Annotated in this window: 91 protein-coding genes and 2 pseudogenes; 29 read left to right on the forward strand and 64 right to left on the reverse strand. The window is 32.5% G+C overall.

What is annotated here, in order from left to right:
- From RH82_RS00710 to RH82_RS00730, 5 genes and pseudogenes are all read right to left on the reverse strand, one after another.
- Positions 1-3,598 (reverse strand): annotated as a pseudogene (locus RH82_RS00710) (hypothetical protein); the annotation flags it as partial.
- A gap of 157 nt (positions 3,599-3,755) precedes the next feature.
- Positions 3,756-6,467, reverse strand: a complete 2,712-nt coding sequence (locus tag RH82_RS00715) for a T9SS type B sorting domain-containing protein (protein ID WP_034057260.1) — start codon at positions 6,465-6,467, stop codon at positions 3,756-3,758.
- A gap of 3 nt (positions 6,468-6,470) precedes the next feature.
- Positions 6,471-9,788, reverse strand: coding sequence for a T9SS type B sorting domain-containing protein (locus RH82_RS00720; RefSeq protein ID WP_034057261.1), 3,318 nt, complete (start codon positions 9,786-9,788; stop codon positions 6,471-6,473).
- Positions 9,789-9,880: 92 nt separating this feature from the next.
- Positions 9,881-10,714, reverse strand: a complete 834-nt coding sequence (locus RH82_RS00725) for an ABC transporter permease (protein ID WP_034057262.1) — start codon at positions 10,712-10,714, stop codon at positions 9,881-9,883.
- A 45-nt stretch (positions 10,715-10,759) separates the two neighbouring features.
- Positions 10,760-11,656, reverse strand: coding sequence for an ABC transporter ATP-binding protein (locus RH82_RS00730; RefSeq protein ID WP_034057263.1), 897 nt, complete (start codon positions 11,654-11,656; stop codon positions 10,760-10,762).
- Between the two features lie 131 nt (positions 11,657-11,787).
- On the opposite strand from RH82_RS00730, the gene RH82_RS00735 reads away from it, so the two are divergent.
- A complete protein-coding gene (locus tag RH82_RS00735) occupies positions 11,788-12,846 on the forward strand; it encodes a hypothetical protein (RefSeq protein WP_034057265.1) in 1,059 nt (352 codons plus the stop codon).
- A gap of 215 nt (positions 12,847-13,061) precedes the next feature.
- On the opposite strand, the gene RH82_RS00740 is transcribed toward RH82_RS00735, so the two are convergent.
- From RH82_RS00740 to RH82_RS00765, 6 genes are read right to left on the reverse strand one after another with little or no spacing between them, the layout of a single operon-like run.
- Positions 13,062-13,583, reverse strand: a complete 522-nt coding sequence (locus tag RH82_RS00740; RefSeq protein ID WP_034057268.1) for an IS1096 element passenger TnpR family protein — start codon at positions 13,581-13,583, stop codon at positions 13,062-13,064.
- Between the two features lie 36 nt (positions 13,584-13,619).
- The gene (locus RH82_RS00745; RefSeq protein WP_034057679.1) at positions 13,620-14,654 is read right to left on the reverse strand and encodes a COX15/CtaA family protein; all 1,035 of its coding nucleotides are present in this window, start codon (positions 14,652-14,654) and stop codon (positions 13,620-13,622) included.
- A gap of 26 nt (positions 14,655-14,680) precedes the next feature.
- Positions 14,681-16,099: a CCA tRNA nucleotidyltransferase gene (locus RH82_RS00750; RefSeq protein WP_034057270.1), complete on the reverse strand. Its 1,419-nt coding sequence runs from the start codon at positions 16,097-16,099 to the stop codon at positions 14,681-14,683.
- Between the two features lie 16 nt (positions 16,100-16,115).
- Positions 16,116-16,676 carry an L-threonylcarbamoyladenylate synthase gene (locus RH82_RS00755; RefSeq protein ID WP_034057271.1) on the reverse strand — a complete coding sequence of 187 codons (561 nt, stop codon included), beginning with the start codon at positions 16,674-16,676 and terminating at the stop codon, positions 16,116-16,118.
- Positions 16,677-16,682: 6 nt separating this feature from the next.
- Positions 16,683-17,444 (reverse strand): FkbM family methyltransferase, encoded by a 762-nt coding sequence (locus RH82_RS00760; protein ID WP_034057272.1) that lies wholly within the window; start codon positions 17,442-17,444, stop codon positions 16,683-16,685.
- Positions 17,445-17,454: 10 nt separating this feature from the next.
- Positions 17,455-18,357, reverse strand: coding sequence for a glycosyltransferase family 2 protein (locus tag RH82_RS00765; RefSeq protein ID WP_034057273.1), 903 nt, complete (start codon positions 18,355-18,357; stop codon positions 17,455-17,457).
- A gap of 107 nt (positions 18,358-18,464) precedes the next feature.
- Here RH82_RS00765 and RH82_RS17535 point away from each other — a divergent pair, with 107 nt between their 5' ends.
- Positions 18,465-19,415, forward strand: coding sequence for a hypothetical protein (locus tag RH82_RS17535; RefSeq protein ID WP_052158135.1), 951 nt, complete (start codon positions 18,465-18,467; stop codon positions 19,413-19,415).
- Positions 19,416-19,430: 15 nt separating this feature from the next.
- Positions 19,431-20,381, forward strand: coding sequence for a hypothetical protein (locus RH82_RS00775; protein ID WP_034057275.1), 951 nt, complete (start codon positions 19,431-19,433; stop codon positions 20,379-20,381).
- On the opposite strand, the gene RH82_RS00780 is transcribed toward RH82_RS00775, so the two are convergent.
- The gene (locus RH82_RS00780) at positions 20,373-21,440 is read right to left on the reverse strand and encodes a glycosyltransferase family 4 protein (protein ID WP_034057276.1); all 1,068 of its coding nucleotides are present in this window, start codon (positions 21,438-21,440) and stop codon (positions 20,373-20,375) included. The genes RH82_RS00775 and RH82_RS00780 overlap by 9 nt on opposite strands.
- 1 nt (position 21,441) lies before the next feature.
- Positions 21,442-22,242 carry a glycosyltransferase family 2 protein gene (locus RH82_RS00785; RefSeq protein ID WP_241147978.1) on the reverse strand — a complete coding sequence of 267 codons (801 nt, stop codon included), beginning with the start codon at positions 22,240-22,242 and terminating at the stop codon, positions 21,442-21,444.
- A gap of 126 nt (positions 22,243-22,368) precedes the next feature.
- Between RH82_RS00785 and RH82_RS00790 the strand changes: the two genes are divergently transcribed.
- Positions 22,369-23,088, forward strand: a complete 720-nt coding sequence (locus tag RH82_RS00790) for a polysaccharide deacetylase family protein (RefSeq protein WP_034057277.1) — start codon at positions 22,369-22,371, stop codon at positions 23,086-23,088.
- 154 nt (positions 23,089-23,242) lie between these two features.
- On the opposite strand, the gene RH82_RS00795 is transcribed toward RH82_RS00790, so the two are convergent.
- Positions 23,243-23,980: a glycosyltransferase family 2 protein gene (locus RH82_RS00795; RefSeq protein WP_034057279.1), complete on the reverse strand. Its 738-nt coding sequence runs from the start codon at positions 23,978-23,980 to the stop codon at positions 23,243-23,245.
- Positions 23,981-24,024: 44 nt separating this feature from the next.
- Between RH82_RS00795 and RH82_RS00800 the strand changes: the two genes are divergently transcribed.
- Complete coding sequence (locus RH82_RS00800) at positions 24,025-24,864, forward strand: glycosyltransferase family 2 protein (protein ID WP_034057281.1); 840 nt, start codon at positions 24,025-24,027, stop codon at positions 24,862-24,864.
- On the opposite strand, the gene RH82_RS18710 is transcribed toward RH82_RS00800, so the two are convergent.
- Positions 24,861-25,232 carry a class I SAM-dependent methyltransferase gene (locus RH82_RS18710; protein WP_241147979.1) on the reverse strand — a complete coding sequence of 124 codons (372 nt, stop codon included), beginning with the start codon at positions 25,230-25,232 and terminating at the stop codon, positions 24,861-24,863. The genes RH82_RS00800 and RH82_RS18710 overlap by 4 nt on opposite strands.
- Positions 25,233-25,437: 205 nt before the next feature.
- Positions 25,438-26,439 (reverse strand): glycosyltransferase family 9 protein, encoded by a 1,002-nt coding sequence (locus RH82_RS00810; protein ID WP_241147980.1) that lies wholly within the window; start codon positions 26,437-26,439, stop codon positions 25,438-25,440.
- Positions 26,440-26,654: 215 nt separating this feature from the next.
- Here RH82_RS00810 and RH82_RS00815 point away from each other — a divergent pair, with 215 nt between their 5' ends.
- On the forward strand, positions 26,655-27,416 hold the full coding sequence (locus tag RH82_RS00815; protein WP_034057283.1) for a lipopolysaccharide kinase InaA family protein: 762 nt from the start codon (positions 26,655-26,657) through the stop codon (positions 27,414-27,416).
- Between the two features lie 73 nt (positions 27,417-27,489).
- Here RH82_RS00815 and RH82_RS00820 read toward each other — a convergent pair whose 3' ends face one another.
- The gene (locus RH82_RS00820; protein ID WP_034057285.1) at positions 27,490-28,305 is read right to left on the reverse strand and encodes a 2,3,4,5-tetrahydropyridine-2,6-dicarboxylate N-succinyltransferase; all 816 of its coding nucleotides are present in this window, start codon (positions 28,303-28,305) and stop codon (positions 27,490-27,492) included.
- Between the two features lie 231 nt (positions 28,306-28,536).
- Between RH82_RS00820 and ruvX the strand changes: the two genes are divergently transcribed.
- From ruvX to mazG, 4 genes are all read left to right on the forward strand, one after another.
- Positions 28,537-28,947: a Holliday junction resolvase RuvX gene (ruvX, locus tag RH82_RS00825; RefSeq protein WP_034057286.1), complete on the forward strand. Its 411-nt coding sequence runs from the start codon at positions 28,537-28,539 to the stop codon at positions 28,945-28,947.
- 4 nt (positions 28,948-28,951) lie between these two features.
- Complete coding sequence (gene def, locus RH82_RS00830) at positions 28,952-29,563, forward strand: peptide deformylase (protein WP_034057289.1); 612 nt, start codon at positions 28,952-28,954, stop codon at positions 29,561-29,563.
- Positions 29,564-29,598: 35 nt separating this feature from the next.
- Positions 29,599-30,015 carry a DUF5606 family protein gene (locus RH82_RS00835; RefSeq protein WP_034057291.1) on the forward strand — a complete coding sequence of 139 codons (417 nt, stop codon included), beginning with the start codon at positions 29,599-29,601 and terminating at the stop codon, positions 30,013-30,015.
- A gap of 87 nt (positions 30,016-30,102) precedes the next feature.
- Positions 30,103-30,876 (forward strand): nucleoside triphosphate pyrophosphohydrolase, encoded by a 774-nt coding sequence (mazG, locus tag RH82_RS00840; RefSeq protein WP_034057294.1) that lies wholly within the window; start codon positions 30,103-30,105, stop codon positions 30,874-30,876.
- Positions 30,877-31,369: 493 nt separating this feature from the next.
- Here the strand turns inward: mazG and RH82_RS00845 are convergent, their stop codons facing one another.
- The 13 genes from RH82_RS00845 to RH82_RS00905 form a co-directional block, all read right to left on the reverse strand.
- A complete protein-coding gene (locus RH82_RS00845; protein WP_052158137.1) occupies positions 31,370-31,933 on the reverse strand; it encodes a hypothetical protein in 564 nt (187 codons plus the stop codon).
- Positions 31,926-33,944, reverse strand: a complete 2,019-nt coding sequence (locus tag RH82_RS00850) for a DUF349 domain-containing protein (RefSeq protein ID WP_034057295.1) — start codon at positions 33,942-33,944, stop codon at positions 31,926-31,928. Before RH82_RS00850 ends, RH82_RS00845 begins: the two co-directional genes overlap by 8 nt.
- Before the next feature lie 155 nt (positions 33,945-34,099).
- The gene (locus RH82_RS00855; protein ID WP_034057297.1) at positions 34,100-34,837 is read right to left on the reverse strand and encodes a shikimate dehydrogenase family protein; all 738 of its coding nucleotides are present in this window, start codon (positions 34,835-34,837) and stop codon (positions 34,100-34,102) included.
- Positions 34,830-35,849: a DUF368 domain-containing protein gene (locus RH82_RS00860; protein ID WP_034057298.1), complete on the reverse strand. Its 1,020-nt coding sequence runs from the start codon at positions 35,847-35,849 to the stop codon at positions 34,830-34,832. The genes RH82_RS00855 and RH82_RS00860 overlap by 8 nt, the downstream gene beginning before the upstream one ends.
- A complete protein-coding gene (locus tag RH82_RS00865) occupies positions 35,849-36,811 on the reverse strand; it encodes a DUF368 domain-containing protein (protein ID WP_034057301.1) in 963 nt (320 codons plus the stop codon). The genes RH82_RS00860 and RH82_RS00865 overlap by 1 nt, the downstream gene beginning before the upstream one ends.
- 258 nt (positions 36,812-37,069) lie before the next feature.
- Positions 37,070-37,669: a nitroreductase family protein gene (locus RH82_RS00870; RefSeq protein ID WP_034057303.1), complete on the reverse strand. Its 600-nt coding sequence runs from the start codon at positions 37,667-37,669 to the stop codon at positions 37,070-37,072.
- A 20-nt stretch (positions 37,670-37,689) separates the two neighbouring features.
- Positions 37,690-37,926, reverse strand: coding sequence for a sigma factor-like helix-turn-helix DNA-binding protein (locus RH82_RS00875; RefSeq protein ID WP_052158138.1), 237 nt, complete (start codon positions 37,924-37,926; stop codon positions 37,690-37,692).
- A 291-nt stretch (positions 37,927-38,217) separates the two neighbouring features.
- A complete protein-coding gene (locus RH82_RS18715) occupies positions 38,218-38,511 on the reverse strand; it encodes a VF530 family protein (RefSeq protein WP_081979151.1) in 294 nt (97 codons plus the stop codon).
- A gap of 375 nt (positions 38,512-38,886) precedes the next feature.
- Positions 38,887-39,447: a hypothetical protein gene (locus RH82_RS00880; RefSeq protein WP_034057304.1), complete on the reverse strand. Its 561-nt coding sequence runs from the start codon at positions 39,445-39,447 to the stop codon at positions 38,887-38,889.
- A 148-nt stretch (positions 39,448-39,595) separates the two neighbouring features.
- Entirely contained in the window at positions 39,596-40,027 is a 432-nt protein-coding gene (locus RH82_RS00885) for a hypothetical protein (protein ID WP_034057306.1), read from the reverse strand.
- A gap of 257 nt (positions 40,028-40,284) precedes the next feature.
- Entirely contained in the window at positions 40,285-41,670 is a 1,386-nt protein-coding gene (locus RH82_RS00895) for a tetratricopeptide repeat protein (protein WP_034057686.1), read from the reverse strand.
- A gap of 166 nt (positions 41,671-41,836) precedes the next feature.
- Positions 41,837-43,012 (reverse strand): aspartate aminotransferase family protein, encoded by a 1,176-nt coding sequence (locus RH82_RS00900; RefSeq protein ID WP_034057308.1) that lies wholly within the window; start codon positions 43,010-43,012, stop codon positions 41,837-41,839.
- Positions 43,012-44,871 carry an OstA-like protein gene (locus RH82_RS00905; RefSeq protein WP_034057310.1) on the reverse strand — a complete coding sequence of 620 codons (1,860 nt, stop codon included), beginning with the start codon at positions 44,869-44,871 and terminating at the stop codon, positions 43,012-43,014. Before RH82_RS00905 ends, RH82_RS00900 begins: the two co-directional genes overlap by 1 nt.
- 484 nt (positions 44,872-45,355) lie before the next feature.
- Between RH82_RS00905 and RH82_RS17545 the strand changes: the two genes are divergently transcribed.
- The 5 genes from RH82_RS17545 to RH82_RS17550 all read left to right on the forward strand — a co-directional run bounded on the left by RH82_RS17545 (position 45,356) and on the right by RH82_RS17550 (position 49,524).
- Entirely contained in the window at positions 45,356-46,234 is an 879-nt protein-coding gene (locus RH82_RS17545) for a hypothetical protein (protein WP_052158139.1), read from the forward strand.
- A gap of 98 nt (positions 46,235-46,332) precedes the next feature.
- A complete protein-coding gene (locus RH82_RS00915; RefSeq protein ID WP_034057311.1) occupies positions 46,333-47,214 on the forward strand; it encodes a hypothetical protein in 882 nt (293 codons plus the stop codon).
- 303 nt (positions 47,215-47,517) lie between these two features.
- The gene (locus RH82_RS18975; protein ID WP_262494834.1) at positions 47,518-47,640 is read left to right on the forward strand and encodes a hypothetical protein; all 123 of its coding nucleotides are present in this window, start codon (positions 47,518-47,520) and stop codon (positions 47,638-47,640) included.
- A 57-nt stretch (positions 47,641-47,697) separates the two neighbouring features.
- Entirely contained in the window at positions 47,698-48,693 is a 996-nt protein-coding gene (locus RH82_RS00920; RefSeq protein WP_034057312.1) for a hypothetical protein, read from the forward strand.
- A gap of 12 nt (positions 48,694-48,705) precedes the next feature.
- Positions 48,706-49,524, forward strand: a complete 819-nt coding sequence (locus RH82_RS17550; protein ID WP_052158140.1) for a T9SS type A sorting domain-containing protein — start codon at positions 48,706-48,708, stop codon at positions 49,522-49,524.
- 155 nt (positions 49,525-49,679) lie between these two features.
- Here RH82_RS17550 and RH82_RS00930 read toward each other — a convergent pair whose 3' ends face one another.
- The 5 genes from RH82_RS00930 to RH82_RS00950 form a co-directional block, all read right to left on the reverse strand.
- On the reverse strand, positions 49,680-50,954 hold the full coding sequence (locus tag RH82_RS00930; RefSeq protein WP_034057314.1) for an adenylosuccinate synthase: 1,275 nt from the start codon (positions 50,952-50,954) through the stop codon (positions 49,680-49,682).
- Positions 50,955-50,959: 5 nt separating this feature from the next.
- The gene (locus tag RH82_RS00935; protein WP_034057315.1) at positions 50,960-51,418 is read right to left on the reverse strand and encodes a Fur family transcriptional regulator; all 459 of its coding nucleotides are present in this window, start codon (positions 51,416-51,418) and stop codon (positions 50,960-50,962) included.
- A 215-nt stretch (positions 51,419-51,633) separates the two neighbouring features.
- Positions 51,634-53,853 carry a RelA/SpoT family protein gene (locus RH82_RS00940; RefSeq protein WP_034057317.1) on the reverse strand — a complete coding sequence of 740 codons (2,220 nt, stop codon included), beginning with the start codon at positions 53,851-53,853 and terminating at the stop codon, positions 51,634-51,636.
- Between the two features lie 97 nt (positions 53,854-53,950).
- Positions 53,951-54,931 (reverse strand): peptidase associated/transthyretin-like domain-containing protein, encoded by a 981-nt coding sequence (locus RH82_RS00945; protein WP_034057319.1) that lies wholly within the window; start codon positions 54,929-54,931, stop codon positions 53,951-53,953.
- A 92-nt stretch (positions 54,932-55,023) separates the two neighbouring features.
- Positions 55,024-56,814: a DUF885 domain-containing protein gene (locus tag RH82_RS00950; RefSeq protein ID WP_034057320.1), complete on the reverse strand. Its 1,791-nt coding sequence runs from the start codon at positions 56,812-56,814 to the stop codon at positions 55,024-55,026.
- Between the two features lie 159 nt (positions 56,815-56,973).
- Between RH82_RS00950 and RH82_RS00955 the strand changes: the two genes are divergently transcribed.
- The 3 genes from RH82_RS00955 to RH82_RS00965 are packed head-to-tail and all read left to right on the forward strand — an operon-like array spanning position 56,974 to position 59,174.
- Positions 56,974-57,519, forward strand: coding sequence for an RNA polymerase sigma factor (locus RH82_RS00955; RefSeq protein WP_034057322.1), 546 nt, complete (start codon positions 56,974-56,976; stop codon positions 57,517-57,519).
- Positions 57,503-58,018, forward strand: coding sequence for a hypothetical protein (locus RH82_RS00960; protein WP_034057324.1), 516 nt, complete (start codon positions 57,503-57,505; stop codon positions 58,016-58,018). Before RH82_RS00955 ends, RH82_RS00960 begins: the two co-directional genes overlap by 17 nt.
- Positions 58,002-59,174, forward strand: a complete 1,173-nt coding sequence (locus RH82_RS00965; RefSeq protein WP_034057325.1) for a hypothetical protein — start codon at positions 58,002-58,004, stop codon at positions 59,172-59,174. Before RH82_RS00960 ends, RH82_RS00965 begins: the two co-directional genes overlap by 17 nt.
- 253 nt (positions 59,175-59,427) lie before the next feature.
- On the opposite strand, the gene RH82_RS00970 is transcribed toward RH82_RS00965, so the two are convergent.
- Entirely contained in the window at positions 59,428-59,775 is a 348-nt protein-coding gene (locus RH82_RS00970) for a DUF6249 domain-containing protein (RefSeq protein ID WP_034057326.1), read from the reverse strand.
- Between the two features lie 139 nt (positions 59,776-59,914).
- Here RH82_RS00970 and RH82_RS00975 point away from each other — a divergent pair, with 139 nt between their 5' ends.
- Positions 59,915-60,493 (forward strand): RNA polymerase sigma factor, encoded by a 579-nt coding sequence (locus tag RH82_RS00975; protein ID WP_034057689.1) that lies wholly within the window; start codon positions 59,915-59,917, stop codon positions 60,491-60,493.
- Positions 60,486-60,899, forward strand: coding sequence for a hypothetical protein (locus RH82_RS00980; RefSeq protein ID WP_034057328.1), 414 nt, complete (start codon positions 60,486-60,488; stop codon positions 60,897-60,899). Before RH82_RS00975 ends, RH82_RS00980 begins: the two co-directional genes overlap by 8 nt.
- On the opposite strand, the gene RH82_RS00985 is transcribed toward RH82_RS00980, so the two are convergent.
- The 9 genes from RH82_RS00985 to RH82_RS01025 all read right to left on the reverse strand — a co-directional run bounded on the left by RH82_RS00985 (position 60,896) and on the right by RH82_RS01025 (position 74,211).
- The gene (locus RH82_RS00985; RefSeq protein ID WP_034057330.1) at positions 60,896-62,131 is read right to left on the reverse strand and encodes a DEAD/DEAH box helicase; all 1,236 of its coding nucleotides are present in this window, start codon (positions 62,129-62,131) and stop codon (positions 60,896-60,898) included. The genes RH82_RS00980 and RH82_RS00985 overlap by 4 nt on opposite strands.
- Positions 62,132-62,165: 34 nt before the next feature.
- On the reverse strand, positions 62,166-63,173 hold the full coding sequence (locus tag RH82_RS00990; protein WP_034057332.1) for a transglutaminase domain-containing protein: 1,008 nt from the start codon (positions 63,171-63,173) through the stop codon (positions 62,166-62,168).
- Between the two features lie 11 nt (positions 63,174-63,184).
- On the reverse strand, positions 63,185-63,841 hold the full coding sequence (locus tag RH82_RS00995; protein ID WP_034057333.1) for a carboxypeptidase-like regulatory domain-containing protein: 657 nt from the start codon (positions 63,839-63,841) through the stop codon (positions 63,185-63,187).
- Between the two features lie 154 nt (positions 63,842-63,995).
- The gene (locus RH82_RS01000) at positions 63,996-66,254 is read right to left on the reverse strand and encodes an FUSC family protein (RefSeq protein WP_034057335.1); all 2,259 of its coding nucleotides are present in this window, start codon (positions 66,252-66,254) and stop codon (positions 63,996-63,998) included.
- Positions 66,255-66,326: 72 nt separating this feature from the next.
- Positions 66,327-68,531, reverse strand: a complete 2,205-nt coding sequence (locus tag RH82_RS01005) for a B12-binding domain-containing radical SAM protein (RefSeq protein ID WP_034057338.1) — start codon at positions 68,529-68,531, stop codon at positions 66,327-66,329.
- 39 nt (positions 68,532-68,570) lie between these two features.
- Positions 68,571-69,902 (reverse strand): hypothetical protein, encoded by a 1,332-nt coding sequence (locus tag RH82_RS01010; protein ID WP_034057339.1) that lies wholly within the window; start codon positions 69,900-69,902, stop codon positions 68,571-68,573.
- A gap of 47 nt (positions 69,903-69,949) precedes the next feature.
- On the reverse strand, positions 69,950-70,897 hold the full coding sequence (locus tag RH82_RS01015; protein WP_034057342.1) for a tRNA dihydrouridine synthase: 948 nt from the start codon (positions 70,895-70,897) through the stop codon (positions 69,950-69,952).
- A gap of 116 nt (positions 70,898-71,013) precedes the next feature.
- A complete protein-coding gene (locus RH82_RS01020; protein ID WP_034057343.1) occupies positions 71,014-72,843 on the reverse strand; it encodes a Xaa-Pro dipeptidyl-peptidase in 1,830 nt (609 codons plus the stop codon).
- 303 nt (positions 72,844-73,146) lie between these two features.
- The gene (locus tag RH82_RS01025; RefSeq protein ID WP_034057346.1) at positions 73,147-74,211 is read right to left on the reverse strand and encodes a serine hydrolase domain-containing protein; all 1,065 of its coding nucleotides are present in this window, start codon (positions 74,209-74,211) and stop codon (positions 73,147-73,149) included.
- An 898-nt stretch (positions 74,212-75,109) separates the two neighbouring features.
- On the opposite strand from RH82_RS01025, the pseudogene RH82_RS01030 reads away from it, so the two are divergent.
- Positions 75,110-75,370, forward strand: a pseudogene (locus RH82_RS01030) (Lcl domain-containing protein); the annotation flags it as partial.
- 14 nt (positions 75,371-75,384) lie between these two features.
- On the opposite strand, the gene RH82_RS01035 reads toward RH82_RS01030, so the two are convergent.
- The 10 genes from RH82_RS01035 to RH82_RS01085 all read right to left on the reverse strand — a co-directional run bounded on the left by RH82_RS01035 (position 75,385) and on the right by RH82_RS01085 (position 90,634).
- Entirely contained in the window at positions 75,385-76,104 is a 720-nt protein-coding gene (locus RH82_RS01035) for an aspartyl/asparaginyl beta-hydroxylase domain-containing protein (RefSeq protein ID WP_034057348.1), read from the reverse strand.
- A gap of 246 nt (positions 76,105-76,350) precedes the next feature.
- A complete protein-coding gene (locus tag RH82_RS01040) occupies positions 76,351-77,724 on the reverse strand; it encodes a beta-1,3-glucanase family protein (protein WP_034057350.1) in 1,374 nt (457 codons plus the stop codon).
- 739 nt (positions 77,725-78,463) lie between these two features.
- Positions 78,464-78,775: a hypothetical protein gene (locus tag RH82_RS01045; protein ID WP_034057351.1), complete on the reverse strand. Its 312-nt coding sequence runs from the start codon at positions 78,773-78,775 to the stop codon at positions 78,464-78,466.
- Positions 78,776-79,312: 537 nt separating this feature from the next.
- On the reverse strand, positions 79,313-81,661 hold the full coding sequence (locus RH82_RS01050) for a DGQHR domain-containing protein (RefSeq protein ID WP_034057353.1): 2,349 nt from the start codon (positions 81,659-81,661) through the stop codon (positions 79,313-79,315).
- Between the two features lie 3 nt (positions 81,662-81,664).
- Positions 81,665-82,492: a DNA adenine methylase gene (locus RH82_RS01055; RefSeq protein ID WP_052158142.1), complete on the reverse strand. Its 828-nt coding sequence runs from the start codon at positions 82,490-82,492 to the stop codon at positions 81,665-81,667.
- Positions 82,493-82,832: 340 nt separating this feature from the next.
- Positions 82,833-86,285 carry a pyruvate carboxylase gene (locus tag RH82_RS01065; protein ID WP_034057356.1) on the reverse strand — a complete coding sequence of 1,151 codons (3,453 nt, stop codon included), beginning with the start codon at positions 86,283-86,285 and terminating at the stop codon, positions 82,833-82,835.
- A 211-nt stretch (positions 86,286-86,496) separates the two neighbouring features.
- Positions 86,497-86,796, reverse strand: a complete 300-nt coding sequence (locus tag RH82_RS01070) for an immunity 53 family protein (protein ID WP_034057358.1) — start codon at positions 86,794-86,796, stop codon at positions 86,497-86,499.
- A gap of 200 nt (positions 86,797-86,996) precedes the next feature.
- Positions 86,997-88,034 carry a serine hydrolase domain-containing protein gene (locus RH82_RS01075; RefSeq protein WP_034057360.1) on the reverse strand — a complete coding sequence of 346 codons (1,038 nt, stop codon included), beginning with the start codon at positions 88,032-88,034 and terminating at the stop codon, positions 86,997-86,999.
- A 175-nt stretch (positions 88,035-88,209) separates the two neighbouring features.
- Positions 88,210-88,932: a DNA alkylation repair protein gene (locus tag RH82_RS01080; protein WP_034057362.1), complete on the reverse strand. Its 723-nt coding sequence runs from the start codon at positions 88,930-88,932 to the stop codon at positions 88,210-88,212.
- 157 nt (positions 88,933-89,089) lie between these two features.
- Positions 89,090-90,634 carry a sodium/proline symporter gene (locus tag RH82_RS01085; RefSeq protein WP_034057363.1) on the reverse strand — a complete coding sequence of 515 codons (1,545 nt, stop codon included), beginning with the start codon at positions 90,632-90,634 and terminating at the stop codon, positions 89,090-89,092.
- 250 nt (positions 90,635-90,884) lie between these two features.
- On the opposite strand from RH82_RS01085, the gene RH82_RS01090 reads away from it, so the two are divergent.
- Positions 90,885-91,448, forward strand: coding sequence for a cysteine dioxygenase (locus tag RH82_RS01090; RefSeq protein ID WP_241147982.1), 564 nt, complete (start codon positions 90,885-90,887; stop codon positions 91,446-91,448).
- A gap of 26 nt (positions 91,449-91,474) precedes the next feature.
- The gene (locus RH82_RS01095) at positions 91,475-92,875 is read left to right on the forward strand and encodes a pyridoxal phosphate-dependent decarboxylase family protein (RefSeq protein WP_034057364.1); all 1,401 of its coding nucleotides are present in this window, start codon (positions 91,475-91,477) and stop codon (positions 92,873-92,875) included.
- Positions 92,876-93,171: 296 nt separating this feature from the next.
- Here RH82_RS01095 and RH82_RS01100 read toward each other — a convergent pair whose 3' ends face one another.
- Positions 93,172-94,065 carry an NHL repeat-containing protein gene (locus RH82_RS01100; RefSeq protein WP_052158143.1) on the reverse strand — a complete coding sequence of 298 codons (894 nt, stop codon included), beginning with the start codon at positions 94,063-94,065 and terminating at the stop codon, positions 93,172-93,174.
- A gap of 161 nt (positions 94,066-94,226) precedes the next feature.
- Positions 94,227-96,143 carry a molecular chaperone HtpG gene (gene htpG, locus RH82_RS01105; protein WP_034057698.1) on the reverse strand — a complete coding sequence of 639 codons (1,917 nt, stop codon included), beginning with the start codon at positions 96,141-96,143 and terminating at the stop codon, positions 94,227-94,229.
- A gap of 380 nt (positions 96,144-96,523) precedes the next feature.
- On the opposite strand from htpG, the gene RH82_RS01110 reads away from it, so the two are divergent.
- Positions 96,524-97,534, forward strand: coding sequence for a 3-oxoacyl-ACP synthase III family protein (locus RH82_RS01110; RefSeq protein ID WP_034057365.1), 1,011 nt, complete (start codon positions 96,524-96,526; stop codon positions 97,532-97,534).
- 73 nt (positions 97,535-97,607) lie between these two features.
- On the forward strand, positions 97,608-97,781 hold the full coding sequence (locus RH82_RS18295) for a hypothetical protein (RefSeq protein ID WP_156112378.1): 174 nt from the start codon (positions 97,608-97,610) through the stop codon (positions 97,779-97,781).
- A 209-nt stretch (positions 97,782-97,990) separates the two neighbouring features.
- Here the strand turns inward: RH82_RS18295 and RH82_RS01115 are convergent, their stop codons facing one another.
- Together RH82_RS01115 and RH82_RS01120 are read right to left on the reverse strand one after the other, a co-directional pair.
- Positions 97,991-101,773 carry a T9SS type B sorting domain-containing protein gene (locus tag RH82_RS01115; protein ID WP_034057367.1) on the reverse strand — a complete coding sequence of 1,261 codons (3,783 nt, stop codon included), beginning with the start codon at positions 101,771-101,773 and terminating at the stop codon, positions 97,991-97,993.
- Positions 101,774-102,529: 756 nt separating this feature from the next.
- On the reverse strand, positions 102,530-105,007 hold the full coding sequence (locus tag RH82_RS01120) for an outer membrane beta-barrel family protein (protein ID WP_034057369.1): 2,478 nt from the start codon (positions 105,005-105,007) through the stop codon (positions 102,530-102,532).
- A gap of 158 nt (positions 105,008-105,165) precedes the next feature.
- Here RH82_RS01120 and RH82_RS01125 point away from each other — a divergent pair, with 158 nt between their 5' ends.
- Positions 105,166-105,528, forward strand: a complete 363-nt coding sequence (locus RH82_RS01125) for a CoA-binding protein (protein ID WP_034057371.1) — start codon at positions 105,166-105,168, stop codon at positions 105,526-105,528.
- On the opposite strand, the gene RH82_RS01130 is transcribed toward RH82_RS01125, so the two are convergent.
- Positions 105,525-106,973 carry a sodium:solute symporter gene (locus RH82_RS01130; RefSeq protein WP_034057373.1) on the reverse strand — a complete coding sequence of 483 codons (1,449 nt, stop codon included), beginning with the start codon at positions 106,971-106,973 and terminating at the stop codon, positions 105,525-105,527. The two genes, RH82_RS01125 and RH82_RS01130, sit on opposite strands and share 4 nt — an antisense overlap.
- 235 nt (positions 106,974-107,208) lie before the next feature.
- Here RH82_RS01130 and recR point away from each other — a divergent pair, with 235 nt between their 5' ends.
- The 3 genes from recR (at position 107,209) to RH82_RS01145 (ending at position 110,369) form a co-directional block, all read left to right on the forward strand.
- Positions 107,209-107,826 carry a recombination mediator RecR gene (gene recR, locus RH82_RS01135; protein WP_034057374.1) on the forward strand — a complete coding sequence of 206 codons (618 nt, stop codon included), beginning with the start codon at positions 107,209-107,211 and terminating at the stop codon, positions 107,824-107,826.
- Positions 107,827-107,832: 6 nt separating this feature from the next.
- A complete protein-coding gene (locus tag RH82_RS01140) occupies positions 107,833-108,930 on the forward strand; it encodes a glycosyltransferase family 2 protein (protein WP_034057375.1) in 1,098 nt (365 codons plus the stop codon).
- A 113-nt stretch (positions 108,931-109,043) separates the two neighbouring features.
- Positions 109,044-110,369 carry a dihydrolipoamide acetyltransferase family protein gene (locus RH82_RS01145; RefSeq protein ID WP_034057376.1) on the forward strand — a complete coding sequence of 442 codons (1,326 nt, stop codon included), beginning with the start codon at positions 109,044-109,046 and terminating at the stop codon, positions 110,367-110,369.
- A 279-nt stretch (positions 110,370-110,648) separates the two neighbouring features.
- Here the strand turns inward: RH82_RS01145 and RH82_RS01150 are convergent, their stop codons facing one another.
- The 4 genes from RH82_RS01150 to RH82_RS01165 form a co-directional block, all read right to left on the reverse strand.
- Positions 110,649-111,512: a CPBP family intramembrane glutamic endopeptidase gene (locus RH82_RS01150; protein ID WP_034057377.1), complete on the reverse strand. Its 864-nt coding sequence runs from the start codon at positions 111,510-111,512 to the stop codon at positions 110,649-110,651.
- Between the two features lie 221 nt (positions 111,513-111,733).
- Entirely contained in the window at positions 111,734-112,333 is a 600-nt protein-coding gene (locus tag RH82_RS01155; protein ID WP_034057379.1) for a GNAT family N-acetyltransferase, read from the reverse strand.
- 1,041 nt (positions 112,334-113,374) lie between these two features.
- Positions 113,375-114,412 carry an alpha/beta hydrolase-fold protein gene (locus RH82_RS01160; protein ID WP_394330719.1) on the reverse strand — a complete coding sequence of 346 codons (1,038 nt, stop codon included), beginning with the start codon at positions 114,410-114,412 and terminating at the stop codon, positions 113,375-113,377.
- 228 nt (positions 114,413-114,640) lie between these two features.
- Entirely contained in the window at positions 114,641-115,267 is a 627-nt protein-coding gene (locus tag RH82_RS01165) for a glutaredoxin family protein (RefSeq protein ID WP_034057382.1), read from the reverse strand.
- Between the last annotated feature and the right edge of the window lie 76 nt (positions 115,268-115,343).

Genomic DNA, 115,343 nt, shown 5'->3' on the forward strand with positions numbered 1-115,343 from the left:
CTTCTAAAGTAAAGGCTTCTACCTCATCGCCAGGATTAGTAACATCACAAAGCACTAATGGTGTTGGTTGTACTAGTACTGGTAATGGGTTTACTATTAATTCTAAGGCTACTGTTTTATAACAACCTGTACTATTATCTTCTACACGCACCCAAATGGTTTGTAGGTCCATAGTTGTGTTTACATATGCATTTGGAGTAGTGATAGGGTTGTTTGGTGCTTCAGCATTAGCCATATTCTCATAATACGTAATGGTGTATAATAATGGGTCTAAATCGTTAGACGTATCTGTGTCTAATAAGTTTAGAATCTCTGGTTCTTTAGTTGATAAATTAAAAACAGCAAAGCCATCGGCATCATTATCACAAACTTCTAAGGGTGTTAAATTAGCAGCCGTTGTAATTTGTGGTGTTGGATTTACAGTAAGAACTAATGCTACAAAAGTAGCACAGTCGGTTGCAATGGTTGAACTCTCTACTCTTACATATATGATTTGGGTATCGACTACAATATTATTGTAGGGACTGGTTAATGCATTAACATTATTTCCGGCATCTGCCATAGTTTCATGGTAGGTTACGGTAAGTCCTGCTGCGCCTCCTGTGATTTCTAATGTTGTATCTGAGAGTGTAAAAACCCCAAAACCATCACTGTCTGGATCGCAATCTACTAAGGGCGTTGGTGTAAACGCTATTGGTGCTTGCTCCACTAACAAGTCTAATGTTGTAGTGTCAAAACAGCCGGTAGTAACGTCTTCGACGCGCACAAATATGGTTTGCAAATCTGCTGTTGTGTTGGTATATAGATTTGGAAGCGCATTGGTTTCTGCGTCAGCATTTGCTTGGTCAATATAATAGGTTACCGAATATGCTGGATTACCACCTGAAATCTCGTTGTTTTTCAGGGTTAAATCAATGAGTGTCATGCCGTCGATAATATTGTCATCACAAACGACTAAAGGTGTTGGAGCTACAGCTATTGGATTTGTGTTAACTAAAATATTAAAGTTTATACTGGTAATTGTACAGCCTGTGGTATTATTTTCAATTCTAACAAAAAGTGGTTGTGGATTGCTTGAGTTTGTGTAAGGGCTTGTTAATGCATTCATATTATTGTCTGCATTAAATTGAGTTTCGAAATAGTCTAAAGTGTAATCTAAAGGGTTTTGTGTGCCAAATACTTCAGCATCAAATTGATTTAAATTTAAATTTGTTACGTCTGGATTATCAGTACAGGTAACAAAGTCATTTACTATATTATTTTGAGGTAAAGGATCTACCGTAATATCCATATTAGCAATACCAAAACAATCGTTTGCATTTTCTACACGAATAAAAAGGGTTTGTACAAAAGCTGATGTATTTGTATATAAATTAGGTAGCTGATTGATTTCTAATTGCGCATCGTTAATAGTTTCATAATAATCGACAGTTAAACCAGGAGGTAAAGTTGCTAGAATTGTTGCATCAGCATCAGAAAGTGTAAATTCTGTGAAACCATCATAATCATCATCACATGTATTCAGTCCTGCATTACCAATATCGGTAGCAGTAACATCTAAAGTATAAATGGCTGTACGAAAACAACCAGTTATAGCATCTTCTACACGAACATATATGTTTTGAAGACTTGTCGTGTTTGTAAAAGGTACTGGTGTAACATCATTTATTCCGTTTTCGGCATCAGCTAAGTTTAAATGATGAGTGTAATTATAACCAGTAGTGTCACCACTAATCATTACGTTTTCATTTGCTTCATTTAAATTAAATTGAGTAAAACCATCAGGATTGCCATCTTCATCACATTGAACTAAATTTGTATTTTGCACTTCTGGTAATGGATTGACAACTAACGTTATTACAGCGGTTGAATAGCATAATAAATTATCTACATTTTCTATACGTACAATAATAGCTTCCGTATTTACTGCTGTATTAATGTAATTTGTTGGGTTTATTATACCATTGGTGTTGGCATCAGCATCAGTTTGATTTAGAAAATAATTAATATCAAATTGAGTTGTATTTTGTGTACCATAGACTTGTGCATTTAATGTGCTTAAATCGAAAGCGGTTAATCCATTAGTGTCATCGCTATCATCAGTTGTATTATCACATTCACTATAAGTAATTGCGGGTGTTGAAGGTTGATCGAATACATCTATAGTGAAACTGCTAACATCGAAACATGATATATTATCATTGTTTTCTATACGAACGTATAATGTTTCAGCTTGATAGGCTACTAGATTAATATATGGAGAAGTGATTGCATTCGTGTTATTATCTGCATCCGTGGAGTTAATATGATAAGTAATGCTAAATTGAGAGGCTTGTTGAGAGACTAAAATAGCTGTGTTTAATGTTACTAAGTCGAAAGACCAAAGGCCATCGTTATTATCATCACAAATTAATTGGTTTGGGACTGTATTTGCTAAAGGACCATCAACAACATCTATTGTAAATGAACTCACTGCAAAACATAATGCGTTATCATTATTTTCTATACGTACAAAAATAGTTTCTAGTTGATAAGCAATTTGATTGGTATAAGGGTTTGATAATGCATTAACACCATTATCGGCATCTGGTTGTGTGTTATGATAAGAAACTGTATAATCAGCATCAGATTGAGCACCTAATACAATTGGATTTAAGTCGTTTAAAATGAAATCAGAAAAACCATCATTATCAGTATCACAAACCACCATATTTGGAGGTGTTATTATGGTCGTGTTATTAGTAACAAAAAGATCGAATTCTTGAATTGTAAAACAATTAGTCGTTGTATTTGTAATGGTAGCAAAAATAGTTTGACCATTATTTGTACTTGTATATAGTCCTGTTAATGGGTTTACACTAATATTAGCATCACTCTCAGTTTCGAAATACGCAACAGCAATATCTGTTTGTGTACCAACAATTACAGGTGTGTTTGTTTCTAAATCAAAAGGTGTTTGACCATCGTTAAAAGGTGCAACTGAATCGCAGACTGTTAAATTTAATGCACCACCATTTGGATTGGTTTCACTAGTTGGAGCATCGCTAAATTGCGCAGTTCCTGTCCAAGTTAAACTAAATGGACTGTCTCCAATAGGTCTATCGATAACAATAAAATATGAATCACCAACAGTTGCATTAATAGCGCTAACAAAACTATTTCCAGCCGCTCCAGGACCCTCAAAATTATCGGTTTCAGTAGTGTTTAAGCCAGTAAGGTTATTGGCCTGTCCAGAACCTTGTGGGTTTGTGGTTGAACATCTTATTGTTGGTCCTAGATTTCCACAAGTGGTGTTTGGTCCAAATATAAAAAAGTCGTAATCTTCTGTTATATTAGTACTGTTAGGTGTTAAAGTAAAAGCTAATGTTCCAGTAGTTGTAACTGTAACTTCTAACCAAAGACTATTATTCTCATTACTACTACAAGAATCAGGAAATTCATTACTATTATTTCCTTGACCACTGACATCTAATACTACATCTGAATCGCCACAAACTGTAACAGCATTGCCACAGTCGTTTGGTTCTTGTGCAATAAGTAAGACAGATTGAAATAAGAAAATAAGCGTAAATATTGTTTTTAAAGAAGTTTTAAACATTAAGTTTTTTTTAATTTTGAATGTTGGATGAGTAGAAATAAAAAAAAATATTTCTAGTTGCAAAATTACTACTATTATAACAACTGAAACTACATAAGCCCTAACATAAAAATCAAGAAATCCTTAATTGAAAACAACTATAGAGCGTTTTATAGAATTAGCGCTTTAAGGTAAAATGACTTTTAAATTCGCGACCATCGTCTAAAGTGACATAAAACCAATAATCACTTTGTGGTAAGGGCTTACCATTTAAGGTGCCGTCCCAACCAGGGCCATTAGGTTTAAGTTGCGTAATTAATTTGCCATAACGGTTGTAAATAAATACTGTTACGTTAGATTGAAACCTGCTATTTGCGCCATAAAAATGCCAGGTATCATGTTCTCCATCTCCATTAGGTGTAAAGTATAATGGAAAGCCTATTATAGAAACGACAGCCTCTATTGTGCCACAGTCGTTTTTTATATCTCTAATAATAATGTTATATACACCAGGTCTAAGGTTTGTAAATGTGTTTAATGTTTGAAATGGTGTTGTTATGCCTTCGTAATCTTCTAAAGCATATTCATATTCGCCTTCTCCTGAGGTTAAAACCGTGATGCTATTATTCTGTAGTTGCCCATCATTAATAATAATCTCATCTATTGTTGCAATATTTGAAGCTTCAATATTAAAAGTTCTCGTGTTCGCGCAATTAGTACTATTATTGGTAACAGTAACAGTGAAAACCCCAATAGTATTTATGGAAATAGTTTGGGTGCTTTCACCCGTGCTCCAATTAAACGTGTAATTAGAAGTGTTAGAATCTTGTAATCCCGATTCTAAAACTAATGATAGCGAACTATTATTAATACAATATAAAATGGTTTCATCTTCTCCAAGCAGTGGCAGAGGATTTATGGTTAGGAGTATTTCATTTATACCATAGCAAATGTTACCATTTTCAATTCTTGAATAAATGGTTTCAGAGTATGGTATTACGTTGTTGTAATTTGAAAGTAGCACGTTTTGTTCTAATAAAGCATCATTATATGTACTATAATAACTAATGCCAAAGCCAGGAGGTAAACCAGTTAAAATTAATGGAGAATAATCGTCTAAATTAAAAGTGTTAATTCCATCTGGAGACTCTGTTTCGTCACAAACTTCTGGTGCTATATAATTTGTAACTTGAGATGTGCTAATACCTATAGATAAAACAGAAATATTAAAACAAGTTGTATTATCGTCTATGACACGAACATATATATCTTGAGGGTTTGAAATATTGATATATGAAGTTCCATTTAATGGGCCAGTACCATTAATGGCATCCATTTGTGAGAAGAAAAACTGAGTAGATAATCCAGCTACATCTCCTGTTAATTCTTCGTCTGCTTGATTTAAATTAAAAGTAGAGAAATCTGAAGTTCCACATTGAAACAAGCTAGCATCAAAAGCTTGTGGTCCTGCTGTGTAAGTAACATTTGCTTGCCCGTTTTGGTCACCACAATTGGTGTTTGTCTCAATTAATACTTGATAATTTCCAGGTGTGTTTATTGTTAACTCATTACTAACTTCTGTTAGAGGGTTACCATCTTTAGACCAAGTATAGATTGCGCCTGGAATAATTTCAGCAGTTAAAGTATAAATATCATTAGTACAAAGTATGAGGTCTAATGTATCGCTTCCATTTTGAATAATATCTATTTGCTGTGTAAAAAACGATTGAATAAATGGAGGCAAACCTTGTCTTGAAACATTACCACTAAGGTTTACACTTTTATGTTGATAGTTACAAGCCATTCCTATAGTATTAGGATTGTTTATGGTGCTTAAAAATGGAATGCCTTCATTGTAGGTTTCGCTAAGCGAACAGTATATTTTTCCATTAGGTCCTAATTGAAGACTGCTTCTATAAAGTTGTTGATTTGTAATAAGCGTTCTACTCGCAGTAATATCTGTAGCAAAAGCATTGTATTGATATAAATTTGAGAAATTTAAAGGCGGTCCATTTGGGTCTGTTGGGTTTTCTTGAGATAAATATGTGGTGACATAAAGCAATTGACTATTAGGGGAAAATTCGACTCCATAAGATAACTCTACTGGAGATTGTGTTTCTAAAAATTCTGGATTAGAGACTGTTCCCGTACTAGCATCAAAATCTGCAATAAATAGACCACCTGTGCCATTAGCACTTGCTAGTTTTGAACTGTTTGGAGAGAATTTTAAATTGCCACTAAAATCTGAAATAGATAGTGCTAAAGTCGATTTAACTGCTGCTGTATTTACTCCAGCTGTACTTACTTCAAAAGCATGAAACGTATCCATATTTGTAGCATTTGTTCCAGCGTCATTAGAAAAAGCAATAACCCAAATATTTCCAGTTAAGCAATCTTTTAATACAGCAGAAATTTTTTCTGCACATTTGCCAAGTAGATTCGTATTGCTGCCAATAACTTTTCCTAAACCACCATTAAATGCTAAGTCTACTGTATAGTAATTTAGTCCTGTAGAATTAGAGTTAGATCCAACTGTAAACACATAATAGATGTTTGGATCGTTAGGTTTTGGAATGGTAATAGCAGATTGTGTACTAGACTCATCTCCTAATAGATTGTTACCATTTTCCATAACAGCATGCGCAGCGTTATAAATTGTAGTACCATCTGTGTATAAAACTAAATTACCATTTTCGTCTGATATACTTGTACAACCTTCAGCAGTAATTAGCTCTCCGTTGTCTAAAGAAGAAACGGTATTGTTTGCTACGTCAAAATTAATGCCTGCATTATTGCCAAAATACCAATTTGCGGCCTGTTGTTGGGCTATTGCCAAAGAAGAAAAAACTATAGCAATAAAAAGCATTAATATTTTTGAATATTTTGCCATTTATTAACGCTTTAAGGTAAAGTGGTTTTTGTATACACGTCCATCTTGTAAAGTTACAGTAAACCAATAGTCGCTTTGTGGCAAAGGTAAACCGTTAAAAGTGCCGTCCCAACCAGAATCTGAAGGGTTTATTTGAGTAATAAGTTTTCCAAAACGATCGAAAATAAAAATTTTAGATTCGGGTTGAAATAGCCTTGAAACACCATACACTTGCCAAGTGTCGTTTATAGAATCACCATTGGGCGTAAAGTAAAGTGGGAAACCAATGATTGAAATAATATCTTCCGTAACGCCGCAATCATTTTTAATATCTCTAACGATTACACTATAAATGCCTGGTGATAATTGCGTAAAAATATTACTAGTTTGAAAAGGAGATGTTTCTCCTTCTTCATCTGTTATTGCATATTGGTAGTCACCTTCACCACTGGTTAATATTATGACTTGGTTGTTATTTAGGCTACCATCAATAATTTCAATATCTTCTAATGTTGCAATATTAGAAGGTTCAACACTAATGGTTCTTGTGTTACTACAAGAAGTGATATTGTTAGTAACTGTTACGGTGTATATTCCAATTGTGTTTACAGTTATTGTTTCTGTACTTTCTGAATTAGACCAATTAAAACTATAGTTCGCAGAACTATCACTTAATCCAGCGTCTAAAGTTACCGTTGTAGGGAATTCGTTTAAGCAATATAATACTGTTTCATCATCACTTAAAGAAGGTATTGGGTTTATAGTTAAAGTTACTTGATTTATACCATAGCAAGCATTATCATTTTCTACACGAACATATAATATTTGAGAATATGGTACTGTATTTTGGTAAGGTGAACTCAACGCGTTATTTTCTAAAAGTGCATCGTTTTCAGTTTGATAATAAGTTATGTCCAATCCTGGTGGTAAACCTAATAGTATATCATCCGAAAAATCATCTAGATTAAAAGTATTAATTCCATCTTCACTCTCTAACTCATCGCAAACTGGTTGCGCATTATAGTCATTAATTTGTGTGTCACTGGTTTCTAAAATTAAGGTGCTAAAATTAAAACAACCTGTTAGGTTACTTGTAACTCTAACATATACAGTTTGAGGATTGCTAATATTATTATAAGTATTGCTATTAATTTCGTTAGAATCACTTTCAGCTTCTATAAGCGATAAGTAAAATTGCGTAGATGGGTCTGGATTGTTTCCTGTTAAATCGTCATTAGCTTCAGTAAGATTGAAAGTTGTAAATCCATCAACCATACCTTGTTCGTCGCATTGGTATATGTTAGTATCAAAAGCTTCAGGAATTGGATTAATTATTAGGTTAATACTTCCTGTAGAATAACAATCTGTATTATTGTTGTTTTCAATTCTTATAAAAAGGGTTTCGGTAATTGGTGTTTGGTTTGTATAATTGTTTGGAAGGCTATTGTTGGTAGCTTCTGCATCTATTAGAGATTCATAATAGGTAATAGTATATTGTGTTGGATTTTGAGAGCCAAGGATATCTGCATTAAAATCTGAAAGTGTTAATGCCGTAAACCCATCCATAGGATTAGCATCATTATCACAACCATCGACATCATTAGAAGTAGTAATTACAGGAGTATTGAAAACTTCTATTTCAAAACTTGTAAAATCAGAACAACGTCTATTTCCAAGATTGTCTATTCTTGCATAAATAAGTTGTGAAGCACTCGTGTTTTGAAACGTGCCATTTATCTCATTAATGTTACCAATCGCATCAGTCATAGATGCATAATATCTTACCCCAAAAAGGGTTGAGTCTTGACCATTTAATATCGTACTTGTTTGTGTTGAAAAATCAAAATCAGCAACACCATCATTATCATTGTCACAGGCTTGTAAGTTTCCTGGTTGAGTGGCTACGGGAATCCCATAATATGTGACATTAGCTTCGCCTTCAAGTATCCCACAACTTTCTCCATTAAATCCTATTTCAACTTTGTAAAAGCCAGATTCCGTGATTATTAAATCGAAATCGCTTTCTGCTAAAGGTAAACCATCTTGAGTCCATGTATAGACACCTCCAGTCAGGTCTTCTGCCATTAATGTAAAGGAATCACCAGTGCAAAGCGATAAATTAGTAGTGCTAGTACCATTTTGGATAATATCAATATCTTCGCTAAAAAATGAAGTAATAAATGGCGGTAAGCCTTGTCTAGAGTCATCAGTTAAGGCTATAGCATTATGCTGATAGTTACATCCTGTCCCAATTATATTAGGATTGTTTACAACAGATAAAAACGGATTGCCATTGTTATAGGTATCACTCATTGCTCGATATAATCTACCATCTGGACCTAATTGAAGGCCTCCTCTGTACGTTTGTCTTTCGTCTAAAATTACTTGAGAATCACTAATGTCTGCAGCGTTTAAATTGAATTGTAAAAGGCCGCCATATTGGCTATTTGCGTCGTTAATGTTTCCGCCATTAGAGAAGAAAGTAGAAACATATAATAAGTTGTTATTAGGTGAGAATTCTACACCATAAGATTGTTGTAGTTGTCCACCGGGAGAATTAAAGTCTATAGTTATCGCCTGATTAAAACTTACAATCCCTGTATCTGTATTGAAATCACAGAGTAATAAGCCTTGCCCAACGTTTGCAACGGCTAACTTTTCTCCACTAGGTGAAAATTTCATATAACCTCTCGCTTCACCAATACTAAATCCTAATAAAGATGTTACTGGTGTTGTATTTACTCCAGTATCTGTTACTTCGTATGCATAAAAAGTATTGTTGTTATTTCCATTACCAGTTGAATTAGCAAAAGTAATCACCCAAACGGCTTGTGTTTGGCAGTCTTTTAAAACAGCACTTAGTTTTTCAGAGGTATTGGCAAGTAATTCGGTATTTGGATTAGATACAACATCTCCTAAACCTCCATCTAAAGTTAAATCAACTTCGTAGTAATTAAATCCAAAGTCTTGACCATCTGTAGACGGAGAATCGACAGTAAAAATATAATAAATATTAGGGTCTTGAGGTTTTGGAATTATTATGGCAGATTGTGTGCTCGATGGATCACCTTTTAATCCAGTACCATTTGGCATAATACCATGGTTGGCATTATAAACAATTCTTCCATCTGTATATAGTAATAAATTACCATCAGAATCTGAAATGCTAGTACAGCCTTCTTCGGTTGATAATTGTCCATCACTAACCGCAGAAACAGTATCTGTATCCAAATTAAAATTTAGACCAGCATTATCTCCAAAGTACCAATTAGAGGCTTCTTTTTGCGCATTAGAAAACACACAGCATAAAAGCGTGGTTAATATTATTATAATCTTTTTCATTTATTATAAGCAATCGCTACCAAAGGTATTGTAAATAGATTGACTTATCAATAGAATAAATGTTAAAATAGTACTACTTTAAAAGTGCTCGATTATAAATCTCGCTTTAAAAGTAATCTGTAAGAAAAGAAAATAAATAGTGCAGACCAACCTAATACAATTGCTATTTCATACCAATGTACTGCGTAGTCGTAGCTTAAGTCTTGCCCAGCTACACTTGCGAGTTCTTTAACAGCGCCAAGTCTAGAGCCGGGTTCGTCTATTAAATTCCAAAGTGCTTTAAATGGTAAAAATTGATACACTTGATCTACTATATCTGTATCTCGATAAAACCCTTTAAAAACCCAATAAGAAATAAATTCAAAAGCGAAGTACACTATTATTGCTCCAATAGCAAATGCAGATCTTTTAATTAGCATACCTGAAAATAGACCTAGGCAAAAGAAACCAAAGAGCTTAATAAAGAAAGCAATTAAATATTCTAAATCAGAAAAAATGATGTTTGCTTCTGTATAACTTGAAAAAATAAGGCCTAAAACTAAAGAGATAATAAAGACAAATATTGTTGAAATAAAGGCAAAAACAATTACAGTGTATACTTTAGATAAGATCCACTCTTTTTTACTCAAGCCATCAATTAAATTCTGTTTAATCGTTTTATTACTGTATTCATTGGCAACCATTGATACAATTACAATCAATAAGAAAAATTTCATTAATCCAGCAACAAACGTGTTAAAGTGCCATATGTATGGGAAATTAAAAATCCCTTGATCTGCTAAATGGAATTTAAAAACCCCAAAATCAAATTTTATGGCAGAGATTAATGCAATAGATGACAAGAGAATAAAATAAGCGAGTATTAATACTTTACTAGCTTTGTTATTCCACAATTTTATAAATTCTATATTTAAAAGTCTTAACATGATCTTTTGTTTTTATTCTGAAGTGATTTCAGTGATGATTAGTTTCTAGTTGTTATCTGTAAGCTGAAGAAATTGTTCTTCTAAACTTTCCTTTCGCATCACTAAATGAGAAATATAAATACCATTTTCTACCAATTGTTTGTTGAATTCTGAAGCCGATAAAGGCGTCTTTAAAAAAGCAGTAATTAGACCTTCTTTTTTTATGGTTTTTTCTATTGAAGCGTGTTGCTCTAAAAACTCAAGCAATTTTGGCTCGTCATCATATTTTAACTCAAAAAAACCATTACTCGAAATCATTTCGTCTACACGACCAGAATATAATTTTTTACCTTTTCTAAGGACCACAACATGAGAACATACTTTTTCCACTTCATCTAATAAATGAGATGCTAAAAGTATGGTGGTGCCTTGGCTTGCTATTTCTCTTATTATTTCTCTAATTTGATGAATACCTTGAGGGTCTAAACCGTTTGTAGGTTCATCTAAAATTAATATTTGTGGATCATTGAGCAGAGCAGAGGCGATAGCCAAACGCTGTTTCATACCTAAAGAATACGTGCTAAAATTACTATCCTTTCTTTCTGTAAGACCAACAAGTTCCAATTTTTCGTCTATTTTGGAATAATCAACACCTTTAATTTTACAAACCAATTTCAGGTTTTTGTAAGCAGACATGTATGGATAGAAATTTGGACGTTCTATAATAGCGCCAACTTTCTTTAAAGCTTCATGTGTGGAAATAGTGCCATTAAACCATTTAAAATCTCCACTAGTTTTATTTACTACATTTAAAGTAATACCTAATGTAGTTGATTTCCCGCTTCCGTTTGGGCCTAAAATACCGTAAACATTTCCTTTTTTAATAGTAAAAGATAAGTCGTTTACAGCAGTTAAATAGCCAAATTTTTTCGTTAAATTGTTAATTTGAAGGATGGTTTCCAATATGATTGATTTTAATACTAAAAATTATAAAATATAATATTTAGGTGTTTGATATAAATGTAAGACGAATCTATTGAACTTTTGTTACACCATATCGTTATTTATCATAATTTTGAATATTATCTTTGACTATGAATGATTTGAAAATTTCGAAAAAGAAGCCTACATATCCAATTTGCACCAAATTGAATAGTTATTTGGATGAATACAATAGGAATACTAATGCGTCTATAAATTATGACGATTTGTTACGTTTTCAAGGCTCTGTAACTGTTTATGATAAAAATGATAAAGACACCCTTTGGATTCGTGTATATTATAGTGAATTCGATAGAGCGGAAATAGATTTAAGTCTCAAGCGTGTGTACACTAAGCTACATAGTGATGGGAACGAAAAGACCATTCCATTTTTAAATATAGATGCGGTTGACTATTGCACTTTTGGAAATTCTAAACCCTTTCGAGTAAAAGTCAGGAATATATTAAATGATAATTACACTTATTTTTACGTAAAAAAGGCTGACGCTTCTCGTGTTTATGGACTGGAATTAGAGCACATGCTATCGCCCTATAACTTGAATTTTATGGTGTATAAGGAGACCCTTGTAGAAGAGCATATTTCAGGAATTCCAGGAGATGAGTTTATAGAGAATATATTGCCAGAGTGTACTTCGTCTGAGAAATCGCAAATAGCAAAGGAGTTTGTAAAGTTTAACGAACGTTGTATGATTAGGCTTCTTGGAGATATGCGGTCTTACAATTATGTAATTGTGCCCACTCATGATTTCGATCATGTGGTATATAAAATTAGAGCTATAGATTTCGATCAGCAATGCTACGAAGGAAAATTTAATGTATACAGACCGCAGTTTTTTAAAGAGAATTTAACAATGGTGCAATTGGTTTCTGAGAAATTTCAGAAAGAATCAATAGATCAATATAAAATTGAAGAGCGTTCTATTGTTGCAAAACGTATGATTAGTTTTAATGATAGGATAGAAGCCCTTTTAAATTGTATGATTAATGATGAAATTTCAAATGATAAAAATGTAAAAATGCTTAAATCTAAAATCTATGACTATACATTAGATCTAAAATTTAAAAGAAGTAGAAATATGGGAAGCATCTTAAAAAATGCTTTATACTATGTAAAGCGTAATTATGAAAATGTAAATACTAAACATTTTTAATCGAAAACAAATCCTTTAGAACTTTACTCTATGTTTTCCTTGAGATTATCATTCTTGTATAAAACGTAGATTTATGATTTCAAATTAAAAATAATGGCATTGCTTAATGTGGGAATTTTGAGTATGTATTTTTTTGGTTTTTCTTACAAATGTCAAAATAAAGCATGCGAAATAGCCGTTTTACAATGTATAGAAAGCTGTTGCTTTAAAAAACATTAATTCCAATGTTCATCGAAATCTAAATTGTCGTAATCGTCAATATTATAATCGTCATCATCATCATCATCATCAAATTCTCCATTTTTTTCTGCTTCAAATATTTTTTCTGGAGCATCGTCGGGTACTTGGCCTTGAACAAACATTAAATTAGGATAATCTACACCTTCGGTTTCTTCAGCAATTTCAGCTAATTCCACGTAAAAAGTCCACATATTTAAAAAGTCGTAAACGTAAATAAGTTTAGTTTGCGCCTCATGAACAGTATCAGATAGTTTAGCTTCGTTCATTAAACGCACTTGGTTCATGCCTTCACTCATGTCAAAAAGTGAAAACTCTTCACCTTGATTCCATTCGTCGTCACTTAAATAAAAGGAAGCCACTTCTGTGCCATCAAAACCAAAAGACTGCGTTATAATATTATGCAAATCTTCCATTGTGTCTGTTTCTTTAATCTCTAAATCGCGAAACACATCGTCTTCGGTATCGTTGTCTAAAATGACTCTAAATCTGTAAATCATAAACTAATAATTGGTTTGCAAAGGTACGATTGTCTTCTATCTTTCCTTTGAAATAAAAATACTTTTACGCCTGTTTTCTAAATATACATAAAATTGAATTCCGAATAAAACTGTAGCAATCACCAAATGTAAAGGTTGTGATAAAAATGGAAAGTCGAAATAATACATCGCAATGCCTGAAATCACTTCAAAAATAATACAAATAAGAGCCAATGTTATTTTGTTGTAACCTAACGCTAAACTTCTATTTCTAATGTATAACCAAGCGTTTGTAAAAAAAACTACAAACGAAAAGGAACGGTGTACATAAAACTGTAATGTTGGGTTTTGCATCCATAATTCCTTTATATAGCCAATACTCTTTACTTGTTCGTCTACGTGATGTCTAACTTGTGTTCCCAAAATAATTTGAATAAGTGATAACAGAATAGCAAATAGTAAAATATTTTTAAATTTTGAATCTATAATTTGATTTTTAAAGCGCGTTTTAGCTGCGAAAATAATGTACAATATAAAGGCAACTATAACCAAAGCCATAACCATATGGATGGTGATTTTATGTGGTGCTAAATTACTGTCTACAACTGTTTTTCCCAACCAAGCTTGAAAAGCCATACCAAAAACAGTGAGAATAGAAAGTATAGTAATCCATTTGTTTTTTCGCCAAAACCAAAAGGAAATAATTGTAAAAATTAATATTGGGATACCAGACAATGCTCCTGCTAAACGATTAATATATTCCACCCAAGTATGTACTGCATTAAAAGTAGCATAGTCGTGTTTTGTATAGGGTTTCCAGTTGTTGAGATCTATTTTTTGAGAAGATTTAAATGCGGTTTCGGCAACTAAAAGACCTTCGTTTTTTATAATAACAATACCTTTTTTGTAATCGTGATTTGCTTTAAAATCTAAATCTGAAGCTTGTGTTGGTGGAATATAATAACCAAAACATTTTGGCCAATCTGGACAGCCCATTCCAGAACCTGTCATGCGCACTACAGCTCCGGCTATAATTACTAAATAGATTAAAACTAATGCGGTTTTCGCTATGGTTCTAAAGTGTTTTTTTATACTCATTTTGTACAATAGTACCTTAATTAATCTGAAATTTTCAATCCTAAAGCTTTTCCTTTTTCTATCATTAAGTTAAAAGCTGCTTCGTGTTCGTTTGGGATTTCTCCTTCTAAAATGGCTTCTTTTATAGCTTCTTTAATAATTCCTATTTCTCTAGAAGGTTTTAGATTAAAAGCCTTTATAATTTCTTCTCCAGAAATAGGTGGTTGGAAATTGCGAACGTGATCTTTCTCTTCAACCTCAATTATTTTTTCTCTAACAATTTTAAAATTGTTATGGTATTTGTTAAATTTCTTTGGATTCTTGGTTGTAATATCTGCTTCGCAAAGCGTCATTAAATCATCTACATATTCACCAGCATCGAATACCAAACGGCGCACGGCAGAATCGGTTACAACGTCTTGAGCCAATACAATTGGTCGTGAACTCATAAATACTAGTTTCTGAACGCATTTCATTTTTTCATTTAATGGCATTTTCAAGCGTTTGAACAAATGATATACCATTTTGGAGCCTTCGAACTCATGAGCATGAAAGGTCCAGCCTACTTTTTTGCTAAATTTTTTCGTTGGTGCTTTTCCAATATCGTGGAGCAGTGCAGCCCAACGCAACCAAACGTCGTTTGTGTGTTTAGCAATATTATCAACAACTTCTAGCGTGTGATAAAAATTGTCTTTATGTTTTTGTCCTTCAACTTCATCAATACCTTTCAAGGCTGTTAATTCTGGAAGGATGTATTTTAATAATCCTGTTTCTTCTAATAATAGAAACCCAACAGAAGGTATTTTACTTTCTAATATTTTATTAAGCTCTACAACAATACGTTCGTTAGTAATTATCTTAATACGTTCGTTATTTCTAGTAATAGCATCAAGCGATTTTTTTTCAATTATAAATCCTAATTGTGTCGCAAACCTAATCGCTCGCATCATGCGCAAAGGATCGTCGCTATACGTAATATCTGGATCTAAAGGCGTACAAATATTTTTGTGTTCTAAATCTTCAACACCATTAAAAGGATCTAATAAATCACCAAAATTTGCTTCAGATAAATCTAAAGCTAAAGCATTAATGCTAAAATCGCGTCGGTTTTGGTCGTCTTGCAACGTACCATTTTCTACTACTGGATTTCGGCTATCTTCATTATAAGATTCTTTTCGTGCGCCTACAAATTCGACTTCAATGGCATCAAGCTTAAGCATTGCAGTACCGTAGGTTTTAAATACTTGAACTTTTGGTTTGTTCGGTAAGTTTTTAGCAACTTGTCTGGCTAATGCTATTCCGCTACCAATGGCAACCACATCAATATCTTTTGCATCACCACGTTGTAATAAATAATCGCGTACAAAGCCTCCAATAACATAGCTATCGAGGTTTAATTCTGCAGCAGATTTTGAGATTACTTTAAAGATGTTGTGTTGCAGTGCTTCTTTGTGATTCATTGTCTTTGCTAACTAGCTATTCGCGAATAATCTTAATACCGCTACTATTACTTAGTTTAATAATTGTTGAAGGATTTCCTCCATTTTTTTGTTGCTGCAAATTTACGACATAATCCACACCTTTTAAAACCACTTCATCTATTTCTTTAAAGGATTTAGGTGTTGGTTTTCCTGAGAGATTTGCAGATGTAGAAACTATTGGTCTCCCAAAATACCTAATCATTTTTTTACAAAAATCATGATCTACAATTCTTATGGCTAAAGTATTATCATGAGCTATTAAATTTTCTGCAACTCCGGCTGGATTATCATAAATAACTGTGGTAGGTTTATCGGCAATATCTAAAATAGTATAAGCCATTCTTGGCACATTATCTACATGCCTTTCAAGCATACCATAATTATTTACTAAACAAATAAGTGCTTGACTATCATCTCGCTGTTTAAGTTTATATATTTTCTCTACAGCTTCTGCATTTGTTGCGTCGCAGCCAATGCCCCAAACAGTATCTGTTGGGTATACTATTAATCCTCCACGTTTTAATACTTCTATAGCTTTATTGATTTCTTCTTTCATTATTTTTTATGGTAATTTCATTAGTGCTTTGTTGAAAAAAACCAAGGTGCCTTCGGTACATGTATATAGAATAAAATCATTAAATTCGTTAATGGCTTTAATAACGGTATAAGCACACTTGGGTTTCATTCTATCGTGTGTTTCAACGTAAATAACTTTAACTTTTGGAAGCCAATCTTGATAATTAGATTCAAAAAGTTCCATTTCAGCGCCTTCAATATCAATTTTTAAGATATCTACTGTGTCCCAATTTTTATCTTTAATGATTTGCGATACAGTAACCGCTTCTACGTCATAATTGTCATCTTGATTAACTTCTTTTATTACAAAGCTATTTGTTGCTTCGTAAGGGTTTTCAACTTTAAAAAACGCATGTTTATTAAATAACCCTTTTTTTATAATTTCAAAGTTTGAGAAACCTTTTAAGTTTTTTTCTATCATTTCTGCATTCCCACCGTCAATTTCTACAGCTACAATATCTGCATCTGGATATCTAAATTTAAAAAATAAGGAAGCGAAACCTGTATTAGCACCAGCATCTATTATTGTTTTTGGTGTAAATGTTAAATCAATATTATATATTTGGGTGATAAAAACTTCTTCAAAAGTTTCAAAATCTTTTGTGTTTTTTCTAAAATGCAGTGTTCTTTTTCGTTTGTTTGAGTACACTGTTTCCTTTTCTTTTTTTAAACCATTGAAAAGCTTTAAAGCATCAAAAAAATTAAAATTTCCTTTTAGTTTCTTTATCGTTTTTAATTGTGCTAACATAAATGATGAATTAAAATTTTATTTTTTGTTTTTGTTTAAGACTTTTAGTGATCGAAGCACCTTTTAATATTACTGGTAATAAGAACCATTTCTTTGGTTTTATTAAAAAGGTTAAACAATAATAGAGTTTAATAAATAGATATTTTGAAAAAGAATAATTTTTATTAATGATATAGATATACGATAAAAATCCTTCTTTACTTATAGCTTTAGACGTTCCTGTGCTTGCACCTTGATAGTGAGTAATTTTCGAGCTAGGCACTAAAACACTTTTAAAATTAAGTTGTTTTAATCTATGACAGATATCCATTTCTTCAAAATAGAGAAATATATTAGTGTCAAAACCACCAACTGAAGCAAAAGCACTACTTCTAAAAAACATAAAAGCACCATTAACAAAATCTACATCAACAGGAGCAGTATATGTTTTTTTTCTTTTTGGATGCGTCTTTGGGAAGTATTTCTCTAAAAAACTTCTGCCTAAAATTAGTTTTCTAATACCTTTATTATGATCAAATGATATAACATGTTCATCATACTCATTATAATTTTGAGCAGTAGATACTCCAACAGAATTATTATCTTCCATATAATCGAAAAGAAGCCCTAGACAGTCATTTTTAAGCATTGCATCGTTGTTTAAAAACAATGTGTATTTGGAGCTCGAAAATTGAGCACCTAACATGTTTCCGCCACCAAAACCAGTGTTAATGATACTGCGATGTAACTGGATATTTTCTTTTTTCGGAAAATTGCTTTTGAGATAATTATAATCCTCAACTTCAGAATTGTTATCGATTACAATAATGTTGTAAGACAAATTTACACGTGTATTAACTATTACAGATTGAATACAGTCAATGGTGTACTTTGCAGTATTATAGTTTATAATGATTACCGAAATGTCTTTCATAATTACAAATGTAAATAATCATTAAAGATTTTTAACTTGTTTATTAAACTTTTAGAATAGTCCATAAAAATAGATACTTTTGTAATGGTATAAAAACTATCATTAATATGAGTAAAAGAAAAGTGCTTATTATAAGCCCAAGAGCTTTCGGATATGTTAAATACTTGTATAATGAACTTAAAAAACATGAGGATTTAGAAGTGAATATTGTGTATTTAGAGTCTTTAGGATACAAGAATAACTATCAGAAAACCCTAAATTTCTTTTCGAAACTTTTTACTGGTGTTAATTTGAAAAAGAACTATTATTTTCTTGAATCTGAAGTTAAAGCTTTTGGTTATCAAGATGAAATATTCATGATTCGTCCAGATTTTGTAACGAATGGCTTTTTAAAAACTGTAAAAAAGCAAACAGCTAAGTTAGTTGCTTATTATTGGGATAGTGCTCAAAGAGTAGAACGTAAGAAAGATGTTATTCGTTTTTTTGATAAAATATTCAGTTTTGATAAGATTGATGTTAAGCAATATAATTTTCAATTTATAACGAATTATATTTTTGAATCTAGTACAGTAAACGATACTCCTGAGTATCTGTTTTTTAATATTTCTGGTAATGATGATGATTACAGGTTTGGACAATTAGAAGCATTCGGTAAATATTTAAAAGCTTCAGATTGGAGTTTTAAATTTATATCTTTTCATCCTAAATTGGAAATGGCTAATAGAGGTATTATTGATGTAGTTGATGAAATTATTTATGTCGATGAGGTGATTGAACTCATTAAAAAGACTAAAATTTTAGTCGAATTTCAAAGGAAGCAACAAATAGGATTATCGTTTAGAATTTTTGAGTCTTTAGGGCTTCAGAAAAAATTGATAACAAATAACACAGATATTGTAAATTACGATTTTTATAATCCACAAAACATTTTGGTAGTAGATGCCGATAATCCAATAGTGCCAGAACATTTCGTGAATTCTCCATATATTCCTATTGAAGAAAGTGTTTTACAAAAGTATAGATTAGAACATTGGGTAAATCATGTGTTTGATTTATAAAACAAAGAAACTATTATGCGAAAGAAGAAAATTTTAATTATTGGCCCGCCAAGTTTGGGCTATTTAAGAAAAATAAATGAAGAGCTTAATAAATATGAAAATGTAGAATCTTCGATTGTACTTATCGATAAATTCATGTTTAAATATCGGAATTTTGGACACAAAACAACTAACTTTTTGTCTAAAGCCTTTTTAGGTAAAAACCTAAAGAAAGAGTATGTTAATACTCATATCATTGAAAGTATCAATGCCTTAGGTAATCAGGATATTGTTTTTGTTATCCGTCCAGATTTACTTAAAGTTGAAACTTTAAAACACTTAAAAAACAAAACGAAAAGTTTAGAAGCATTTTACTACGATAGCACAAGGCGTTTTCCTAGAAAAGTAGAAATTATTTCGGTTTTTGATACAGTATATAGTTACGATAAAATTGATGTTGATACTTATAAATTAGAGTTTCTAACCAATTATATTTTCAGTAGAAGTAACGTGGTAAAACACGATATTCTATTTTTTAATGTCTCTACCTATGACTATCGTTATGAAGCAATGGAAAGATTGGCGAAATATATTCATGAAAAAAAATGGAAAAAAGAGATTTTAGTTTTAGGACCAGATGAATTAACTTCTCCCTATTTAACAATTATGCATAATCAGATTCCAGTAGATGATGTAGCGGAAAAGATAAAAAAATCTAAAATAATAATTGAAATTCAAAGAAAAGAGCAAGTAGGTTTATCGTTTAGGGTGTTTGAAGCTTTAGGACATAATAAAAAACTAATTACTACAAACGCAGACGTTGTGCATTACGATTTTTATAATCCACAAAATATTTTGGTTATAGATGAAGATCATATAGAAATTCCGGAAGCATTTGTAAATTCTCCTTATGTACCAGTAGACGAGGCTATTCTTTCTAAATATATTTTAGAAAATTGGGTGAAGAACGTTTTTAATTTAGAATAAACTCCTGTAAACTTCAGCATATTCCAAGGCTGCTTTATCCCAATTAAAACCAGTTGCGCGCGCAATATACGCCTTCTCATAAGCGGCTTTGTTAGTTTCAAAAGTGTGCATGCCTTTTTTGAAAATGTCTGCCATATATTTAGCTTCAAAATTATCCCAATAAAAAGCATGTTCTCCACCAATTTCTGGCAGAGAGGTGAGGTTTGATAAAAACACAGGCTTCCCAAAACGCATGGCTTCAATAGGTGGAATGCCAAAGCCTTCTAACAAAGATGGGAATACAAAAGCAGTACAATTTTGTAAATAGTATTGCTTTTCTTCAGCATTAATTTTGCCAATACAATGTATTCTATTCTTAGTATTTGTTTTTGTTATGGCTTCTGCTAATGTCGTTTTTACATAGTTGTCTGTGTTATCTCCAGCAAATACTAAATCGTAATCTGGTAAATGCTCTAGCATTTGTACTAAAGTATGTACATTTTTACGGGTGGTTAATCCACCAATAAAAAACAGATAAGGCTTATTAGTTATCGCTTTTATATGGATATCGTTTAAGCTTAAAAGCTCTTGAATTGGATTACCATTATAAATTACATATTCAGGAACGTTTGGTACATTAAAATACTTGTGCGTAGATGCTTTTGCAAATTCAGAAATATAAGTAATTGCACTACTGCGATTTAGTTTTTCTATAAAACGTTTATTGGTTTCATGGTTTAAATCACTAGATACTTCGTCTATGAAATTTACATCGTGAACCGTTAATACATAAGGAATGTTATGATAAGGTTCTACTTTTATATTCTGATTTAAACAATGCCAAACATGGTATTTTTTACGAATACGAAACAATGGTTTTCTAGATAATCCATTGTATTTTTTATAATTATAATATGCGCCAAATTCTTTTTCTAAAGGAGAAGTGTCCTTCGCATGTAAAGTCATTTTAAAATCTGAAATTTTAGCATTATAAAGCCCTTTAATTAGATGATAATTAAACTGTCCGAAACCATTAAATTGGTTTTTAATGTTATGAGATTCTAAAAAAACGTTCTTCATTTTAATCAATATTTCTATACATTGCCCAAAGCTGAATATAACGTTTATACACAGAAAAGGCATGCACATAACTTATAATAAAACCTTCCTTGCCATCCAGAAAACCAAATCTTAAAAAGTATTGATGCATAAAACGATACCAAGGTCTAAAGAGAAAATGGTACAAGTTTGGGCGTACATTTTTCTGGAATAACGCCTTGGCTTGAAGCTGACTGTAATGGCTTAGTTTTTCGTTATAATTATCGAAAGACTTATAAGTTTGGTGGTCTAAAGCATGTTTTAATTGTCCGATGTCTTCACTAGTTTCAATAGACTCATGAACTGCTTGGCCATTATATTTGCAATAGTTTTTATTAAATAAACGCACAGCAACATCGGTTTGAAAGCCACTATATTTTATACGTTTTCCCATAAAATTAAAGCTTCGCTTTATATTATATGCTTTTAGAGGAGGATCAGACTTCACCTTGTCTACAATTTCCTTTATTAATTCTGGAGATATTTTTTCATCTAAATCAAAGAAAGTAACCCAGTCGTGTTTGGCTTGAGAAATGGCGAAATTTTTCTGATCGGAAAAATTGATAAATTCACGTTGTATAATTGTTACATCATATTTCTCGGCTAATGCAATTGTATTGTCTGTGCTAAAAGAATCGACAATAATAATTTCGTCGGCAAAAGATAAGCTTTCAATGTAGCTTTCTATGTGTAATTCTTCGTTGTAAGTTATTGCTAACGCGCTTATCATGTAATTAAAATCGGATTTATCGATTATATTTGCTTCAAAAGTAATGAAACTCATTTTTTCTGAAGCTGAAAAGCTAAGAAAAAAATGTCTAGTTGAATTATTCCAAATTTATTTTGGAATCTTTAAAATGAATTACTGAATAAATAACTCGTTTTCTAAATTATAATATTTTTAAATTAAATGCCAAAACTTCCAATTTTAATGTACCATAGTGTTACAGCTAATGCTAACGAAAGCAAAGGCTTGACTATTTCTATTAAAAACCTAGAAACGCAATTCAAGTTTTTAAAAGAGAACGGCTACACTAGTTTACATTTCGACGATTTACAAAGCTTGAAAAAACCAACAGATTTTCCAGAAAAAACTGTTATTATTACGTTTGACGATGTGTATGTTAATCAGTTAGAATACGCTTATCCTTTGTTACAGAAATACGAATTGAAAGCGTGTTTCTATATTCCATTTCAATATATTGGAGCCGTTAACGCATGGGATAAAGACAATGAGCCAATAATGACTGTTGAACAACTTAAAGCTATGGATTCTAAAACGATAGAACTTGGTTTGCATTCTTTTGAACACAGACGTTACAGCGACTTATCCATTGAAACAATACAAGAGGACTTCGATAAATGTAAAGCGTTTATCATCGAGAATACCCTTAATGTGAATAATACTCTAGCATATCCTTATGGTAACTTTCCTAAAAAAACTCAAGAGCAATTGGCCTTTTTTAATATTTTAAATGAAAATAAAATAGCTTACGGTTTACGAATAGGCAATCGTGTAAATACGTTTCCGTTTAAAGATAATTATCAGGTACAGCGTCTGGATATTAAAGGCGAAGATAGTTTGAAGGCTTTTGAGAAGAAGCTGAAGAAAGGAAAGCGCTGGTTTTAGAATGCAATATCTTTCAGAGTACAGCGAAGAATCTTTAGATTAGCATAGTTTAATGGTAATAGGTTTTTCAGTCTTGCGTAATTCAGAATGACAAAACTGTTTTTTGTTTCCAACAATGTTCTTTTCCTTCGTAAATAAGTCAGGATAGGATTTTCTACCTCATTCCACGCTTCAACAGCATCAACTTCACATACCTAGAAAACACACCATAAGCATTAACACTTGCCACAGTTAATCCTGGAATACCATCCCTAAAACCACCACGTAAAATATAGCTGCTAAAAAAGCGGTAAAACGGTTTAAAAGCTAAATGAAAATAAGTGGCTTTCTTTCCTTTGTTTAACATTTGCTCTGCCTGAAACCAAGCATAACTGTCTTTCTTGCTTATATAATGCTGTAATCCTTTGTAAGTAAAATGTAGTACAGGATTTTTAAGCTTACCAATAGTGCCGTCTACAATTAGTTTCTCGTGCACAGAACCTTCAAAATGACATTTTTTTCTAATAACTAATCGTGTTACATTATCACTATGATGGTATAGAAAACGATTCATATAATAATGAGGGAAATTAAGCTTATATCCAGCATGTTTACCAGAATCTATAGCGGCTAATAATTCTTGTTGTAATGCATATGGAATCCGCTCATCTGCATCAACAAATAAAATCCACTCACTTGTTGCGTATTGTAAAGCGTGGTTCTTTTGGTTGGAGAAATTATCGAAAGGTCTTAAATAGACTTCGCAGCCCATTTCTTCTGCTATTTGAGCAGTGTTGTCTACGCTATTAGAGTCTACAACAATAATTTGAGATGCAAACCCAACAGATTGGATCGCTTGTTTAATGTAAGCTTCCTCGTTATAAGTCGGTATAATTACTGTAATAGAGCTCATGTAAAATTCAAAATTACTAAAATAATTTTATATTTGCAGTTATAATGAAAATAGATACCTCAATAATAATAAGTACTTATAATTCTCCAGAATGGTTAGAGAAAGTTCTGCATGGTTATAATAACCAAACGTATAGTAATTTCGAAATTGTTATAGCAGATGATGGTTCTAAACAAGAGACTATAGATTTAATTAAAACTTTAAAGTCTGAGATGCTTTATCCAATAACTCATGTTTGGCATGAAGATAATGGGTTTCAAAAGTCACAAATTTTAAATAAAGCTATTTTACAATGCACAACAGATTATATAATAATGTCTGATGGTGATTGTATTCCAAGAATGGATTTTGTTGAAACACATGTGAAATATAGAGAAAAAGGTTATTTTTTGTCTGGAGGCTATTTTATGTTACCAATGGATATTTCAACAAAAATAACTAAAGAAGATATTTTAAAAGGAAATTGTTTTAATGTTAAGTGGTTAAAAGCATCTGGGTTAAAAGGATCGTTTAAAAACAATAAATTAACATCTAGAGGTTTTAAATCTTGGTTTTTAAATAAATTCACTCCAACTAATGCAAGTTGGAATGGGCATAATGCTTCTGGCTGGAAAGTTGATATTGTAGCTATAAATGGTTTTGATGAGCGTATGCAATATGGCGGTCAAGATCGAGAGTTAGGAGAAAGACTTATGAATTTGGGGATAAAAGCCAAGCAAATAAGGTACAATGCGGTTTGTGTGCATTTAGACCATAAACGCGGTTATAAAAATGTTGAATCCATTACTAAAAATCAACAAATTCGAAAAAACACAAGAGATACAAAAGACATTAAAACACCTTATGGTATTGAGAAATTAGAAGACACAAAAACAACGCGCTAAGCTAATTTGTAGACACCAATTTTCCAATACGTCTTTTCTTCATTAGTAGTAACTGTACTGAAGTCTAATGCTATAAATTTATCATTTTTAAAATATTCCCAACAGCCTAAACCTTCTCTGTAAATGGATACAATAATAATGCTATTAGGTTTAAGATGTTTGATCATAGTATTTAAAACATCACTCTTTTTGCTTTCGTGAATGTAGTAAAAGGCTTCGTTTAATGCGATAATATCATAATTGGTCTTTGGCTTATAAGTATGAAGATCGGCACAAAAAAAAGAGGACTTTTTTCTAGTATTACTATTCGCTTTTTTTATGGAAACAGAAGAGAAATCCATGCCATCAAAAAGAAGATATACTTTCAATATTAAAATAATCCAATAAAACACCATCACCAGAACCTAAGTCTAAAATGTCCGATTTTTTATTGCCATAATGCTTGGCATAATTTACGATTTTAACATATCTAGCACGTTTTTTTTCGTCTTTTAAATTATCCCAACGGCCTTTTTTTGTATTGTTTGTTCCAACGTTGCGTACGTCTCCAATTGTGAAATTTATCGACGATATTCATTCGTTCTTTTTTAGATGATGCGACAGAAATGTTTCTAGTTTAGGAAGTATTAACTCTGGTGTTAATTGTTTATACATAAAAGAAGGGTCTTCTTCAATCTTACGTCTTTCATCTCTATCTGTAGAGAATAATCCAGGTTTTTCTTCTGCTAAATGTATAGAGGTATGCCTTTTACCATCTTCAAAACTAGCCCAATGCTCTTTTAGAACATAAGGTGAAAAAATAGTAAAAGTAGGTTTGTTTAAGGCTTTACTAATATGAATTGTTCCACCTTCATTACCTACTAATAGTGCGCATTTATTCATTAATGTAATAAAACCGCGAATACTATCTTCGTAGATATCGATAACTATTTTATTTTTATCTGCACATTGCTCGTAAATATCTAAAGCATCCTTTTTTTGGTGTGGAGCATAGTTAAAGAGAATATTAACAGCGTACGCTTTTGTAATGTAATTTATAAGTTCAACAATATACTCGTAAGGCATTGATTTTTGAGGTGTACTACCTAAAACGCCAAGCATAACAAAAGGCTGGTCGTAATTAGTTAGTTTGTTGTACTGTTTCTCACTTTCTGTTAAACTAATTTTTGGTTCGTAATCAATGTCATTGGCTTTAATATCAAAAACCGAAGTCACCATATTTATACGGTCTTCAATCGCTTTACCACAATTTTTAGTTTTCTCTTTTAAAAACGGAATATTATGCGAGTAAAATGGTAATGGTGGATTTTTATCGCGTTTTTTAAAACCAATTCGTATAGGTGCATTTGAAGCTAAACAGATTAAACGACTCTGTAATTTAGCATAAGGATCAAAAATAATATCGTATTTATTGTTACGAAGTGTATTAATAAGCGAGGTGAGTTTACCAAACTTTTTAAGTTCAGCATCATTAACAGCAATTATATTATCTATGTTAGGGTTGTTTTCAATAACACCAACTGTATAATCGTAAACCAAATAGTCAATCAAACTATTAGGATAGATTTTTTTCATATTTTGCGCTATGACGGATGCTATAAGTACATCGCCAATACGTTTATTCTGTATAACTAAGATTTTTTTCATGTATGCTGAACATGTTAAAGTCATTATTTTTCCGTAAAAACGAAAAATCTAAAGTGCTTTATTTATGCATCAATGCAAATTATTGTTTTTTCGGCTTTTATTAAAATTTAGATTCATATATCTTTGATAAATAATTAGATTTAATGCAAAACATTCACCTACATAACAAATACGAACATTTAAAAACTGATATTTTAGAGTGTATCACGCATTTTAATACCGAAGGCGATTATGTTACTAAAGGAGAAAGAAACGTAATTAAAAGTTTTAAAGTAGGAGGAGAGACGTTAAACGTCAAGTCGTTTAAAACACCAAAACTAATAAATAGTTTTGTATATAAACACCTTAGAAAAAGTAAAGCCAAACGTTCTTTTGAGTATGCCAAAAAGTTAATTTCTTACAATATTCTAACACCTTTTCCTGTTGGTTATGTCGAAAATTCATCCTCAACAGGACTAACATCTAGCTATTATATAAGCAAACATGTAGATTACGATTTTGATTTTAGAGACTTAATCCATAATCCTTTGTTCGATAATCGAGATCAAATTTTAAAGCAGTTTACGCAATTCGCATTCAAGCTACACGAGAATAATATTAATTTTCTAGACCACTCTCCAGGGAATACCTTGATTATTAAAGACCAATCTAAATACGATTTCTATCTTATTGATTTAAACCGAATGCAGTTTGAAACGATGGATCTTTCAAAGCGTATGGATAATCTAAAACGTTTGTGGTTATCTAAAAAAATGATTCAGGTAATTGCTAAAGAGTATGCAGAAATAAGTGATTATCCCTACCAAGAAGTTTACAATTTACTTTTCCAATCTTCTCAAGATTTTAAGCGCAGAATTAACCGCAAAAAGTATTTAAAACGTAAGTACTTAAATAAGAAAAAGTAGGTTTCAGTATTCAGTATTCAGTGAGCAGTCTTGAGTAAGCACTGCCAACTAAAGACTGCTAAATGTTACTATTTTATACCGCCACATTATACTCACGAAGTGCATCGTTTAAAGACGTCTTCTTATTCGTGCTTTCTTTTCTTTTTCCAATAATTAAAGCACAAGGCACTTGAAACTCTCCTGCAGGAAAGGTTTTAGTATAACTACCAGGAATTACCACAGAACGCGCAGGAACTAGACCTTTAGTTTCTATAGGCTCATCTCCAGTGACATCAATAATTTTTGTACTCATCGTTAATACTACATTAGCACCTAAAACGGCTTCTTTTTCAACGCGTACGCCTTCAACAACAATACAACGCGATCCAATAAAAGCACCATCTTCAATAATTACAGGAGCGGCTTGTAAAGGTTCTAAAACACCACCAATACCAACACCACCAGATAAATGTACGTTTTTACCAATCTGTGCACAGCTACCAACCGTTGCCCAAGTATCTACCATCGTCCCTTCATCCACATAAGCACCAATATTTACATAACTTGGCATTAAAATAGTTCCGCTAGAAATATACGCGCCATGTCTAGCAACAGCATGTGGTACCACACGAATTCCTTTTGCAGCATAACCTGTTTTTAATGGAATTTTATCATGATATTCAAAAATACCAACTTCCATAGTTTCCATTTTCTGAATAGGGAAATACAGCACGACAGCTTTCTTTATCCACGCGTTTACTTGCCAACCTTCAGTAGTTGGTTCGGCAACACGTAAAGTGCCTTCATCAAGTAATGCAACTACTTCTCTAATAGCAGCTTGCGTAGCGTCTTCTTTTAATAAATCTCGGTTATCCCAAGCGTTTTCTATGGTGTGTTGTAAAGCTTTCATAATCTTGTTTTCCAAATTTTTCACGATGAGCGCAGTCGAAACGCTTAGTCTTAATTTTTTTATTCTTTTGGGCGTGCCCTAAAGGTCAGGCTTTACACTATATCTTTTTTGCTTTCATTGGCAAAAAAGGATGCCGCTTCAATCCTTCACGCAAATATAACTTCAATTTATAATTTGGCATAATATTTATGTATGTAGTAATAAAACTTTAAATTTGCACAAAAATTAACAATGTCTCAAATTCTAGCAATAGATTATGGTAAAGTAAGAACAGGATTAGCTGTTACAGATGATATGCAAATTATCGCTTCTGGGCTAACTACTGTGCCAACAAAAGAGCTATTAGGTTTTTTAAAAGACTACACTAAAAAAGAAAGCGTTGAGTTGTTTTTGGTTGGAGAACCTAAACAAATGAATAACCAAGCCAGCGAAAGCGAAGTGTTAATAACACCTTTTATTAGTAAGTTGCGCACCTTTTTTCCAGAGATTCCTATTAAACGTGTAGATGAGCGTTTTACCTCTAAAATGGCAATGCAAACCATGATTGATAGCGGATTAAAGAAAAAGCAAAGGCAAAACAAAGCACTTATAGATGAGATTAGTGCAACAATAATATTACAAAGTTACCTTTATAATAAATAATAATATGGTATTACCAATTGTCGCTTATGGCGATCCAGTTTTAAAATTAAAAGCGAAAGAAATCGCTAAAGACTATCCTAATTTAAAAGCGCTAATTTTAAACATGCAAGAGACCATGTATGGCGCTAATGGTTTAGGTTTAGCAGCACCACAAATAGGTTTGCCAATTCGTATGTTTCTAGTAGATACTTCTCCTTTTGCAGAAGACGATATTTTAGAACACGAAGAACGTGCTTTCTTAAAAGACTTTAAACACACGTTTATTAATCCAACAATTCTTGAGGAAACTGGAGACGAGTGGGCTTTTAACGAAGGCTGTTTAAGCATTCCAGACGTAAACGAAGATGTGTTTAGAAAACCAAACATTAAAGTAGAATATTTCGACGAAGACTTTAAAAAACATACTATAGAATTAGACGGTTTGGCAGCAAGAGTATTTCAACATGAGTACGATCATATCGAAGGTGTGTTATTTGTCGATAAATTATCTATTTTAAAAAAACGCTTAATAAAAGGGAAGCTACTTAATATTTCTAAAGGGAAGATTATTGTAGATTATAGAATGAAATTTCCTAACAAAAAAAGAAACGTTAAAAAGTTGCAAAACAAAATCTAGTACAAGATATTTGCGCTCCTTAATAATAAAAATACATGGCATTAGATAAAATATTATCAATTTCTGGAAAACCAGGTTTATACGAATTAATAACACAAACCAGAGGTGGTTTTATTGCAAAATCCTTATCAGATAATCGTAAGATTTCTGTTAGTGTGCAACAAAATGTTAGCATACTAAGCGAAATTGCGATTTACACATTAACTGAGGAAGTGCCTTTACGTGAGGTTTTAGTTAAAATTAAAGCTAAAGAAAATGGTGCGCCAACCTCTATAAGTCATAAAGATTCTAAAGATAAATTAGAAGAGTATTTCTTTGAAGTTTTACCAGATTACGATGAAGATAGAGTGTATCCAAGCGATATCAAGAAAGTATTACAATGGTATAATATGCTTCAAAAAAATGATTTATTGGATTTAGAAGATAAAAAGAAATCAGAAGAAGAGGAATAGACCTTCTCTTTTTGCTTTATAAATTAAAATCCAGCTTTTTAGCTGGATTTTTTTGTTTTTAAATACCTTTACAAAAATATTTTTTTCATGAATTCTAGAGCCAGTCAACTAAAAGCATTCGATCGTTTATTAACTATTATGGACGAGCTTCGTGAGCAATGTCCTTGGGATAAAAAGCAAACCATGGAAAGTTTACGTCACCTAACTATAGAAGAAACTTATGAGCTTGGAGACGCCATTTTAGATAATGATTTAGAAGAAGTAAAAAAGGAAATTGGTGACCTTATGTTGCATTTGGTATTCTATGCTAAAATAGGAAGCGAAACCAATACCTTCGATATTGCAGACGTATGTAATTCTATTTGCGAAAAATTAATCCACAGACATCCACATATTTATGGAGATGTAAAAGTTAAAGATGAAGCAGAAGTAAAACGTAATTGGGAAAAACTAAAACTTAAAGAAGGTCGAACAAGTGTTTTAGAAGGTGTGCCAAAAAGTTTACCAGCATTGGTAAAAGCAAGTAGAATACAAGATAAGGTATCTGGAGTTGGTTTTGATTGGGAAAAACCAGAACAAGTTTGGGAAAAAGTAGAGGAGGAGCTTAATGAGTTTAAAGTTGAGGTTGCTAAAAACGATGTAGATGCTATGGAGAGCGAATTTGGAGACGTTTTGTTTTCTTTGGTTAATTATGCTCGCTTTAAAAATATAAATCCAGAGAACGCTTTAGAAAGAACTAATAAAAAATTCTCTAAAAGATTTCAGTATTTAGAATCTAAAGCAAAAGTATTAAACAAAGATTTAAAAGACATGACTTTGGGTGAAATGGATGTTTTTTGGGAGGAAGCAAAAAAACTGTAATTCGAAAACTTTTGGTTTTCAATTACTCAAGTTTTTTGGGAGGAAGCAAAAAAACTGTAATTCGAAAACCTTAGGTTTTCAACTACTCAAGTTTTTTGGGAGGAAGTCAAAAAAATGTAGTTTTTCAAATCTTCGTAATCCAAAATTAGTGTCTTGACGTATATAATATCAAATGGCCTTATTTCTTCAAAAAAGGAAAATTGGTTAATAGCATATACTTATTAAAAGGTCATTTTAAATTTAATTATTTCTAGTAAGCGAAATAGAAATAATTTGTTAGTTTAGTTAGAAGCCAAAATCCTGTTTGATGTAAATCGAACAGGATTTGGTTTTTAGTGAGACTTTCTGTTTTCAAGAACGCAGTTCTTGTAGAAAAGTGTTAGTCAGGCTAATGTTAACAGAGGTTAAGGTCTTTTTATGAGGGTTTTATGTCGTTGATGTGCTAAAAAACAAGAACGTCTTAAACGATTGTTTTTGATGTTTTCAACTATAGTTAAAAACGATAACCAATCCTTAAATGTAGATTTACACCAACATCTGCTTGATCAAAAATAGTATTAGCTTCTTCGAAGTATTTGATGTAGCCAATTCCAATGGCCGTTTCGTAGTTAAAATGTTTTCCAATACTTCTTCTAATTCCCCAAGTTGGTACAATTGAAAGATCACTTATAAAATTATAGTTATCTTTTAATGAGGTTAACAATAAATCAGGATGATAATTAATTCTAATAGAAACAAAATTTCCGCTATTCCCATCAATGCGTCTAGATTTTTTAACCCTTTTATTTAAATTATAATACCATCGCGGTTCTAAGGTAATTGAGGGCACAGCAAAAACTCCAGAATCATTAATTAGACTACTGCTATAAAAACCAAGTTCAACACCTAATTCTGAACGTAAAACTATGGTGTTAGATAATTTTGCCTCATTATGAGCCCAAATCCCTAAAATTCCTGTTTGGATTCCAAATACTGATTTTTCAACACTAGCATCTTGAGCTTTTGCTACTATTGTGGTGAAAAATAGAGCAAAAGCTAATGCTATTTTTTTATTCATTTACTTCACTTTCTTGCTCAGCTTCTAAAGCAGCTTTTTCTGCAGCTTCAGCTTTAGCCTTAGCATTTTCCAAAACTTTAATCATTTTAACTTTAGCTTTCCAAATGGTTAAAGATTCAGTATGCTTCTTAATATTATCGAGAACCGATTTTACTAACGGGTTCTTTTCATCGGCATGTTTAAAAAACAATAAGTTGTTTTCTAGCTGATTTATCTCTGCATTTATTTCAGTAATTTTCTGACGTATAAACGTGTATTCGTTTTCAATTCCTCTTTGGTCTTTAGCAGAAGATAGATCTTGAAGTTTGTTTTCAAACTTCATCATTTCAACTTCATTTTTATTCATATCTAACGCTCCAAATAAAGTGTCTAATGCTTTATTAAAATCGCTATCAATTTTGCGCTTATTTCCTGAAACACGACCCAAAGTTTTCCATTTTGCAATGTATTCTTTAATAGCAGCCAAATCTGCTTTTTGCTCGCCAGATAATTTAGTTTCTATAATGGTCTTTAAAAATGCTTCTTTTTCTGTGAAAGCTTTTTCTTCTTCGGCACTAGCTTCATTTCTTTTAGCATGAATACGATCGAAGTAATGATTGCAAGCTGCTCTAAATTGTTTCCAAATTTTATCGCTATCTTTTCTTGGTACATGACCAATATGTTTCCAATCGCCTTGAATTTTCTTCATTAATTGCGTTGTAGCATCAAAGTCTTCACTGTCTTTATTAGCTTCTGCAATTTTAATTAACGCTACTTTTTTGTCTAAATTATCGTATTGCTCTTTCTTTAAACTCTTATAATATGAATTCTTTTTATGGTTAAATTCGCGAACGGCAACCTTAAATTTAGTCCATGTAGCCTCGTTAACCTTAATAGGCACTTTACCTGCTTTAAAAAACTCTTCTCGAAGCATTTCGACCTCTTTAATTTTTGTTTGCCAGTCTTTATGAGAGTTTCCAGTGTCGCTAGTTTTTTCATCAATAAGACCAATAATTCCAATTTTAAAAGCTAAATTTTTCTCATAAAGCTCATCTAAATGTAGGTAATACTCTTGTCGTCGATCATTAATAACCTTTGTAGCTTCTTTAAAACGATCCCAAATAGGCTCTCTATGTTCTCTCGAAACAGGACCTAATTCTTCTTTCCACATTTTATGTAAAGCTTGTAATTCTCTAAACGCACGATTGTTGTCATCGCTTTTTGCTAATTCTTCGGCACGCTCAATTATTTTTGTCTTTTTTTCAAGATTATGTTCAAAATCTTTATCGCGTAAGTCTCTGTCTAAGTGCAGTAAATCGTAGAAGCGCTCTACATTAAAATGATAACTGTTCCAAGCATTATTGTATTTGTCTCTTGGTATTGACCCAGCAGCTTTCCATTGGTCTTGTAACTCTTTAAACTGCTTATATTTGGTGTTCATAGTTTCGTCAAGGTTAGTAAGCGCCTTGATATCTTCTATAATTTGTAGTCTTGTCGATAAATTGGTTTTTAATCCCTTTTCTAAACTCTTATAATGAGACGAAATCTTATTGCGATACTCTTTATAAGCATCATTAAAACTGCGTTTTAAGGGTGTGGTATAATGGAAATCTATTTCATTACCTCCTTTATCTAAAAATTCTTGCTTTTTTTCTTCTACAAGCGCATTGAATTTTTCGTTAAATTCATTCTTTATAGCTTCTACATGCTTTTTTATGGCCTGTACTTTTTCATCTTTAACCAATTTTTCGAGTTCGATAACTAAAACATCTAGAGTCATCTCATGATAATCTTTCTCCTCGATAGTATGACGCTCACTCGTACCTTCGTCTTCTGCATCTTCTGCATTAGAGTCGTCTATTTCGTTAATTACAGCATCCTCATTGTTCTCATTTTGAGTCTCTTGCGTGTCTGTTGTAATGTCTTCAATAGTATCTTCAACCGTCTCTTCAACGTTTTCAATAGCTATGTTTTCTAGTGTGCTTTTTTCTTCTTTTCCGTCTGCGTTTTGCAGGTTATCTTGCTCTGACATTTTATGAAATGTTATGATTATGGTAAAAATTTAGACTTTAAAGATACTAAAACTTGCCTTTTAATAAAGGTTTAAGTCTTTTTTTAGACTAAAAATCTCTTTTCTTCCAAAAGGATTTTGAAATTAATGATAATAAATTTGAATTTTATTTGGTATTACTTGTTCCAAATTTGCCAAGCTTTCTCTGCTTGCAATTCTAACATTTTTTCTCCGTTTAGTATAGTTGCATTATGTTGCTTGCCTAATGTTAGAAATTTTGTTTCTGAAGGATTGTAAATTAAATCGAATAAAATATGGTTTTTAGTAACCGCATGATAAGGAATATTTGGACAGTCTTCTACATTTGGAAATGTGCCTAAAGGCGTACAGTTAATTATAATTTGATGCGATTCGATAATAGTCTCTGAAAGTTCACTATACGTGTGTTTTACTTTTTCTGAAGCCTTTCTGGATACAAATTGATACTCAATATCAAGCGATTTTAAGGCGTAAGCAATGGCTTTACTTGCACCTCCAGTACCTAGAATCAGTGCTTTTTTATGTTGCGTTTTTAGTAGCGGTTTTAGAGATTTTTTAAACCCGTAGTAGTCTGTGTTATAACCTATATATTTTCCTTTTTTATTAATTTTAATGGTATTTACAGCGCCAATAGCTTCAGCCTTTTTATTTAGTTTATCTAAAAAGGGCATGATGCTTTCTTTATAAGGAATAGTAACGTTGAAACCTTTAACGCCTTCTTCTTGTTTCAGTTTGGATTGAAATAAAGTAATGTTTTCAAGTTCGAAATTTTCGTAAGTTGTATTTAATATGTCTTCAGTTTCAAACTTATTCTTAAAATAGTGTCTTGAAAATGAATACGAAATGTCTTTTCCTATTAAACCAAATCTACGCATGTGTCTGTCTCGTTTTTCTACCATACCATTCTAAACCTAGTACAATAGCAATTCCAATAAAAATATAAAATATAGCGATGTAAGTTTCAGTATTAAATTCTGGAATAAAGCGTCTATAGTTTTCAATACTATGTTTTTCACGAGAATCTAAAATTGCTACTCCAGAATTATCTGTTTTAAAAATAGTTTCTTTCCAAGGCCAAACAACACCAAGTGAGCCAATAATAAAGCCAATTATTGATGCTGTGGTTACGCTTTTGTAGTGTTTTAATATATAGCTTAATACATGCGAAAATGTTACCAAGCCAACAGCAGAGCCTAAAGTGAATACAACAAGAACCTTTAGCATTCTTATACGTTCTATGTTTTCTGTAAAGCTAAAATCGCCGCCAATAATTTCATAAAATGTATTATAAAGTGCATTTACAGAATCTACCAAAAGTAAAACGTAATTACCTAATAGAATTAATATGAAGGATCCCGAAAATCCAGGAAGTGTCATGCCAGAAACGCTAATAATGCCACAGATGAATACAAACCAAAGATTATCATTCTCCATTGCAGGATCGAAAAAACTAATACTAATACCAAGTACAGCGCCTATTAGAAGTGCTAAATACGTAGTTACCTTCCAATCTTTAAAATCCTTACTAATGTAATAAATGGAACCAATAATCATCCCGAAGAAAATACTCCAAACGTAAAGTTCGTAATGCTTTATAAAATAGTCGAGTATTTTGGACACACTAAAATAACTGACCAGCATTCCTAAAAATAGTAAGCTTAAAAATCTACCGTTTATGTAGTTAAAGAATGACTTAAATCTACCGTTTATTAAGAGTTTTAGAGCAGTAAAATTAACACGTTTTAAGGAGTGAATAAATTCTTCGTAAAAGCCAGCTACAAAAGCTACAACACCTCCAGACACTCCAGGAACCTTATTAGCAGCTCCCATTCCTAAACCTTTTAAGATTAAGAAAATTCTGTCTTTAAACGTGCGTGTGCTTTGCATTATGCTTTTTTTGAACCTACTTTCTCTAAAATAAATATAGTTAAGAAACCTATTATCATTAATCCAATGGAAAGTAATAGTTGGTGATCTCCCTCAAAACTAAAAGGAGAAATGCTTTTTTCAATAAATGGAACTTCTACTCCATGAGAATTTATGCGGAATTCTAATACTTTTTTCCAAGGCCAGATTTTATTTAAAGAGCCAATCATAAAACCAGTTAAAATAGCTAGCGTTAGGTTTTTATGGTTTTTAAACATCCAATTTAATATTTTAGAAAAAGCTTTTATTCCAATAACGGCACCAATAGCAAGCATTAAAAATTTAATAAAAGCAGCTTTAAATAATTCAAAATTTAAAGTCAGTACACTTTGAAGTAAATTATCGACAGTGTTAATTGCAATTTGATATGCACCCAAAATTAATAAAATAAATGCTCCAGATATTCCTGGAAGAATCATAGCAATAATAGCAATAGCGCCACAAAAAAGCAAGTACAAATTACTGTCTGGAGATGCAAAAGGTTCTGCAATTGTAATAAAATAGGATCCAACTGCTGCTAATATTAGGAGTAATACAACAGGGATATTCCATGATTTAATTTGCTTTCCAATAAATAGGATACTTGATAAAACTAAGCCAAAGAAAAAGGACCATAATAAAATAGTCTCATTAAATAATAACCATTTTATTACTTTGGCTAATGAGAAAATACTAATTGCGATTCCTAAGAATAATGAGAGTAGAAAATTACCATTAATTTTAAGCCATGCCATTTTGAATCCTTCGGTTTTCCAAGTTTTGAAAAAGCTTAAATTCAAATTATCTATGCTCTCTAGGAGTTCTTGATAAATACCAGAAATAAATGCGATAGTTCCACCAGAAACACCTGGAACAACATCTGCCGCTCCCATTGCAACGCCTTTAAGCGCAATAATAAAATAGTCTTTAAATTTTCTTTGCATGTTGTGATTTTTATATCAAATCAAAGGTATGCAATTTTAGTAATTCTGCAAGTGCTTTCTTAACCTTGTAGGACTGAATATTTTTTTATTTCTATACAAAGACAGCTATCATGATAAGCTAGTTGCGTTTTCTTATCATAGTTTTTCATGAAAAATTAATTACAAACAGAAATAGTAATCCTGAAGTTGTATTTCGTCGATTCCTATTTGTTATATACGCAGGTTAGCAAATGGTTTCTCTTTCCCTTTAATACTATTTTAAATTGTTTCTATTACTTTATTAATATCTCTTCTTGATTTAGGGTTTTTGCTTGGTTGGTTAAAATCTTCTATGTCTCTATAACCTATTGCTACGGCCATAAGAGTAGAGTAGTCATTTTGATTTAATAGCTTGTCATAGTTTTTTGGTTCAACACCTTCCATTGGTGTAGCATCAATACCCATTTCTGCACAAGCACTTAGAAAAATACCTAAAGCCAAATAGACTTGTCTATCAAACCAAGATCTTATCTGCTCCTCTGATTGTGGCTTAATGAACTCTTTATAATAGTCGACTGCTCCTTTTTGCAGTTCTTGCTCAATTTGTTCTTCGAATAAGTCTATGTTGTTGATTCGGCTAAATACCACAACTGTATCGCAATCAATTACTTTATTTGTGTTCAGCCAAGAGACTTTTGCAAGTTTTTGTTTTATTCCTTTATCTGAAACAAAAGTAAATTTCCAAGGTTGGCTGTTTATTGAAGAAGGACTTAAATGTAAAACCTCTTTTAGCTCCTGAATTTTTTGATTTTCAATTTTTTTGGATGGATCATACTTTTTAGTGGTATAGCGATTTCTCATCGTTTCTATAAAATTCATACTTTTCTTTTTATGTATTATTATTTGAGTTCATCTTTACCTTTAATAAGATAGTAGTTACTCACAGAGCCTTTCGTGCGAGCTTTAAGATGTGGAAGATATTCAGGGTCGTTCATAAAAGCTAAAGCCGCTTCTTTTGATTCTATTCTTTGAATAGTTTTTAAACTTAAATTATATTTTTCAGCGAGCTTAGATTGAGTTAAGCCCTTTCCAAGTCTTAACTCTAATATTTTTTTGCCTAATTGAGCTTGCTTCATTTTTAAAAATTTGATGCAAGATTAATTCAATCTTTAGTTTTTATCAAATTTAAGTAATGTGTTTGATACGTCGTTTATGCGACATTTAGTTTAGAAATAGAGTGATAATGTCGCTTTTGTTGTTAAATGACGTGCACCTTAGATGTCACTAAAATAATAAATATTTAATTACTGTAAAGGGACTTATTGCAGCATGGTGTGTGTGTGTTATGCTTTGTTTAATTGTAACTATGACCTAATAGAAGTTGAACCTGTGTAATACTCTTTTCATAATATATGGTGTATTTGTAGCTATTCTTTTTCCACCATCTCCAAATAGATATCCTCCACATGTTCTCGAGCCCAAGTCGTTCTTCTTAGAAACCCGAGACTCGATTTCATGGTAGGGTTGATTATGAAACAGCGGATATTGACACGTTCTCCTAGGTATTCCCAACCGTAGTGGGCTACCAAACGTTCTAATACTTGTGCTAGTTTTACGCCGTGAAATGGATTGTTTAGCTGTTCTTCAGTAGCTAGTCTCCTTTTTCGTTTGGCAGGTTTCTCTTCATTGAGCCCTTCATTCGTCTTAGATTTTAACGCTATACCCGAAAGTTTATCTAATTGGTTCTGTTTATCAGTCGGCTCGTTCTTGTGATTTTTTTTTTGTCCATTGTTGGAACTCTTATTTTCTTGTTAATTACCAGAGGTGTTTTCTAATTTTTTTCCATTTGTCTACTATGCCGCGTTTACTAAATTCTTGATAAAATGAAGTTGAAGTATAGTCTTAACATTAACAAGGAAATGTAGCCTTATTTTAGGATGGGTCAAGCTTGTTGTCAACGTTTATGTATATGGATTGTTGCGGATTTTAATAAGCGGATTTATCCGCTAGACTAAATGTAAATAAAATGTGGAGAATTCCGATAGGAATTCGGTTAGCAATAAATTATATATTTTGTTGGCATTTCGTTTATTCAGTTAGTTTAATTCTTTGTAAGCTTTATTCGAAACATTTAGATATCCTTTTTCAAATTCATCAATCAACTCTTTGTATAATTCAATTATTGGTTCTATCACTTGTGTCCAATCATCAAACTCCAAATGATATTTTGTAGAAATCCTTTTATTTTTTTCAATTTCACAGACAATGAAAGGATTAAAAGCTTCTTTTTTAGCAATCAGAATTAATTTTTTCATTGCCTCACTTTTCGATAGAAAATGTTTAATATTTTCATTATCAGATTTTATTTTAAAACGGTTTTTTCTTCTTAAAAACAAATTTAAGAAATACGAAATGCTATTTAATTCAAATTCAATTGGTTTTAAAGTAGATGAGAACTCGCAAGCTATTTCTCCAACAAATGAAGTTCCTGTGCTATTGAAAATTGAAAACTGATTGTCTTTATAACTAAATATCAATAAGTAAGTTACATTAGGATTTCTGACACCTAGTTCGTGACCACTCAAAATATCTTTGTCTTTAAAATAGAATTCCCCGCCTTCTACATCAGCTAAATCTCTAAAGAATCTTTTTCTCATTAAAACTCTATCTTTTTGGTTTGATTCGTCAGTTCAAAAATGAAAGCCAACGTGTATGGTTAGTTGCGTATTTTAAGTACTAAACTTAGCAAATAAATCACAGATAGATAGTCCGCGAGGACTTTCGTAAGTAGGCTAAAACCAGCAATTAATTATACACGGTGTTGGCAATAGTATTTTTATTTATTATATCCATTAATTTTTCAACGTCAGATTCTATTATATGACTTAAATCAATCTCAATTTTATTTCCATACGTTTCTATCATAATCAACTTTTTGTCATTCAATTCAGATGATTTTATTTCTTTGAATTTTATGTTTTTCCCAAGGAACGATTTTATTCTGATTAAGATTCCTCTTTTATTCCACTGAACATAATTCTGATACCAGAACATTTGAGTACTAAATCCGAAAACTATTAGATATCCGATTGCGTTCAAATATTTATTCATTTTAGGGTTTGCAAATTCAATAAAATCAAAGACTCCATTAATTATTAGAAATAACCCAATTAAAATAAGAGGTAATAAAATCCAACGACCCTTTTTATTCAAATTTCCAAAGTGTATTTTTTTCATTTTCCCGCTATTGATTTAATCAGTTTGTACGCGTATAAAATTCCGATTAAAGACATAATTGCGCAAATTAAATATTTTGATTTTGAATAATAACTTATTCCGCCAATTATTCCGAATCCTGTCCACAATAGATTTTTCAGAATTTCAGTTTTATTCAATTTGTTCGCTTTTTCGTTGTGTTCAGTCATATTATTGCCAACTCATTATATAGGAAGTTTTATTATCGATACCCGGCAAATACGTCGGTATATGGTAATTTATTTTCTAATCAACTTCTTAACAAGTAACGACTCATAAACCTCCGGAAACAATTCTTCTAAAATAATAACATGTTCAGCATCAAAATGCATTCCATTGCTTAAATGGTAAGTTGCTTTTTCTGTTTCTAATAGCTGAAAATATAAACCTGCTAACCTAAATTCGATTTCAGCATTTTCCGGAAAGAATTCTGCAGCTTGAATTAAATTAAAAGTTGAAGCTTCATGCTCTCCTAGTTCAGCTAATAAATCACTGCGAATTAACCATGTTTCTAATTCGTAATTCCCAAGGTCTAAAGCACGTTTGTAGCCACGTTCTGCTTCTTCAAGAAAGTTTAGTCTGTGATTAATTTTAGCATAGTATTTAGAATACAATGCATTTTCACCATCAATATTTATGGCTTTATTTATGTAGTATAAAGCTTTTTGGTAGTTTTTATTTTTACAGTAAAATTTGGTTATTGCAATCCAACCTTTGTCTAAAAGCGGATCTTCATGAACCGTTTTGTAATAGTAATGTACAGCTAAATCGTCGTTGCCTAAATTTTCATGACAAGTTCCAATTCTAAGCAAAGCAAAAGAAGTTGGGTCTTCTAAAGAGAGTGTAATACTATAGTTCTCGATAGCTTCGTTGTACAATTTAAGTTTTTCTAAAACTTTACCTTTTTCAATATAAGCTCCAACAAAAGTATCATCGGAAATTATAGCAAAATCGTATGCACTCAAGGCTTGTTCATAATCTTTTAACTCGTAATATTGACGACCCAATTGATGCCAAGCAACTTCGCAATATGGGTTTTTATCTAAATAGATATTTAGGTATTCTATAGCTTCGTTATTTTTGTCTAAAAAATCGAAACAATATATAATATTATAAAGCGACGCATAATCTTCTGGGTTGGCTTCTAAACATTGCATAAAGCTATCTCTAGCATTATCAAATTGGTCAAGAAATAAATACTCCATGCCAATAAGTGAATATAGATCTGCAGTATCTTCAGAAAGATCTAAGGCACGTTTTAAAATATCAATAGCTTCATCATGCTTATCTTCTTTAGAGAGGATATTGGCTTTTTGAATATAGATTTCTTCGTTTGACGGTTCAAGAATATACAATTCGTTTAACAACGTATTGGCTTTGCTTAGTTCATTTTCAAAAACGAAAATTTCAACTTTAAAAAGTTTTAAATTTGTAGAACTAGGATGCTGTTCTAGACCCAGTTTAATGGCCTTTTTTGCAAGAGCGACCTTACCCTGGTTAAGGTAGTGGTGTATAATATTTTCGAATTCACTAGAGTCAAAAAACAACACATTGTTTGTTTTAAGCATAGACTCAAATTTAGTGAGCGATACGTTATTATGTTCTTCTTCTTGGCTAAAATCCATAGGCATTAGTTTAGCATTTCTCAGAAATAAATGTAACGCTCAAAGCACTATTCTTTAAGTCTTACAAGTAAATGTTTTTAACAAAGTAATGAACAACTGTAAATTGTTAGCGTTATTTTTATAGCTTTATCACTGATAATTAATAGGTTACAATATTCTGTTTACGCTATATAGTGTTTAGTACTTCAACAATAATGCCACAGCCTTTAATGAGCTCTTGGTTGCTAATGGTGAGTGGTGGTGTAATTCTAATGGCTTTAGTTTCAAATAACAACCAAAAAAGTATTAAACCATGATCTTGTCCTTTCAAAACCAATTGATTGGCTATTTCTGAAGACGTTAAAATAGCAGCTAACATTAAGCCTCGTCCTCTTATTTCTTGTATTAAAGGATGCTTTAAATGCCTTCTAATAAGTTGTTCTTTTTCTAAGGTTTGTGACATTAAGTCACTTTCTGTTATTTCTTGTAATGTTGCTAAAGCTGCTGCGGCAATTACAGGATTACCACCAAAAGTAGTAATGTGTCCCAATTTAGGATGCTCTTGCAAGGTGTCCATTAATTTGGCAGACGTTGTAAATGCTCCTATTGGCAAACCGCCACCAAGTCCTTTTCCTGTTACTAAAATATCTGGAATACAATTATAGTTTTCAAATCCAAATAATGTTCCTGTTCTACCAATTCCTGGTTGAATTTCGTCTAATATTAATAATGCACCAACGGCGTCACATCGTTTTCTAACTTTTTGTAAATAGTCGTTTTGCGGTTCAATAAAACCTGCTCCACCTTGTATGGTTTCTAAAATTACACAAGCCGTTTTTGTTGTAATATGTTTTAAATGTGGCTCGTAATTAAAAGTAATATGGCTAATGTCTGGTAATAATGGTCTAAAAGGAGCTTTGCGTTCTTCAAAATCCATTAAACTAAGGGAGCCCATTGTGTTGCCGTGATACGCATTATGTGCAGCAATAATTTGGGTTCTGCCAGTGGCGCGTCGTGCTAGTTTTAAAGCGCCTTCAATAGCCTCGGTTCCAGAATTTACTAAGTATGTTTTTTCAAGTGGTTTTGGTAAGTTTTTAGCTAATAATTCGCATAATTCTACTGCTGGTTTCTGGATGTATTCTCCGTAAACCATAACGTGTAAATATTTATCTACTTGGTTTTTTATTGCCGAAACAACTCTTGGATGCGAATGCCCTAAACTGCAAACCGAAACACCTGCAACAAAATCTAAATAGGCTTTGTTATTGGTGTCGAAAATATAAGAGCCTTTGGCATACAAAATTTCTATGGCTAAAGGATGTGGTGTGGTCTGTGCTTGGTATTTTAAGAATTGATCTTTCATTAGTCTTTTTCTAATTCCAATGCACTCGAAAGTGTAGGTTTAGCTTTTATATTTTTTGGCTTTTTTTGTTTTGGCAGATTGCTTTTTATCACGTCTTGCTTCACTTGTTTTTTAGGAACTTGCCTTGATGCTTTTAACGGTTTATCATCACGAGCATCTCCAAAACGAACTTTAGGTTTGCCTTCTTGGTCTGCTTGATCAATTCGGTTTAATAAATTGTCATCAAAAAACTCTTCTTCGGGAACAGCAGGAGCTAGGCCTTTTATAACAGGTAAATTTAAAGGAGGATCGTCTTTAAATAAATCATCCACACTTAACGGTCTTTCCTCTTCTCGCCAATCAAAATCATTCAATCGCTTAGCGCCTTTTGGAATAGCATCTTCTGGAAAGGTGTTGGCATCGGTTGAAATTAATCGCTTATAATAGTAAATACCACCTGCTTCAAAATACATTTCAATATTTGCAGAGCGCGCTTTGTCTAAGCCTACAAAGGCGTCTTCTTCATCTCTAAGAATAAAAATAGATTCAGCATTTCTAAAAATGTTTACTTGCTTTAATTGGTTGTTGTCATCGAATAAACCAACCAATCGTTTTCCTTTTATTTGGCTGTAATAGTCTGTGCTTAATGTGTCTTTACTTATAATAAAAGCATTCTCGAAAACAATAAGAGAATCTAATTTTTCAGTATCAGGATTAGATTTTAAATGAATAGTATCACCTGTAATTTGGTTTGTTAAATGCCAAAGAATAGGGCGTCTTTTAACAGCAAAGGCATCCTTTGAAGATAAATGTGACAGATTAATAAGTTGTGTTAAGCCCGTTTGATGGTTAATATGAATAGAATCTGACTTCCCACTAATATCAGATTTATATAATTTTGCGTTTCTGAAAGCTCTAGTAATTCTCTTGTCTTCTTTTCCGGTAACCATCAAGGTATCCGAATGTATATAAATAGAATCATTTTCTTGAACCGAAATTGCTAATGCGCGTTTAGTTACAAAAGCCGAATCTTTAGATTTATAAACCTCGGCATAATGGCCAGTAATAATGCTTTTATTTATAGTATCGGTTATTACAATATTGTTTGAAGCCGAGGCGAAATCTCGATTTCTGTCAAAAAACAAACTGTCTCCTTCCACAACGCGATTGTCGTAATCTATTCTTGAATTTTTTGTAAAATAACCTATGTCTTCATTGGTGTTATAAAACCCACGTTCGCAATATACAGTGCTTGTTTCTCCTACAATTTTAGAATGCCCATACATGTAAGCATGTCCACTTTCTGAGTAGAAATCTAATTGATTTGTAGTGAGCACATATTCTGGATTTACCAGTTTTACATCATTAAGAAAACGGTATTTCTTTTTTGTCATATAATAACGACCAACAGTACTAGTAATCGTTCCAGAAGAGTCTCTTACCACCATTCCATCTTCTTCATAATAAGCCTCTTGTTTGGCACGATCGAAAAAGAGTTTGTCTGTAGTTAATGTAGAACTTGGCTCTGTTAAAACGACGTTGCCTTTAGCATATGCTAATTGTGTTTTTCCGCTGTATTCTGCGTATTTGGCAACCATAGTAATGGTATCACCTTGTACCATTTTCACATTACCATAAGCTTCAACAAAATTTTCTTTACCATATAAAACAGCTTGATCGCAATACATATCGATACCATCATGGTAGACGTGTACTTGTCCAGCATCACTTCGTGTTAGAATTCTTGCGCCTGGATATTTTTCTTCGTCTATTTCGCCAAAAGCGCCAGAGTCTTTAATTTCAATGTTTTTACGTTGTTGTGCAAAACTGTTAAAAGAAATGAAACTTAAAAAAAGTACTATAAAAAAGTTTTTAAACATCTTGTAATTTAGAGTTTTGAACAAAAATAACGATTATAATGAGTTCACATTATGTATTAGCATAATTTTAATACCATTTGCTATTTTGAACGTGCTGTAAAGAAAATTGTAATATGTTTTTTAAAATAAAAACACAATAGAAGTAGCGGTATTGTATTTAATTTATAAATGCTGTTATACTTTGAAAACACTCTGTTTTTATTATGAAGGTTTTGAGGCTGTTCTTGGTTTTATTTGTCTTGATTATGATAATGCTGCCTCAAAGAGATGATACCTATATATTGTAAATTTTTCTTCATTTTCTTTTATTTCTTAAAAAAAACATTTCTTTTGTTCAGCTATTAATTGAATATCCTCTAAAATCACAAAAATAAACTAATGTCTAAGTAGTATATATTCTTATACTATTCTACAGGTTTTTAAAGTCACAAATCAATTCTTTAGCAAAATTATTTTACACAATTAATTAATAATCTAAAGAAAGATGAAAAAAATTTTACTTATTGCAGCCTTTGTGCTTACTGCAAGCTTTGCTTCAGCACAATCATTAAACTACCAAGCAGCCGCTAGAGATGTTAGTGGGAACTTAATTATTCAAGAAAACTTAGGTGTTCAAGTAAGAATACTTTCAGGAACTAATTCTGGACCTGAAGTTTTTGCCGAAACTTGGACCGTAACCACTAATACAAATGGTGTTTTTGACCTCGCAATTGGAGAAGGTGCAAATGTTTCTGGAGATTTATCAACATTAAATTGGGGAGCTGTTTTGTACTTCTTAGAGATCGCAATCGATGAAACTGGAGGCAATATGTACGCCGTTGTAGGCACTTCTCAGTTAAAATTTACACCAATGGCAATAAATTCAAAGGCTGCTATTGCGCAGTTAGAACTTGAGAAAGCACCATTAGCTAGCCCTGCTTTTACAGGTGATATTACAATGGTAAACAGTCTAGTTCATAGTGCAAACCCAACAAGAGATTACCTTCGTTTTGTTGGAAATAATGGTACTCAATTAGCAGCACAGACTTTTTTGAGATTAAAGATTAATAATGCAGATAAGCTTGTTGTTTTAAGCGATAAAATATATTCTACAGTTCCTATTGGGATAGGAACTGTATTACCTTCAGCAGATTTAGACATTGTTGGAAGTTTTCAATATGAAGATGGAAACGAAGGCGTTGGTAAAGTCTTAACTTCAGATGTGGATGGATTAGCAAGTTGGGCAGATGCTGCTACAGGAACCGATAACCAAACAGCAGCAGAAGTACCATCTATGGTAACAGGAGATATTGAAGCTACTAATGTAGATGCAGCAATAGCTGAGTTAGAAGCAGAGAAAGCACCATTAGCTAGCCCACGTTAACAGGCACAGTATCGGTTACGGATGGTTCTAATTATGTCTATATTTCTGAAACAGGAAATATTGATGGCTCAGGAGATGTTATTGTTTCAGGAGATGTATTGGCAACAGATATTAAGACTATTTCAGGAAAAGTATATACAGATGGTATTGAAGAAGAAACGCTTGATAATGGTGTTGAAATAGATGGTGTAATATTAAAAGATGATTCTGTAACTGCAACAAATTTTATAGGTGATGGTTCAATGTTAACAAATTTACCAGTAAGCGCAGACGACCAAACAGCAGCAGAAGTACCTTCTACAGTAACAGGAGGCATTGAAGCTACTAATGTAGATGCAGCAATTGCAGAGTTAGAAGCAGAGAAAGCACCATTAGCTAGCCCTACATTTACAGGTAATGTTACGGCAAGCAGTTTAGTTTCTAGTGAATATCCAGCAGGAAATTACCTTCGTTTTGTTAGTAATAATTGCACTCAATTATCAGGAGCTACTTTTTTGGGATTAAAGATTAATAATGCAGATAAACTTGTTGTTTTAAGCGATAAAATATATTCTACAGTTCCTATTGGAATAGGTTCTACTTCGCCTTCAGCAGATTTAGACATCGTTGGAAGTTTTCAATATGAAGATGGAAACGAAGCAGTTGGTAAAGTCTTAACTTCAGATGTGGATGGAAATGCTACATGGGAAACACCAATTGCAGGTTCAGGTAATCAAACAGCGGCAGAAGTACCTTCTACAGTAACAGGAGGCATTGAAGCTACTAATGTAGATGCAGCAATTGCTGAGTTAGAAGCAGAGAAAGCACCATTAAGTTTAGTCATTTCTGCACAAGCAACAGCAGATAATGCAGAGGCTTTGGCTAATCAAGCAGATAGTGCAGCGAGTTCGGCACAATCACTAGCAAATTCGGCATACGGTGAAGCACAGCAAGCACAATCCCAAGCAAGTTCTGCATATGGTAGTGCTCAGCAAGCATAATCACAAGCAAGTGCGGCATATAGCAGTGCTCAGTCAGCTTCGCAATCAGCAGGTTCAGCACAATCTCAAGCAAGTGCGGCATACAGTAAAGCACAACAAGCACAATCTCAAGCAAATGCGGCATACAGTAAAGCACAACAAGCACAATCACAAGCAGGTTCAGCACAATCTCAAGCAGGTTCAGCACAATCACAAGCAAGTGCGGCATATTCTTTAGCAAGTCAAAATGCTTCAGCTATTGCAAATTATCATAGTTCTGGTTTACAAGAATCTAGTGTTAACAACACTGTAAGTATAAATTCTGTGTTAAACTTAACACCTCAAACAATTGCGCCGTTAAATCCAGTAAATGGTACTATTTATTTTGATGGTACGCATTTAAAATTAAGAGTTAACGGTTTATGGAAAACGGTTCAATTATTATAATATTTTCACTATATTGATAACTTGAATATTATCGCTATAATTATTTAAAATAAAAAAATGAAAACACTATTAAAATTTACTCTTTGTTTATGTGTTTGCTTTTCTCAAGCGCAAAGCATTGAAAGACAGGTTATAGGTGCTTCGGGTACTACATTAACTAATGGTACTGTTTCACTAGATTTTACAGTAGGTGAGCTTGCTGTAACAACAATTACTAACGGTACCACGACTTTAAGTCAAGGTTTTCATCAACCAAGTGTGTTGTTAGGAATAAAAATAAATCCTATTGCGTTTTTGCAAGGTGCTTTATTAGATAGCCCAGATAATTTTATGCGCGACGATTTACGTACATCACTTGTGCCAGTAACATCACCTTATGCTGATGTCTTAGTTTGTAATTCCTCTGTGTTTACAGATGGAGGAACTGCTACTACTGGTTTAGCTCAAGACAATGTTGTAGACTGGGTTTTTGTAGAGCTTAGAGATGCAGTAGATAATACCTCAGTAATAGCTAGCCAGTCGGCTTTATTACAACGCGATGGAGATATAGTTGGTGTAGATGGAGTTTCAGATTTAGAATTTAATATAGAAGCTAGAAACTATTATGTAGTTATTAAACATAGAAATCATTTAGGCATAATGACAGCTAATACTATAGCGTTGTCTAGTGCATTAGTAATAGTCGATTTTACAGTTGCTAATAATCAAATTACTCACGGTGCCAATGCACAAACAACTTTTGGAGTGCAAAGTGGTGCAGTAGCAATGTGGGCAGGTAATGTAAATGGGGATGATATTGTATCGTATTTAGGTACTGCTCCAGATGTTCCAAGTATTTTAGCTGAAGTATTAAATGATCCAGGTAATTTTTTAAATTTCCCAACATATTCTGTGAATGGATACAAAACAAGTGATGTAAATATGGATGGAAACACTCAGTATACAGGAACTGAACCAGATACTCCTTTTATTTTTCAAAATGTAGTGTCTCATCCAGGAAATTTTTTAAATTTTAGTACTTACCAAATACAAGAACAATTACCAGAAAATTAATTATATAAAATCATGAAAAAAAATACTTTGCCTACACTAATTATTTTATTACTCTGTTTTTTTTCAGGGCAATTAAATGCTCAAGATGGTTATACCTACACATTAGTAGATAATGGGGCCCTTAGCTTTTCTATAGCTGCTGTGCCAAATGCAAGTGCATCAAACTTTGCTTCCTCGGTGCAGAGTTATGGCTTTACTATTATTGTTCCCGATGGCGTAACATTAGGTATCACTTCCTCACTAGGAAGTTCAGCATCTCACACCTTTTTCGATGGGACCGCTGTTGGAATGCCAACTATTGATGGGTATTTAATAACTGAAGTTTTAGGGAGTCCAGCTGCATTACCAGCACCTTCTGCAGGAACTACCACAACTGTGGTAACTATTCAAGTATCTGGATCACCTACAACAGGTATGATGTATCTTTTAGCTAACAACTCTGCTTTAGCTACGACAGTAACACCTTTAAAAAGTTTTATGCAAGCAGATATGGTAGATGATGCAATGGTGGCATTTACAAATGTTGTAGACCCGAATGCTAGTGGTTTGTCTGGAACACTCTCTCATATGTTTACTACATTAAGTACACCGACTTCAGAATTAGTAGGTTACTCAATTTCTCCTAATCCAGCAACAGATGTTGTTAATATTACAGGCTTAGAGAATGACTTAACAAGTATCGAGATCTATAATGTTACAGGACAAAAAGTATTAACAGCGACAAATAATTTAGAGTCTTTTAATGTTAGTGCATTTCAAACAGGCGTTTACTTTGTTCAATTAAATACAGAAACGGCAAGCAAAACAATTAAATTAGTTAAAAAGGATTAATCTTTAAATTAACTAGTGCTAATTTTAATTAGTAGTTATTTAGGACAAAAAAACCTATCAATTTTTTAGTTGATAGGTTTTTTTTACAGTAATTTTAATACAAAAAAAACCTGCCGAAGATTATACTTGGCAGGTTTTTGAGTGTTGTATTAGATTTAATCTCTAAAAATAGTTTGTTTTCTATCTGGTCCAACAGAAACAATTGTAATAGGAATTTCCAATTCCTTTTCAAGGAAATCTATATAATCGTTTAATTCTTTTGGTAGTTGCGAATAGTCGTTCATTTTAGTTAAGTCTTCCTTCCAGCCTTTAAAATCTGTGTAGATTGGCTCTACATTCTCAGGTTCGATGTTAAACGGTAAATGTTCGATTGTTTCTCCTTTATATTTGTAGGCAGTAGCAACTTTTAAGGTTTTAAAACCAGAAAGCACATCACTTTTCATCATCATTAATTTTGTTACACCATTAACGCGACAGGTGTATTTTAAAGCTACTAAATCTAACCAGCCACAACGTCTTCCTCGACCTGTTACTGCTCCAAATTCTTGACCAACTCTGGCCATTTCTTCACCATCTGCATCAAATAACTCCGTTGGAAAAGGTCCAGAACCCACACGCGTAGTATACGCTTTAAAAATCCCAAAGACTTCTTTTATTTGGTTTGGTGCTATACCTAAACCTGTACAAGCTCCAGCAGCAGTTGTGTTAGAAGAAGTTACAAATGGATACGTTCCAAAATCAATATCCAAAAGCGAACCTTGAGCGCCTTCTGCTAAAATGGTTTTACCATCTTTTAGCGCTTGGTGTAAATAAGCTTCACTATCTATAAATTGTAATTCTTTTAATCTTTCTATAGACTCGAAAAATTCAACTTCCATTTCTGCTAAATCGTATTGTACATCGACGTTGTAGAAAGCAATCATAGCTTCATGCTTATTAGCTAAAGCTCTGTATTTTTCTTTCCAGCCTGTCATCTCTAAATCACCAACACGAATTCCATTTCTACCTGTTTTGTCCATGTATGTTGGACCAATACCTTTTAGTGTAGAGCCAATTTTAGCTTTGCCTTTTGAGGCTTCACTTGCAGCATCTAATAAACGATGCGTTGGTAGAATTAAATGTGCTTTGCGCGATACAATTAGACGTGCTTTGTAGTCTATCTCAAAGGGATCTAAACCTTCTAGTTCTTTTATAAAAACTACCGGATCGACAACAACGCCATTTCCAATAACATTCATAGATTCTTTATGAAAAATTCCAGAAGGAATTGTTCTAAGTACGTGTTTTATGCCATCAAATTTAAGTGTATGCCCTGCATTTGGACCACCTTGAAAGCGTGCAATAATATTGTATTTTGAGGTTAATACATCGACAATTTTTCCTTTGCCTTCGTCTCCCCATTGTAAACCTAGTAGTAAATCTACTGCCATAGTAGTTAGTTGTTTTTAGTTGATTTTCGGTTACCGTAAAAATATAGTGAGTGGTTAGTGATTTCGATATCAAAAACCTCTTCGATTGTTTTTTTTATAGATTGAATTCTTGGATCGCAAAACTCGATAACCTCACCGGTGTCTGTTAAAATAACATGATCGTGTTGTTTATCGAAATAAGACTTTTCGTAGTGTGCTTGGTTTTTTCCAAATTGGTGCTTACGCACCAAACCACAGTCTAGAAGTAATTCTATAGTATTGTAAAGTGTTGCGCGACTTACTCGGTATTTTTTATTCTTCATACTTAAGTACAAAGATTCAATATCAAAATGTTCTTTGTTATTGTAGATTTCTTGAAGTATAGCGTAACGTTCTGGTGTCTTTCTGTGACCATTACCTTCTAAAAAAGATGTAAAAACATTTTTTACAATCTCTTGATTTTTTGTATCTGTATTTGCGCTCATAGTCTAAGCGACAAATTTACATCTTTTTTTGAGGTAATTCTATGATTTTAAGAGATAGAATAACGTGTTATCAAGCAGTTATTAACAAGCTGGAAATAGAACTCATTTTAACATTTTATATCTTAGAGGAAATCGGGAATTTAGAAGTTAAAGGAAAGCGTTTTTTTTGTTGTATAGTTGATGAAAATGACAAGATTTTTGTTTAAATGAGCGCATTAAATCCTTGTGACCTTTTCGATACCATTAATCTTTTTTAAATTATCTATTAGTTTTTTAAGCAAGGTTTTGTTTTTTACACTTACATTAATTTTGCCGGTGAAAACTCCATCGTGACTTTGAAAACTAATACTAGACATGTTAACATGCATGTTTTCTGAAATAACCTTAGTAATATCGTTTACTAAACCTAAATTATCAATACCGGAGAGTCTTATATTTGTAAGGTATTCTTGTTTTGAGGAGTCAATCCATTTCGCTTGCATAATCCTGTAAGCATAATTGGATTGCATGCTTAGTGCATTTGGGCAGTTTTTTTTATGCACTTTTATACCATCATTAATGGTTAAAAAACCAAATACGGAATCTCCCGGAATGGGATTACAACAGGTTGCTAATATGTAATCTAAAGTTTCTTCCTCTTTTCCAAAAACCAACATGTCGTAGCTGCTGGTAATTTCATCTTTTTCAATGTCTTCTTTTGAAATCGAATTTTTCCGATTCATTTTATTCTTAATAAAACTAACTAAAGCGTTGCTGCGAGAAGCAGCATAGTCTTTAAGCATGGGATTGCTTATGGCGCCAATACCAACACGGTAGAATAAGTCTAAACTAGTTTTAAGTTTAAAGTAATTAACCATTTCGTTAACTGCTTTTTCATTAAGTACGATTTTAATCTGTTTTAATTTTCTACGTAAAATCTCTTTACCATCTTCGGCAATACGTTTTTCGTCTTCACGTAACAACGATTTTATTTTTCCGCGGGCACGAGATGTTGTAGCATAATCTAACCAGTTAGGATTTGGTTTTACATTTTCGCTAGTTAAAATATCTACTTGATCTCCACTATTAAGTTCATGACTTAAAGGCACTAATTTTCCGTTAACCTTTGCGCCTCTAGTTTTCATGCCAACTTCTGTATGAATGCTAAAAGCAAAGTCTAATGGTGTTGCGCCTTTTGGTAATGATTTTAAGTCTCCTTTTGGAGTAAAAACAAATATTTCTTTAGAGTAGAGGTTAAGCTTAAATTGCTCAACAAAATCTACGGCATTAGTAGAGTGATTTTCTAGAGCTTCTTGGAGTCTATTAATCCACATGTCGAGATTATCCTCTTTGTTGTCGTTGTTTTTGTATTTATAGTGTGCAGCATAACCTTTTTCTGCAATCTCGTTCATGCGCTCACTCCTGATTTGTACTTCTACCCAACGCCCTTTAGGGCCCATTACAGTAATATGAAGCGCTTCGTAACCAGTAGATTTTGGAGAAGATATCCAATCTCGTAATCGTGTTGGATTTGGTCTAAAGTGATCTGTAACAACTGAGTATATTTTCCAAGCTAGAAATTTTTCATTATCCTTATCAGATTTATAGATAATTCTAACGGCAAATTTATCATACACTTCATCATAAGAAACGCCTTGTTTTTCCATTTTTCGTTTTATAGAAAAAATTGATTTTGGACGTCCTTTTATTTCGTAATTTAATTTTTCTTTATCTAAAGAAGTTTTTATAACGCTATTAAATTCCTGAATATAAACATCTTGGTCTTGCTTACTTTCTTTAGTTTTAAATAGAATGTCGTTGTAGATTTCTGGTTCGGTGTATTTTAAACTTAAATCTTCGAGTTCTGTTTTAATGTTATATAATCCAATTCTATGTGCCAATGGAGCATAAATGTAGAGCGTTTCGCTTGCAATTTTCTCCTGCTTATCCGGACGCATAGAATCCATGGTTTGCATGTTGTGGAGTCTGTCGGCAATTTTAATAATAATAACACGAACATCATCATTAAGTGTGAGTAGCATTTTTCTAAAATTCTCTGCTTGAAGCGACACATCCATGTCTTTCTCCTTACTCATTGAAGAAATTTTGGTTAAACCATCTACAATTTTCGCAACAGTTTCACCAAATAACTCTTCTATGTCCTTTACTGTATAGTTGTCACTATCTTCAACAACATCGTGAAGTAGAGCAGCAGCAATAGAAGTCGCATCCAATCCAATTTCTGAAGCCACAATGCGCGCGACAGCAATAGGATGAAATATATAAGCTTCTCCACTTTTTCGGCGTTGCGTTTTATGTGCATCAACAGCAACTTCAAAAGCTTTACGAATTAGTTTCTTGTCGTCCTTAGATAACGACGTATAACTAACCTTTAATAGATCTTTATAAGCTTTTGTAATTTGCGCATTTTCTTTTTCAATTTCTACTTCAGTCATAGAATTAAAAATAAGAATTAAATATGAATGCGCAAGCAGTTTTTTTTCATTTTTTATATGAAGAAATAAAGCTTCGTTAAATAGAGGTTAAATTAAATTAATCTTCTTTGTAAACTTCTAGATTTAAACCTAAGCCGTAATTGTTTAAGCCCGCTTTAAGTAAGTTAGATTTTTTGATGTTTTGTTTATCGAAAAGTGTCCATTGTCCACCATTTAAGAAAATACGTCTTACAAAAGTTCTTTTTTCAAGAATCTTGTCAGTAAAAGGTAAGAGTGGTCTAAACGTAGTTGAGACTTTTACAATGCCGCGTTTAGTTTTAATTTCTTGATACTTTTTATTAGGAAGGAGTTTGCCGTTTTTATCTGTGTAACCAAGAACTTGTAGCGAAATAAACAAACCATTTTTAGGCATATAAATATCGTGTTCGGTAACATCTAATTCTAAAATTCTATCGTTTTTTTCGTTAGCAATAAAAACCACATTATCATAGGTTAAAACATCACCTGGTAAACCATTATTGTTTTTATAAAAATTAACTTTTAATAATGTTGAAAAAGGTCTTTTATTAGCCGTCTTTCTTTTACGTTTCTTCCAATCTTTGGCTTCTACTTTTATGGGAATTTGTAAACTAGAAAGGCGTTGCGTTTTTGTGGAACTATTAGGAAAATATACTGCTATTTCACTTTCTATTGTTGGTAGCCAACATTTATAATAATCTTCGTGAACAGTAGGTTTTATTTTTTCAATTTTAAATTTACCTCTTGGCTTGCTTAAAAAGACTTCATCAAGTCTATTTATGCTAGGTTTCATAACAATTGTATCGGCTAGACCTTGAGTTGCTATTTTTAAATTAGTAAAACCAATAGCAGAAATAAATAGTGAATCGATATCCTTATATAGTTTTTTTGTGAAGTAAAACCTGCCTGAATCATCTGCGAAAAGTCCGTTACCATTGCCAAAAGATACTGTTGCATAAGAAACAGGTTCTTCAGTTTCTGAAACTATAGTTGTGTTTTGTGCAACGCTAAAAATCGAAACGCAAAGTAGGAGAACTAAAAATAGATATTTTTTAAGCATGGTCTAATGTAAATATTATACTATAATAACTCAATTTTTATTCCAATATTTTAGATATATAATAATCTTCTCATTTAACAAAGTTAATAACCTTATTTTGAAGCTTCAATCCAAGTGTTAATTTTAGTTTCTAGTAGCGCTAATGGTACGCAACCAGATTCTAATACTTGATTATGAAATTGAGCGATATTAAATTTGTTTCCTAAAGTTTTCTCAGCTTTAGCACGTAGTTCTCTAATTTTTAGTTGTCCTATTTTATAAGATAGTGCTTGACCTGGATTAGCCATATAGCGTTCAATTTCAGAAATAATGCTTGCTTCACTTTCTGCTTCGTGTTCTAATGAGTATGTAATAGCACGTTCTCTTGTCCAGCCTTTAGTGTGCATCCCAGTGTCTACAACTAAACGGATAGCGCGATGCATTTCCATTCCTAGCATTCCAAAATATTGATATGGATCGGTGTATAAGCCAAGTTCTTTACCTAAAGACTCGCTGTATAAAGCCCAACCTTCTCCATAAGCACTATACCAGAGTGTTTTTCTGAATTTTGGTAAATCTACATCTTCTTGTTGTAATGATACTTGGTAATGATGACCTGGTATTGCTTCATGTAAAAATAAGGCTTCGTCGCTAAACACATTATATTTTGTAGCATCTGGAATTGGCGTGTAAAAAATGCCAGGACGCGTGCCGTCTAGAGAACCAGGGTTGTATTCTGCACTTGCAGAAGTTTCTCTAAACTTTTCTGTTTGTCTTACTTCAAAACTTGTTTTTGGTTTTACATCGAATAGTTTTTCAATTTGAGGTTTCATGGTTTCATGAATAGCATTAAAGTTGTCTATAATCTCCTTCGGTGTTTTGTATGGCTTTAATTCTTTATTATTTCTTACATAGTCAAAAAACGAAATAATATCCTCTTTATATCCTACTTGGGTTTTTACTTTTTCCATTTCTGCAAGAATACGTTTTACTTCTTTTAATCCAAGATTGTGTATCTCGTCTGCAGTCATTTCTGTAGTAGTATATAGCTTAATTTGATGTTTGTAGTATGCTTTTCCGTTTGGTGTGTCATCAATACCGGAGGTTGTTCTTCCGGCTTTCATATAATCACCATTCATAAAATTGAAAAGTGAAGCATAAGCAGGAATCACTTTCTTTTCAACCATATCTGTATAGGCTTCTGTTAAACGTGCTTTATCTTCATCTGAAAAATCTTTAGGTAATTTTTTAATTGGCGTATAGAATAAATGATCTTCTAATGTCGTCTCTGCAATTGTTTTTAATTGCGGGACAACTTTAACAATTAGGCTTTTTGGTAATACGTGTTTAGCGCTAATACCTTCTTTCATTTTTGCTTCTGCACTAGCTACCCATTCTAAATATTGGTCTACACGTTGTAGCCAATTATCATAATCCTCAACTGTTTTAAAAGGTTGTGAGCTTGCGCCACTTGCTAATTGACCCATTGTTAATTGCTTGGTCCACATTTGATTAATAGGCGTTAAACCTTCATTGAAATCGAAGCGCTCTAAATTAATATCGCAATCCCAAATTAATATAGCACGACTTAGTTGCTCCGTTTTATTTAACGAAGTATTACTATAGGATTCTGCCTTAGTTTTAAAGTCTGTATAATATGCTTTTTCTTTTGTTGTAAATTCGACAGTTAAAGTATTTGGTAAGCTATTATTGTACCTGTTGTCTCCTGCAGAAGTCGCATTTAACGGATTCAGTTTTAATCCTTCCTCATAAAAATCATCTAGCATAGTGCTGAATTCTGTGTTTTTTTCTGAAGTTGTTTTGGTATTTGTTTCTGAAGGTTTATCGTTTTTACATGACGTAAAAAGAGTAATCATGCAAAAAATGGCTAAATAGTGTTTCATTTTATGATTTTAGATATGAAACACTAAAATACAGATTTATAGCCAAATTTAGATGGAAGTTTATGAGTTAACTTATTTTATTTAAAAAAAAAATGACCCTAAATTGAAACCTTAAACAAAACCTATCGTTTTTAATATTGAAACCGCTAACCAAACTGAATGTTTAAAATAAGTAACGACATTATAAAAGCCTGTATTAATGGTGAAGAAAAAGCACAAATGCAGTTGTACGATAATTATTGTGATGCGATGTATACTATTGCTTGTCGTTATTTAAACAATGAAGATGCTAAAGATGCCATGCAGGATGGGTTTATAAAGGCATTTTCAAAACTAGAAAGTTATGCTCCAGATTATAGTTTTGGAGCGTGGTTAAAACGTATCATTATTAACCAATGTTTAGATTTTTTACGAAAGATAAATATTGAAACTACTACCTATACTGAGGATAATTTAGAAATAGTTGATGAAGAACATTGGGAATTTGATGACACAATAACCAAAGAAACAATTTTAAAAGCTATTTCAAATTTAAAGGAGCACTATAAACTTATTATCACTTTGTATCTCATTGAAGGATACGATCATGAGGAGATTTCAGAGATATTAAAAATACCAGTAAAAACCTCACGAACACAGTTAAGACGCGCGCGTTTAACATTACAAAACCATTTAAAAGACTACTATAATGAAGCGAGATATTAGAGCGTTATTTAAAGGCGAAGATCTGGGGAATAAAACACTACCAGATAATCATAGAGATGAATTTTTAGAAAAGCTTAAAAAACAGCAAAATACTAACACTAATAATTTCTTTTTTCTAAAGATAGCAGCTGTATTGCTTATCACTTTAACTGTTGGGTATAATGCTTTTTATAAGCAACAAGATGATGAGGATTTAACAATTGTTGCACAGATTGAAGCTATAGAAGGAGAGTATTTAGTGGATATAGAAACCGAGTGGCAAAATTTTATTGCCATTGCAAATGATGAGGTTTTAGTTGCAAGATTTAAGAAAAAGCTAAATGAGTTAGACAAAGATTACCAAGAAATTACTGTAGAGTTTAAAAATGATAAAAAAAGCATTTCAGTTATAGAAATCTTAATAGATAATTTACAAACACGACTTCAAATACTAAAAGATATTCAAAAACACATTAATATAATAAATAAAGAAAACGAACAATATGAAAACACAATTTAAAATTTTAATATTGATGTTTAGCACATCAACATTGTTTTACGCTCAAAATTCACCTGCTTTTCAAATGGACGAAAAGCATACTATTTACAAAGAAAATTTTAAGACTAATGAAAACACAACCTTTGTTTTAAATTTGAAAAATACATCAGCTCAAATATTTGAGTCGCCTGATGATAAAGTATATATTGAGTATACAAAAGAATTCAATAATACTAGAAAAAAAAGAATTAAAAATCAGTTAAAGCATTTAATAGTATTAGGTAAAAAAGAAGGAAATAAAATAACATATTCTGCAAAAATTAGAAATGATATGCATTATAATTTATATGATTTTGAAGAATTTATTTTGAAGCGTTCAGAAAAAGAAAAATATTTAAAAGGTTCTACTACAAAAGTAGTTTTAAGGAAGTCTTTAGATTCTATTTTACATGACATAAAAGCATCAGAATCAATCTACAGGAATAGATTTATTAGTGCTTTAAACAGAAAAACAAGTTATCCAAGATATAAAAAAAACAATCAGTTTACGATTACTAAAATGATTATAAAAATACCTAAAAACATACATGTAAGAGCAACTTTAGAGGGCTCCAATTTAGTTTTCTTTGATGATTTCTTTAATCGTTCAACAATGAATGCTAGAAACTCTAAGTTAAAATTTAAAACACTTAGCAATCCATTAAATATTTTTGATGTTGATAATGGTTATTTTAGAGCTACAGAAGTTGCTAATGGTATTTATAGTTTTGCTAATGTAAAACAAGTAATAATTGGTGAATTAGAGAATGCACAAATAACCTCCGAATTTACTAAGTTAGAAATAGGTGAAATAGGAAGAGGAAATAAAATTATAGATTTTAATAGTAAGTACTATTTATACAATTTCAGAAATGATTTTGGTGATTTTAATATGTATACTGAATACTCTGATATTAATTTATTTTACCCAAAAAACATAAAGTTTTATTTAGAAACTATAGGCTATAATACACTACATAAAAATAAGAGTATAACTACAGAAATTACAGAAAGCTGTAAAAATGAGTCCTCAAAAATGATTGTAATTGGCAAAGAATCAAATCCAAATAAAATTAAGATTAATACCATTCATGGTATTATTAGATTTGGAGAAGGCTTTATAGACCTTGGTGAGTAAATAAATAATTTCTAAAAAAAAACGTTGATATATTAATACCAGCGTTTCTTCTTCTTTTTAGAAGCTTCGCTTTTACGGCCTTTTTTATATTTTGAGCCTTGTTTTTTTAAATTTATTTTGATAAAAGTTATTGAATAATGCAATAGAAGTGCTTTGTTTAATGTTGAAACTAAAGGTTAAGATACATTCAATAAACAAAAAAAACTGCTAATGATTTTTTAGCAGTTTTAGTAGTTGGTAATTTGTGTATTGGTTACTCTTTGTCCAAGTCTTTCGTCTTATTAAAACCTATAAATAAGCCAACTCCAGCCATTAAGAAAATAGTTGCAGGATATACAGCCTCTTCATCTAAAGAAGTATAGCTTTCTAATAAAGATGCTATAAAAACTCCAATACCAATTCCCATAAGTAAAAGTGAAGTATTTAAAATCAATACTTTCCATATTGGTGCTGTTTGTCCTTTTCCTTTCATAAAAATACTAGCATCTACACCTTTTTCAATAAGTGCTAAACGTTCTTTGTTTCTTGTTGAGAAGTATAAGTAGAAAACTCCGAAAACTGCTCCTACTATAACTGGCATAATAACTAATTCTGATCCCATAATTGTTTGTTTTTAATTGATTATTTTTATTTGTTCTTATGTTTAAGACGATAGCTTTTAAATGATGGTTACACTTTTTTCGAAATATTTTTCTCTTATTGATGTAACCAACACCTCTATTGTGTCGTCAAAAGGGCAAATGACAACTAACCAAGACCAAATAATCATCAATAAAATCCTTGATGGCGATACTAAAGCATTTTCAGTGCTCGTGGATCGTTATAAGGGCTTAGTGTTTTCATTAGCGATGCAAATGCTTAAAAACAAGGAAGAAGCAGAAGAGGTGTCGCAAGATAGTTTTATAAAAGTATTTAAGAAACTGGAAAAGTTTAAAGGGGATTCAAAGTTCTCAACTTGGATTTATAGAGTTACTTATAATACTTGTTTAGATAGACTAAAAAGTAACAAACGCATGCTAAACACAGTCGCAATTAATGAGTTTACAGAGCATAATGTGAAAACATTAGATAATGCTTTAAGCCAATTAGAAGCCAAAGAAAGAAAACAAGCCATTCAAGATTGCTTACAATTATTACCAGCTGATGATTGTGCTTTATTAACCTTGTATTATTTTGATGAGCTATCTTTAGAAGAGATTGCGAAAATTATTGGTATTAAAGCGAATAACGTAAAAGTTAAATTATTTAGAAGCCGAAAAAAGCTAACTACCATTTTGCAGAATAAGTTAGAACCAGAAATTATAGAATACTATGAATGAGCAAATAGATAAAAACATAGAAAGATTGACTGATAAGATGATGCAGGAAATGCCAAAAGCATCTCCATCTATAGATTTTACTAGTATCGTAATGTCTCAAGTAGAAGCTTTAGAAAGTAAAGCTGTAATTGCGTATAAGCCATTGATTTCTAAATCCTTTTGGTTTGTTTTATGTTTTCTAATACTTGCAATAACACTCTATTTATTTTTTACTATCAATACAGAACAAACAAGTTTGTTAGCTTCTTTAGATTTTAATAAATTAGTTAATAATAGATTTACAGGTGCTATTTCTAAATTTGAAATACCAAAGACTTTTATGTACGCTATTTTGTTTTTTGGATTGTTGGTATGTGCACAGATTCCTTGGCTTGAAAACTATTTCAATAAACGACTAACACTTTAATACCAACGTTTCTTCTTCTTTTTAGAAGCTTCGCTTTTACGACCTTTTTTATATTTCGAACCTTGTTTTTTATGAACAGGAGCTTTTGCTTTTGGATCTAAAGGATAAGGATGCTCTTCTACTACATCCAACTGTAAATTAATAAGTTGCTGGATATTTTTTATGTATTCTTTTTCATCTGCAGAGCAAAAAGAATAAGCAGTTCCTGTATTTCCAGCTCTTGCCGTTCTACCAATCCTGTGTACATAGGTTTCTGGTATGTTTGGCATATCGAAATTAACGACGGCATCTACATCATCTACATCAATACCACGAGCAGCGACATCTGTTGCTATTAAGATATCTACCTTGTTTTTTTTGAAGTTACTTAAGGCTTCTTGTCTTAAAGTCTGACTTTTATCACCATGAATACTCTCTACTTTATAATTGTTTTTAAGTAGTGTTTGTTCTAATTTATCGACACCATATTTTGTGCGACGGAAAATAATAATGCGACCATTTATTGTGTTTCTAAGTAAATGTAAACACAACTCGATTTTCTGCGGCTTTGGCACATAATATAACGCCTGATTTACATTTTTAGAGGTTGAAGAATTCTGGGAAACTTCAACACGTCTTGGATTGTTTAAAATAGTTTCTGCTAGCTGTTCTACTTTATAAGGCATAGTAGCCGAAAACAGAAGTGTCTGTTTTTCTTCAGGACACAAACGTTCAACTTTCTTTACATCATCAATAAAACCCATATCGAGCATTAAATCTGCTTCGTCCAAAACTAGAGTTTCTATATAATCTAAGTTTATAAAATCTTGTTTATGTAAATCTAGTAGTCGTCCTGGTGTTGCAATTAAAATATCGATACCTTTTTTTAATATATCTTTTTGAGGTTCTATGGAAGCGCCACCAAAAATCACTGCAGATTTTAAGTTCGTGTGTGTAGCATATTCCTCGAAATTCTCCTGAATTTGAATTGCTAATTCACGCGTAGGGCTAATAATTAGTGCACGAATTTTCTTTTGGTTCTTTGCAGAATCTTGTTTATCGTATAATAATTGTAGAATAGGTAAAGCAAAAGCTGCAGTTTTTCCAGTTCCTGTTTGTGCAGAAGCAATTACATCTTTTTTGTCTAAAACCAACGGAATCGTGCGCTCTTGAATAAGTGTTGGGTTATCGTAGCCTTTTTCGGCAATAGCACGAAGTAATGGTCTGTTAAGTTTTAGGTCTTTAAATGACATGCAAAAGTGTTTATTGCAAAGGTAGTTTTATAATTTAACTTTTCGTGACTTCTATTGTATAGGTGGCAACAATATCATTATTAATCTTCAAGTGTACATCGTAAAAACCTTTTCGATTAAATTGGTGTTTAAATGAGGTTATTCCGTTTTCAGATTTAAGATCAAAAATTTTAAAAGCATGTTCATTATTTCCATTGAATTGAACCAATGAGACTTTGTCTTTAGTACTATTTTTTAATGTTTTAAAGCTGAAAGTGATGTGGTCTTGCTTTTGTATTGAAACAGCCATTTTTTCTGGACTTACAGGAACAACTTTATGCTTAAACGTTTCACCGTAAACTAGAGGAGAAGCTATAAAGTCTGATTGTATTAAAGTATCATTTAGCAGCCATTTTTTGTCTAAAGGATAATGGTTTTTTGCAAATAATATGGGCTCTGTTAAAAAGTAGCCTTCATTATATTCATTAATAAAAATGTTGTCGGCAGAGGTATAACCACTAGACCAGGTGGCATCACATAAATACCACTTGTTATCTAGTTTTACAGCATTCCAAGAATGATTAAGCTTATCTAGTTTTTCGATATTAGAGACTATAGAGCGTCCATAACCATCTACTATCTTAGAGTCTATATTAGCAAAAAAGCAAAGTTCTTTTATTAAATAAGCATAACCAGTACACATGGTTTTTTTCTTTTTCACTAAGGTTTTAAATGCAATTTTCTTGTATTCGTTATTCCATTTTAATAACCCAATACTATCATTTTTGTACTTTTTACGCTTTCTACTAACCTTTTCATATTGATAATGATCGCCTTCAATATTATTGCAAACCCAAGTGTAAATGGCTCTAAATTTCTCGACCTTAGTTGGTAATTTATGAGTTAGCTTATGAGCCAATACTGGTAAGTTTTCTAAACTAGCTCCTTTGTTTAACTTCGCAACATTATCGGCAATGGTAAAGTTTACAGCTTTAAAATCTGAAACTTGTGCAATAGTAGTATTAAAGATAAATATGAATAGTAAAAGGAGTGCGTTTCTCATAACGGTGCTGTCTATTTACTTTTATTAGATTTATAAACGCCTTTAACCGCAACTTTTCCCATAATTATAACAGTATCTAATGTCATGTTTATTTTTAGTGCAATGTCTGAAGCTGATGTTTTGTTTTCAATAATTACTTTTTGCGATTCCATACCTATATAACTAAAGACAAGTACATCTCCTTTTTTTAGTTTTTCTGGAAACTCAAAATTGCCATCGAAATCTGTAACTGTACCAAATTCTGTACCGTCTAAAACAACATTAACGCCAGGAATTGGTTCGATATCGTCAGATACATTTCCTTTTACAACAAAGCTGTCTTGAGTTATAGTTGTTGAGATTTGGTTTGAATTAGACTGTGTTCTTGTGTCTTGAGCATGTATTGTTGACATAGAAAACAATGCTAGACATGCTAAGCCAACACCGCTTAAAATACCATATTTTTTAGCCCGTAACGGGTTGTTAAGCTGATTTGATTTAAAGATACCACAAGTATTTTCTGCAGTGTTTAGATTGAAGAATGCCTCAATGTCTTTAGGGCTTTTATTAGTAAAGTCGACAACTTCTTGTTCGCAAGAACCGCAAAAGCCACCGTTTGGAGTTGCTTCAAATTGATTAAAATTTTCCTGGCAAGGTGTTTTAATGTTTAAACTCAATTGATTTTTCATGGCATTAGTTTTTATGTGTTAATATACATCAAACTTACACATCAACTTCGTGTTTTAAAATGTAGAATTAGTTAACGCTGCGTTTCAGTGAGTGAAACACTACTTTTAATGAGCCTAATAAGTTATGGATCTATATATCTAGTCATTAAGCAAGTTAATTAAAAGCAGATTTATATTTTAATATTACGCTAGTTAAATTGGTTGATAACGACTTTAGCCACAATAATTGATTGCTAATTAAATGTGCTTCTTGCAGGTTCAATAGTGTTTTGTCATCGATTTTAGTTTTGCCAGCTTCAATTGCCATATCTCTTTTTTGAGATAAATTGTCATATCGATTTTTAAGTTTTAGATGTGCTTGATGTATTTCTTTTTCTTTGGAAGGAACTGAAGTTTTATTGCTTTCTAATTCTGAAGTGCAGTTTTTTAATGTTGAAGAAATGCCGTCTACAATAGTTTCAAATTCTTCTGAAACTAAAGATGTTTTGTGGTTTAAAATATAACTTCCAATAGAGGCTATTGCAGAAAGTATGGTGTGATTTAAGGTTACTATATTGTAAATTAAAGCCGATTCTTTTTGTTTAGATTTTGGATCTTGTGTTAACCGTTGGAAAGCTGCATTTAAATTACTCATTGCTAAAAAGGCTTCTTTTCTAGCCACTTTATATTGCAAGTCATTTGTGTCTTTATCATGGTATAACTTTTTAGTGGCTTCTAAATAACTACTGTTAGATGCAATGACATTGGCTATAACCGAATTCAGGTTTTTGTATTCCCAACTTGGAAATAATAAATAGTTAGCCAATACAGCTATTAATGCGCCTATGATAGTGTCAATAACACGATATTGAATAACAGCAAATGCGTTAGGCTCCATTAAGGCGTAAACAAAGACAATATTTAAAGTTATAAATGCTGCTCCTGCTTTATAACTTTGTTGCATTAATGAGAAAGCAAAGGTTAAGGATAGTACAGCTAACACCATGTAAACTGTCGTATTTTGAGTGATTAAAACAATGGTTGTTGCAATTAGAGCGCCAATAATAGTCCCTATAATTCGATTTTTAGAGCGTTCTTTTGTTAATCCATAATTTGGACGCATAATTACCAGAATGGTTAACACAATCCAATAGGCGTTTTTTAAGTCTAATAAACTACCTAAAACAAAGCCGAAAACTATTGCTATTGTCAACCTTAGTGCGTGTCTAAACATTGGTGATTTTAAACTAATATGCTGTATTAAGATATTAAATCGATACTCTTGAGAGGTTAAAAACTGTTTAGAATCATGAGCTTTTAATGAGGCTTTAGTATTGTTTTTTACTTTGCTTAAAACGCATCTAATAGCTTTTACTTCTTGTAATAGCTGCTCTTGGTAATCATGCAGGTTTCTTAATGTAATAGCGCCTTTTCTTGCTCTCGGTAATGTGACTTCGGTAACGTAATCATGTATTGCATTTTCAGTGTTTTCAAAGGTTTTATTTAGTAACTTAATATCAGGAAGGACTGCTTTTTTTATTAAAATTTCTGATAAAGCAATAAGATGATTGCCCATCACTTTATTCATTTTTTTAAAAGGACTTAAATGCATTTTATGTAAACCAAAGAGTGAATCTATTGTTGAGTAATCCAGTGTGTTTGCTAAAGCCAGCTCAAAAATATCTACTAAAGATATAAACATTAGTAGTCGTCTTTCGTTAGAGTGTGATCTTCCAGAACGTTTTCTGCCTTGTAAAAGTAATTCTCTTAAGGTTTCATGTTTTTCGCTTATTTGTGTTTGAATTATTAATGCTTTTTCAGAAAGCTTGTCTCGTTTGTTTGGTTTGGTTAATAGTTTGGCTCTTATTTTTAGATACTTCCCTGTAAGTCTTAAAGTGTCTGATAATAGTTGGTCATCGTCTTTTTTAGGAAAAAGCCATTGCGATACTAATGATATTATTAAATACCATAAACCGCCAACACCAATGAGTCCAACATGTAATAGAATCGATTTTAAATCGGGTTTCTCTACAGCTAACCCAATCACAATGGCTAATAAACCCGAAAAAGAAATTAGTGACGCTCTAAAGCCATACACCGAAATTAAACTAATACAAAAACTTAAAAAGGCAATTGCAATAAGGAGTAAAACAAAAATGGGTTTCGTTAATAATATTACGCACGTTACCAACATGGTTAGGATTATGCTAATTAAAGTCCCATTAATTTTGCGTTTTAAACTACCGGGAATATCACTTGGTGCATTTAGAAATGTACCAACAGCAATAGAAGGAGCAAATACAAACAAATCAATAATGTTAAAAATTGCTAGCGGTAAAACAATAGCAAAAGTAAGAACAACACCTCTGTAAAAGCTAGAGCCTTTAAAGAATAATTCGGTAGTTTTTAGATAATTTTTAAACTTGGTTTGCATTACCTTGCAAAGGTAAGAGAATTGGGTATAGTAAGTTTTTAGATGTGTTAATTAATAATTATGACCGTGTTATTATAATACTAACAACCCAAAATCTCTCAATTTCTGCATTCCTTTTGAAAACCAAAACAACTCAAAATCTTCAAACTGTGTTTCAAAATCTTTTTTTAATACTGAAAAAGAAAGTGCTTTACCATGTGCAGGTTTTAAGGTGTCAAGCATTTGCAATAGCCATTCGCCTTCAGGTTTATTTAAAGTAATTTGTAGGCTTTCTGTTTTGTCATGAAATGTCATGTCTAACAATTCATTAGTAAACCCTTTTTTAGTTTTTGTGCGTTCAGCAACTAATGGTAAATGTCCTAGCCAAACAATTTTAGCCGTTGGTTTTGTGCTTAATATTGTTTCTGTATTTAAACAATCCTCAATATGATATGGTGTAATTGTGGTTTGCGGAATTTCAAAATCAAACCAGTCTTGTAAATCCATATCAAAACCGATTCCATGCATGAAATTGAATAACGATTTTTTTAATCCGAAGCTAAATTGAGTATGATCAATACCTGTGCTATCTGTAAAATCAATATCGTTATTAGCAAAAGAGATGTCTTTATAATTTGGTGTAATACCATATTCTGAAGGGTTTTGACCAATAGGACTGTGTGCTGTTAAGGCAAACTGATGCCAAAAACCAGATTGTATAATACCCAATTCAAACAATTGTCTAACGAACTCTAAACTATCAACCGTTTCTTGGATGGTTTGTGTAGGATAGCCATACATTAAGTACGAGTGCACCATGATATTGGCTTGCGTAAAATTTCGCGTAACCTGTGCAACTTGTTCTACAGTAACACCTTTGTCTATTAGTTTTAATAAACGGTCTGAAGCCACTTCTAATCCACCAGAAACAGCAATGCAACCAGATGCTTTTAGTAGGTAACATAAGTCTTGAGTAAAGTTTTTCTCAAATCTAATGTTGGTCCACCACGTAACGGTTAATTTTCGTTTTATAATTTCTAAGGCCAATGCTTTCATTAAAGCAGGAGGCGCAGCTTCATCTACAAAATGAAATCCATTTTCTCCAGTTTGAGCAATTAATTGCTCCATTCTGTCCACTAAAAGTGAAGCAGCAATGGGTTCGTAAATTTTTATATAATCTAAAGAGATATCGCAAAATGTACATTTCCCCCAATAACAGCCATGAGCCATTGTAAGTTTATTCCATCTGCCATCACTCCACAAACTATGCATGGGATTGGCGATTTCTATAACAGAAATATACTGATCCAATAACAAATCTGAGTAGTCAGGTGTGCCAACGTCAAGCTGTTTGTAATCTGGTTTTGTGGTGTTGTTTTTATAGGTTGCAATTCCGTTTTCTAATAGGAATGTGCGTTTGAATTGGTTTTCTGAGATTCTTCGCTTTGGCTCTGAGTAACAAACTGCGTTGTGTAGTAATTCTACTGGTAATTCACCATCATCAAGCGTAATAAAATCGAAAAAATTAAAAACTCTTGTATCTGTTACTTGTCGTAATTCTGTATTTGGAAAACCGCCACCCATAGCGATTTTAATGTCTGGATATTTAGTTTTAATAAATTGTGCACATCTAAAGGCGCTATATAAATTCCCAGGAAAAGGCACAGAAAAACAAACCAGTTTTGGTTGGATGGTTTTAAGCCTTTTGTCTAAAAGGTTTAGCGTTAACGCATCAATAAAAGTGGGTTGGTTTTGTAAGCTGTCGTACAATTCATCAAACGCATTAGCACTTTGTCCTAAACGTTCTGCATAGCGACTAAATCCAAAATTGGGATCAATACATTCAATAATAAAATCTGATAAATCTTCAAGATATAAGGTTGCTAAATGCTTGGCTTTGTCTTGCATTCCCATTTCACCAAAAGCCCAATCCATATCTTCTAATTGCTCAAAACGAGAGGCTTGTGGTAAAAAATTTGTAGTACAAATTTGTCTTGCTAGGGTTTGGTTTCTGCCTTGTAAAAATTGAATAACAGCATCTAAAGGTTGTAAATAATCATCTTTTAATGTGTATATACGTTGGCAGTTTTCAGATGAAATGCTATCGTTTTCAATCGCTAAATGGAATAGTTCTTCAAACGTTTTTTTACTAAACAACTCCAAAATCACCTCAATGCCTAAATCCATCTGAAAAGCAGAAATGTCTTTAGTATTTAAAAACCCTTTTAAGTATGCCGTTGCAGGATAAGGTGTGTTTAATTGGGTAAAAGGTGGTGTTATTAGTAAAAGGTCTTTCACAAATTGTATTTTAATAAGAATGACAAAGGTACTTTAAAATTACTCTTTATAATACCAAAAAGGGATCGTTACAATGCTGTTTTTAGTTTCGGTAGTATCCTTTTTTGACAATCGATAAATGTTTAAAACATGTTTTCCTTCACTAACATTTTTTATCGGTAACACGGTTTCAAAACCATCTTGATTATTGTTGTGTTTGGTAAACAAAAAACCAGGATTTGTATACGCTAAGCTATCAATTTTAAAGCTATAAATTTGTGATAGCGTTTTCATATACTCTATTTTTAAGCTGTCTCGGTTTTTTCTAATAGCAGACGACTCTTCAATCCCTCTAATAAAATCAGACTTAAAACCACGAATATCGTTTTCTGGTTTTAATCCTTCGTTAAACTGAAATATAGCATCTTCAACGCGCTCGTTATATTCAATAAATATTGGTAAATAGTAGGTTTTAATAATTTTTGAAGGAATCGAAGCGCTTCTTATAAACATGCCTTTTTCTGTTATGTTTTCATCATAGTTAAGGCTATTTGCAGTATACAGATTAGAACGAGATGAGGATGATAAATAATTAGAGCGTTTAAAACTATAAGTTGCGCCAGCTATGGCAAGAAAGTAAATTGGAACTAATATTAAACTTAAGCGTTTCCCGAATTTATTATCTAAAAAATTATGTACTAAAGGACGGTATAAAAAAGCTAGTGTTAAGTAACTAAATACCCAATAAAACGGAAAATAAATTTTGGAGAGCCTTTTATTCTTTTTTAAATACCCTTGAGATAAAAAATCTATAAAAGTAAATAACATCCCGAAAATCATGAAAACCAATAAAACGATACCTACTATGTTTAATACGGTGTTGCTGTTTGCTTTATCACTAAAAAAGGTATAGACAATAAGACCTATTGCTCCTATGCATAGAAAAACAGAGATAATGTAAAAGATAAGTAAAAACGAAATAGCGAAAATCACACTACAATAATCTTCTAAATTTCCAATATACTTATCAAACGAGCCTATTTTTTTTCTTAAATAGCTATCAAATTTGGGCCTGTAATTTAGTGTTTCATAATCAATATCTCCAGAAACGTAACGCAAACCTAATGCACCAATCCATAAGCCTCTTAATACCACATGCAACAATAAGGTAAACATTAATATTGTACAGGAGGTTAATGCTATCATTAAAGCAATAGACATTACATTATTCTCTTCATTTTGAGCAATGCTAAAGTAAATTTTTAGTGGTTCAAAAGCTTGAGATAATCCATAGACCGAAAACCCAGAAATAATGAGCTCTAGTTGCCAGCTTTCTTGCTGTAACTTATCTAGCCATTCTTTAAAGGCTTTAGATTTGTAATTATTATGCATGGTTTTAGTCTGGTTGGTTGATGTAAATATAATTTAAATTATGAAAACTAATTTTCATTATTTAAAATCATGGCAACCGCTTGTTTGTATTTTACAGGATTACCAGCTTTTTTAATGGCTTTATATGTTTTTTGCGGATTGGAAAACGATTGAGAAAAGAACTCCCAAAACCCTAACATTTTCATTTTAATTGGTGTTGGTCCAGATAAATATTCGTCGTATTGATGGTAAATGGTGTCGTGGAATTCAGAAAAAATGTCCCAACGGTTTTTAGGATATTCTGTAGTGTTGTTTTTAATCATGCTTGGCAAAAAAGGATCTGCGATTAAGCCACGTCCAATCATAAAATGATCAATACTAGGAAAACGCGCTTCCATTTTTTTAAAGGCATCAACACTAGTAATATCTCCATTGTAATATAACTTGTGTTTTGTGCTTGTTAGGCAACGTTCAAAGGCATCTAAATTCACAGGGCCTTTGTATAATTGTTTGCCAATCCTAGCATGAATAGCAATGTTTTTAAGCGGATAACTGTCTAGAATAGGAAAGGTGTCTAAGATTTCTTCAGCATGCTCATAACCCATTCTCATTTTCATGGAGACAGTAATATCACTTTCGTTGTGTGCTTTTTTTAATATCTCATCAATTTTAGTAGGATTACAAATTAAACCAGAACCCATTCCCGATTTTGTAACCATGGGATAAGGGCAGCCTAAATTCCAGTTCAATTCTTTATAACCTAAACTTTGCACATATTTTACAACAAACATAAACTCATCTGCATCAGCAGTCATTACTTGAGGTATAACTTCTAAGGTGGTATTATTTTCTGGTAATAAATCTAATTGATACGATTGCTTGATTTTTAACTTTCCGTTTAACCGAATGTAAGGCGCGTAAAAGGTATCGATGCCTCCAAAATAATGATGAAACGCATTACGAAACCTGAAATCGGTAAAGCCTTGTAAAGGTGAAGAAAGTAGTGTAATAGCCATCTAAAAGTTTAGTTGAGCAAATATAGTTTAAAAACAAAAAACCACTTCAAACAGAAGTGGTTTTTAAAAGATAGAGTTGTTATGTCTTCAGAAATTAAAATCTAAATTTTGTCGTATTACTCAGTCGCATTAGTCAGTGCTTTTAAACCTCCAACTACCGGTAAGGTTAAACGTGTTTTGTCTAAATCGATAATTAACTCAGTTCCTGGTTTTGGATGTATTGTAAACTCTTTATCACTAGAAAAAATAATTAAACCAATGCGCTGTCCAGCACGAATAATTTGATCGTCTGGTTGTAATTTAAAGGTGACATCGTAAAATTCACCTTTTTTTAATGGTTCGCTTTCTCTTAACGATTTATGATTTTGTGGATCTGCCCAACCACGTGTAATAATATTATCTGTAATTATTTTAGCATCATCTTCGTAAGGTAAAGAGACTAACATAATTGATAAATTTGCAGCCGCTTTGCTACTAGATAAGCTAATTGTAACTTCACTTTCACCAGAAAGATGAAGTGCTTCTGTTAACTTTGGTGTTGCGTATAATAATCTGTTATTAGAGTTTGACGCTTGTGCATGGTCTTTAGCCGAAATGGTAAAGTCGTCAACCAAAATTTCGGTCTTTTGTCTTTTGTTTTGCTTTGTTGTTAAAGCTCCCATTGCGTTTCCGCCTTTGTTTAAATACAAAGTAACAGCTTCGGCATTTGGATTAGGATACGCATCGTAAGCAGTTGGCTCATCACGTTTATCATTCTCTCTAACAATCCAAGCTTGTTTGTCTTTTTCAACACCATTTTCAATACCATGTAAATAACGTGTAAACCAACGGTTCATCATTGTCATTGGTGGTGGTCCTCCATGTCCATTTTGATGATAAAACACTTGCGTTGGTAAACCCATTTCTTTGGCTTTTTGGTAGATTCTATTACTGTGTTCTGGCATCACGTTCCAATCGTTAAAACCATGAGACATTAATAAAGCAGCTTTCATAGGTGCCATTTGGTTTAAGTAATCTCTATCGTTCCAAAAGTCGTTTAAATCTCCTGTTTGTCTGTCCATACCGTTTTTCATTTCAGTATCTCTAACGCGTTTATTATTTCCCGCACGTTTATCTTCAGCTCCACTGTGTACAAAATCGTAAAGTACATCAATGTCTTCTCCTAAATAACCACCTGGAGAACGTACTAATCCGTTAGAACGGTAATAATGGTATGAAGACGTATTTGGTGCAATTGGAATAATAGCTTCTAGACCTTCAACTCCTGTTGTTGCAGCTGCTAGAGGTAATGTTCCGTTGTAAGATGTTCCTGTCATACCTACTTTTCCTGTAGACCAAAATGCTGTTACAGGTTCGTTACCATCTCTTTCTGTATATCCTTTTGCTCTGCCACATAACCACTCGATAACTGCTTTTGGTGCTAAAGATTCGTTTGGACCACCAATAGTTGGTGCACCATCAGATAATCCTGTGCCTGGAGAAGATGAGTGTACCACAATATAACCACGTGGCATCCATTTTCTAAGGTGAGAATTCGATATTATTGGACGTTGTCCTCTACGTTTCACTTCTGGATGTGCGCGCTCTTTTCCAATGTCGCCAAGTTCATGTTCAACTTCCCACATAATGCCTGGAACATCTGCTGCTACTCCCGCAAAATAAGGACTTGTAACATAAACTATTGGTAATTTTAAACCTTCTGTTTCTGTTTGTTTTTGTCGTGTTACTGCAACGTGCATGCGGTCTGGTTTGCCATCTTCATCGGTGTCGAAAGTAGTTTCTACCCAAAGATCGTGTCTTATCCAGTTTTCTGGATCGCTAAAACCTTTTACTATTTGTGCTTCTCCATTTTCGAAAACAGGAACGGTTTTGTCTTGTGCAAAACCAATAGTAACGATTAAAAATAAAATTGAAAATAAACGTAATACACTGTGTTTTTTTATCATGATAATGGCTTGTAATTATTGTTGGTACAATTTAGTTAATTTTTTGGAATAGAGTAGTGGTTAAGTGTTAAGGGAATTGTAATTTTTTTTTAGAATGCCTTGTCCTGGAATATGGCTTTAGCTTAAAATTGATTTTATGCGATTAATTTATATACCATAATTGGTGTTGGTAACAGGCTTTTCTTTTATGCTTTTACGTAGTCTAATAATGTTCATGGATTTCTTGACAGGGTCGAGCATAAAAAAACCACCTTAAAAGGTGGTTTAGCAGTGCCGCGAAAGGGATAATTTTTTTTTAAGTGTTTAGCTTTTCGAAGCCAATTCTGCTATGTCTCTTGTGATTTTAGTTGGCGAGTTGCAAAGGCAATTTGATAAAGCAATAACATAAATATCTAAATCAGGGAAATAAACACCCATGGATTTGAAACCAAAAACGGCGCCTCCATGTTCAAAAGTCCTAGTGTTGTTTATAGTTTTAATATGCCATCCATAGCCATAATTAGTATGCTCTCCGTTATTTAATGTGTAATTTGTAAATGCTTTCTCTGTCGTTTCTTTGTTAATTAAAAGGTTGTTTTTTATTGCTTCTTGCCACTTTAATAAATCATCTACTGTAGACATCAAACCACCTCCAGAATATGCTAGCGTAATGCTAAAATTCATTCTGTTAGTATAATTATCATTTTTTTGATAGCCAGAAGCTCTATTTTTAATTATCTGTCTCTGACTGGCATATTGAGAAGCTGTCATGTCGAGTTTTTTAAAAATGTGTTCCTCGACAAAATTACCATAAGACTGTCCTGATATTTTTTCTATTATATACCCTAATATCACATATCCTGAATTATTGTATTCGAAGTCTTCACCAGGAACAAAAGCGATAGCCTCGCTTTTTGAAAAATCAATGAGCTCTAAAGGCGTCAAGTCTTTTTGTGAAATAGCATTCAAACCTTTAATGCGAGTATAATCTTTAATCCCAGACGTATGATTTAGCAAGTGGTGGATCGTTATTGTATTTCCATTTGTAGGGTAGTCAGGAATGAATTTAGTAATCTCGTCATCCAAATTCAATTGTCCTTGTTCCATAAGCATTAGAATGGATACAGCAGTAAACTGTTTTGTTACAGAACCTATTTTGAAAACATTGTCCGTTTGCATAGGAACATTCAATTCTAGGTTCGCAAGTCCAAATGCTTTTTTATAAATGACACTTCCATTCCTGGAAATCAAGTAAGTTGCTCCGGGTCCATTGTCTGGATATTTTGCCTGCAATAAACTATCAATTTTGATTAAGTTTTGCGCATAGCTTATTGATTGGAAATTAAGTGATAAAACGGTAATGACTACTAATAGAGACTTTAAATACATTGGTTTTTTATTATTCTAAATGTTCTGTTATTCGTTGGACGATAGATTAAACATTTAGGTTACAAAATAATGAGATGTTGAAATTATTGAATGCTGTCGTTTCTTTTAAAACCTTTACCATACTTCAGGGATAATAAATACATTCATTTTAAGTCAGCAGCTTCTAATAAAAGAACAGAACCATTACTCATTTTTTTATTAAGAGTGTATTAGCAATCTGTAAACTAGGCTAATTTTTCTTCCTCTACTTTTATTCGAGTTGAATTCTTACGAACATTAAAAAAACACCTAAGGAAAAAACTATATAGTATACTTGCAACGTTATTAATAACTGCAATCACTTTTGCACAAGCACCTTAAGGATTTAATTATCAAGCAGTAGCTAGAGATGCTGCTGGAGATATTATTGCCAATACAACAATTGGAGTTGCGTTTACATTACATGAAACTATTATTGCAGGACCTATTATTTATACTGAAACCCATAACCCTACAACAAATGATTATGGTGTTTTTAATGTAATTATTGGTCAAGGTGCAAGCACAGATACTTTTAATACGGTAGATTGGGCTAGCGATGTGCATTTTATAGAAACCAGTATTGATATTGCAAATGGGAGTACTTATCTAAGCATAGGAACAACTCAATTATTGAGCGTGCCTTAAGCATTACACGCTAAAATAGCAGAAAACGTAGCCAACACCAGTGGTGCAAATACTGGTGATCAAGATATTTCAGGGATCTTAGTTAATACTGTAGCAATTGCTTTAAACACTCCACCAACTTACAACGTAAATACGTTTTATGCAGCCTTAGGCGGTTACGTAATAGAAGTTAGTACCAATGGTAAACATGGTTTGGTGGTTGCTATGGTAGACCAAGGTATTACGATGGTTTGAAGCTAAAGACTTGTTAGGGGAAGCTGTTAATCATGATGTTAATGGTGCAGAATTTACAGACTGGAGAATGCCTGCCAAAAGAGAGTTAAATCTAATACATGCCAATCGCATGAATATCAATGCTTTAAATACTACGTGGTATTGGAGTGCTTCTGAGACTTCTACAACGCTTGCTTGGAGGCAGAGGTTTCAAGATGGAAATCAACACAATTACCTTAAGACTACGACGGCTAATGTGCGTGCTGTTCGAAATTTTTAGGTATTTATCGACACTCAAACAATGCCATGCTCGCGTTTAAACTGTTCTAAGAATATTTTAGTTCCGGCAGAGTCTTGGTGTTCAAGTTCTTCAATAATTCGCAGTACGTTACTTTTGGAATGTACTTCTTCTATTTCTTTTTCTTCATCAAAATCATATCCCATAGATTTAAATAAATCATCTGACCAGTTATTTCTAATGCAGTCAATTACTAAGTGTACACGATTAGTTTGCCCATTATTTACAACGCTATGAGGTAAGTTTATGTTCGCATACCAAGCGGCGCCAGACTGCATGATAATTATGTGATCATTTAATATAAAATGGACTTTATTATTAGTGAGAATAGGTATATGAATGCGAAAAAAACCATCTTCATATCCACTCTCATGATCGATATGTGTATTTATAATGCCGTCAGGAGGAATATTCATTAATCGAATAGTTTCTTTTTTGCATAAAAATGAAGCGATAACTTCTTTGAAGTAGGCACATTCGTTAAGGGCAATCGTATCCTTATAATTTTCAAGATTACCAGGGATTGCTGCAATCCTATTTATTTTTCCTTCTATTGAGCGCAGTGGTAAAATGTAATTTTCACCATCGTAATTTTCTTTTATATAGTTTTTTAGAAAATCAAATTTCATGCATTTTTCCAGATCGGCTAGAAGGAGTTCAGAATTAAACGCAAAAGGCAATTGAAACGAAGCATTCTTTGGAGAATAGTATTTCATATATTCGAAGGTATTGACATAAAGGGAAGTTAAAAATTTCGGGTTTACATGTTTGTTAAACCTCAACGTGTTAGAAATAGGTCACTGGTGTTAAGTCTAATTATTAGTGTGCTTCCTTATCATTACGCGATGGCGGATCGCTCTTTAGGCATAAGAATTTTATTTTGAGCTAGGACTTGCATCCAAGCTCAAAATAAAAGTTAGATCAAACTTATGTTGATGTTTTTTAATTTACCGTTTACAAGGTTAAATTAACTTTACGGCAGGTATCCAAGGTCCAATAACAAGTGCAACATCCTGTCCGCTTCCAATATTATACTCAGGTTTCGAAGGTACGTTGTTATCGGCATTCCAATTCTGGCTCACGTTTGGACTCTCATCAAGGCTAAAACCATAGGCCATTCCAAATGTTTTTCCTTTATTCAAACCAAAAATAGTTTCCGGCTTCCCGTTTTTAGGAGTCACCGTTCCGTGGTGCATAAATTTAGCATAGGCATCATATTTACTGTCTACACTGTTATAGGCATTTTTATGTGTTGTGTACCAGTTAGAGATTTTTATCCAGGCATCAGAACTGTAATTGTCCGCAATCGTTTTTCCTTTTGGAACAACACCATCTAGAAGCACACCACGAGATAAAGCTTCAAATAAAGCCGCTTCAATTTGACCAAAAGTACCGTATTCCTCTGCAGTCTCGTTTGCACTTTTTGCACGCACCGCTTGAATGAATCCTTGATTTTTAGCGAAATCAGATTTTGGAATACTATAGGTAATTTGATCTGCTACTTTTGCCGAAGCTGGACCAGTAAGTGTAAATTTTGTACCGTCTGAAGTTCCCGAATATGTGCCCACATTTGCAGCATTCAAATAAAAGTTGAGTTGGTTGCCTTTCGTAAAACACGCATCAACCGTGTCTGTCCAAAAACCTTTTAAACCAGTAGCTGATGGATATATTGCTAACCAATCTTTTGGCGCTACAATAGCAGAAAACTGACCTTTAATAACGTCTGGATAATCATCCGTAGTTGGGTTGGTGTATAATAATTGTGCAAACCCATTACTTCCTAAGGGATCACTTGCCATAAAAGACTGAAATGAAGCGCCAATCTCAGCTCTAGTAAACGCCGTAACCGTTCCGTAAGTAAGTGCGTCATTTTTTACTGTGAACGATAGGTTTATGCCTAAGGAGTCCACAGCAGAGGTATCGTATTGTGCGTTTGGTCCAAATTCAAAAATATCATAAGGTCCAGAAGGTGCCACACCAGGAATACCAGGAAATGGATAAGCTGTATATCCTGTTATAGGAGAAAGCGCTGTTGGTGCTTTCGAACCCACTGCAGTAACCGTAAATACTAAGCGGTTGTTACCGTAGTTTGTTACATCAGGTACATGAACCACCATACCATTATCAATCTTCATAAATGCTGCAGTTTCACTGGAAGACAGTAAAAATGAACCGTCAGATTGCAAAGCCATGTAAGTAGGTACTTGTTCTTGTTTTTTAGTTTTCGGGAGGGTTACCGTTTTCATTTGTTGAATAAATCCTGCCACCCAAACGGTATAATTTTTAGGGTCTAGATTCGAACTATTGGTTACAGTAATTTTGTTAAGTGTACTCATTTTTTTGTAATTTTAAGAGATTAATAACTAGTGATTATTTGTTAGCAAGCATCGCTAGTCTTTATTTAAGACTGGGCACTATTGCTTAGAATGTTTAGCTGATAAAAATGCGTTTCAATACTTAAACAAGCGCAGCACAACCAAACGAAGTTACTTGTTTTTATTGCACTAAATATGCGTATAACTACCTGTTTTTATTAGTGAAATCACTATAAAACTGTTTTACTATTTTTTTAAATACTTTGGAGTTTTGCCTTGGAATACGATGATGGTTAGCATTTACTTGAGCTTTTAATATCGGAACCCTATGCTATGTTCTCGGTTTATTATAGATCTTGTTTCGCCGCGAGTAACTATAGTCACATCTTGTTTTTCGGCCGCAGAGTACCTTCGGGAATCTGTTCGATGAGTATAGTCTCCAAAAGTAACTAAGAATACAATATTGATAACCCTAAAAAAGACTACTGCTATTAGCACTATTTTTAATAGCATTTTCAAATTTCGAAGTTGTGGTCAAATGTATTTCACTGTTTTTTCTGCTTTTTATGGTGTTCTTCCATTCTATTAATTAAATATAAGAAGCTTTAAAACTCTTTTTTATTGCTTTGCTATAAATAAAAAAACCACCATATTTTATGGTGGTTTTAAGTTTTGGTAAAGTATTCGTGTGGCCTAGACCGTTAAAGTAAGCACCTTAAATACTACAGAAACTAAGTAACGCTAGCCTTTTATAATGTAGTTAATCTATGCTTTTTTTTACTTCGGCAAGCAATGCTGCCATTTCTGCTTCGGTTTCTTCTTTTGTTGCAGGAACCGATACTTCTGGAGCTTTAATATCTGTCAATTCAGCTGCAGCTGCAGATTCATCAACATCTGGATTGGCTACTAATTCTGCTTTAATAGCCGAAATTTGTGCAGCGCTCGATGGTGCCGCTTCCGCAACATCTGGCATGTTATCTAGTTCTTTTTTTGCATCCTCATGAAATTCTGAAGGAAGGTTTTTTAGAATTTCATCTAGGTTTTCTTTTAGGCTGTCTTTTACTTTGTTCATGATTATAGTTTTAAGAGAGGTCATCTCAGTTGTTTTAATGTTTTAAGATAATTATTATTGTTGTAAAAATCAAACTCTGCCCTAAAATCAGGTGTTTATACCTGCTATTTTATGTGGTAATTGATAATCGTCTATGCACCATAAAATGCAACAGCAGGTGTGGTAGTATTTCAATGCCGAAACGCGTCTAGCATATGTAAACGAAGTTACTTGTTTTTGTTAAAATGTGTATAGGTAGAAATACGTGTTTTTATGGAGTAGGGAAGAGGTTGGGTGTTTTGGGAATTTGGAGGTTTTTTGGTTTTGGGAAGATTCGTTTAACGTGTTTCTTTAGTTTGTAATAAATATCTTTAGATAGAAAAAGAGGAGAACTATAACGTGTTTTAGAATCACGCTCCCTTACACGTACGAGTCCTCTCTTTCTATATAGTTGCGTGGTTTAAGTACTAAAGTTAGCAAATAAATCACAGATAGAAAGTCCGCGAGGGCTTTCGTAAATAGACTAAAACTAGCAATTAATTTTATACGGTGTTGGGCTTAGTTTTTATTGAAGAAGTGATCATATATAGTTTTCAATTCATCAACTTCCTTTTTGTTTATTCCTTTATTTTTAGATCCTTCGTGTGCCAATTGGTTTCTGTATGAATTAAAATATGAAATCCATTTTAGAACATCTGCTTTATTTTTTCCAATACCAATGTTAATGGCAAATGTTTTTTCAAAAGTGACAAAATTCTCTGTTATTGGATCAGGTTTTTTTGACCAATAATCTGAAATCATTTTTTTGTAATCATTTATATTGAACATTTCAGTCCATTCGACTCTTTTGTTTATTCCGTCTTTGTAATTTTTTTTATTTTCTGCATTTGCCCTTAATTGACAAGCGGATTGAATTGTTTCAATTTCTAATTCCCAATTATCTTGAAATAATATTTGAAGATTTTCAAGAATTTTACTTTTCATAAGTCTTTCAACTTCTTTGATATATTTTCTTCCATTACTTTGGTAAACTTCATTTTGACGCTCTTTCCAGTCAATTAATTCTATCGGATTATAATTTGGGTGAGCCGAATTTACAAATGTTTGAAAGTACCTTAACCATTTCGTGTCTGCACCTGCACCTAAGAGAGTAAGTTGTTTGTCTTCTTCTTCATTAGATAATTTACTTAAACTATCTAATAAACTTTTTAAATAAGGTTTAATTTTTTCAAAACGATCAGCAGATTTGGTGGTTTTATCTAAATTACCTTTTTCAGTTTCAAATTTGTTTAAATCACCAATTAAAGAGATATATGCAAATGTTCCTCTGTTTGATATTATAAAGTACTTCTCTCTATTGTATATTTTAGGATATGATTGTTCTACATAATCATAGCAATGAATTATGAAATCAACAATTTTCTTTTTTGCTCGATTCATTTCTTGATTGTGATCTTGATTATTAGTGTTGTATAGGCTACCAATTAAAGAATTGTCATTGTATGTGTTTCCTCTTGCACTTGGTAAAAGACCTGAATTGGCAATTGCAGTTGTGAAAGGTTTAAAAGTTAGGATTGCTTTATCTTCTCCAACTGATATTTTGTTGAATAATGGACTTGATTCTGAATTGCCTAATTTTTTGATGATAGAAGACCTTAATGCTTTCAAACGTGAATCTGCTCTATCAGAATCCCAATATAAATCCTCTTCTAAATCCAATCTCAAACTTGGACTAACTGCCTTTTGATTTTGGTTTATATCCATAAATATTTCAAGTTGTTCAATACTATCAAGACCATTAAATGCAACTACAGGAATTGTGTTGTTCTCTACATATTTAGAATTTGCATAACCATAAACTCTATGTTGACCATCTATTATGTACGCAATTCCATAAGCATTTGGAATTTTCAACATACCTGTTCTTGAATTTGAACTATTACTTTTTGAATGAGGTTCAAATTTTATTTTATTCTTTTTTGTATTAAAGTTTATAATTATTGAGTTAGGAAAATAGCCTCCTTCATCAATAAATTTTGTAATCCCCTTTAAACGACTTGGCACTAATAAACGTTGATAAGTTGGGAATTCAGATTCATTTGCTCTTGTTCTATGTAAGATAAAGCCCATTTTTAATAATAATGATGGCTCAATTGAAAACATAAAATAATCTTTCTGTCCCATTTTTCCATTAACTGCTGGAATTTCAATCTTGTTTAAATTTATAATTTCATTTTTAAAAACTAAACCTAAAAATTGATAAAACGATGCGTTTTTGTAGTTCTTTATAAGATTATTAACGTAATCGTAAGTATTGTTATTATAATAAAAAGAGTTAGTGTTTTCAAGCCTTTTTAGATCTTCACTATCTGCATTTATTCTTAAATTTCTTGTTGCAAAAATGAATTTTATTTTTTTATCTGTTCCGAAAATTTGTTTTAAAGACTTTACAAAACCTTCCATTCTATGTTCTAAAAGATCAAATTCATCTTTAAATGATGGCGCTTTTTTTAATTTTTCACTTGATTTACATTCTACCAATAATATGGTTTCATCATTAACAGCAATAATATCAATTTGTTTTTTATCTTCTTCATTTTTTGAAAATGGTAAAACAAAATTTTCATCAAAGTTTAAAGTCCGATAACCCAAATTGTAGAATTGACACCAAATATCATCTTCAAATTTTTTAGAATGGATTTTTGATTTTCTTATTTTGGTTTTTGTTTTTAAAGGTTTTCCTTCTGTTTCCCAACCTTCTTTTAAGTAATCTTCAACCAATGAATGATCTACACTTAAGTGTTGATACTCGCTTTTTTTTGCTTTGTGTAATTTTCCTAATTTAGATGCATCACTTACAAGTTTCTCTTTTATTTCCTCAACTTGGAACTGTTTTAAAAATGCCATAAATTAAATAATGTTTGTAAATAAATATTCTGAATACTTTCCTCTTTTAGCACCTTTCCCTCCAATAACATTTGCTCTTGATATTTCTAATAATGTATCAGTGTCGTCAAATATTTCTTTGACTTTTTTGTGTGCTGCATTAGTTAAGATGTAAAATGCTTCCTTCCTTTTTATTTCTTGAATCATTTCTGCGAGTTTGTACTGATCTTCAAGTGAAAAAATCTTTTGATTATATTGTACAAAGCCATTTAAATTATGAGTAATCGTATAAGGTGGATCTAAAAAAACTAAATCTCCTTTTTTAACATTGTCAATCGTTTTTGAAAAATCAGAATGAGAGATTTGTGTGTTTTGTAATGCAGAACTTACAGAAATAATATTTTCATAATCAAAGTTGTAGTGCTCTCTGTTACCATATGGAACATTATACTTTCCACTTAAATTAACTCTAAATATTCCGTTGAATGACATTTGATTGAGGTAAATAAATTGAGCAGATCTTTTAAATTGATTTGAATAATTGATTTTTCTTATTTTATAATAATTCTCTTTATCTTTTTTGAATTTTTTAAGATATTTAATTACTTCATTTGGGTTTTCTTTTATTGAAATATAGGTTTCAATTAACCATTCGTTAGAGTCCGAAATAAATGAAGTTTTCGGTGAAAATTTAAAAAAGACAGATCCTCCACCAATAAAAGGCTCGTGATAAGTATTGTACTTATTTATATCTATCATAGTTTCAAGATGTTTTAGTAGCCATCTTTTTCCTCCAGCCCAACGAATTAAAGGTTTTGCTTGTTTTTCTATGATTGTTATTTCTTCTTTCAATTTTTTAATTGTCTTTAACTTTGATAGTGTCAAATTTAAAATAAAATTCCTACTCGGTTATTATGTTAATTTTTTAATTTCCAGTTTCGGTTTTCAAATTAAGCCCAATGCATTGATAAAAAAGCGTTTCAATGTTTTTTATCAGATGTTAAACGAAGTTAGTGCTTTTTTAGCAAAATAGATATCCGTATAACTACCTGTTTTTAGTAATAAAACAAAGGTAGTTTATGTACTAATCTAAACATTACGGTTACCCGTAAACGCAAATTATAAGCATAAAAAAACCACCTATAAAGGTGGTTTTAGTATTTCCGTGAAAGCGAAATTAAATATTCTAAAATTAGGCAACAGTAACCACCAGATCATCTTGTTTTACCATACTGCCTTCTTTTAAACTCACCATTTTTACAGTTCCAGATTTAAAAGCCGTTACAGTGGTTTCCATTTTCATGGCTTCGATAACAAATAAAGGATCGTTTTCTTTAACGTCTTGTCCTTTTTTTACCAATACTTTGTATAAAGAACCTTGTAATGGTGCTCCAATCTGGTTAGCATCTGCAGGATCTATTTTTGTATTTTGCTCGATTTTAATATTTAAAGAAGTGTCTAAAATGTCTACAAAACGGTTTTCGCCATTCACTTTAAAAAAGACCGTTCTCATGCCTTCATCATTAGGAATCCCAACAGAAAGTAATTTGATAATTACCGTTTTTCCAGGCTCTAGTTCTATTAAGGTTTCCTCACGCAATTTCATACCATAGAAGAAATTTTTAGTAGGCACTAAGGCTAAATTACCATAGGTTTTATAATTTTCGTGCGCTTGCTCGAACACCTTTGGATATAAGGTGTACGACAAGAAATCTTCCATTTCTATGTCGCGTGTAAAGCCTTTTTGGAATTTCTTTTTAAAGGCTTTGTATTCCACATCAAAAGCGATAGGTTCTAAATGTGCATTGGGTCTATTAGTATATGGTTTTCTGTTTTTAAGAATAATTTTTTGAAGTTTTTTAGGGAATCCGCCAGACGGTTGCCCTAAATCTCCAACAAAGAAACTAATTACAGAATCTGGAAACGAAATCTCCTCACCACGTTCCATAACATCTTTGGTGCTGAGGTTATTGGTAACCATAAAAATAGCCATATCACCAACCACTTTAGAGCTTGGTGTTACTTTTACTAAGTTCCCAAAGAGTTTATTTACGCTGGCATACATTTTTTTCACCTCGTCAAAGCGATCGCCTAAACCTAAAGCTGTGGCTTGCGGCCGCAAATTAGAATACTGTCCACCAGGAATTTCGTGTTCGAAAACTTCGGCAGTTCCAGCTTTTAAACCAGACTCAAACGGATAATACAGTTCGCGTGTATCTTCCCAGAAATTAGAAAACTCATTTAGTTTTGGCATATCGAAAGCATGTGCTCTGGGTTGGCCTTTCATCATCTCTACAGTCGCATTAAAATTTGGCTGAGACGTTAAACCAGATAAACCACTTAATGCCACATCAACAACATCTACGCCAGCTTCAATAGCTTTTAAATAGGTTGCTGTTTGCAGTGATGAGGTATCATGCGTGTGTAAATGAATGGGTAGGTTTACGGTGTCTTTTAATGCTGCAACTAACTCTGTTGCTGCATACGGTTTTAATAAACCTGCCATATCTTTTATCGCAATCATGTGGGCACCTGCATTTTCTAAATCTTTAGCCAATTGCGTGTAGTATTTTAGCGTGTATTTTGTTTCGTTGACATCTAAAATATCTCCTGTGTAACTTAATGCCGCTTCTGCAATACCGCCAGTTCTATTACGGACATAATTAATGCTGGGTTCCATGGCTTTTACCCAGTTTAGGGAATCGAAAATTCTAAAAATATCGACGCCGTTTTCCCAAGATTTCTCAACAAATTTCTCGATTAAATTATCGGGATAGGCTTTATAACCAACCGCATTAGAACCACGTAGCAACATTTGGAATAAAATGTTTGGTACTGCTTTTCGTAATTCTCTTAAACGCGTCCACGGACTTTCGTGCAGGAAACGCAAGCACACATCGAAAGTTGCGCCTCCCCAAATTTCCATACTAAACGTATTGGGATGGTTTTTAGCAAAACTTTCTGCAACCTTAAGCATATCGAAGGTTCGCATTCTGGTTGCTAATAAAGATTGATGCGCATCGCGCATAGTAGTATCTGTAAAATGAATTTTTTTCTCGTCTTTTAACCACGCACAGAATTTTTCTGGACCTAGTTCTGTAAGCAAATCTTTTGTGCCTTTTGGATGTGGTTCTGCTGCATTAAACTTTGGTACTTTAGGTGTTCTAAAGACTTTGTTTTCTTCAATGTTTTTAACATCGGAATTACCATTGACAATCACTTCGGCTAAAAACTGAACCACTTTAGAGGTTCTGTCTTGAGGGAGTTTGATATTGAATAACGCAGGTGTATTTTGAATAAAATTAACCGTCACCTTTCCTTCTTTAAAAGTGGGATGCTGAATGACATTTTGTAAAAAATGAATGTTTGTTTTTACACCTCGAATTCTAAACTCTTTTAAGGCGCGCACCATTTTTCGGGTGGCGCCATCTAAAGTTCTACCATGAGACGATACTTTTACGAGCATAGAATCGAAAAACGGACTCACCTGATAGCCTTGGTAAATGCTTCCTGCATCTAAACGAATACCCATTCCAGAGGCACTTCTATAGGTGGTTACATTGCCATAATCTGGCGTGAAATTGTTTGAAGGATCTTCGGTTGTTAATCTACATTGTAAGGCAAAACCATAAGTTGCTATGGAGTCTTGGGCGTATATTTTTATTTGCTCGCTGTCTAATCTATAATTTCCAGCAACAAAAATTTGTGTTTTTACAATGTCGATTCCTGTTACCATTTCGGTAACGGTATGTTCGACTTGAATTCTTGGGTTTACTTCTATAAAAAAGATATTATCGTCGCCATCTACTAAAAATTCAACGGTACCAATATTATTATAGCCTACTTCTTTTGCAATGGCAATGGCATATTTGTATAAGCTTTGTTTTACGTTGTCCCTTACATTATGCGAAGGTGCAATTTCTACCACTTTTTGATGACGACGCTGCACAGAGCAATCGCGCTCGTGTAAATGACGAATATTACCATGATTATCTGCTACAATTTGTACTTCAATATGTTTTGGGTTTTCTACATATTTTTCTAAAAACATGGTGTCGTCTCCAAAAGCATTCAAGGCTTCGTTTCTTGCAGAATCAAAATTGACTTCTAAATCTTCATCTTTTCTAATAATACGCATACCACGTCCACCACCACCAGACGCTGCTTTTAGCATTAAAGGATAACCAATGGTTGCTGCTTGAGACAAGGCCACTTTTAGTGAGGTTAGTTTTTTCTTATTGCTTTCTATAATAGGAACGTTACATTTTACGGCTACTTTTTTGGCTGTAATTTTATCGCCTAAAGCATCCATAACTTCAGGTTTTGGCCCTATAAAAATAATACCGTTTGCGGCACATTGTCTTGCAAATTCTGAGTTTTCAGATAAAAAACCATAACCAGGATGAATAGCATCTACATGTTTAGATTTTGCCAAATTTATAATTTCAGCAATGTCTAAATACGGTTTTAAAGGTTGGTTGTCTTCTCCAATTTGGTAAGACTCGTCGGCTTTATTTCTGTGTTGAGAGTAACGGTCTTCGTAAGTGTAAATAGCAACAGTCGTTAAATTTAACTCTGTACAAGCGCGTAAAACACGAATAGCAATTTCTCCTCTATTGGCAACAAGAACCTTTTTAATTTTCATTTTGTAGTCGTGTGTTTAATGGTTTGTGGATGTTGTTTTTTGTCAGAAATGAGTTTCTCACTAACATTTCTGAATGTAAAGCTATAAGGTAATTATTAATTACTGAAAATACTATGCGTGCATAGTATTTTTTCGTTTTATTTTGTGTTAAAATGAAAAACCACCTGTAAAAGGTGGTTTAATAATTTTTTGACTGTGTAAAAAGATTGTGTTACGAGTTTTCGAATTTCTCTATCATTTCCTTGAATAAGCCTAGTAGGAAGGTTAGTTTTCCCGAATCACCCGAAGCGTTAAATACATGGTTTTCAATTTTTACGCCATACCAATCTTGTTTGCTATGTTCATTAAGAATCCATGGTATTTCTATATTTACTAAGGACGTATTGGAGATATCAATTTCTACATCCCAACCTGGATTATCAATGGTAGTAATTTGTATGCCATTGCCATTTTCCCAATCTCCATCACAATTGTTTTTAAACCAATGTTGTATCCAGTCTGTAATTTCCATTTGTATTAATTGTTTTGATACTATTCAATAGCGTTTTATACTTAGTTGCATAAATAAACGTCAAATATTTTGAACGAAATTAGGGTAAATAAACGACACTATCAAGTACTAAAAAACCACCATAAATTGGTGGTGATTTTTTTTAAATTTGGCTTATAATTTATTTATAAAGAGTGTTTAATAGCGTTTGTAAATGGTTATTAATCTTCATTTTTAGTCGCTATTTTTACAATACGACTATAAACTATTTCGGCTGTATTCCAGAGGTAGCCACCATCAAAATTAGTAGTGTTATTAAATTGAATAATAACGGTGTCGCTATCTTTGTGGTATTTAGCAATACTTTGATAGCCCAAAACAAGACCTGTATGTTCGTACTTGTAGATAGAAGAATAGATGTTTTGCTCACCGTCTTTAAATACAGAACCATCGTTTAATGCTCTCAAGAATATGCCAACATCTTCTGCTGTAGCTAACATGCCTTGTGCTTCGGTTTTAAAATTATCATCTGTTCCAACGTAATAGCCACCCATAACATCGTCGATATTTACTTCGCTAAGCGAAAAGAACGTATTATTAAGTTCTAGTGGTATCAAAATTTCTTCTTTAATAAACTGGTGATGACTATAACCTAACTCTTTATCCATGAGCTGAGAAATTAATAAATAATTGGTATTAGAGTATTCGTAATCCTCACCTGGTTCAAAACTGGCTGGCATGTCTATAGCTAATTCAAGTGCGCTTTTATCGAAATTTGGTCTATTATCCCAATACTTAGGATGGTCAATAAAATTAGGAATACCACTTCTATGCTGAACCATCATTCTCAATGTGATTTTATCTGCATATTCAATTTTTCCGACCAGTTCAGGGAAGTAGTCGGCGAGTGTTTTATCTAAAGATAAACGCTTGTCGTTCACTAATTTTGCTATAGAAACAGCGTCGTAAAGCTTGGCTATACTGGCGATTTTGAATAGTGCATTTGGTTTAGCAGGTATTTTATTTTCTCGGTCGTGCCATCCTGAAGCATAAAAACCTGGCGGCTTTCCGGCTTGGTCTACATAAACAATTATGCCATCGAATCCATGACCAATAGCTTCGTCAACTTGTTCTTGAACCGTATCTGGTAATGGTAATATCCAAGCTTTTACCAAAATCCATGGTACGAAGAATAAGGAGCTTATGCTGGCGATAATAAATACAATTCTAAGTATTCGTTTTGTTTGTTTCTTTATCATACTATTTTAGTGCGCTGTGCTTTTTTAATGACTTCTCATTTATCTTGTTCAAAATTCCGGCTTTTCTATAGACCTGAGAACTTTTATATTCTGAAATGTTGAATTTTGATGATAAGCTGTAGAATAACGTGACCTATTTTTTTAATCCGACCCGCTTTGTTCGCTTGGTAAAGGATTAGTTATAAAAACGGTTGTCCATAGGCTTTCTATAGTCCGTTCTTGGATAATCTGACATTCTTATGTTTTCTTTTTCTAATTCTGTCAATGCATTTTTTGCTATCCATTGAGCAGACTTACTTTCGAATTCTAATATTTGGTAAGCGACTTCTATTGCTTTTCTATTGAGATCTATATTACGTTTCCCAATATTTCGTAAGGCCCAATTCACAGCTTTTTTTACATACGGCCTGTCGTCGTTTGCTTCACGCTTTATAATGGTGAAAAATTGTTCGAATAGAGCATTCTCTGAAGTTTTATCTGCCATACAATACGAAGCGATGATAGTAAAACCTGCTCTTTTTTCAAATTCGGCTGTTCTTTTAGTCCATTCCATTATTTTAGCAAGTGCAAATTCGCTTTTAGAAAAAAGGCCCATTGAGAAGCTATCGCAAATCTCCCAATTTTCAAAGGACTTAACCCATTTTTCCATTAAAGCTTCAGTAACATCTTTAGGTTTAAACATTTTGCTGCATAAGAGGCGTGCTTCGTAAATGCCGCTATCGAAAAGTTGTAATGCCAATGCATTGTCCTGCCCAATATCTTTAGCTATCATTTTTAAGTCTTTATGATAAATTCCTAAAGAGTTATTTGATATTATTCCAAATTTTTTTTCTTTAAAAAGGACCTTTTCGGCATCTTTTAAGTCGTAAAGACATGCTATTGTTTCGTTATAAGTCAATTTTTTTCGCTTTAATTTTGATCACTTAATTTTTGAGATGCTTCTATGCGCTGTCGCTAATAAAATGTTTTAATACTGAAATAAATGTAGCACAAGTTGTTTTCAGTACATTAAATATAGCGCGCTGAAGACCTGTTTATAGCCATTTAAATCTGGGCTATTCCTCTAAAATTTCAGAATCAATCTCTTCAATCATTTTTACAGCTTCTGCTCTAGGTGGATACATTTTTGAGACAATTATACCAATAAGCATTGCTACTGCAAACGAAGGCGCAAGTACATCTAGTGCAACAAAATAGGCGCCAACAGTCTCCATTTCTTTGAAAACAAAATTGAATAATATAACAGAAATAAATCCTGAAAGCATTGATGCAATGGCTCCTTTTTCAGAATAACCTTTCCAAAAAAGCGTGAGAATAATTACGGGACAAAAAGTCGCAGCAATGCCAGACCAGCCAAAAATTATAACCCAGAATATCTGCCTATCGGGAGAGACATAATTCATAACCATTGCAATTATTAAAGCAGTAAACGCCATAATGATTGTTGATATTCTAGAAATCTTAGTCAGTTCTTTGTCTTTTAAATGTGGACGAAATATTTTTTGATAAAAGTCACGCGTTATGGCACTTGAGGCCAATATTAAAAGCGAATCGATAGTTGACATAATTGCCGATAACACAATAGCAATAAATATGGCTACCAGTATAGTAGGTAAGAAGCTTTCGGTAATCATACTGAGTACATTTTCGCCATTATTTCCTAAAACCACTTCTGGATCTTGGCCAGCTTTTGTAAAATAAATACGACCAAGAATCCCAATGGTTACTGCAGCAGCATCGGTTAACAAGGTAAAAGCGATGGCTACCCATTTTCCTTTTTTTATTTCTTTTTCACTCTTTATAGACATAAACCGAACATAAACTTGCGGAGAGCCAAGAAAACCGAGTCCAATCATTGAGAATCCTAAAATTGTAAAGAGATTCATCCATTGGTCATCACTTCTTCCCATTATCTGTGTCAGTGTTGGATCGATAGCGTTAAGTCCTGCAGTAACACCATCACCATGATCCATAGAGAACCAAACAACTATTGGTAGTAAAACGAGACCGAAAAACATAAGTAGTCCTTGAAATAAATCGGACCAAACTGCAGCAACGAAGCCGCCAATAAAAATATAAGTAAGCACAATAAAAAAACCAATGAGTGCGCCTAATTTATAGTCAATGCCAAGCATAGATTCAAAAGCAACTCCTGTAACGTCTATTTGTGAAGCCACATAAATAACAATAAAAATGACGAGAACTGCTGCCGCTATAATACGAAGAGTATGCGTTTTAGATTTAAAATGACTTTGAAGATAATCGGGAATGGTAATGGCTCCATATTTATCTGATCTTTTTTTGAAACGTTTGGCCATAAATTGCCATGATATAAAAACGCCAAGAAGCTCGCCAACAACAACCCAATATCCTGAATAGCCTGCCATAGCACCCATTCCTGTGAGCCCGATGAGTAGCCAGCCCGATTCACCAGTAGCTCTGGCCGAAAAGGCAACGGCCCAAAATCCCATGTTTTTTCCTCCAACATAATAATCGCTCATGCCTTTGATTTTTCGGGATGCAAAAATTCCGATAAGAAATAAAATGCCTACGTAAAGGGCTAGAATAACTATTTTGAGTACAAATTCTGAATCGTTCATTGTAAATGATATTTATGATTTGGTATCGTTAGTTGAATAAAAATCTTTAAAGAAAACACTAAATAATGCTTTTATAAGAAGCACTAAAATGCTTAAAAATATTTGATAAATCGCAATTTTTAGCTAATAACTTCGTAAAAACCTTAAAATAAACATAGAAATCACTAAATTTGCACCATCGAAACGATTAAAGAAATCATACGAAAAAAAATAGTTGGTCTTGGGAATTCACCTTGGATCTGTACATTAAATGAACAGAGAAAAGATGGTAGTCACTTTGAATCCTAAAGAAAGCAATCACGCAACATACCAAACATTAGATGAGTTAGTTACTGCGCTTTCCGAAGAGGAGAGGACGACGTATAGCAACATCTTTCATTCCATAAAAATACCTAATAGCACTTTTGAGCCTTGTAGCTCATGGTCTAATTCGCGTTATACCAGAAATTGTCTTGCTGAAAACGAGAAATTTGAATTAATTCTACTGTGCTGGGAAGAAGGTCAGAAAACACCTATTCATGATCATGGAGGCGAAGAATGTTGGGTAAAAGTTATTGAAGGTGAATTACGAGAAACGCATTATAAATATAATGAAGACGGCGAACTTAAAACAGGTAAGACAGCCGTTTCAAAGACCGATGATATTTCTTATATGATTGATTTTATGGGCTTTCATAGCCTAGAAAACATATCAGATGGTAGAGCGATGTCTCTTCATTTATATGCGAAGCCAATACGTAATTGCAAAATTTTTGATGATAAATCAGGACAGTTTGTGCGTAAGGATATGAATTATTGCACGGTTGCGAAATAATAAAGAATTTAAATAATAAAAATTATATGTCTAATATAAGCAGTGATTTAGTACTATTCAATGAACTTGTTGATGTATTGATAAATGAAGAAGAGCAACATCCAGTTGCAGACCGAATAGAAGCGGATAAACTCTACGACGCTATAGATTTGTCTCTTAATGCAACGGCTATGGTTGATGAAGAGCTTAAAACGGTATTAAAAGACGTGCTAGTTTCAACTCCAAAAACGGCAACACGATTATTCTTTAATCAACTTTTTGGTGGAAGACAAGGTAAAGCGGTTTTAGGCGATTTGCTTGCCGTGATGCTTAATAACAGTATGTACACTTACAAGGTTGCTGGACCTCAAGTTGGTATTGAATTGGAGATTATTAGACAATCTTGCGATATGATTGGTTATGGATCTCAAAGTAATGGAACCTTTCCTACGGGAGGCTCAATGAGCAATTATATGGCGCTTGTTATGGGACGTGATGCTAAAGATCCCGATTGTAGATTAAATGGTATGTCTAAACCAATGGTTATTTACACGTCTAAAGAATCGCATTATTCGACTGCAAAGAATGCGAGTTTTGCAGGGATTGGTAAAAATAATATTCGGTTTATTCCAGCAGATTCAAGAGGGCGTATGATGCCTGAGAAACTAGAAGCACAAATTATTGAAGACCTTAGTAATGGATTTGTACCAACTTATGTTAACGCTACGGCGGGAACCACAGTTTTAGGTGCTTTTGATGCCATTGATGAAATTGCTGACATTACTGAAAAATATAAAATTTGGCTTCATGTAGATGGCGCATATTGCGGAAGTGTAATCTTTAGCGATAGCTTTAAGCACCTTGTAAAAGGAATAGAACGCTCAGATTCATTTAGCTATAATGCACACAAAATGTTAGGAACGCCTTTAACTTGTTCTATTATTTTGGTGAAGGATAAAAAACACTTACACAATTCGTTTAGTAATGATGCAGATTATCTGTATCAAACAGATGGTGATGATTTTAATTTAGGAAAAACATCGTTTCAATGCGGCAGAAGAAATGATGCTTTGAAATTTTGGACACTTTGGAAATCTGTTGGAACAAATGGTTTGAAGCAGATTGTAGATCAACAATTTGAATTGGCTAATGTAGCTCTCGATTACATTAGAAGTCATTCGGATTATACATTATACAGTTTCGACGATTCTATATCAATCTGTTTTAATTACAAAAACATCGATCCAACAACGCTTTGTACTGCTTTATATGAGCATCAAATTACGGTTGTAGGATTTGGGTCTTTTAACGATGATACCTTTGTTAGACTGGTAACAATTAATGCTAATAATAAGAAGCAAGATATTTTGAATTTCTTTAAGGTTCTTGAAGAATTTGTTGAGAAGCACCCGGAATTAGTAGGCGCGACGGAAGCGATTCAAGCTTGATTATAAAGGGTAGCTTAAAAGCATAGATTATTACTTATTGATTTAGATTCATAATTGGTTTAGAAATAGTTTTTTAATCTGCATTTGATTTTTGTTTGACAAATATTCGTTTAATACTGAAGTTCGTTTAGTACACGTGTTTTACATTTGAAGTTAAAGAACGTTAGCCTGAAAAATATTAAGAAACAAAAAACCACCTCATAAGGTGGTTTTTTTGTTTTAGCGTACGTTTTAAATGATAATGTAAAGTTGGTTTATTTGTTAATTGTTTCTGGGTAAGATAAATTTATTATCATTTACTCTAGTTTATAAAACAATAGACGACTTTGTGTATTCATTGGTAATAAAAGTAAGTCTTTCTCTTTTATATAAGCGATATCGCCAACACTTTGTCCTACTTGAAGTACCTGCTCGGTATGACCATTATAATCTATTAAATGAATGTTTCCGCTTTTCCAATCTGAGATAATCATGTGGTTTTTATCATAAGGTCTTATGCCATCTAAATTACCAATAATAGTAGATATAGAATCTATATATTTTGTTGCCATATCTATTTTAGACACACGACCACCATTTGGGTTACTTCCCCAAGAAGCTACATACATGGTGTTGTCTTGTACCAATAACCCGTTTGGATTGTCTAAAGCGACATCTGCTAACCATAAGCTAAAATTGCCTTCAGTATCAAGTTTGTATATTTCTGAAGTAGCGGTATCTGATACAAAAACATTTCCGGCATTATCAATAGCCACATCGTTTAAAAATTTAATACTATCAAGGGTGTGTTTTTTAATTATTTTTCCTGTTGCTAAATCTGCTTCTACAAGTTCTGTAAGATCAGTAACGAAAAGTCTATCTTTTGTAATTGCAATTCCTTTAGGATCGTTAAGGGCATTAATAAACTTTATATTAATTAGTTTTCCATCTGTATTTATAGTTGCAATAGAGCCATCTCCAGCTTCACGGTCTCCAATTAATGATGCGTAAATAATATCGTTTTCAGCATCATAAACTGCGGATTCGCAATGTGTTAATTCTAAAGTTTCTGTAATAAAAGTTGCCGTAGGTGTTTTAACAGCTTCGTTTACAGAGGTGTCTTCGTTTAAAGAGACTTCAGTTACTTTGTTGTTTTTGCAGCTTGTTACAAATATTAATACTGTAAATAAAGTGTAGATGATGTGTTTCATTTTGGTTTTTTTATTAAATATTACACGAAGTTAGGTTAAAAAAATGAGAATGTTTTGTAATAAAAAACCACCTCGAAAGGTGGTTTTAGTATTTCCGCGACAGCGAAAAAAGTATATTCATGAGATTGGTTTATCGCATTAAAAGCGACTTGTAATATTCATTACTTTATCATTTCATAACTTCTTTTAACGAAGTCTGAAAGCTCTTTACCTTTTAATAAACCTTGAGATAAACGTGCTAAATCTAAACTTTGGCTAATTAAACGTTCTTGTTTCTTCTTGGTCTTCGTATTTAAAATTTCACCAACCAATTCAGAATTTGTGTTCACGATTAGGTTATACATTTCTGGCATATTACCAAACATTTGCATGCCGCCTCCACCACCAGATGCTTGCATTTCTTTCATACGACGCATGAATTCTGGTTGTGTAATCATAAATGGAGTAGCAGCGCTATCTTGAGCTTCTAATTGTACCATGAACTTATCAGAAGGGATTACTTCTTTCAATAATTCGTCTAATACTTTAGTTTGTGCTTCATCTAATTTAGAAATGGTTGTTTCATCTTTCTTAATTAGTTTATCTATAGAATCTGCATCTACACGAGCGAATGTAATATTCTCTTTAGAGCTTTCTAATTTTTGCATTAAATGTGCAATAATTGGAGAATCTAATAATAACACTTCGTAGCCTTTAGTTTTGGCAGCTTCAATATACGTGTGTTGAGAATCTTGATCGCTAGCATAAAGAATGACCATTTTACCATCTTTGTCAGTCTGGTTTGCTTTAATAGCGCTTTCTAATTCTTCGTAAGTAAAATATTTATTATCTACTGTTGGGTATAAAGCAAAAGCATCTGCTTTTTCGAAGAATTTGTCTTCAGAAAGCATTCCGTATTCAATAACAACTTTAATATCGTTCCATTTGGCTTCAAAATCTTCACGATTAGAATTGAATAACGACTTTAATTTATCGGCAACTTTACGAGAGATGTAAGATGAGATTTTCTTTACAGCACCATCTGCTTGTAAATACGAACGCGATACATTTAAAGGAATATCTGGAGAATCAATTACACCACGTAACATGGTTAAAAATTCTGGCACAATACCTTCTACATTATCGGTTACAAAAACTTGGTTTTGGTATAACTGAATCTTATCCTTTTGCATGCTCATGTCCTGAGTCATTTTTGGGAAATATAAGATTCCTGTTAAGTTAAACGGATAATCTACATTTAAATGAATGTGGAATAAAGGATCTTCAAATTGAGAAGGATATAATTCTTTATAGAAACTGTTGTAGTTTTCATCTTCTAATTCCGAGGGTTGTTTTGTCCAAGCTGGATTAGGATTGTTGATGATATTATCTACAGTTATTTTTTTCTGAGGCTCAGTTGTTTCCTTCCCTTCTGCATCTTTAGTAGTTGCAGGCGTGTGTTCTGGATCGTTTACTTCTTGAGTTCCAAATTTAATTGGAATAGGCATAAACTTATTATACTTAGCTAATAGAGAGCCAATACGCGCTTCTTCTAAAAACTCTGTAGAGTCTTCTGCAATATGAAGAATGATTTCTGTTCCTCTGTCTGTTTTGTCTGAAGCTTCTAAAGTAAATTCTGGAGAACCATCGCAAGTCCAATGTGCTCCAGTGGTATCTTCTTTGTGAGATTTTGTGATGATTTCAACTTTCTCAGCAACCATAAATGCAGAATAGAAACCCAAACCAAAATGACCTATAATTCCAGAATCTTTTGCTGAATCTTTATACTGATCTAAAAACTCTTCAGCACCAGAAAAAGCAATTTGGTTAATGTACTTTTCAACCTCTTCGGCTGTCATACCCAAACCTTGATCGATAATATGAAGTTTTTTGCCTTCTTTATCAATTTTTATTTCGATTACAGGATTTCCGTATTCAGATTTAGAATCTCCAATACTTGCTAAATGCTTTAGTTTTAAAGTTGCATCTGTACCGTTACTTATAAGCTCACGTAAAAATATTTCGTGATCACTGTACAAGAATTTTTTAATTAATGGGAAAATGTTTTCTACTGAAACATTAATATTTCCTTTTGCCATCGTTTTATTGTTTTTAAAAACTGTCATTTCAAGTGCTTTGAGTTAGCGAAAAGTGTATCGTGAAATTCTCGATACTTCGACTAAAGCCTCAACTTCAACTGACGCGCTTTATTATTAATTTCTGTTTTAATTATTAGTCAAAAAACAAACCAATTAAACAAAAGTGACAAAGTGTCAAAACAGACTACTATGCATGCATACTAAATAGAGTTAAATGCTAGATTGTTTATTTTTTAAACACTTAAATTAGCGCTATTGTTAAAGTAATAAATAGCAACAATAAGATTTCCTTGTTTACTGAAATAAGTTTAGCATAAATCAGGGCAATAAAAAATTAATGAGACTTCCGCCTTCTCGGAAGCGAAAATAAAAGATTTTCGATGTACAATTCAAAAATAATAGGACTTGGTAAATACGTGCCAGATAATGTAGTTACAAACGATGATCTGTCGAAAATGATGGATACCAACGATGATTGGATTACAGAACGTACAGGTATTAAAGAACGTCGTTGGGCAGTTAAAGGTTCTGGAGATACTACTGCGACAATGGGAGTAAAAGCTGCCAAGCAAGCTATTGAACGCTCAGGAATAGATAAAGATGATATCGATTTTATAATTTTTGCGACTCTAAGTCCGGATATGTATTTTCCTGGTCCAGGCGTGCAAGTACAACACGCTTTAGATATTAAAACGGTTGGTGCTTTAGATGTAAGAAACCAATGTTCTGGTTTTGTGTATGCTATTTCTGTCGCAGATAATTTTATTAAAACAGGTATGTATAAAAACATCCTTGTTATTGGTAGTGAATTGCATTCTCATGGTTTAGATAAAACTACCCGTGGAAGAGGTGTAACCGTTATTTTTGGAGATGGAGCTGGAGCAGCAATTTTAACGAGAGAAGAAGATAACAGTAAAGGAATCTTATCAACACATTTACATTCGCAAGGTGAACATGCCGAAGAACTTGTTTTAGTAGCACCGGGAATGGGAAAACGTTGGGTTAACGACATTATAGCAGATAACGATCCTAATGACGAAAGTTATTTTCCGCACATGAATGGCACATTTGTATTTAAAAATGCAGTCGTTCGCTTTAGTGAAGTGATTATGGAAGGTTTGGCTAAAAACAATTTAGATAAAGAGTCTATAGATATGTTAATTCCGCATCAAGCGAATTTGCGTATTGCACAATTTATTCAAAAGAAATTTGGCTTAAGTGACGAGCAAGTATTTAATAACATTCAAAAATATGGAAACACAACTGCTGCTTCAATACCAATTGCTTTAACTGAAGCTTGGGAAGAAGGCAAAATAAAAGAAGGCGACAATGTGGTATTGGCTGCTTTTGGTAGTGGCTTTACTTGGGGAAGTGTGATTATGAAGTGGTAAAACTCTATCTGTCATTGCGAGACGATTTTTAGAGACGTGGCAATCTCATAAATGGTAAATTAAATACATTGATATGAAAAAAAGCAGGAATAAAGGTGGTGGATTTCTTCTAGTAATTGTTGGTGTATTCTTTGCGTATAAATTCATAGATTTTAATACCACGAATGATACTTATGGTATGATAGCTTCTGCAATTATTATTTGTTTAGGTTTTTATGGTTTATACAAGAGTAAAAAGAGTAATTAATAATAGATGCCATTCCTACCTTCGGAGGAATTATAAATAAATAAATAAATAAATAAATAAATAATAAAAATCATGCAGAAGCATTGGGATTTTTTAGTATTCAAATATAACTGTGTGTCACGTATATGCTAATTTTTAACTAAAAGGGTTAGCATTAAACTTCTGTATTTATTTTGATTATTGGTAGAGAAGTATACAATCAATATTCTTTAGCGCTTTAGAGTAAAGTGACCTTTAAATTCTTTTCCTTCTATTGTTATTAAATACCAATAATCTGCGGTTGGCAGTAAATAACCGTTTAGGGTTCCATCCCATCTTACGCTTCTGTTTTTTGTAGCAAAAAGTAATTTGCCAAAACGATTAAATATAATCACTTTTGAACTGTTAAAGTACTCCAAATCGTTAAGTGCAAAATAATCGTTTATGCCATCTCCATTTGGTGTAAAAAATTTCGGAATATAAAAGTGTAAATGTTGCTGCGAAATAACCAAATTACATTCTAACGATTTCACGTAAACAGTATAAACACCATTAGCCATGTTTGGAAAGATATTGTTATTCTGGTAATTTATACCATCTAAAGAATACTGATAATTACCTTGTGTGCTCGTGGTTACAATAATGGTGCTATTAACTGATTCAACATTAGTAATTATTGGATTATCATAACTAGTTATCGTGAAATTTGTAATTTCTACAGCGCAACCATCTGTAGCTTCAACGCTATACGTTCCAGGAGTATCAATTTCTATAGAAGACGTTTGATCTGCAGTGCTCCATAGGTATTGTGGATTTTGTATTGTGGTATTAGCGCCTAATGTTAATGTTTCGCCATCACAAATCGTTAAATCTATATTTATAGTATCTATTTCTTGTGTTCCAGAAACTTCCCACATACATGAGACGTTATTAAATGTAGCCGTTTCCCAACAGTCTAAATTAGTAGGTTGTATTGATTGCGTTCCAGAAACGACCCAACTGCAAGAGGTGTTATTAAATGTAGCCGTTTCCCAACAGTCTATATTAGTTGGTTCTATTGGTTGCGTTCCAGAAACCTCCCAAATACAGTTTGTATTGTTAAATATAGTAGACTCCCAACAGTCTAAATTAGTAGGTTGTATAGGCTGTGTTCCAGAAACTGCCCAAGTACAAGAGGTGTTATTAAATGTTGTGGTTTCCCAACAGTCTAGATTAATAGGTTGTATTGGCTGTGTTCCAGAAATATCCCAACTACAAGTCGTGTTAAATATTGCAGTTTCCCAGCATTCTAATATTGGTTGAGTAGGCTGTGTTCCAGAAATATCCCAACTACAAGTCGTGTTATTAAATGTAGTAGACTCCCAACATTCTAAATTAGTTGGTTGTATAGGCTGTGTACCAGATACTTCCCAACTACATAAAGTAGTGTTAAATATTGCAGTTTCCCAGCATTCTAATATTGGTTGAGTAGGCTGTGTTCCAGAAATATCCCAACTACAAGTCATGTTATTAAATGTAGTGGACTCCCAACATTCTAAATTAGTTGGTTGTATTGGCTGAGCACCAGAAACGTTCCAACTACAAGATGTGTTATTAAATGCAGCCGTTTCCCAACAGTCTAAATTAATAGGTTGTACAGGTTGTGTTCCAGAAATATCCCAACTACAAGTCATGTTATTAAATGTAGTGGACTCCCAACATTCTAAATTAGTTGGTTGTATTGGCTGAGTACCAGAAATGTCCCAACTACAAGATGTGTTATTAAATGCAGCCGTTTCCCAACAGTCTAAATTAATAGGTTGTACAGGTTGTGTTCCAGAAATATTCCAAATACAAGTGGTGTTATTAAAGATTGTAGTCTCCCAACATTCTAAATTAGTTGGTTGTATTGGCTGAGCACCAGAAATGTCCCAACTACAAGATGTGTTATTAAATGCAACCGTTTCCCAACAGTCTAAATTAATAGGTTGTACAGGTTGTGTTCCAGAAATATCCCAAATACAAGTGGTGTTATTAAAGATAGTAGTCTCCCAACATTCTAAATTAGTTGGTTGTATTGGTTGAGTACCAGAAATGTCCCAACTACAAGAAACACTATTATATGTAGCCGTTTCCCAGCATTCCAAATTACTAGGCTGAACTGTTTGTGAACCTGAAACATCCCAAACACAAGTCGTGTTATTAAATGTTGCTGTTTCCCAGCATTCTAAAATAGGTTGCATAGGCTGAGCACCAGTAATGTCCCAACTACAAGAAACACTATTATATGTAGCCGTTTCCCAGCATTCCAAATTACTAGGCTGGACTGTTTGTGAACCTGAAACATCCCAAATACAAGTGGTGTTATTAAATGTTGCTGTTTCCCAACATTCTAAAGTAGGTTGCATAGGCTGTGATCCAGAAATGTCCCAACTACAAGAAACACTATTATATGTAGCCGTTTCCCAGCATTCCAAATTACTAGGCTGGACTGTTTGTGAACCTGAAACATCCCAAACACAAGTCGTGTTATTAAATATTGCTGTTTCCCAACATTCTAAAGTAGGTTGCATAGGCTGTGATCCATTATTGATCCATGAACAAGAAGTAATATCAAACTGAAAATTGTCCCAACAGTTAACATTTGGTGGTTGCGCAGCTTGTGAACCATTATTTACCCACGTACAAGAAGTGGTGTTAAATTGAAAATTGTCCCAACAGTTTGTATTTGTTGGTTGCGCAGGTTGTGAGCCATTATTTACCCAAGTACAAGAAGTGGTGTTAAATTGAAAATTGTCCCAACAATTTGTGTTCGTTGGTTGTGCAGGCTGTGTTCCTGTAATATCCCAAATACACGTAATATTATTAAAAGTGGTTGTTTCCCAACATTCTAAATTACTTGGTTGTATTGGTTGTGTACCAGAAACCTCCCAAAGACAGCTTGTAGTATTTAATGTTGCAGTTTCCCAACATGCTACTGTTGGTTGAGTTGGTGGTTGAGTAATAGTAACAGTTATAGGTGCAGAAGCTGTATTATCTGGTGCAACTCTTCCAGAATCTGTAACTAAACAAATGTAAGTAGTGGTTGAGTTTATATTAATTGATAAATTGGCATTTGTTCCTAAAACTGTTGTCGAGCCTTGCACTGTCCATTCATAGGTGTAAGTTCCTAATGCACTAATAGGATCTGGAATAGCATTAAGTTGTGTCGTTGCGTTGTTACAATAAGAAGGAGCAGTACTCATAGTTACATCTTCTTCTATATCTAAATTTATGGAGCAAATAATATCAGAAACAACTTCTGATGCGCCATAAATGTTAGCTGATGTTAAATTACTACAATTTATATTAGCTTGAAAAGGTGATATGTTTATTGTTGCCGAATCATTTCCTCCAGTAGCAATAAGTTGATACGTTGGATTATTACTACATGGATCTGCGGTAATAATGGTGACCACTCCAAATATATTGTTTATGCCGCTAGAGTTTGGAATGGTGCCAATTAAAGTTGAATTAGAAGGTGTTGTAACATCAACTTCTACAAGTTTATCTCCAGTTGCACTTAGGTATAGGTTTCCTTCAAAATACGTTAAATCACCTGCACTACCATAACCAACATCTCCTAAAAATGTTGCAGTCAAAGTGTTAGTGTTAATTCTAAATAACTCACCAGAACTCCCTTTATTTACACCTAAAAGAAAGCCATTACTTTCTTTTACTAATGAATCTATTTGCAGGCTTCCACCGAAACCAACTGCATTTAAGTCACCTAATGAAGTAACCATTCCTGTTATTACATTTATCCTGTAGAGCTTATCAAATCTAATTCCATATAATGTATCGTCTGTATCACCTTGAGCAATATCTACAAAGTTAGAGGAATAGCTTGCAACTACTGTTGTTGTGCAGTTAGAGAAATCTGCTAATACAACATTTCCATTAGATAAACTTAAATATGCGGTGTTTACAGATTGTGCTTGCGTTAAAGCACAGCATAGCAATAGTAAATAGATTAAAAAAATATTTTTTTTCAATAGTAAAGGTTAATATGCGATTTCAAATATAATTATTTTGAAAGAATATTTTTGAAATATTACATTTTTTATCACTCATTACTCCTATAATAGTCTAATTAACGACATAATCAGCTCAGCTTATATAAATTATTTTGTTAATGGTCTAACTTAATTGTTATTGTAATTTTATTTAAAGTTTATCTTTTTTTAGAGTGTTAGATCTGGTTAGAATTTATCATACTTTAAGAATTAAAGTAATAAAAAAATCCCAATGTGTCAACATTGAGATTCCTTGCTATTAATATTATAAACTTAAGGTGTTTACGAGTGTTTTAATGGAAGACTAATTCAAATAAATATATTCGTTAACTGAGTTGTGTTTCTATAAAGACGCTCAGATTTGTATTTTATTACATTGTAAATCAGTATTTAACACGTTTTTAACAGTGTTGAGCATTTACTAAAATACAAAATCCTGAAACAGAAGTCTCAGGATTTTATCGCTATTAACCAACTCTATATCGACTTATGAAAAATCGGATTAAAGAACTAATCTATGCAAATATACAAATGTAATTTAGTCTAAATAGTTGATTTTTAGAATTTAGTATTTATTTAACTATTTCTAACACTTATTCATTATCTAAATTTTATAAAATCAAAAACCCAAAACTGATCAAGCTTTGGGTTTTCTTATTTAATAACCTTGAATAACACTAACCATTAACTATTAAAAAGGTTATTAAAACTAATTAGCATCTTTAATATTTTATTCTATAAAAATCCGCCTCCAGATTTTTCGTTATTATCTCTGTTTTTTCTAGATTTTGCTTGGTATTTTTGGCCTCCAAATCTATAAGATAATCCAGCAAAAATGGTCTGACTTTCCCAATTAAAAGCTCCAACTTGTTTAAAGGGTCTATTGCCTGTGAAACCAAATTCTTGAGTTCCAAAAACATCATTAAAATTTAAGCTAATAGAACCTTTTCCTTCAGCAAAGTCATGTCTTGCACCTAAATTCACAAAATACATTGGTTCACTTTTAAATTGTAAATCTTCTGCAGATCCACGATAAAAGGCAAAAGCTGATAAGCTTAACTTTTTTGTGACTTTAAAATTATTGAAGACTCTAAAGTTATATGCGACATTATCAACTTCAACAACATTAGTTAATATGTCGTTTATAGTTGCAGTTGCTAAAGGAGCAGTAAGGGTTTCCGTAATTCCTTTTTGAGTTTGTATATAAGCGTCAAAACTGGCATTTAAACTCCACCATTTTGTTGGTTTATAATTGCTAGATAATTCAAAACCGTACGCCTCAGTATCATCATAATTATTATGTGTTAAAATAACGCGGCCAGAAGTAACATCAGTTCTGTCTATTGTTAAACCTTGATTAATTTCATCTTGTATTGCACGATAGAAAACACCTGCTGTAATACTTCCTTCTTCTAATTGTCTTGTGTAATTTAATTCTAATGAATTAGTAAATTGTGGTTCTAGGTTTTGATTTCCAAATGATGATATTAATGGTGTGCTCCACTCTCGAATGGGATTTACTTGTCCAATTCCTGGTCTATCTACACGACGACTATAACTTAGTTGATAAGAATTCTCTTTAGAAGGTGAATAGGTAAAAAAGGCTGATGGATAGACTTGAAAATAGTCATTATCAAAGGATAATAAACTTGTTTCGTTAGTTGCCTCGGTAGATAAAGCATCTGCGATAACTTCAACGCTTTCTGCACGTATACCAATTTGGTAGGTCCACTTTTCTAAAGTCTTGCCATAGGTTGCGTAAGCCGAATAAATATCTCTAGAATAATCGAAAACCGTGCTTGGTGTTGGTCTGAAAACGCCTAAATCGTTAAGTGAAATTCCAGTAGAGCTATAATCTATACTTGTGCTAAATATACGTGCTTGTAGTCCTAATTCTAATTTTACAGAATCGCTTAAAGGGTTTACATAATCTAAATTTATAGTAGTACGCTCTCTATCGGTAGTTACAAAATCTAGATAATTATTTAATTCTGTTGCACCAGCGAATCTAAAGTCTGCATCTTCTTGTTGGTCAAAAACATTGTAATCCACTTCTAATTCTATATCCGAACCTTCTTTTGCTAATTCTAATTTGTAATCAAAATTATATTGCGATGAATTGTTGTCATTTGTATTATCAAACTCCTGATATTGATTAAAACTAGGCATATCATTAAACAAAGCATCAGTTGTTCCCAAATTTTTAGAATCTGTAACACTTTGATTTGTAAAAAAGGAAATCGTGTTTTTTTCATTTAAATAAAAATCAACTCCAGCCTTAAATAAATGATTTTTAGTGTTGTCTTTAAAAGAAAATATTTGCTCAGAATTATTATCTGGTCTATTTATATAACCTTCATTATTGTTTTTAGATATGTTATTACCATAATTACCATAGAAATTTAATTTCCCGTTTCGGTAATTCATATCTATAGCACTGTTAAACTTTGCATTTTCGTCATAAGCTAATCCTAAATTAAGATTTCCGTTAAAGCCAATTTTTATATTCTTTTTTAGAATGATATTTATAATACCACTCATACCTTCAGGATTATATTTGGCAGATGGATTAGTAATTAATTCAATGCTTTTAATAGAGGTAGAAGGGATTTGTTTTAATAATTGAGCTGCAGGAATGTTAGATAGTTTGCCATCAACCATAACACGTACGTTAGAATTCCCACGTAAGCTAATTGCTCCAGATTGAGAATCCACACTTACGCTTGGTAAGTTGTTCATTATATCGCTTGCGGTTGGCCCAGAAGTTGTGAGATCTTTACCAACAGTAATAACTTTTCTGTCTACTTTTTGCTGTATTGTAGAGACTTCAGCTGTCAATTCTACTTCGTCTAAACTCATAGCAGTTTCGTAAACCTTTACTTCGCCAAAATCGATTTTATTATGTTCTTTATCAATTGTTATATTTCTACTAACCGTTTTGAAACCTAAATATTCTATGCTAACTTTGGTAGTGCCTTCAGGTATTTTATCCATGTAAAAAGTACCGTCATCTTTAGTAATGCTGCCAGTAATAATTTTTCCACTTAAGTCGCGAATAACTATATTTACATAAGGTAAGGGTTCGTTAAGTATTCCGTCTAAAACGGTACCTGTAATAATTCCAGTCTTAACAATTGGAAACTCTTTGTTAGAAGTTTGTGCTTGGGCTAATGTTGCTATTAGTAACAAACAAATAGTAATGATTTGTTTCATTTGATTGATTGATTGATTGATTGATTGATGTAGTTTTGTTTGGTATTACAGTAAAGACGATTAATTTTGAATTGTGTTACTCTTTTAAAGAGACGTTAACATTGTTTTAACATTTAAGCTGTTTCGCTTTCGCGGAATTAACCATTAATACTATTTATATGAATAAAAAAACATTAGTAATTGGTGCTTCTATTAAGCCAGAACGTTACTCTAATATGGCTATTAGAAAATTAACAAATTATAATCACGATACTGTAGCTTTTGGAATGCGTGAAGGTGAAGCGCATGGTGTCATTATTGATGCAGAATTAAAACAATACACAGATTTAGACACCGTTACTTTATATTTAAACCCTTTAAGGCAAATAGAGTATTACGGGTATATTTTAGCTTTAAAACCTAGTCGTGTGATTTTTAATCCGGGAACAGAGAATCCTGAACTTTACAATTTGTTAAAGGAAAATAATATTGAATTTGAAGTTGCCTGTACTTTAGTTTTACTCTCTACAAACCAGTATTAAATGTTTTTTTTAGAAATTATTAGTAATCCTAAAAAGGTAAATAGACCATTTATAATTAGTATCTCGAAACCAAATTCATATCCAAAGAGTAGTTCTTTAGAATACATATTCATAAAATATGAAATAATTGGAGCTACAATTGCAATGATCCAAACATAATTGTCTCTAATATGTTTTTTGGTTAAAATACCAAAAGCAAATAATCCAAGTAATGGTCCATAAGTATAACCTGCTGCTTTAAATAGTTCCCAAATTACAGAGACGTCAGTAAAAATAGTGTCAAACAACACTATTACTGCTATTAAAACAATACTGAATATTATATGAACACGTTTACGAATTTTCTTCTGATCGTTTTGTGGTTTTTTATCTAATTCAATAATATCGATACAAAAAGAAGTTGTTAGGGATGTTAATGCAGAATCTGCACTCGAATAGGCTGCAGCAATTAATCCTAATAGAAAAAAGGCTGAGGTTATCACACCAATTTCGGGTAACATTGCTATTGTAGGAAATAAATCGTCTTTTCTAGCTGTAATACCATTTTGTTCAGCATATTGTGTAAGCATTAGCCCTAACGCAAGGAATAATATATTTACAAAAACTAGCACAACAGCAAACGTTATCATATTTTTTTGCGCATCTTTAATGTTCTTACATGTTAGGTTTTTTTGCATCATATCTTGATCTAAACCTGTCATTGTAATAGTAATAAAAATACCAGCTAAAAAACTTTTCCAGAAATATTGTGGATCATTACCATCTCCAAAAAAGAACACTTTACTTAAATCACTTTTAGTGACATTAGCATAAACTTCAGAAACACTATTTAAATCTAAGGCTGAAGCTAAAAATGAAATAGCAACCACTACAGCAATTAACATAAATAATGTTTGTAGTGTATCTGTGAAAATTATAGTTTTTATACCGCCTTTAAAAGTGTAAAGCCATATTAATGCAATCGTAATTGTTACAGTAATAGGAAAAGGAATATTAAACTGGTCGAAAACTAATAGTTGCAAAACCTTTGCAACCAAAAATAATCTAAAAGCTGCGCCAACAGTACGCGAAATTAAAAATGAAATAGAACCTGTTTTGTAACTCGTGTTCCCAAATCTATCTCTTAGATATGTATAAATTGAAGTTAGGTTTAGTCTGTAATATAATGGTAATAATACGTAAGCAATTATTAGATAACCAACAAAGTAACCTAAAACTACTTGAAAATATCCAAACTGTTTTCCTTCAACGGCTCCAGGAACCGAAATAAAAGTGACTCCAGAAAGCGATGCGCCTATCATCCCAAAAGCGACCAAATACCACGGCGCAGATTTGTTAGCTTTAAAAAAAGCGGCATTGGTATCTTCCTTTCCAGTGAAATATGAAATTAAAATTAGCACGCCAAAATAGGCTGCAATAAGAAGTAGTATTTGTGTTGCTGACATGTAAATGATTTTCTGAGGTCCAAAATACAAAATAGAAATAAGTTAAAAGTACTTAGAGTTATAAGTCTTTAAAGTTGAGTTTCTGAGCAAAGAGTTTACTGTTGAAAGTTTTGATAAGCTCTCAGCGAATCTCAATGAAATTAAAAACCAGTGTAATCGGATAAGCGCAAGAGTAATTAAACATAGATTAGTGAAAATTAGTGAAATTCGTGGCTAAGCTTTAAATTCGCATTCTATGGAATTCTCGTCTAAACTTTTAGAAAATGCCGTTAACGAAATCTCGCAACTACCTGGTATTGGTAAACGCACAGCATTACGTTTAGCATTACATTTATTGAAACAACCTAAAGAACAAACTCTTAATTTATCTCAAGCATTAACCCATATGCGAGAAGACTTAAAGTTTTGTAAATCATGCCATAATATTAGTGATGTCGATTTGTGTGAAATCTGTAGTAATCCACTAAGAAAAGACGATATTATTTGTGTTGTCGAAGACATTCGCGATGTCATGGCAATTGAAAACACAGCATCTCACAGAGGATTATACCATGTTTTAGGTGGTAAAATTAATCCAATTGAAGGTATTGGACCACACGATTTAAACATTGTAAGTTTAGTAGAAAAAGTAAAAATCGGTAATATTAAGGAACTTATTTTCGCATTAAGTCCAACCATGGAAGGTGATACTACCAATTTCTATATCTTTAAGCAATTAAATGGGCTAGAAGTAGAAACATCTACGATTGCTAGAGGGATTTCGGTTGGAGATGAGTTAGAATATGCAGATGAAATTACACTAGGACGTAGTATTTTAAATCGTATTCCATTTGAAGCCTCACTAAAACAATAATTACATTTGCAACTTTCAGTTATCATATTAAATTACAATGTACACTACTTTTTAGAGTTGTGTTTGCAAAGCGTGGAAGCTGCTATTCAAGGTTTAGATGCTGAAATTATTGTAATCGATAACAACTCTCAAGATGAGAGTTGTGCAATGGTAAAAGAAAAATTTATAAACGTAAAACTAATCGAAAACAAAGAGAACTCAGGGTTTTCAAAAGGTAATAATATTGGAGTGGCACAAGCCAAAGGTGAGTTTTTGTGCATTTTAAATCCAGATACGGTAGTTCCAGAAAATACCTTTAAAACTCTTTTGGGCTTTGCTAAAAAACAAAATAATCTCGGCATTGTTGGTTGCAAATTAATAGATGGCAACAGTAATTATTTGCCAGAAAGTAAACGCAATGTTCCAGTAACTAAAATTGCAATTAATAAGGCCTTAGGGAATTCTAAACACTATTATGCAAACCATTTAAAGGAGCAGGAGATTGGGGAAGCTGATGTTTTTGTTGGTGCTTTTATGTTGTTAAAACGCAGTGTTTACAATGAAATTAATGGTTTCGATGAAGATTACTTTATGTATGGTGAAGACATAGATTTAAGTTACAAGATTAAAAAAGCCGGTTACCGGAGTTTTTATTATGGAGAAATTTCTGTAATACATTATAAAGGTGAAAGTACATTAAAAGATAAAAGGTACGCAAAACGCTTTTATGGAGCGATGCAGATTTTCTACAAAAAACATTTTAAAAGTAATTTTGTTTTCGATGCTTTGGTTTTTTTTGGAATACAATCTGCTAGATGGTTTGGAGGTAATATTTCATCTGAAGCATTAGATTTTCAAGACTATACATTGGTTTCAAATGCTAAAAATGAAGTATTAGCGACTAAGCTTTCGAAAGCGGTAACTCACGTTTTAAATGTAACTGAAGGAGTAGAGAATACACAGATTATTTTCGATGCTAATTATATTAGTTTTCAAAAGATTATTAAGCAAATGGAAGCTTTAGAAAAAAATAAAAATTTATCGTTTAAAATACTTCCAAAAAACGCTAATTTTATCCTCGGAAGTAATTCCTCTAAAAGTAGAGGAGAAGTGATACACTTTTAAGTATCACATCATTATAAAACAGATTTTAAAATTATATTGAATAGTCAGATAAATCGACTATTTTTTAGTAATTTTGCATTCTTAAATTACAAAAAGACACATTTTTTATTAATATGGCAAGATTTGAACTAAAATTACCGAAAATGGGAGAAAGTGTTGCTGAGGCAACAATTACTTCATGGTTAAAAGAAGTTGGCGATACTATAGAACAAGATGAAGCAATTTTAGAGATTGCAACAGATAAAGTTGATAGTGAAGTACCAAGTGAGGTAGATGGCGTTTTAGTCGAAATACTTTTTAATGTAGACGATGTTGTTCAAGTTGGGCAAACTATCGCTGTTATTGAAACGGAAGGACAAGGAAATGCTACTGTCGAAGCTCCAAAAGCAGAAGAAGTTGTTTTAGAAAAAACAGCTCCGGCTGTCGCAGCTATTGCACAAACTGTTGTTGCGGCTCAAGAAACTGCAACTCCAATTAGTTCTAATGGAGAACGTTTTTATTCGCCATTAGTAAAAAACATGGCTAAAGCCGAAGGTATTGCACAAGCAGAATTAGATACTATTCCTGGTTCTGGAAAAGAGGGGCGTGTGACTAAAGCAGATATGCAATCGTATTTAAAAACTAGAGGTTCGCAACCAGTTCAAGCTGTTGCTGCTCCTGTTGCACAAACTGCGCAAGCTCCTGTAAAAGCAGAAATTAAAAAACCAGCTGCTCCAATTATTGCTGCAGAAGGTGATGAGATTATAGAAATGACCAGAATGGGCAAACTAATTGCGCATCACATGGTAGAAAGTGTGCAAACAAGTGCTCACGTTCAAAGTTTTATCGAAGCAGATGTTACAAACATCTGGAATTGGAGAAAGAAAATGAAAGATGGGTTTATGAAACGTGAAGGCGAAAACCTTACGTTTACACCAATCTTTATGGAAGCTGTTGCGAAAGCATTACGCGATTTCCCAATGATGAATATTTCGCTTCAAGGTAATACAATCGTTAAAAAGAAAAATATTAACCTTGGGATGGCTGCCGCATTAGGCAACGGAGACCTAATTGTACCAGTGATTAAAAATGCAGATCAACTTAATCTTGTTGGGATGACGAAAGCGGTTAACGATTTAGCAGGTAGAGCAAGAGAGAATAAATTAAAACCAGACGATATCCAAGGTGGTACGTATACAGTAACTAACGTTGGTACTTTTGGTAGTATTATGGGAACACCAATTATTAGTCAGCCACAAGTAGGTATTCTAGCTTTAGGTGCAATACGTAAAGTGCCTGCTGTTATTGAAACTCCAGATGGCGATTTTATAGGTATTCGTTACAGAATGTTCTTATCGCACTCTTACGATCACCGCGTTGTAAATGGTGCTCTTGGAGGACAGTTTGTAAAAGCAGTAAAAGATTATTTAGAAGCTTGGGATACTAATCGTGAGATTTAACTAATTCCTGCGTAATTGTCATTCAGAGCGCAGCGAAGAATCTCATTAATGATTTCTAAATCATAAAATAATTGTGCTGAACTAGTTTCCAGTATGTAAAAGTAAAAAGCACAGTTTTAGGACTGTGCTTTTTTTTATGTTTTTGTGTGTTTTGGGAAAGTTCGTTTAACGTTTATGTATAAGAATAGTTGCGGGTTTGTATGCGAGGATTTTCCGAAGGAAAATCAGACGTTACAAACACGCAACGACCTTTGATTAAGCACTAAACCGCAATTATTTTTATACGGTGTTGCCAGTAGTACTTTTGGGATTTAGCTTTTTTAATATCTTTTGTTCATCAATTTTCCATAAAATTAAACATCCTAATAATAATAGTAATAAGAAATATGGTAATTCATTAATCAAACTATTCCAAATCGTCGGTTCAGGTATTTCTGGCATTGTAGATAAAAACTCTTCGGTATATTCAATAGGTTCTTTGGATTTATATGTTACTTGACCAACCCATGCCTTAAAATTTATTATTGCGTGGAAAAGTGATGGAATAATTATACTATTTGTCCGTAATATAAGTCCGCTAAAAAAACAGCCGATACAAACAGCAAAAATGACCTGAATAGTTACTCCAACGATTGTAGATGAATTATTAATTAAATTTAAAAGATGTATTATTCCGAATACTAAAGAGGACAGAAGAATACTTGACAACAAAAAATGTTTTTTCGTTTTTAGTTTAAATATAAAAAAAGGTAATAAAATACCTCGAAAAAAGAGCTCTTCAGTAAAACCAACTAAAAGAACCATTACTATTATTAGCAATAATTCTGAACTTTCTATACTTGAAATATTATAAAAATTATTGTAAACGATATAAATCAAAAATAGTAATGGAAAAAGTAAAAATTTCGATTTTCCGATATTTAAGCCTTTATCAATTCCATTGAAAGTTTTCAAGTCAAATTTCTTTATTAAAAAAAATAGTGCAATTAAAAGAGGAATCAAAACAATAATCTGGCTAATAAATCTAGATTTTAATTCTGAAATATCATAATCTAATAAAAGCTTATTCAATGGAAATGTTAACAATAAACAGGAAAGGTAAAGAGCTAATAGAGTTATTAAATTTAGATATGTTTTTTTCATAGGTATTACTGGCAATGTTTCGTTGATATGAAATCGTTTTAATGTTTTATATCAGACGTTAAACGAAGTTAGCCTAAAAAAATGACAAAGTCAAGCCTAATTAAAACCCAAAAAGCACAGTTCTAAAACTGTACTTTTTTGTGGTTTTAATACGTGTTTTTAAAAAGTCCGTTTAAAGTTTAAGCTTTGTTGGTAACTGGTTTTTAAACTCTGCTTGGTTATTAATAGATTAGAAATTCCGGAAAAATTTCAGCTTTAATCGACTCCCATTCTTCTTTTATAATGCTATAATAAATATCAGTTCTGCTATCTCCATTTGGAGCGACGTTGTTGTTTCTAAAAACACCTTCTCTCTGTGCGCCTAATTTTTCTATTGCTTTTTGAGATCTTATGTTTTTATTATCGACGCTAAACTGTATTCTTTTAAAGCCAATAGTTTCAAACCCAAACTGCAATAATTCGTATTTACAGGCTTTGTTTAATCCTGTGCCTTGAAACTCTGTTCCATACCAGGTCCAGCCAATTTCACATTTTTTATCTGCTGTATTTACATTCCCAAATCTTGTACAGCCTGCAACTTTATTAGTTTCTTTATCGATAATTAAAAAAGGATAACAAAGACGGTTGTTTTTGTCCTTAATCGTTTTTGCTATATAGTTTTTTAAACCTTGTTCGTTATTTATGTTAGATCCCATAAATTGCCAGATTTCTTTATCGAAGATTATTTCTTTGAGTTCTTCATTTCTTTCATTATCAAAAGGAAGAAGTAAGACGCTGTCGTTTTCAAGTTGAATGTTTGATTTTAGAATTTTTATTTTCATTTTTTAAGCGTGTTGCAATTGTTTTTTATTCCCGGAACTTCGAGATTAAACGAAGGTCGACTATTTTTTCGACAAAGTGAACCTTGTTTAAGCACCTGTAACAAATGACTTGCTAATGTTTGTTATAACAGTATAATTGCGAATTTTTAGAACATAGAACTGCGCTTTTAGGTATTTCTCTTCTATATGTTTTTATGACTGCAACTATTAGATCTTCAAAAATTTTGTCTGTAAAACGTTATCATAAGAATCTTTATCTGCAAAGACTAGTTTAATAGAAATGTCTGATGCTATCGTACTCAGTTTTTCGAAGCTCCAGATGTAGGTTTTATTGGTATTCTTTGCAAAATGTTCTTGTCGCACTCTTACGATCACAGAGTTGTAAATGTTGCGCTTGGTGAGCAATTTGTAAAAGCAGTAAAAGAGTATTTATAAGCTTGGGGTTCAAATCGTGAGATTTAACTAATTTCTGTGTAATTGTCATTCAGAGTGCAGCGAAGAATCTCATTAATGATTTCTAAAAATAATTGTAATGAACTAGTTTCAGTATATAAAAGCAAAAAGCACAGTTTTCTGACTGTGCTTTTTTGTGTGCAAATATTTTTTTAAGCTGACTCTCTTTTTTGACTAGTGCTAACTATTAGTAGATTTTATCTACTAAGAATTAACTTTCCTTTTTTTTAAAATTGAATAAACCCATTTGAGAAGAAAAATTGCACTTAAAATAATTAATAAAATAATTACATAGTACAGCCAGTAATATTCAGTTTGATTTTTAAGACTATAATATTGTTTTAAGAAAAATAATACGCAAGCAGTAACATAGAATATTATAGCAATGAGTAAATTTAAATGTTTCATGTTTTTAATCGTGTTTTTAGCTATTAATCAATAAAAATAAGGCTATAATAATTAATTACTCCCGCAACTTCAGTTTGGCGGTATTCATTATAACCAAATATATTAAGATTTAATATAGAATTTGAAGCAATATAATTAGAGCTTAGTTCATTATATCTATCATTAGTCAAAATGGTTTAATTATTTTAATTCAGATAGAAGTTCTTTCTTTTCTTCTTGTGTATAATATTGAGAAAGTTGTAAGCTCTCTTTGAATTTGATTTTGGTTTTTGATGTGTCAAGTTTTAATTGTTGTTGAGCCTCTATAATATAAAGATAAGCTTCTGAAAAACTTGGATACTGATTAATTAGTACATTCCAAATCTTTATAGCTTTTAGATATTCTGCTTCATTATAGAAGCCCCAACCTTTTCCATTCAATACTCCTAACGAAAAATCTAAGTTGTTTCCATAATGATTTATCATATTGTTTTTTAATTCAGCAAATAAATCTATTCTTTTATTTGAGGGTCTGAAAAAAGTGTATTGCTGAATTGACCAATATTCAAATATATCATATAGAGCCTCTCCAATTCCCAATCCTGGTACTGCATTATGAAACGCTCTGGGAAAATAGGTGCCTTGAATGTTAATTTTAGAATTTGTATTTTTATTTTTAACAATTTCAATAGCTCTATAATCTTCGGGATAATCTCTCCCTATTGAATAGCGGAAATATTTTGTATGCTTAATTTTAATATTATTTAATGTCGAAATTGAATCAATTAAAGAAACGTTTTTTTGTTTGAAAAAAGGATCGAATACTATAACTGCCGATAAATTATTAATATTCTTGGTAAACATTGATGTCGTGAAATGTCCATACCAAGAATGACCAATTAAGACTCTGAATTGACTTGCTTTAAATTTTGATTCTGCTAAATTTATAATTTCATTAAATAGGTATTTTTCATTGAGGTGTGCTTTTCCACTTTTAGACGAAATAGGACTTTTAGCTTCACTAATTCTTCTAGAATTATCAGACTCAATGCTTATAATGATTGCGCGAGGCATCTGTTCTGAAGCAGTTAAATAGTCTATAGTGTGTATTATATGATTGTGACTTCTACTATTTTGTCTATCAAAAACGATAATCAGCGGATATTTTTTTTGATTGTTATTTTGCCAATCATCTGGCAATATGATGGATATTTTTTTTCGTAGCCCAAATATAATGATACGAAAGAGGTGTCAATTTTTGATTTATACACATTATATTCCTGTCCAAATAGGATTTGACTTATAAAGATTGTTAAGAAAAAAGAGAAAATTGTTTTAGTCATAGTTGCTTTTGAATTGTTTGCCAATGTGTTGATAAAAAATCGTTTCAATACTCAAACCTATTCAGCACAATTGTTTTTGTTAGACGTTAAACGAAGTTCTATTATTTTTTTGACAAAGCCAAGCCTAATTAAAAGCCTTTCGCAGTGCTACAATAAAATCCTCAATACTCTTAATATTATTATAAACGTCTCCATCCACTTTTAAAAGAGGAATACGGTTTTCTTTATCTGATTTTAACTCTTTAATTATTTTAAGATAATTTGTACTGTCTTTATCAATATTATATTCTGTGTATGCAATCTTGTTATTCTCTAAAATGCGTTTTGTATCCGGACAAATAATACAATCATCTTTTGTGAATAGTGTCACTTTTTTATCTTTAATCGCTCTATCTAATTTAAAATCTAAGGCCTCAAAGTCTTTATCGATTTCTAAAGCATAAGCTACTTCGTTTACAATAAATATGGACTCGTACTGACCTTCAGTTTTAGCTAATTTAATCAAAGTCATCAGCTTTATTTTACTATTTGCTGCAACATTCCTTATAATAGGCCTGTTACTGCTGCGTCTGTAATCTTTAGTGTCTACTTTTAAGAAAATATCGTAAGAAATAGAGTCTGTATTTGTAACGTAAAGTGTTAATCTCTTGCCTTTTATCACTTCGGAAAGCTTTACAAATTCGTGGTCGTTTTGCGTAAAACCGCTCAATGTAAATAATAGGAAGGCAAATAGTGTTAGGTATAATTTCATAGTAATATTTGATTTTTTTTTAATAAAAAGGACGCTGTCACACTGAGGATTCTTAAAAATGAAATATAATGTCATG

The sequence above is a fragment of the Lacinutrix jangbogonensis genome (assembly GCF_000797445.1).
Taxonomy (GTDB): domain Bacteria; phylum Bacteroidota; class Bacteroidia; order Flavobacteriales; family Flavobacteriaceae; genus Lacinutrix; species Lacinutrix jangbogonensis.

Excerpts from the sequence above, each read along its gene's own strand:
- htpG (WP_034057698.1), bottom strand. The coding sequence starts at position 96,143 with ATGGCAAAAGGAAATATTAATGTTTCAGTAGAAAACATTTTCCCATTA.
- RH82_RS01165 (WP_034057382.1), bottom strand. The coding sequence starts at position 115,267 with ATGAAATTATACCTAACACTATTTGCCTTCCTATTATTTACATTGAGC.
- RH82_RS01040 (WP_034057350.1), bottom strand. The coding sequence starts at position 77,724 with ATGAGTACACTTAACAAAATTACTGTAACCAATAGTTCGAATCTAGAC.
- RH82_RS18295 (WP_156112378.1), top strand. The coding sequence starts at position 97,608 with ATGAAAAAAAGCAGGAATAAAGGTGGTGGATTTCTTCTAGTAATTGTT.
- ruvX (WP_034057286.1), top strand. The coding sequence starts at position 28,537 with ATGTCTCAAATTCTAGCAATAGATTATGGTAAAGTAAGAACAGGATTA.
- RH82_RS00985 (WP_034057330.1), bottom strand. The coding sequence starts at position 62,131 with ATGTCATTTAAAGACCTAAAACTTAACAGACCATTACTTCGTGCTATT.
- RH82_RS00785 (WP_241147978.1), bottom strand. The coding sequence starts at position 22,242 with ATGAGTTTCATTACTTTTGAAGCAAATATAATCGATAAATCCGATTTT.
- RH82_RS00945 (WP_034057319.1), bottom strand. The coding sequence starts at position 54,931 with ATGCTTAAAAAATATCTATTTTTAGTTCTCCTACTTTGCGTTTCGATT.
- RH82_RS01090 (WP_241147982.1), top strand. The coding sequence starts at position 90,885 with ATGAACAGAGAAAAGATGGTAGTCACTTTGAATCCTAAAGAAAGCAAT.
- RH82_RS00990 (WP_034057332.1), bottom strand. The coding sequence starts at position 63,173 with ATGAGAAACGCACTCCTTTTACTATTCATATTTATCTTTAATACTACT.
- RH82_RS00775 (WP_034057275.1), top strand. The coding sequence starts at position 19,431 with ATGCGAAAGAAGAAAATTTTAATTATTGGCCCGCCAAGTTTGGGCTAT.
- RH82_RS01150 (WP_034057377.1), bottom strand. The coding sequence starts at position 111,512 with ATGAAAAAAACATATCTAAATTTAATAACTCTATTAGCTCTTTACCTT.
- RH82_RS00855 (WP_034057297.1), bottom strand. The coding sequence starts at position 34,837 with ATGCGTAGATTTGGTTTAATAGGAAAAGACATTTCGTATTCATTTTCA.
- RH82_RS00865 (WP_034057301.1), bottom strand. The coding sequence starts at position 36,811 with ATGCAAAGAAAATTTAAAGACTATTTTATTATTGCGCTTAAAGGCGTT.
- RH82_RS00900 (WP_034057308.1), bottom strand. The coding sequence starts at position 43,012 with ATGAAAGATCAATTCTTAAAATACCAAGCACAGACCACACCACATCCT.
- RH82_RS00835 (WP_034057291.1), top strand. The coding sequence starts at position 29,599 with ATGGCATTAGATAAAATATTATCAATTTCTGGAAAACCAGGTTTATAC.
- RH82_RS00720 (WP_034057261.1), bottom strand. The coding sequence starts at position 9,788 with ATGAAAAAGATTATAATAATATTAACCACGCTTTTATGCTGTGTGTTT.
- RH82_RS00975 (WP_034057689.1), top strand. The coding sequence starts at position 59,915 with ATGACAACTAACCAAGACCAAATAATCATCAATAAAATCCTTGATGGC.
- RH82_RS00970 (WP_034057326.1), bottom strand. The coding sequence starts at position 59,775 with ATGGGATCAGAATTAGTTATTATGCCAGTTATAGTAGGAGCAGTTTTC.
- RH82_RS01130 (WP_034057373.1), bottom strand. The coding sequence starts at position 106,973 with ATGTCAGCAACACAAATACTACTTCTTATTGCAGCCTATTTTGGCGTG.
- RH82_RS00920 (WP_034057312.1), top strand. The coding sequence starts at position 47,698 with ATGAAAACACTATTAAAATTTACTCTTTGTTTATGTGTTTGCTTTTCT.
- RH82_RS00810 (WP_241147980.1), bottom strand. The coding sequence starts at position 26,439 with ATGAAAAAAATCTATCCTAATAGTTTGATTGACTATTTGGTTTACGAT.
- RH82_RS01050 (WP_034057353.1), bottom strand. The coding sequence starts at position 81,661 with ATGGCATTTTTAAAACAGTTCCAAGTTGAGGAAATAAAAGAGAAACTT.
- RH82_RS01125 (WP_034057371.1), top strand. The coding sequence starts at position 105,166 with ATGAATAAAAAAACATTAGTAATTGGTGCTTCTATTAAGCCAGAACGT.
- RH82_RS01155 (WP_034057379.1), bottom strand. The coding sequence starts at position 112,333 with ATGAAAATAAAAATTCTAAAATCAAACATTCAACTTGAAAACGACAGC.
- RH82_RS00760 (WP_034057272.1), bottom strand. The coding sequence starts at position 17,444 with ATGTTAGCACAATTAAAAACGATAAAGAAACTAAAAGGAAATTTTAAT.
- RH82_RS00735 (WP_034057265.1), top strand. The coding sequence starts at position 11,788 with ATGAATGATTTGAAAATTTCGAAAAAGAAGCCTACATATCCAATTTGC.
- RH82_RS00880 (WP_034057304.1), bottom strand. The coding sequence starts at position 39,447 with ATGAGAAAAAGATTCTTTAGAGATTTAGCTGATGTAGAAGGCGGGGAA.
- RH82_RS00905 (WP_034057310.1), bottom strand. The coding sequence starts at position 44,871 with ATGTTTAAAAACTTTTTTATAGTACTTTTTTTAAGTTTCATTTCTTTT.
- RH82_RS00955 (WP_034057322.1), top strand. The coding sequence starts at position 56,974 with ATGTTTAAAATAAGTAACGACATTATAAAAGCCTGTATTAATGGTGAA.
- RH82_RS00820 (WP_034057285.1), bottom strand. The coding sequence starts at position 28,305 with ATGAAAGCTTTACAACACACCATAGAAAACGCTTGGGATAACCGAGAT.
- RH82_RS00870 (WP_034057303.1), bottom strand. The coding sequence starts at position 37,669 with ATGAATTTTATAGAAACGATGAGAAATCGCTATACCACTAAAAAGTAT.
- RH82_RS00725 (WP_034057262.1), bottom strand. The coding sequence starts at position 10,714 with ATGTTAAGACTTTTAAATATAGAATTTATAAAATTGTGGAATAACAAA.
- RH82_RS00780 (WP_034057276.1), bottom strand. The coding sequence starts at position 21,440 with ATGAAGAACGTTTTTTTAGAATCTCATAACATTAAAAACCAATTTAAT.
- mazG (WP_034057294.1), top strand. The coding sequence starts at position 30,103 with ATGAATTCTAGAGCCAGTCAACTAAAAGCATTCGATCGTTTATTAACT.
- RH82_RS00935 (WP_034057315.1), bottom strand. The coding sequence starts at position 51,418 with ATGAGCGCAAATACAGATACAAAAAATCAAGAGATTGTAAAAAATGTT.
- RH82_RS01025 (WP_034057346.1), bottom strand. The coding sequence starts at position 74,211 with ATGTATTTAAAGTCTCTATTAGTAGTCATTACCGTTTTATCACTTAAT.
- RH82_RS00795 (WP_034057279.1), bottom strand. The coding sequence starts at position 23,980 with ATGAGCTCTATTACAGTAATTATACCGACTTATAACGAGGAAGCTTAC.
- RH82_RS01065 (WP_034057356.1), bottom strand. The coding sequence starts at position 86,285 with ATGAAAATTAAAAAGGTTCTTGTTGCCAATAGAGGAGAAATTGCTATT.
- RH82_RS00740 (WP_034057268.1), bottom strand. The coding sequence starts at position 13,583 with ATGATTTACAGATTTAGAGTCATTTTAGACAACGATACCGAAGACGAT.
- RH82_RS01045 (WP_034057351.1), bottom strand. The coding sequence starts at position 78,775 with ATGAACAAAGTAAAAGACAGCCTAAAAGAAAACCTAGATGAAATTCTA.
- RH82_RS00765 (WP_034057273.1), bottom strand. The coding sequence starts at position 18,357 with ATGAAAGACATTTCGGTAATCATTATAAACTATAATACTGCAAAGTAC.
- RH82_RS00845 (WP_052158137.1), bottom strand. The coding sequence starts at position 31,933 with ATGAATAAAAAAATAGCATTAGCTTTTGCTCTATTTTTCACCACAATA.
- RH82_RS01085 (WP_034057363.1), bottom strand. The coding sequence starts at position 90,634 with ATGAACGATTCAGAATTTGTACTCAAAATAGTTATTCTAGCCCTTTAC.
- RH82_RS00885 (WP_034057306.1), bottom strand. The coding sequence starts at position 40,027 with ATGAAAAAAATACACTTTGGAAATTTGAATAAAAAGGGTCGTTGGATT.
- recR (WP_034057374.1), top strand. The coding sequence starts at position 107,209 with ATGGAATTCTCGTCTAAACTTTTAGAAAATGCCGTTAACGAAATCTCG.
- RH82_RS01100 (WP_052158143.1), bottom strand. The coding sequence starts at position 94,065 with ATGAAACACATCATCTACACTTTATTTACAGTATTAATATTTGTAACA.
- RH82_RS00860 (WP_034057298.1), bottom strand. The coding sequence starts at position 35,849 with ATGCAAAGCACACGCACGTTTAAAGACAGAATTTTCTTAATCTTAAAA.
- RH82_RS00750 (WP_034057270.1), bottom strand. The coding sequence starts at position 16,099 with ATGAATCACAAAGAAGCACTGCAACACAACATCTTTAAAGTAATCTCA.
- RH82_RS00930 (WP_034057314.1), bottom strand. The coding sequence starts at position 50,954 with ATGGCAGTAGATTTACTACTAGGTTTACAATGGGGAGACGAAGGCAAA.
- RH82_RS17545 (WP_052158139.1), top strand. The coding sequence starts at position 45,356 with ATGAAAAAAATTTTACTTATTGCAGCCTTTGTGCTTACTGCAAGCTTT.
- RH82_RS00715 (WP_034057260.1), bottom strand. The coding sequence starts at position 6,467 with ATGGCAAAATATTCAAAAATATTAATGCTTTTTATTGCTATAGTTTTT.
- RH82_RS00755 (WP_034057271.1), bottom strand. The coding sequence starts at position 16,676 with ATGAAAGAAGAAATCAATAAAGCTATAGAAGTATTAAAACGTGGAGGA.
- RH82_RS00965 (WP_034057325.1), top strand. The coding sequence starts at position 58,002 with ATGAAAACACAATTTAAAATTTTAATATTGATGTTTAGCACATCAACA.
- RH82_RS17550 (WP_052158140.1), top strand. The coding sequence starts at position 48,706 with ATGAAAAAAAATACTTTGCCTACACTAATTATTTTATTACTCTGTTTT.
- RH82_RS01120 (WP_034057369.1), bottom strand. The coding sequence starts at position 105,007 with ATGAAACAAATCATTACTATTTGTTTGTTACTAATAGCAACATTAGCC.
- RH82_RS01015 (WP_034057342.1), bottom strand. The coding sequence starts at position 70,897 with ATGGCTATTACACTACTTTCTTCACCTTTACAAGGCTTTACCGATTTC.
- RH82_RS00995 (WP_034057333.1), bottom strand. The coding sequence starts at position 63,841 with ATGAAAAATCAATTGAGTTTAAACATTAAAACACCTTGCCAGGAAAAT.
- RH82_RS01095 (WP_034057364.1), top strand. The coding sequence starts at position 91,475 with ATGTCTAATATAAGCAGTGATTTAGTACTATTCAATGAACTTGTTGAT.
- RH82_RS00815 (WP_034057283.1), top strand. The coding sequence starts at position 26,655 with ATGCAAAACATTCACCTACATAACAAATACGAACATTTAAAAACTGAT.
- RH82_RS00790 (WP_034057277.1), top strand. The coding sequence starts at position 22,369 with ATGCCAAAACTTCCAATTTTAATGTACCATAGTGTTACAGCTAATGCT.
- RH82_RS01110 (WP_034057365.1), top strand. The coding sequence starts at position 96,524 with ATGTACAATTCAAAAATAATAGGACTTGGTAAATACGTGCCAGATAAT.
- RH82_RS00940 (WP_034057317.1), bottom strand. The coding sequence starts at position 53,853 with ATGACTGAAGTAGAAATTGAAAAAGAAAATGCGCAAATTACAAAAGCT.
- RH82_RS00850 (WP_034057295.1), bottom strand. The coding sequence starts at position 33,944 with ATGTCAGAGCAAGATAACCTGCAAAACGCAGACGGAAAAGAAGAAAAA.
- RH82_RS01010 (WP_034057339.1), bottom strand. The coding sequence starts at position 69,902 with ATGCATAATAATTACAAATCTAAAGCCTTTAAAGAATGGCTAGATAAG.
- RH82_RS00950 (WP_034057320.1), bottom strand. The coding sequence starts at position 56,814 with ATGAAACACTATTTAGCCATTTTTTGCATGATTACTCTTTTTACGTCA.
- RH82_RS00980 (WP_034057328.1), top strand. The coding sequence starts at position 60,486 with ATGAATGAGCAAATAGATAAAAACATAGAAAGATTGACTGATAAGATG.
- RH82_RS01000 (WP_034057335.1), bottom strand. The coding sequence starts at position 66,254 with ATGCAAACCAAGTTTAAAAATTATCTAAAAACTACCGAATTATTCTTT.
- RH82_RS00895 (WP_034057686.1), bottom strand. The coding sequence starts at position 41,670 with ATGGATTTTAGCCAAGAAGAAGAACATAATAACGTATCGCTCACTAAA.
- RH82_RS17535 (WP_052158135.1), top strand. The coding sequence starts at position 18,465 with ATGAGTAAAAGAAAAGTGCTTATTATAAGCCCAAGAGCTTTCGGATAT.
- RH82_RS01020 (WP_034057343.1), bottom strand. The coding sequence starts at position 72,843 with ATGATAAAAAAACACAGTGTATTACGTTTATTTTCAATTTTATTTTTA.
- RH82_RS01070 (WP_034057358.1), bottom strand. The coding sequence starts at position 86,796 with ATGGAAATTACAGACTGGATACAACATTGGTTTAAAAACAATTGTGAT.
- RH82_RS01075 (WP_034057360.1), bottom strand. The coding sequence starts at position 88,034 with ATGATAAAGAAACAAACAAAACGAATACTTAGAATTGTATTTATTATC.
- RH82_RS00875 (WP_052158138.1), bottom strand. The coding sequence starts at position 37,926 with ATGAAGCAAGCTCAATTAGGCAAAAAAATATTAGAGTTAAGACTTGGA.
- RH82_RS00800 (WP_034057281.1), top strand. The coding sequence starts at position 24,025 with ATGAAAATAGATACCTCAATAATAATAAGTACTTATAATTCTCCAGAA.
- RH82_RS01145 (WP_034057376.1), top strand. The coding sequence starts at position 109,044 with ATGGCAAGATTTGAACTAAAATTACCGAAAATGGGAGAAAGTGTTGCT.
- RH82_RS01035 (WP_034057348.1), bottom strand. The coding sequence starts at position 76,104 with ATGAAATACTATTCTCCAAAGAATGCTTCGTTTCAATTGCCTTTTGCG.
- RH82_RS00960 (WP_034057324.1), top strand. The coding sequence starts at position 57,503 with ATGAAGCGAGATATTAGAGCGTTATTTAAAGGCGAAGATCTGGGGAAT.
- def (WP_034057289.1), top strand. The coding sequence starts at position 28,952 with ATGGTATTACCAATTGTCGCTTATGGCGATCCAGTTTTAAAATTAAAA.